General features: G+C 67.1%; 108 protein-coding genes, 1 tRNA gene and 1 riboswitch (2 of these 110 only partly in view). Of the genes, 42 read left to right on the top strand and 67 right to left on the bottom strand.

The window, feature by feature from the left end; translation table 11 throughout:
* The 3 genes from ACFVTE_RS06010 to ACFVTE_RS06000 form a co-directional block, all read left to right on the top strand.
* A protein-coding gene (locus tag ACFVTE_RS06010; RefSeq protein ID WP_387098160.1) for an endonuclease domain-containing protein crosses the window boundary here: on the top strand, window positions 1–248 show its final stretch. It extends 706 nt beyond the left edge of the window; only the last 248 of its 954 coding nucleotides appear in the window; its start codon lies off the left edge, out of view; it ends in the stop codon at window positions 246–248.
* A 169-nt stretch (window positions 249–417) separates the two neighbouring features.
* Window positions 418–1563 carry an LLM class flavin-dependent oxidoreductase gene (locus tag ACFVTE_RS06005; protein ID WP_387098158.1) on the top strand — a complete coding sequence of 382 codons (1146 nt, stop codon included), beginning with the start codon at window positions 418–420 and terminating at the stop codon, window positions 1561–1563.
* Window positions 1560–2042, top strand: a complete 483-nt coding sequence (locus ACFVTE_RS06000) for a MarR family winged helix-turn-helix transcriptional regulator (protein WP_387098156.1) — start codon at window positions 1560–1562, stop codon at window positions 2040–2042. The genes ACFVTE_RS06005 and ACFVTE_RS06000 overlap by 4 nt, the downstream gene beginning before the upstream one ends.
* A gap of 87 nt (window positions 2043–2129) precedes the next feature.
* On the opposite strand, the gene ACFVTE_RS05995 is transcribed toward ACFVTE_RS06000, so the two are convergent.
* Together ACFVTE_RS05995 and ACFVTE_RS05990 are read right to left on the bottom strand one after the other, a co-directional pair.
* A complete protein-coding gene (locus tag ACFVTE_RS05995; protein ID WP_387098154.1) occupies window positions 2130–2936 on the bottom strand; it encodes a transglutaminase family protein in 807 nt (268 codons plus the stop codon).
* Between the two features lie 75 nt (window positions 2937–3011).
* On the bottom strand, window positions 3012–3800 hold the full coding sequence (locus ACFVTE_RS05990) for a hypothetical protein (protein WP_387098152.1): 789 nt from the start codon (window positions 3798–3800) through the stop codon (window positions 3012–3014).
* An 83-nt stretch (window positions 3801–3883) separates the two neighbouring features.
* On the opposite strand from ACFVTE_RS05990, the gene ACFVTE_RS05985 reads away from it, so the two are divergent.
* Both ACFVTE_RS05985 and ACFVTE_RS05980 read left to right on the top strand, forming a co-directional pair.
* Window positions 3884–4546, top strand: a complete 663-nt coding sequence (locus tag ACFVTE_RS05985) for a DUF1684 domain-containing protein (protein ID WP_387098150.1) — start codon at window positions 3884–3886, stop codon at window positions 4544–4546.
* 48 nt (window positions 4547–4594) lie between these two features.
* Window positions 4595–5479 carry a fumarylacetoacetate hydrolase family protein gene (locus ACFVTE_RS05980; protein WP_387098148.1) on the top strand — a complete coding sequence of 295 codons (885 nt, stop codon included), beginning with the start codon at window positions 4595–4597 and terminating at the stop codon, window positions 5477–5479.
* Between the two features lie 8 nt (window positions 5480–5487).
* On the opposite strand, the gene ACFVTE_RS05975 is transcribed toward ACFVTE_RS05980, so the two are convergent.
* Genes ACFVTE_RS05975 through ACFVTE_RS05955 form a run of 5 tightly spaced genes read right to left on the bottom strand, consistent with a single transcriptional unit; the run spans window position 5488 to window position 11328 of the window.
* Entirely contained in the window at window positions 5488–6651 is a 1164-nt protein-coding gene (locus ACFVTE_RS05975) for a cysteine desulfurase family protein (RefSeq protein WP_387098146.1), read from the bottom strand.
* 7 nt (window positions 6652–6658) lie between these two features.
* Window positions 6659–7531 carry a carboxylating nicotinate-nucleotide diphosphorylase gene (nadC, locus tag ACFVTE_RS05970; RefSeq protein WP_387098144.1) on the bottom strand — a complete coding sequence of 291 codons (873 nt, stop codon included), beginning with the start codon at window positions 7529–7531 and terminating at the stop codon, window positions 6659–6661.
* Window positions 7524–9293, bottom strand: a complete 1770-nt coding sequence (gene nadB, locus ACFVTE_RS05965) for an L-aspartate oxidase (RefSeq protein ID WP_387098142.1) — start codon at window positions 9291–9293, stop codon at window positions 7524–7526. The genes nadC and nadB overlap by 8 nt, the downstream gene beginning before the upstream one ends.
* Window positions 9294–9310: 17 nt before the next feature.
* Window positions 9311–10621, bottom strand: a complete 1311-nt coding sequence (gene nadA / locus ACFVTE_RS05960) for a quinolinate synthase NadA (RefSeq protein ID WP_387098140.1) — start codon at window positions 10619–10621, stop codon at window positions 9311–9313.
* Window positions 10618–11328, bottom strand: a complete 711-nt coding sequence (locus tag ACFVTE_RS05955; RefSeq protein ID WP_331574896.1) for an NUDIX domain-containing protein — start codon at window positions 11326–11328, stop codon at window positions 10618–10620. The genes nadA and ACFVTE_RS05955 overlap by 4 nt, the downstream gene beginning before the upstream one ends.
* 185 nt (window positions 11329–11513) lie before the next feature.
* Between ACFVTE_RS05955 and ACFVTE_RS05950 the strand changes: the two genes are divergently transcribed.
* The 3 genes from ACFVTE_RS05950 to ACFVTE_RS05940 all read left to right on the top strand — a co-directional run bounded on the left by ACFVTE_RS05950 (window position 11514) and on the right by ACFVTE_RS05940 (window position 14640).
* On the top strand, window positions 11514–12896 hold the full coding sequence (locus ACFVTE_RS05950) for an amino acid permease (protein WP_387098138.1): 1383 nt from the start codon (window positions 11514–11516) through the stop codon (window positions 12894–12896).
* A gap of 120 nt (window positions 12897–13016) precedes the next feature.
* Window positions 13017–13844: an alpha/beta fold hydrolase gene (locus ACFVTE_RS05945; protein ID WP_387098136.1), complete on the top strand. Its 828-nt coding sequence runs from the start codon at window positions 13017–13019 to the stop codon at window positions 13842–13844.
* Between the two features lie 142 nt (window positions 13845–13986).
* Window positions 13987–14640 carry a phosphoribosyltransferase gene (locus ACFVTE_RS05940; RefSeq protein ID WP_387098134.1) on the top strand — a complete coding sequence of 218 codons (654 nt, stop codon included), beginning with the start codon at window positions 13987–13989 and terminating at the stop codon, window positions 14638–14640.
* On the opposite strand, the gene ACFVTE_RS05935 is transcribed toward ACFVTE_RS05940, so the two are convergent.
* The 3 genes from ACFVTE_RS05935 to ACFVTE_RS05925 all read right to left on the bottom strand — a co-directional run bounded on the left by ACFVTE_RS05935 (window position 14637) and on the right by ACFVTE_RS05925 (window position 18133).
* Window positions 14637–15968, bottom strand: coding sequence for an MFS transporter (locus ACFVTE_RS05935; RefSeq protein ID WP_387098132.1), 1332 nt, complete (start codon window positions 15966–15968; stop codon window positions 14637–14639). The two genes, ACFVTE_RS05940 and ACFVTE_RS05935, sit on opposite strands and share 4 nt — an antisense overlap.
* 131 nt (window positions 15969–16099) lie before the next feature.
* On the bottom strand, window positions 16100–17554 hold the full coding sequence (gene hpaB / locus ACFVTE_RS05930) for a 4-hydroxyphenylacetate 3-monooxygenase, oxygenase component (RefSeq protein WP_387098130.1): 1455 nt from the start codon (window positions 17552–17554) through the stop codon (window positions 16100–16102).
* Between the two features lie 51 nt (window positions 17555–17605).
* Window positions 17606–18133, bottom strand: coding sequence for a flavin reductase family protein (locus ACFVTE_RS05925; protein WP_387098350.1), 528 nt, complete (start codon window positions 18131–18133; stop codon window positions 17606–17608).
* A gap of 187 nt (window positions 18134–18320) precedes the next feature.
* On the opposite strand from ACFVTE_RS05925, the gene ACFVTE_RS05920 reads away from it, so the two are divergent.
* Window positions 18321–19055, top strand: coding sequence for an IclR family transcriptional regulator (locus ACFVTE_RS05920; protein WP_387098128.1), 735 nt, complete (start codon window positions 18321–18323; stop codon window positions 19053–19055).
* On the opposite strand, the gene ACFVTE_RS05915 is transcribed toward ACFVTE_RS05920, so the two are convergent.
* The 4 genes from ACFVTE_RS05915 to ACFVTE_RS05900 all read right to left on the bottom strand — a co-directional run bounded on the left by ACFVTE_RS05915 (window position 19043) and on the right by ACFVTE_RS05900 (window position 26006).
* Window positions 19043–20467 (bottom strand): MFS transporter, encoded by a 1425-nt coding sequence (locus ACFVTE_RS05915; protein WP_387098126.1) that lies wholly within the window; start codon window positions 20465–20467, stop codon window positions 19043–19045. The two genes, ACFVTE_RS05920 and ACFVTE_RS05915, sit on opposite strands and share 13 nt — an antisense overlap.
* 142 nt (window positions 20468–20609) lie before the next feature.
* On the bottom strand, window positions 20610–23765 hold the full coding sequence (locus ACFVTE_RS05910; protein ID WP_387098124.1) for an AAA family ATPase: 3156 nt from the start codon (window positions 23763–23765) through the stop codon (window positions 20610–20612).
* Window positions 23762–24979, bottom strand: coding sequence for an exonuclease SbcCD subunit D (locus ACFVTE_RS05905; RefSeq protein WP_387098122.1), 1218 nt, complete (start codon window positions 24977–24979; stop codon window positions 23762–23764). Before ACFVTE_RS05905 ends, ACFVTE_RS05910 begins: the two co-directional genes overlap by 4 nt.
* 55 nt (window positions 24980–25034) lie before the next feature.
* The gene (locus tag ACFVTE_RS05900) at window positions 25035–26006 is read right to left on the bottom strand and encodes an MIP/aquaporin family protein (protein ID WP_387098120.1); all 972 of its coding nucleotides are present in this window, start codon (window positions 26004–26006) and stop codon (window positions 25035–25037) included.
* A gap of 169 nt (window positions 26007–26175) precedes the next feature.
* On the opposite strand from ACFVTE_RS05900, the gene ACFVTE_RS05895 reads away from it, so the two are divergent.
* A complete protein-coding gene (locus ACFVTE_RS05895) occupies window positions 26176–27267 on the top strand; it encodes an ADP-ribosylglycohydrolase family protein (protein WP_387098118.1) in 1092 nt (363 codons plus the stop codon).
* Here ACFVTE_RS05895 and ACFVTE_RS05890 read toward each other — a convergent pair.
* Window positions 27254–27733, bottom strand: a complete 480-nt coding sequence (locus ACFVTE_RS05890; RefSeq protein ID WP_387098348.1) for a DUF4395 domain-containing protein — start codon at window positions 27731–27733, stop codon at window positions 27254–27256. The genes ACFVTE_RS05895 and ACFVTE_RS05890 overlap by 14 nt on opposite strands.
* 102 nt (window positions 27734–27835) lie before the next feature.
* Entirely contained in the window at window positions 27836–28840 is a 1005-nt protein-coding gene (locus ACFVTE_RS05885) for an exonuclease domain-containing protein (protein ID WP_387098116.1), read from the bottom strand.
* A 68-nt stretch (window positions 28841–28908) separates the two neighbouring features.
* Here ACFVTE_RS05885 and ACFVTE_RS05880 point away from each other — a divergent pair, with 68 nt between their 5' ends.
* A complete protein-coding gene (locus tag ACFVTE_RS05880; protein WP_387098346.1) occupies window positions 28909–29682 on the top strand; it encodes a DedA family protein in 774 nt (257 codons plus the stop codon).
* 82 nt (window positions 29683–29764) lie between these two features.
* On the opposite strand, the gene rdgB is transcribed toward ACFVTE_RS05880, so the two are convergent.
* The 6 genes from rdgB to clpS form a co-directional block, all read right to left on the bottom strand.
* Window positions 29765–30409: an RdgB/HAM1 family non-canonical purine NTP pyrophosphatase gene (gene rdgB, locus ACFVTE_RS05875; protein ID WP_387098114.1), complete on the bottom strand. Its 645-nt coding sequence runs from the start codon at window positions 30407–30409 to the stop codon at window positions 29765–29767.
* Between the two features lie 32 nt (window positions 30410–30441).
* Complete coding sequence (rph, locus tag ACFVTE_RS05870; protein WP_003805875.1) at window positions 30442–31200, bottom strand: ribonuclease PH; 759 nt, start codon at window positions 31198–31200, stop codon at window positions 30442–30444.
* Between the two features lie 50 nt (window positions 31201–31250).
* Entirely contained in the window at window positions 31251–32048 is a 798-nt protein-coding gene (locus tag ACFVTE_RS05865; RefSeq protein ID WP_387098111.1) for an MBL fold metallo-hydrolase, read from the bottom strand.
* Entirely contained in the window at window positions 32045–33070 is a 1026-nt protein-coding gene (gene murI / locus ACFVTE_RS05860; protein WP_387098109.1) for a glutamate racemase, read from the bottom strand. The genes ACFVTE_RS05865 and murI overlap by 4 nt, the downstream gene beginning before the upstream one ends.
* Before the next feature lie 143 nt (window positions 33071–33213).
* Complete coding sequence (locus ACFVTE_RS05855; RefSeq protein ID WP_387098107.1) at window positions 33214–33780, bottom strand: DUF2017 domain-containing protein; 567 nt, start codon at window positions 33778–33780, stop codon at window positions 33214–33216.
* Complete coding sequence (clpS, locus tag ACFVTE_RS05850; protein ID WP_331574915.1) at window positions 33773–34150, bottom strand: ATP-dependent Clp protease adapter ClpS; 378 nt, start codon at window positions 34148–34150, stop codon at window positions 33773–33775. The genes ACFVTE_RS05855 and clpS overlap by 8 nt, the downstream gene beginning before the upstream one ends.
* 154 nt (window positions 34151–34304) lie before the next feature.
* Here clpS and ACFVTE_RS05845 point away from each other — a divergent pair, with 154 nt between their 5' ends.
* Together ACFVTE_RS05845 and ACFVTE_RS05840 are read left to right on the top strand one after the other, a co-directional pair.
* On the top strand, window positions 34305–35633 hold the full coding sequence (locus ACFVTE_RS05845; protein ID WP_387098104.1) for a nicotinate phosphoribosyltransferase: 1329 nt from the start codon (window positions 34305–34307) through the stop codon (window positions 35631–35633).
* 9 nt (window positions 35634–35642) lie between these two features.
* Complete coding sequence (locus ACFVTE_RS05840) at window positions 35643–36290, top strand: isochorismatase family protein (protein WP_387098102.1); 648 nt, start codon at window positions 35643–35645, stop codon at window positions 36288–36290.
* Between the two features lie 4 nt (window positions 36291–36294).
* Here ACFVTE_RS05840 and ACFVTE_RS05835 read toward each other — a convergent pair whose 3' ends face one another.
* The 8 genes from ACFVTE_RS05835 to ACFVTE_RS05800 form a co-directional block, all read right to left on the bottom strand.
* On the bottom strand, window positions 36295–38073 hold the full coding sequence (locus tag ACFVTE_RS05835) for a DEAD/DEAH box helicase (protein ID WP_387098099.1): 1779 nt from the start codon (window positions 38071–38073) through the stop codon (window positions 36295–36297).
* Window positions 38073–38414, bottom strand: coding sequence for a DUF3039 domain-containing protein (locus tag ACFVTE_RS05830; RefSeq protein WP_307103745.1), 342 nt, complete (start codon window positions 38412–38414; stop codon window positions 38073–38075). The genes ACFVTE_RS05835 and ACFVTE_RS05830 overlap by 1 nt, the downstream gene beginning before the upstream one ends.
* 50 nt (window positions 38415–38464) lie before the next feature.
* Entirely contained in the window at window positions 38465–39247 is a 783-nt protein-coding gene (gene nagB / locus ACFVTE_RS05825) for a glucosamine-6-phosphate deaminase (protein ID WP_387098095.1), read from the bottom strand.
* A 71-nt stretch (window positions 39248–39318) separates the two neighbouring features.
* Window positions 39319–40890, bottom strand: coding sequence for a transporter (locus tag ACFVTE_RS05820; RefSeq protein WP_387098093.1), 1572 nt, complete (start codon window positions 40888–40890; stop codon window positions 39319–39321).
* Window positions 40872–41636, bottom strand: coding sequence for an ABC transporter ATP-binding protein (locus ACFVTE_RS05815; RefSeq protein ID WP_387098090.1), 765 nt, complete (start codon window positions 41634–41636; stop codon window positions 40872–40874). Before ACFVTE_RS05815 ends, ACFVTE_RS05820 begins: the two co-directional genes overlap by 19 nt.
* 86 nt (window positions 41637–41722) lie before the next feature.
* Window positions 41723–42826 (bottom strand): NADH:flavin oxidoreductase/NADH oxidase, encoded by a 1104-nt coding sequence (locus ACFVTE_RS05810; RefSeq protein WP_387098087.1) that lies wholly within the window; start codon window positions 42824–42826, stop codon window positions 41723–41725.
* On the bottom strand, window positions 42826–43809 hold the full coding sequence (locus ACFVTE_RS05805) for a co-chaperone YbbN (protein ID WP_387098084.1): 984 nt from the start codon (window positions 43807–43809) through the stop codon (window positions 42826–42828). Before ACFVTE_RS05805 ends, ACFVTE_RS05810 begins: the two co-directional genes overlap by 1 nt.
* Before the next feature lie 80 nt (window positions 43810–43889).
* Window positions 43890–45653 carry a hypothetical protein gene (locus tag ACFVTE_RS05800; protein WP_387098081.1) on the bottom strand — a complete coding sequence of 588 codons (1764 nt, stop codon included), beginning with the start codon at window positions 45651–45653 and terminating at the stop codon, window positions 43890–43892.
* 191 nt (window positions 45654–45844) lie between these two features.
* Here ACFVTE_RS05800 and ACFVTE_RS05795 point away from each other — a divergent pair, with 191 nt between their 5' ends.
* Window positions 45845–47212, top strand: coding sequence for an AI-2E family transporter (locus ACFVTE_RS05795; RefSeq protein ID WP_387098078.1), 1368 nt, complete (start codon window positions 45845–45847; stop codon window positions 47210–47212).
* A 36-nt stretch (window positions 47213–47248) separates the two neighbouring features.
* Here the strand turns inward: ACFVTE_RS05795 and ACFVTE_RS05790 are convergent, their stop codons facing one another.
* Window positions 47249–48049, bottom strand: coding sequence for an alpha/beta hydrolase (locus ACFVTE_RS05790; RefSeq protein WP_387098075.1), 801 nt, complete (start codon window positions 48047–48049; stop codon window positions 47249–47251).
* A gap of 68 nt (window positions 48050–48117) precedes the next feature.
* Window positions 48118–48474 (bottom strand): ATP/GTP-binding protein, encoded by a 357-nt coding sequence (locus ACFVTE_RS05785; protein ID WP_387098072.1) that lies wholly within the window; start codon window positions 48472–48474, stop codon window positions 48118–48120.
* Between the two features lie 139 nt (window positions 48475–48613).
* Here ACFVTE_RS05785 and nucS point away from each other — a divergent pair, with 139 nt between their 5' ends.
* Both nucS and ACFVTE_RS05775 read left to right on the top strand, forming a co-directional pair.
* A complete protein-coding gene (gene nucS / locus ACFVTE_RS05780; RefSeq protein WP_377951227.1) occupies window positions 48614–49309 on the top strand; it encodes an endonuclease NucS in 696 nt (231 codons plus the stop codon).
* 295 nt (window positions 49310–49604) lie between these two features.
* The gene (locus tag ACFVTE_RS05775) at window positions 49605–49808 is read left to right on the top strand and encodes a cold-shock protein (RefSeq protein WP_003804766.1); all 204 of its coding nucleotides are present in this window, start codon (window positions 49605–49607) and stop codon (window positions 49806–49808) included.
* Between the two features lie 123 nt (window positions 49809–49931).
* On the opposite strand, the gene ACFVTE_RS05770 is transcribed toward ACFVTE_RS05775, so the two are convergent.
* The 12 genes from ACFVTE_RS05770 to ACFVTE_RS05715 all read right to left on the bottom strand — a co-directional run bounded on the left by ACFVTE_RS05770 (window position 49932) and on the right by ACFVTE_RS05715 (window position 59545).
* Complete coding sequence (locus tag ACFVTE_RS05770; RefSeq protein WP_387098067.1) at window positions 49932–50363, bottom strand: DUF2550 domain-containing protein; 432 nt, start codon at window positions 50361–50363, stop codon at window positions 49932–49934.
* A gap of 10 nt (window positions 50364–50373) precedes the next feature.
* Window positions 50374–50658, bottom strand: a complete 285-nt coding sequence (locus tag ACFVTE_RS05765) for a F0F1 ATP synthase subunit epsilon (protein ID WP_306924356.1) — start codon at window positions 50656–50658, stop codon at window positions 50374–50376.
* A gap of 1 nt (window position 50659) precedes the next feature.
* Window positions 50660–52114, bottom strand: coding sequence for a F0F1 ATP synthase subunit beta (gene atpD, locus ACFVTE_RS05760; protein ID WP_377989917.1), 1455 nt, complete (start codon window positions 52112–52114; stop codon window positions 50660–50662).
* A 72-nt stretch (window positions 52115–52186) separates the two neighbouring features.
* Complete coding sequence (locus ACFVTE_RS05755; protein ID WP_387098065.1) at window positions 52187–53077, bottom strand: F0F1 ATP synthase subunit gamma; 891 nt, start codon at window positions 53075–53077, stop codon at window positions 52187–52189.
* Between the two features lie 76 nt (window positions 53078–53153).
* Window positions 53154–54791, bottom strand: coding sequence for a F0F1 ATP synthase subunit alpha (gene atpA / locus ACFVTE_RS05750; protein ID WP_387098344.1), 1638 nt, complete (start codon window positions 54789–54791; stop codon window positions 53154–53156).
* Between the two features lie 83 nt (window positions 54792–54874).
* A complete protein-coding gene (locus ACFVTE_RS05745) occupies window positions 54875–55702 on the bottom strand; it encodes a F0F1 ATP synthase subunit delta (RefSeq protein ID WP_387098062.1) in 828 nt (275 codons plus the stop codon).
* A complete protein-coding gene (locus ACFVTE_RS05740; RefSeq protein ID WP_387098059.1) occupies window positions 55702–56259 on the bottom strand; it encodes a F0F1 ATP synthase subunit B in 558 nt (185 codons plus the stop codon). Before ACFVTE_RS05740 ends, ACFVTE_RS05745 begins: the two co-directional genes overlap by 1 nt.
* A gap of 53 nt (window positions 56260–56312) precedes the next feature.
* Window positions 56313–56531: an ATP synthase F0 subunit C gene (gene atpE / locus ACFVTE_RS05735; RefSeq protein WP_003804776.1), complete on the bottom strand. Its 219-nt coding sequence runs from the start codon at window positions 56529–56531 to the stop codon at window positions 56313–56315.
* Between the two features lie 78 nt (window positions 56532–56609).
* The gene (atpB, locus tag ACFVTE_RS05730) at window positions 56610–57410 is read right to left on the bottom strand and encodes a F0F1 ATP synthase subunit A (protein WP_102972065.1); all 801 of its coding nucleotides are present in this window, start codon (window positions 57408–57410) and stop codon (window positions 56610–56612) included.
* A gap of 81 nt (window positions 57411–57491) precedes the next feature.
* Window positions 57492–57830 (bottom strand): hypothetical protein, encoded by a 339-nt coding sequence (locus tag ACFVTE_RS05725; protein ID WP_387098055.1) that lies wholly within the window; start codon window positions 57828–57830, stop codon window positions 57492–57494.
* Window positions 57823–58326, bottom strand: coding sequence for a hypothetical protein (locus tag ACFVTE_RS05720; protein WP_387098053.1), 504 nt, complete (start codon window positions 58324–58326; stop codon window positions 57823–57825). The genes ACFVTE_RS05725 and ACFVTE_RS05720 overlap by 8 nt, the downstream gene beginning before the upstream one ends.
* 91 nt (window positions 58327–58417) lie before the next feature.
* Entirely contained in the window at window positions 58418–59545 is a 1128-nt protein-coding gene (locus ACFVTE_RS05715) for an MraY family glycosyltransferase (protein ID WP_387098051.1), read from the bottom strand.
* Window positions 59546–59860: 315 nt separating this feature from the next.
* Here ACFVTE_RS05715 and ACFVTE_RS05710 point away from each other — a divergent pair, with 315 nt between their 5' ends.
* Window positions 59861–60757 carry a glycosyltransferase gene (locus tag ACFVTE_RS05710; RefSeq protein ID WP_387098049.1) on the top strand — a complete coding sequence of 299 codons (897 nt, stop codon included), beginning with the start codon at window positions 59861–59863 and terminating at the stop codon, window positions 60755–60757.
* Window positions 60758–60775: 18 nt separating this feature from the next.
* On the opposite strand, the gene ACFVTE_RS05705 is transcribed toward ACFVTE_RS05710, so the two are convergent.
* The 10 genes from ACFVTE_RS05705 to argS form a co-directional block, all read right to left on the bottom strand.
* Window positions 60776–61552 (bottom strand): WecB/TagA/CpsF family glycosyltransferase, encoded by a 777-nt coding sequence (locus ACFVTE_RS05705; protein ID WP_387098047.1) that lies wholly within the window; start codon window positions 61550–61552, stop codon window positions 60776–60778.
* On the bottom strand, window positions 61549–62334 hold the full coding sequence (locus ACFVTE_RS05700; protein ID WP_387098044.1) for an L-threonylcarbamoyladenylate synthase: 786 nt from the start codon (window positions 62332–62334) through the stop codon (window positions 61549–61551). Before ACFVTE_RS05700 ends, ACFVTE_RS05705 begins: the two co-directional genes overlap by 4 nt.
* Before the next feature lie 15 nt (window positions 62335–62349).
* Window positions 62350–63264, bottom strand: coding sequence for a peptide chain release factor N(5)-glutamine methyltransferase (prmC, locus tag ACFVTE_RS05695; protein ID WP_387098042.1), 915 nt, complete (start codon window positions 63262–63264; stop codon window positions 62350–62352).
* 15 nt (window positions 63265–63279) lie between these two features.
* Window positions 63280–64353: a peptide chain release factor 1 gene (gene prfA, locus ACFVTE_RS05690; protein ID WP_354258554.1), complete on the bottom strand. Its 1074-nt coding sequence runs from the start codon at window positions 64351–64353 to the stop codon at window positions 63280–63282.
* A 195-nt stretch (window positions 64354–64548) separates the two neighbouring features.
* Window positions 64549–66723: a transcription termination factor Rho gene (rho, locus tag ACFVTE_RS05685; protein WP_387098039.1), complete on the bottom strand. Its 2175-nt coding sequence runs from the start codon at window positions 66721–66723 to the stop codon at window positions 64549–64551.
* Window positions 66724–67169: 446 nt separating this feature from the next.
* A complete protein-coding gene (thrB, locus tag ACFVTE_RS05680) occupies window positions 67170–68135 on the bottom strand; it encodes a homoserine kinase (RefSeq protein ID WP_387098036.1) in 966 nt (321 codons plus the stop codon).
* 11 nt (window positions 68136–68146) lie between these two features.
* Window positions 68147–69253 carry a threonine synthase gene (gene thrC, locus ACFVTE_RS05675; RefSeq protein ID WP_387098033.1) on the bottom strand — a complete coding sequence of 369 codons (1107 nt, stop codon included), beginning with the start codon at window positions 69251–69253 and terminating at the stop codon, window positions 68147–68149.
* Window positions 69254–70570 (bottom strand): homoserine dehydrogenase, encoded by a 1317-nt coding sequence (locus ACFVTE_RS05670; RefSeq protein WP_387098030.1) that lies wholly within the window; start codon window positions 70568–70570, stop codon window positions 69254–69256.
* On the bottom strand, window positions 70571–72076 hold the full coding sequence (gene lysA, locus ACFVTE_RS05665) for a diaminopimelate decarboxylase (RefSeq protein WP_387098342.1): 1506 nt from the start codon (window positions 72074–72076) through the stop codon (window positions 70571–70573).
* Between the two features lie 5 nt (window positions 72077–72081).
* On the bottom strand, window positions 72082–73731 hold the full coding sequence (gene argS / locus ACFVTE_RS05660; RefSeq protein WP_387098027.1) for an arginine--tRNA ligase: 1650 nt from the start codon (window positions 73729–73731) through the stop codon (window positions 72082–72084).
* A gap of 223 nt (window positions 73732–73954) precedes the next feature.
* On the opposite strand from argS, the gene ACFVTE_RS05655 reads away from it, so the two are divergent.
* The 6 genes from ACFVTE_RS05655 (at window position 73955) to ACFVTE_RS05630 (ending at window position 78529) form a co-directional block, all read left to right on the top strand.
* Window positions 73955–74416 (top strand): hypothetical protein, encoded by a 462-nt coding sequence (locus ACFVTE_RS05655; protein WP_387098024.1) that lies wholly within the window; start codon window positions 73955–73957, stop codon window positions 74414–74416.
* A 9-nt stretch (window positions 74417–74425) separates the two neighbouring features.
* Window positions 74426–75313: an FAD:protein FMN transferase gene (locus tag ACFVTE_RS05650; protein WP_387098021.1), complete on the top strand. Its 888-nt coding sequence runs from the start codon at window positions 74426–74428 to the stop codon at window positions 75311–75313.
* The gene (locus ACFVTE_RS05645; protein WP_387098018.1) at window positions 75310–76866 is read left to right on the top strand and encodes an FAD-dependent oxidoreductase; all 1557 of its coding nucleotides are present in this window, start codon (window positions 75310–75312) and stop codon (window positions 76864–76866) included. The genes ACFVTE_RS05650 and ACFVTE_RS05645 overlap by 4 nt, the downstream gene beginning before the upstream one ends.
* Window positions 76867–76948: 82 nt before the next feature.
* Window positions 76949–77021, top strand: a tRNA-Arg gene (locus ACFVTE_RS05640).
* Between the two features lie 116 nt (window positions 77022–77137).
* On the top strand, window positions 77138–78178 hold the full coding sequence (locus tag ACFVTE_RS05635; RefSeq protein WP_387098015.1) for a M4 family metallopeptidase: 1041 nt from the start codon (window positions 77138–77140) through the stop codon (window positions 78176–78178).
* A 60-nt stretch (window positions 78179–78238) separates the two neighbouring features.
* Window positions 78239–78529 carry a protealysin inhibitor emfourin gene (locus ACFVTE_RS05630; protein ID WP_387098012.1) on the top strand — a complete coding sequence of 97 codons (291 nt, stop codon included), beginning with the start codon at window positions 78239–78241 and terminating at the stop codon, window positions 78527–78529.
* 26 nt (window positions 78530–78555) lie between these two features.
* Here the strand turns inward: ACFVTE_RS05630 and ACFVTE_RS05625 are convergent, their stop codons facing one another.
* Complete coding sequence (locus ACFVTE_RS05625; RefSeq protein WP_387098010.1) at window positions 78556–79524, bottom strand: helix-turn-helix domain-containing protein; 969 nt, start codon at window positions 79522–79524, stop codon at window positions 78556–78558.
* An 81-nt stretch (window positions 79525–79605) separates the two neighbouring features.
* Here ACFVTE_RS05625 and ACFVTE_RS05620 point away from each other — a divergent pair, with 81 nt between their 5' ends.
* From ACFVTE_RS05620 to ACFVTE_RS05610, 3 genes are all read left to right on the top strand, one after another.
* Window positions 79606–79773: a hypothetical protein gene (locus ACFVTE_RS05620; RefSeq protein ID WP_387098007.1), complete on the top strand. Its 168-nt coding sequence runs from the start codon at window positions 79606–79608 to the stop codon at window positions 79771–79773.
* Between the two features lie 103 nt (window positions 79774–79876).
* Complete coding sequence (gene hrpA / locus ACFVTE_RS05615) at window positions 79877–83863, top strand: ATP-dependent RNA helicase HrpA (RefSeq protein ID WP_387098004.1); 3987 nt, start codon at window positions 79877–79879, stop codon at window positions 83861–83863.
* Window positions 83864–84181: 318 nt separating this feature from the next.
* Entirely contained in the window at window positions 84182–85960 is a 1779-nt protein-coding gene (locus ACFVTE_RS05610; RefSeq protein ID WP_387098001.1) for an HNH endonuclease, read from the top strand.
* A 36-nt stretch (window positions 85961–85996) separates the two neighbouring features.
* On the opposite strand, the gene ACFVTE_RS05605 is transcribed toward ACFVTE_RS05610, so the two are convergent.
* From ACFVTE_RS05605 to ACFVTE_RS05595, 3 genes are all read right to left on the bottom strand, one after another.
* Window positions 85997–86425: an HIT family protein gene (locus ACFVTE_RS05605; RefSeq protein ID WP_003804824.1), complete on the bottom strand. Its 429-nt coding sequence runs from the start codon at window positions 86423–86425 to the stop codon at window positions 85997–85999.
* Window positions 86422–87576 (bottom strand): NAD(P)-dependent alcohol dehydrogenase, encoded by a 1155-nt coding sequence (locus ACFVTE_RS05600; protein WP_387097998.1) that lies wholly within the window; start codon window positions 87574–87576, stop codon window positions 86422–86424. The genes ACFVTE_RS05605 and ACFVTE_RS05600 overlap by 4 nt, the downstream gene beginning before the upstream one ends.
* A gap of 131 nt (window positions 87577–87707) precedes the next feature.
* Complete coding sequence (locus ACFVTE_RS05595; protein WP_387097995.1) at window positions 87708–88550, bottom strand: sulfurtransferase; 843 nt, start codon at window positions 88548–88550, stop codon at window positions 87708–87710.
* 74 nt (window positions 88551–88624) lie between these two features.
* On the opposite strand from ACFVTE_RS05595, the gene ACFVTE_RS05590 reads away from it, so the two are divergent.
* Window positions 88625–89704 carry a PLP-dependent cysteine synthase family protein gene (locus tag ACFVTE_RS05590; protein WP_387097992.1) on the top strand — a complete coding sequence of 360 codons (1080 nt, stop codon included), beginning with the start codon at window positions 88625–88627 and terminating at the stop codon, window positions 89702–89704.
* Here the strand turns inward: ACFVTE_RS05590 and ACFVTE_RS05585 are convergent.
* Window positions 89701–90357, bottom strand: coding sequence for an MBL fold metallo-hydrolase (locus ACFVTE_RS05585; protein WP_387097989.1), 657 nt, complete (start codon window positions 90355–90357; stop codon window positions 89701–89703). The genes ACFVTE_RS05590 and ACFVTE_RS05585 overlap by 4 nt on opposite strands.
* A gap of 95 nt (window positions 90358–90452) precedes the next feature.
* Between ACFVTE_RS05585 and ACFVTE_RS05580 the strand changes: the two genes are divergently transcribed.
* Complete coding sequence (locus ACFVTE_RS05580) at window positions 90453–90917, top strand: Fur family transcriptional regulator (protein ID WP_387097986.1); 465 nt, start codon at window positions 90453–90455, stop codon at window positions 90915–90917.
* Between the two features lie 15 nt (window positions 90918–90932).
* Here ACFVTE_RS05580 and ACFVTE_RS05575 read toward each other — a convergent pair whose 3' ends face one another.
* The 5 genes from ACFVTE_RS05575 to ACFVTE_RS05555 all read right to left on the bottom strand — a co-directional run bounded on the left by ACFVTE_RS05575 (window position 90933) and on the right by ACFVTE_RS05555 (window position 96244).
* Window positions 90933–91808: a metal ABC transporter permease gene (locus tag ACFVTE_RS05575; RefSeq protein WP_387097983.1), complete on the bottom strand. Its 876-nt coding sequence runs from the start codon at window positions 91806–91808 to the stop codon at window positions 90933–90935.
* Entirely contained in the window at window positions 91808–92623 is an 816-nt protein-coding gene (locus tag ACFVTE_RS05570; RefSeq protein ID WP_387097980.1) for a metal ABC transporter ATP-binding protein, read from the bottom strand. Before ACFVTE_RS05570 ends, ACFVTE_RS05575 begins: the two co-directional genes overlap by 1 nt.
* The gene (locus ACFVTE_RS05565) at window positions 92620–93606 is read right to left on the bottom strand and encodes a metal ABC transporter solute-binding protein, Zn/Mn family (protein ID WP_387097977.1); all 987 of its coding nucleotides are present in this window, start codon (window positions 93604–93606) and stop codon (window positions 92620–92622) included. Before ACFVTE_RS05565 ends, ACFVTE_RS05570 begins: the two co-directional genes overlap by 4 nt.
* A gap of 131 nt (window positions 93607–93737) precedes the next feature.
* Complete coding sequence (locus ACFVTE_RS05560) at window positions 93738–94808, bottom strand: hemolysin family protein (RefSeq protein WP_387097975.1); 1071 nt, start codon at window positions 94806–94808, stop codon at window positions 93738–93740.
* The gene (locus tag ACFVTE_RS05555) at window positions 94805–96244 is read right to left on the bottom strand and encodes a hemolysin family protein (RefSeq protein ID WP_387098340.1); all 1440 of its coding nucleotides are present in this window, start codon (window positions 96242–96244) and stop codon (window positions 94805–94807) included. Before ACFVTE_RS05555 ends, ACFVTE_RS05560 begins: the two co-directional genes overlap by 4 nt.
* A 372-nt stretch (window positions 96245–96616) precedes the next feature.
* On the opposite strand from ACFVTE_RS05555, the gene ACFVTE_RS05550 reads away from it, so the two are divergent.
* The 5 genes from ACFVTE_RS05550 to ACFVTE_RS05530 all read left to right on the top strand — a co-directional run bounded on the left by ACFVTE_RS05550 (window position 96617) and on the right by ACFVTE_RS05530 (window position 102866).
* Window positions 96617–100444 carry a multifunctional oxoglutarate decarboxylase/oxoglutarate dehydrogenase thiamine pyrophosphate-binding subunit/dihydrolipoyllysine-residue succinyltransferase subunit gene (locus ACFVTE_RS05550; protein ID WP_387097972.1) on the top strand — a complete coding sequence of 1276 codons (3828 nt, stop codon included), beginning with the start codon at window positions 96617–96619 and terminating at the stop codon, window positions 100442–100444.
* Between the two features lie 143 nt (window positions 100445–100587).
* Window positions 100588–101187 carry a GDSL-type esterase/lipase family protein gene (locus tag ACFVTE_RS05545; RefSeq protein ID WP_387097969.1) on the top strand — a complete coding sequence of 200 codons (600 nt, stop codon included), beginning with the start codon at window positions 100588–100590 and terminating at the stop codon, window positions 101185–101187.
* 89 nt (window positions 101188–101276) lie between these two features.
* Window positions 101277–102104: a DUF4097 domain-containing protein gene (locus ACFVTE_RS05540; RefSeq protein WP_387097966.1), complete on the top strand. Its 828-nt coding sequence runs from the start codon at window positions 101277–101279 to the stop codon at window positions 102102–102104.
* Window positions 102104–102709 (top strand): PadR family transcriptional regulator, encoded by a 606-nt coding sequence (locus ACFVTE_RS05535; RefSeq protein WP_387097963.1) that lies wholly within the window; start codon window positions 102104–102106, stop codon window positions 102707–102709. The genes ACFVTE_RS05540 and ACFVTE_RS05535 overlap by 1 nt, the downstream gene beginning before the upstream one ends.
* A gap of 82 nt (window positions 102710–102791) precedes the next feature.
* Complete coding sequence (locus tag ACFVTE_RS05530) at window positions 102792–102866, top strand: 50S ribosomal protein bL37 (RefSeq protein ID WP_369299106.1); 75 nt, start codon at window positions 102792–102794, stop codon at window positions 102864–102866.
* Window positions 102867–102950: 84 nt separating this feature from the next.
* On the opposite strand, the gene rsrA is transcribed toward ACFVTE_RS05530, so the two are convergent.
* Both rsrA and ACFVTE_RS05520 read right to left on the bottom strand, forming a co-directional pair.
* Window positions 102951–103211 (bottom strand): mycothiol system anti-sigma-R factor, encoded by a 261-nt coding sequence (gene rsrA / locus ACFVTE_RS05525; RefSeq protein WP_387097960.1) that lies wholly within the window; start codon window positions 103209–103211, stop codon window positions 102951–102953.
* Window positions 103208–103936: a sigma-70 family RNA polymerase sigma factor gene (locus ACFVTE_RS05520; protein ID WP_387097957.1), complete on the bottom strand. Its 729-nt coding sequence runs from the start codon at window positions 103934–103936 to the stop codon at window positions 103208–103210. The genes rsrA and ACFVTE_RS05520 overlap by 4 nt, the downstream gene beginning before the upstream one ends.
* Before the next feature lie 420 nt (window positions 103937–104356).
* On the opposite strand from ACFVTE_RS05520, the gene ACFVTE_RS05515 reads away from it, so the two are divergent.
* From ACFVTE_RS05515 to ACFVTE_RS05475, 9 genes are all read left to right on the top strand, one after another.
* Entirely contained in the window at window positions 104357–104926 is a 570-nt protein-coding gene (locus ACFVTE_RS05515; protein WP_387097954.1) for a DoxX family protein, read from the top strand.
* Between the two features lie 6 nt (window positions 104927–104932).
* On the top strand, window positions 104933–106354 hold the full coding sequence (aroA, locus tag ACFVTE_RS05510; RefSeq protein WP_387097951.1) for a 3-phosphoshikimate 1-carboxyvinyltransferase: 1422 nt from the start codon (window positions 104933–104935) through the stop codon (window positions 106352–106354).
* Complete coding sequence (locus tag ACFVTE_RS05505; protein ID WP_387097948.1) at window positions 106338–107453, top strand: ribosome small subunit-dependent GTPase A; 1116 nt, start codon at window positions 106338–106340, stop codon at window positions 107451–107453. The genes aroA and ACFVTE_RS05505 overlap by 17 nt, the downstream gene beginning before the upstream one ends.
* A 66-nt stretch (window positions 107454–107519) precedes the next feature.
* Window positions 107520–108332, top strand: a complete 813-nt coding sequence (gene hisN, locus ACFVTE_RS05500) for a histidinol-phosphatase (protein ID WP_387097945.1) — start codon at window positions 107520–107522, stop codon at window positions 108330–108332.
* A 180-nt stretch (window positions 108333–108512) separates the two neighbouring features.
* Window positions 108513–108626: riboswitch (SAM riboswitch) on the top strand.
* 34 nt (window positions 108627–108660) lie between these two features.
* The gene (locus ACFVTE_RS05495) at window positions 108661–110079 is read left to right on the top strand and encodes an aminotransferase class V-fold PLP-dependent enzyme (RefSeq protein ID WP_387097942.1); all 1419 of its coding nucleotides are present in this window, start codon (window positions 108661–108663) and stop codon (window positions 110077–110079) included.
* An 84-nt stretch (window positions 110080–110163) separates the two neighbouring features.
* Window positions 110164–110943 (top strand): class I SAM-dependent methyltransferase, encoded by a 780-nt coding sequence (locus tag ACFVTE_RS05490; protein WP_387097939.1) that lies wholly within the window; start codon window positions 110164–110166, stop codon window positions 110941–110943.
* A gap of 10 nt (window positions 110944–110953) precedes the next feature.
* Entirely contained in the window at window positions 110954–111667 is a 714-nt protein-coding gene (locus ACFVTE_RS05485) for a metal-dependent transcriptional regulator (protein ID WP_003804868.1), read from the top strand.
* Between the two features lie 6 nt (window positions 111668–111673).
* Window positions 111674–112129, top strand: coding sequence for a fluoride efflux transporter FluC (locus ACFVTE_RS05480; protein ID WP_387097936.1), 456 nt, complete (start codon window positions 111674–111676; stop codon window positions 112127–112129).
* Window positions 112126–112491 (top strand): fluoride efflux transporter FluC, encoded by a 366-nt coding sequence (locus ACFVTE_RS05475; protein WP_387097933.1) that lies wholly within the window; start codon window positions 112126–112128, stop codon window positions 112489–112491. Before ACFVTE_RS05480 ends, ACFVTE_RS05475 begins: the two co-directional genes overlap by 4 nt.
* On the opposite strand, the gene ACFVTE_RS05470 is transcribed toward ACFVTE_RS05475, so the two are convergent.
* A protein-coding gene (locus ACFVTE_RS05470) for an MFS transporter (RefSeq protein ID WP_387097930.1) crosses the window boundary here: on the bottom strand, window positions 112478–112956 show its 3' portion. Its footprint extends 910 nt past the window's final position; 479 of the gene's 1389 nt are visible here — the last part of the coding sequence; its start codon lies beyond the right edge, outside the window — the gene reads right to left on this strand; it ends in the stop codon at window positions 112478–112480. The two genes, ACFVTE_RS05475 and ACFVTE_RS05470, sit on opposite strands and share 14 nt — an antisense overlap.

Here is a 112956-nt window from a genome sequence, read left to right as displayed (position 1 = left end):
TGGGCGGCGGCATCGTGCGTCAGCCGGATCTTGCATATCCGGAGTTCCGCGTTGCGGTGGAGTACGACGGCGAGGGGCATTCCGATCCGGCACAGGTGCTGAGGGATATCAGCCGCGACGAGGATTTCGCGGCCGCTGGCTGGATCCTGGTACGGATCGGCAAGACCCACATGGAGAACGACGCGCGGGCGGCCGCCCGCAAGGTCCGGCTGGCGCTCCTCGCGCGCGGCTGGTCCCCAAGTGGGTAGCAGTTCAGAGGGTTCCCAGCGCCGGGAACCCCCTGTGCTGCTACCTAGTTGGGAGGGGCGGGAATATCCTGGCACCGGGGACGTTGAGGGCAGTACATGCAAATGCATGTAAATCGGGGTACACTGGTAAAAGCAGGCCCGAACAACCTCGGCGAACGAAAGGCTCATCATGCAGATCGGCGTATTCAGCGTCAGCGACATCACCCAGGACCCCACCACGGGCCGGACCCCTACCGAGCATGAGCGCATCAAGGCATCCGTGGCGATCGCCAAGAAGGTCGAAGAAATCGGCATGGACGTCTACGCCCTCGGCGAGCACCACAACCGGCCCTTCTTCTCCTCCTCCCCCACCACCACGCTCGCGTACATCGCCGCCCAGACCGAGCGCATCACGCTGTCCACGGCCACCACGCTGATCACCACGAATGATCCGGTCAAGATCGCCGAGGACTTCGCCATGCTGCAGCACCTCTCCGACGGCCGCGTGGACCTGGTGCTGGGCCGCGGCAACACAGCCCCGGTCTACCCCTGGTTCGGCAAGAACATCCAGGACGGGATCGAACTCGCCATCGAGAACTACAGCCTGCTGCGCAAGCTGTGGGATGAGGACACCGTCAACTGGTCCGGCAAGTTCCGCACGCCCCTGCAGAACTTCACCTCCACTCCGCGCCCGCTCGACGGCGTGGCCCCCTTTGTCTGGCACGGCTCCATCCGCACGCCGCAGATCGCGGAGGTGGCCGCCTACTACGGCGACGGGTTCTTCGCGAACAACATCTTCTGGCCCAAGGAGCACTACCAGCAGCTGATCGGCCTTTACCGCGAACGCTACGAGCACTACGGCCACGGCAAGGCGGACCAGGCCATCGTTGGGCTGGGCGGACAGTTCTTCATGCGGAAGAACTCCCAGGATGCCGTCCGGGAATTCCGGCCGTACTTCGACAACGCCCCGGTCTACGGCCACGGCCCGTCGCTGGAGGACTTCACGTCGCAGACCCCGCTCACCGTCGGCAGCCCGCAGGAGGTCATCGAGAAGACCCTCACGTTCCGCGAGTTCTTCGGCGACTACCAGCGCCAGCTGTTCCTGATCGACCACGCCGGCCTGCCCCTGAAGACCGTCCTGGAGCAGCTTGACCTGTTCGGCGAGGAGGTCCTCCCGGTGCTGCGGAAAGAGTACGCCGACCGCACGCCTGCCCACATCCCGGCCCCGCCCACGCACGCCGGACGCGTTGTCGCACGGATCGCAGGTGAGGGCGCCGCCGCGGAGGGCACCGCAGGTGAGGACGCTGCCGCTGCCTCGCCGACGGAGTCGCGATGACACCCCGGAACGCCCCGGCGGCGTCCGGACGGTCGACGTCCACAGTCCGGCTGGCCGCCGAAACCTGGGAGTCGCTGTTCCGCGCACAGGTTGCCGTGATGCGCCGGCTGCAGTCCGGCCCCGCCTTCCGGACCCTGGCGGTGAACGAGTACGACGTGCTGTTCACCCTGTCGCGGTGCCCCTCCGGCTGGCTGCGGCTGAACGAGCTGAACGACAACGTGCTGCTGAGCCAGTCCAGCCTGAGCAGGCTGGTGGACCGGCTGGAGAAACGCGGCCTCGTGGAACGCATGCCGGCGCCGGACGACGGCCGGGGCGTGTTGCTCAAACTCACGGAGGAGGGCGCCGCGGTGCAGAAGGAAATCGGCCGGGAGCACGTGCGGGACATCGCCGAGCTTGTCGCCCCGGCCCTGACAGCGGCGGAGCAGCGGGAACTCCTGCGCCTCACCGAGAAGCTGCGTGCGTCGCTGCCGACCCGTTAATCACCTGCCGTCCCGTTAGCGGACGGCAGGTGACGGCCGACGGCGGGAGGACGGTTACGCCGGAAGTGAACCTCCGCGGGGCTCACGTCAGCGGATGACCGCCAGTTTGTCCGGATCCTCCGCCGGCAGCTCGCCTTCCACTGTGGCGGAGACCCGGATCTCCCGCAGGGACAGGCTGCCGCCCACCGTGGACAGGAAGGCGGTGTCCGAGGAGTCGCGCCCGGCGGTGATGCGCAGCATGGCGCCCCTGGGCGCCAGGCCGGTGGGGTCGATCACGTGCCAGGCCCCGTTGACATGCGCCTCGGCCACGGCGTGGAAGTCCATCGGGGAAAGGCCCGGCGCATACACGGCCGCCAGCCGTGCAGGCACGTTCTTGGCGCGCAGCAGCGAGATCGCCAGGTGTGCGTAGTCCCGGCAGACTCCCCTCCGGTGCAGGAGGGTTTCCACGGCGCCGTCCGTCCCCCGGGATGAACCGCTGACGTACCGCAGTTCGTTGAAGACCCACTTGCGGACGGCGTGCAGCAGCTCCTCGCCCTGGAGTCCGCCGAACTCCGCATACGACGTGGGCAGCAGCCGGTCGGACTCCGCGTAGCGGCTGGGCCGGACGTAGCGGATCAGTTCCATCAGCGAGGCCTCCTCGGGTTCGGCATGTCCCCCGACGGTCGCCGAGTAATCCACCGTGACCTCCGTGGGGTCGGCAAACTGCATGTAGTGGAACCTGCCGCCGTGGTGGTCCGAAAGCTCTGTCAGCGGAACCTGCTCCCCGCCCGCGGTCACGCTGAGGTCCTCCGCAAAGGACGTATAGCCGGCGTTTCGCGCCACGGAGATGGCCATCGCCACCTTGGTGTCGGCCACAGTCTTGAATACCAGGCGGGCAGCAACAGTTCGTTCCATGGGTCTCCGGGGTGTGAGGCGGCGGCGTCAGCCAGTCGCGGCTGCGGGGCTGGGTGTGCCGGAGGCGCAGCGGGACTAGCTCTTGATCTCCAGAGACATTAGCATCCGCTGGACATTGGCGAATTCGGAGCCCTTGTTGACGTAGCCGGCGGCCTGGTCGAGGGTGTCGAAGGCCTTGGCCGGGGCCACCTTTTCATCCGGCGTGAATGCCTTCAGCGAGCGCACGTCGCTGAACGAGTAGTTCCCCTTGCCCGGAAGGCCCTGCACCACATTCTGCAGCTGGCAGGCCTTGGAATCGGCGCCGCCCACCAGGTTGGTGATGCCGTAGGAGCCAAAGTAGCGGTAGCCCTGGATCACCCTGAAGACCACGTGCGGGTCGATGGTCCCCTGGCCGCCGCTGTGCGGCAGCTCCACGGGAACACTGCTGACGACGACGTAGGGCTTGCGGGCGGACGCGGAGCAGCCCGCTGCCGTGGTGTTGGGCAGGCCGGTCTGGAGGGTGGCCAGGTACGTGCCTTCCTTGTCCTTGACTTCGATCCTGACCGCGCCGGGAAGGGTTCCCTTCTCAGGTTCCACCGACTGGGCAATCCAGTCCTGCGGAAGCTCGAAGCTCACTGTCTTGGCCGGGTCGGTGAAGACCTTCCACGCCGCCGCCGTGGCGCCGGGTGAAGCTGAAGTACCGGCCGACACGGTGGCGGAGGGGCTCGCGGACCCGGAGGGAGCCCCGCTCGCCGGACTGGTGCCCGGCTCCGCCGTCCACGCGGGCCCTCCCCTGCCGTCGCTGCTGCAGCCGGCCATCAGTCCCGCCGTCAACAGCACGACGGCGGCGGTGCCCGTACGTCCAGAGGCCGTGATCCCTGTCATGGCTCCAGCCTAGCCGGGACGCCGGGCTCAACCCGGGGCCCCGGGTCAGCGTTTCGCCGGTGAATTAGCAATAGGCTGAGGTCATGGCCGAACATGAGCTGGACGCAGCAGAGCAGACCCTGGCGAACATGTCCGCCCTCGACATTGCCGACTGGCGGCTGCGGACCTTCGCCCTTTACGACACGGTTCGCAAGATCGCCGCGGACAGCCCGGCGGAAGCCCACGCCTACTGGCGCCAGGAGCGCGACCGGATGTTCGGCACGCACGCCGCCTCGGCACTTACGGCCGAGGCCAAGGCGTCCTTCTACGGACTCAAGACGGCAGACTACGATCCCATCTACCGCTTCTATGTCCCCCTGACCAAGGAGGGCGCCGGGCAGGAGATGAACGTCGAGACCGGAACGGACGGACTGGTCAGGTTCGTCAGGCTGGGAACGTTCGACCTTCCCGAGATGGGGCACCTGGCGGTGTGGAAGCTGAGGGGCTACGGCGGCGGGATCTTCGTTCCGTTCCGCGATGCCACCGCCGGGAAGCCTGGGGGAAGCTACGGTGCCGGGCGCTACCTCCTGGACACCATCAAGGGCGCCTTCCATGGCGTCCGCGGTTCCGGGTCCGAGGCCCAGTACGTGCTGGATTTCAACTTCGCCTACAACCCCTCCTGCGCCTACAACGAGGCCTGGGCCTGTCCGCTCGCCGGCCCCGCCAACCGGCTGGCTGTGGAGATCCCCGTCGGCGAGCTGTACTGACGCTTCCCAGTTCCCGGCCCCCTCCGCCCCTGCACATACGATGGCTGAATGACCCCACCTGCCCAGCGGATCGCCCGCGTCCGCCCTCTCGCCCCAGCCCAGCCGTCCGCCGCGCGGGACACAAACCGGGACACAAACCGGGACCCAGGCACAGCCCGGCTGCCCGAGCAGTTCTTCGTGGCCAACCACGCCGCGGACTTCGAGAGCGCGGCGGGTCGGACCTGGACGGTGGTGGCTTCCCCCTTCCCCGGCTCGCGAGCCAACGCCAGCAGCAGCCACAGACAAGGATGGGAGCCCGGGACTGAGGTCTCCGAGGACAGCTTCACCTTCCTGGCGCCGAGCGTCCCGGCCAACGTCCTGGGGATGGCCCACAACACGGGGCAGGCGGGCCGGGACCTTCCCGCCCAGGCCTTCCACAAGGCGGCCACCAGCGTGATCGGGCCGGGCGAGGCGATCGAGCTGCCGGCCGGAATCGGACTGGTGGAGCCGGAGGCGGAACTGGCGGTCGTCGTCGGCCGGACAGTGAAAAACCTGACCCTGGACAACGCGCGGACCGCAATTCTGGGCTACACGATCGGCAATGACGTCACCGCGCGCAACCGGCAAAAGTCCGATGAGCTGTGGCTGAGCGCCAAGAGCCAGGACACGTTCACGCCGGCCGGGCCGTGGATCGTCACCGGGCTGGACCATGCGGACCTGCCCGTCGCCGTCGTCCACAACGGCACCGAACTGCCGGCGGCAAGCACCGCGGACCTCGGCTGGAAGGTGGACGAGATCCTCGTCTACCTGACCTCGTTCATGACCCTGCATCCCGGCGACCTGGTGCTCACCGGCTTCCCGGCGGCGAGCGCCGGCATCCGGCCGGGCGACACCGTCACCTGCCGGGTGGGCGGGATCGGCGAACTCTCCAACCCCGTCACGGCCGCTGGCTGACCGGCACCCTAACCTGGAACCAGGCCCAGGTTCCGGACGCTTCCGACGGCGGCCGTCACCGCCGTGGCGGCGACGTCCAGGTCGGCGGCGGTCACCGACGAATCGAAGCTGAACCGCACGGCGGTCTGCGCCACCTCAGCTTCGATGCCCAGCGCCAACAGCACCGGTGACGGCGCGTCCGATCCGGCCGCGCACGCCGAGCCGCTGGAGCAGACCACGCCCTGGCGCTCGAGTTCCAGGAGCACGGACTCCCCGCTGGTGCCGGGGAAGCAGAACGACGCCACCGAGGGCAGCCGTTCGGAGGGATGGCCGGTCAGCAGTGCACCGGGAACGCTGCCCAGTACGGCGCCGACAAAACGGTCGCGGAGGCCAGTCACGCGGGCCGCGAGCGCGGGCCGGTCCGCGTGGGCCAGGGTGAGGGCAGTGGCCAGGGCCACGGCGCCCGCCACATTCTCGGTGCCGGACCGCCGGCCGCGTTCCTGGCCGCCGCCGTGCACAAGCGGCTCCACGCGGGTACGGCCCCGCACGAACAGGACCCCGTTGCCCTTGGGCGCCCCGAGCTTGTGCCCGGAGATACTCAGCGCGTCCACGCCGAGCGCCCGCACGTCCAGCGGCAGCCAGCCGGCGGCCTGCACGGCATCGGTGTGGAAGGGGATTCCACGCTCCTTCGCCAGTGCCGCCAGGTCGGCCACCGGCTGGACGGTCCCCACCTCGTTGTTGGCGTACATGATGCTGACCAGCGCGGTTTCCTCCCGCAGCACCGCGGCGAGCGCCTCGGGGGTGACCGTCCCGTTCCCGTCGACAGGCACCACGTCCACGGCGAAGCCGTGGAAGCGCTCCAGGTACCGTGCGGACTCCTCCACGGCGGGATGCTCGACGGCGCTGATCACCACCCGGTTCAGAGCCGGGTCCGCGGCCTGCCGGGCCAGCGCAATCCCCTTGACGGCGAGATTGTCAGCCTCCGTGCCGCCCGACGTGAAGGTGATCTCTCCCGGCCGGCAGCCCAGTACCGCGGCCACGGTCCTGCGGGCATCCGTGAGCGCCCGCGCGGCGGAGTCGCCGAGCGAGTGGTGGCTTGACGGGTTGCCGAATTCGCCGGTGAGGTAGGGCCACATGGCCTCCAGCACCTCCCGGCGGACGGGCGTTGTGGCTGCTGCGTCCAGGAAGATCATGGTGTGTTCACCCCACTGTCAGTTCGACGTCCAGGCCGAGGTCCAGCGCCGCGACACTGTGCGTCAGGGCACCGACGGAGATGACGTCCACGCCGGCCGCAGCGATGTCCGCCACGGTGCGCAGGTTGACGTTGCCGCTGGCTTCCACCACGGCCCGCCCGGCGATCTGCCGGACTCCGGCGCGGAGTTCCTCGAGGCTGAAGTTGTCGAGCATGATGGTGTCCACGCCCGCGGCCAGGACGGGTTCGATCTGCTCGGCGCTGTCCACCTCCACCTCGAAATGCGTGGTGTGTCCAAGCTGGGCCTTCGCGTCGGCGAGCAGCGCGGTCAGCCTTGCCGGGTCTCCCCCGGTCATGACGGCCAGGTGGTTGTCCTTGGCCAGGACGGCGTCGGAAAGGCTGTAGCGGTGGTTGGCGCCGCCGCCGCAGCGGACGGCGTACCGTTCCAGCACCCGCAGGCCGGGGGTGGTCTTGCGGGTGTCCGTGATGCGCGCCTTGGTACCGGCGGCCAGTGCCACGAATTCCGCCGTCCTGGTGGCGATCGCGCTCATCCGCTGTGCGAGGTTCAGGCCGACCCGCTCGGCCAGCAGCACGCTGCGTGCCCGGCCGGTGACCCGCGCGAGCTTCGTTCCCGCGGCGAACGCTTCGCCGTCGGCCACGAGCAGCTCAACCTGCGTATCCGGATCCACCATCAGCATCGCGTCGCGGAACACGCTGCCGCCGCTGAAGACCCCGGGGACGCGGGCGTTGAGTACCGCGGTGGCATGCGCCTCGGCAGGGATCAGCAGCTGCGAGGTGATGTCGCCGCTGGGCGCATCCTCCGCGAAGGCCCGCTCCAGGATCTCGCGGACGGGTGCTGCAGGGAGGGTCAGGCTAGTCATGGACAAGGCTCGCTTTCGGGCTCATTCTGAATTCTTCGTCTAGGGTGTCGGGCTGGCCAGCCAGGCTGAGGGCGCGTTCCGGCAGGCCGTCGTCCCGATAGTGCGCGCCCAGCGAATCGGTCCGCTCCCGCGCCGCATGGACCAGCAGCTGCGCTGCGAGCAACAGGTTGGCATCCTCGTGAACACGCGGGTCCGCACTCAGCGGCGCGATTTCCGGACACACATCTTCGAACCACCCGGCAATCTCAGTCCCCGCCTCCCGCAGCAACGAGCCGCTGCGAAGCACCCCGGCCTTGGCAGTCATCAACCGCCGCAGAGCAAAACGAGAGAACTCCCCCGGTTCAGCATCTCCCAATCCCTCCTCGGGGTTGGGCGCAGCGCTTCCGTCGTCCGCCGCGAAGTCGCGGGACAGTGCTACGGAAGCGTGCGTCAAAGGGAGGCCGCTCGCGGCCGAGCTAGCACGCGGAGTAGTGCTGGCTTGCGACGGCTCACGCTGTTCACCAAGGAACGCCTCCACAGCCCGCCGCCCGAAAACCAGTCCTTCGAGCAGCGAATTACTGGCCAGCCGGTTGGCCCCTTGGACTCCGGTGCAGGCGACTTCGCCGGCCGCGAAGAGTCCGGGGACGGTGGTGCGGCCATGCAGGTCAGTGGAGACGCCGCCCATCCAGTAGTGCGCGGCCGGTGTGACGGGGACGAGTTCCCGGGTCCAGTCAATGCCGGCCTCGCGGGTGCCTCGGGTGATGGTGGGGAAGCGGCGCGCCAGGAAGCCTGCTCCCCTGGCGGCCTCGATCCCCCGGGCGTCGAGGTAGACGTGGCCGTTGGGGTCGCCGAGCGCGGCAAGATGCAGCGCAATGCTGCGGGATACCACGTCGCGCGGGGCGAGTTCGGCGTCGGGGTGGTAGCCGGACAGGAAACGGCGGCCCTGGGCGTCAACGAGGATCGCACCTTCGCCGCGCACCGCCTCGGAGATCAGCAGCGGGTCCTGGTCGCCGTCGGACTTCCCTCCCTCACCCGACCTGACCAGGCAGGTGGGGTGGAACTGGAAGAACTCCAGGTCCGCGACCGCGGCACCGGCGCGCCAGGCGAGGGCCAGGCCGTCCGCGGTGGCAACGGACGGGTTGGTGGTCTGCGCGAACAGCTGGCCTGCCCCGCCGGTGGCCAGCAGCACGGCGTCGGCCTGGATGCTGCCCGTGCGGCCGTCCTGCAGGAACTCGACGCCCGTGACCCGCCGGCCCTGCTGCAGCAGGGCTGTGGCGCTGGCGTGGCCCAGCAGCCGGATCCTGCCCGTGGCCTGTGCCGCCAGCACCGCGCAGATCAGGGCGTTGGCGATGCCGGCGCCGGTGGCGTCGCCGCCGGCGTGCAGGATCCGCGGCGCGGAGTGGGCGGCCTCAAGACCCAGGGCGGGGTCGCCGTCGTCGTCCAGGTCAAAACGGACGCCGAAGCGGCCGAGCCCGGCGATGTCGCGGCGCGCCTCGGTGCACAGCACCCGGACGGCCGCCGGGTTGCAGTGCCCGGCGCCGGCCTTCAGGGTGTCCGCGATATGGGCAGCCACGGTGTCCCCGGGCGACGGCTCGTCCAGGACCGCGGAAATGCCGCCCTGCGCGAAGTACGTGTTGCTGTCCGCGAGCGCGCCCTTGGTCAGCAGCACCACGTCGGCGCCTGCCTCCGCCGCGAGCAGCGCGGCGTAGAGGCCGGCGATGCCGCTGCCGACGACGGCGAGCCGCCGGCGTGCGTCCGTTCCGTTTTCGCTGGGGATGGTCATTGCGGGCTCTTTTCGGACTATTGGGGCTTGGCGGCGAGCATGCGCTCGAGTGCAGTCCTGGCGTCCTGCTGCACGTCGTCGTCCACGGTGATGCGGTTGACGATGCGGCCGGCCACGAGCTCTTCGAGGACCCAGGCCAGGTAGCCGGGGTGGATCCGGTACATGGTGCTGCACGGGCAGATCACCGGGTCCAGGCAGAAGATGGTGTGCTGCGGGTACTGGGCCGCCAGCCTGTTCACCATGTTGATCTCGGTGCCGATCGCGAAGACGGTGGGTTCGGTGGCTGCGGCAATGGCCTTCTGGATGAAGTCCGTGGATCCGGCGGAGTCGGCCGCGTCCACCACTTCCATGGGGCACTCGGGGTGCACGATGACGTTGACCCCGGGGAAGTCGGCGCGGGCCTTCTCGATCTGGGCCACGTTGAAGCGCTTGTGGACCGAGCAGAAGCCGTGCCAGAGGATGACGCGGGAGTCCAGCAGGGCCTGTTCGTCGTTGCCGCCGAGTTCCTTGCGCGGGTTCCACATGGGCATCTGCTCGAGCGGGACGCCCAGTGCCTTGGCTGTGTTCCGGCCGAGGTGCTGGTCCGGGAAGAACAGCACGCGCTGGCCGCGCTCGAAAGCCCATTCCAGGACCGTCTTGGCGTTGGAGGAGGTGCAGACGATCCCGCCGTTCCGGCCACAGAAGGCCTTCAGTGCCGCGGAGGAATTCATGTAGGTGACGGGGATGACCGGAACGCGGCCCTCGGCGTCGGGCTCGGTGCCGAAAATCTCCTCGAGCTGTTCCCAGCACTCCTCCACGGAATCGGCGTCAGCCATGTCCGCCATCGAGCAGCCGGCTGCGAGGTTCGGCAGGATGACAGCCTGCTCCGGCGTGGAGAGCGTGTCGGCGGTCTCGGCCATGAAGTGCACGCCGCAGAACACGATCGCCTCGGCGTCGGGCCGGGTCAGCGCGGCGTTGGCCAGCTGGAAGGAGTCGCCAACGAAGTCGGCGTACTGGACAACCTCGTCGCGCTGGTAGAAGTGGCCCAGGATGACGGCGCGGTCACCGAGCGTTGCCTTGGCAGCACGGATCCGGGCGTCGAGCTCGGCTTCGCCGGCCAGCTTGTATTCCTCGGGAAGCTGGCCCTGGCGCGGCGTGGAGGCCGGAGCGACGTCCGCGCTGGAAGCCCCGGGACCGTAGGCCGGAACACCGGCGAGGGTTTCCGCAAGGTCGTACTCCCAGGGCCCCTTGGCAAGCGCCGGGCTGCAGGTGCCGCCGGCGCCGGCTGCCGTGGCCTTCTCGGCCTGTTCACGCGTGATCAGCTGGATGGCAGTGTTGACGCTGCTCATGGGGTGCTCCTGTTATCTGGGTCGAGGCCGGGGCGGCCGGTAAATCGGTAAAGACGCGGCGGGCGGTGCTTGCCGCCCTGGAGGTATTCACCGGTTTCTTCGATTTCCGGCGTCGACTTGATCTGGCGGCGGAAGTTGGCGGGGTCCAGCTGCGTGTCCAGCACGGCCTCGTAGACCTCGCGGACCTGGGCGAGGGTGAAGTACTCCCCCAGGAAGTGGTAGGCGATGGAGCCGTAGGCCAGCTTGTTCCGCAGGCGCCACAGGGCGTAGTCCACAATCGCGTTGTGGTCGAAGGCCAGGCTGCCGAGCTTGTCGGCCCGAAACCACCGGACGTTTTCGGATTCGTCCGCGAGCGCAGCCTCGGTGGGCTGGACCAGCGCCCAGTAGACGATGGACACCACACGCTGGGTGGGTGAACGGTGCAGGCCACCGAAGGCGTAGAGCTGCTCGAGGTAGCTCGGCGCCAGCCCTGTGGTCTCCCGCAGGTTCCGCGACGCGGCGTCCTGCAGGGATTCGGCGTGGGTCAGCGGGCCGCCAGGCAGGGCCCACTGGCCTTTGAACGGTTCCCGGATCCGGCGGACCAGCGGTATCCACAGAGTGGGGCGGCCGGAGGATTCGCTGGGCCGGAGCGCGAAAATCACCGTGGAAATGGCGAGCGACGGCGGCGCGGACTGCCGCTCGGCCACGTTGGCTGAGGTGGTGTACACGGTAATCACCCGCTTCGCTGCGATCGGCCGGGCGCCTTCGGCTCCGCCCTGGACTAGTTATAGTCAAGTTGACTAAAACTGATTCTACGGCCGGGCGCCCGGGATGCAAAATGTTTCGCGAAAGTTGGGTGTAAATTCGAAAGGTCCCAAAAGGACCAGTCCCCAACCCCAAGAAGGTACGCAGCATGACGACGAAGTCCACGGCAGAGCGGCCCGCAGTCCAGCTCCGCCACAGCATGAAGCCCCGCCAACTCACCATGATGGGCCTCGGCAGCGCCATAGGCGCCGGGCTGTTCCTGGGCTCGGGTGCCGGGATCCAGGCGGCCGGCCCCGCCGTCCTGGTTTCCTACCTTGTGGCCGGCACGCTCATCATCCTGGTCATGTGGGCGCTCGGCGAGATGGCGGCAGCCAACCCCAACAGCGGCGCCTTCTCCGTGTACGCCGAACGCGCCATGGGCAAGACCGCCGGAGCCACCGTGGGCTGGCTCTGGTGGCTGCAGCTGGTGGTGGTCATCGCTGCGGAGGCACTCGGTGCGGCGGGGTTGCTGTTTTCGGTCTGGCCGGTGGTTCCGGTGTGGGCACTCGCGCTGGTGTTCATGGTGGTGTTCACGGGCATCAACCTGGCCGGGGTGAAGAACTTCGGCGAGTTCGAGTTCTGGTTTGCCATTCTCAAGGTGGCCGCCATCGTCCTGTTCCTGGGCGTCGGCGCCGCGCTGCTCCTCGGGCTCCTGCCGGGGGTGGCGTCCCCCGGGCTGGCCAACATCACCGGAGACTTCGCGCCCTCGGGCCTTGGCGGCATTGCCACGGCACTGTTCGTGGTGATCTTCGCGTTTGGCGGCACGGAGATCGTGAGCGTCGCGGCCGCCGAGACCGAAGACCCCGAGCACAGCGTTACCAGGGCCATCCGCACAGTGGTATGGCGGATCCTCGTCTTTTACATCGGCTCCGTCTTCGTGATCGCCGCCGTCCTTCCCGCCACGTCGGAGGCCCTGTCCTCGCCGTTCGCCGGCGTTTTGGATGCCGCTCGCATCCCCGGTGCCGCCACCGCCATTACCCTGGTGGCCGTCGTCGCCCTGCTGTCCGCCCTGAACGCCAACCTCTACGGGGCGTCCCGCATGGTGTTCTCGCTCGCAGAGCGCGGCGAGGCTCCCGGTTTCCTGTCCCGGCTCAGCGGGGCCGGAGTGCCGATGACCGCCGTCGGCGTTTCCGTCGCGTTCGGCTTCATCGCCACGGTCCTGGAACTGCTGTTCCCCGGACGTATCCTGCCCGCCCTGTTCCAGCTCGTCGGATCCACCTGCCTCGTGGTCTGGGGCTCGGCGCTGGTCTCCCAGCTCATCCTGCGCCGGCGGGCGGACCGGGACGGCACGCCCCTGCCGCTGCGAATGAAGGGCTTCCCCGGGCTCACCGTGTTCGGCCTCGTGCTGCTCGGACTGGTGTTTGTGGTGGGCTTCAGCGCCGAGAGCAGCCGCATCCAGCTGATCAGCACACTGCTGCTCATCGCCGGCATCGCCGCCGCCTGCTGGGCGGGGGCCCGGTTCGCGGCGTCCCGGCGCGCCCGGCTCTCCTAGCCGCGGATTTGCCCGGTCCGCAGACGGGTAGAGTGGTGCCCATCCACGGCGGACCGGCGACGAAGCAGTCCCGGCGAGCCCTGCACCTGACAAGGATGAGACTTGACGAGGACTGAGGCGATGAGCGGCAGACACACCGGCGAACAGCACTCCCACACGGTCGAGGGCACCGACCCGCAGCTTTACGTCGAGGTGCATGACCCCAAGAACGACGCCGGCCTCCGCCCGGTCCTCCTCATTCACGGCTTCTCCGCGTCCAGCAAGCTGAACTGGGAGGACACGGGCTGGATCCCGGCGCTTCTGGAAGCCGGCCGCCGGGTCATCGCCGTCGACCTTCCCGGCCACGGCCGGAGCGGGGCACCGGAGGACATGGACTCCTACTCCCCCAGCAGGATCAGGGCGGACCTTTTGCAGATAGCGTTCGACGCCGGCGCCCGGCCTTTGCGCGACGGTGACCCTGCCAGCGGGCTGGACGTGGTGGGCTATTCCCTCGGTTCCCGGCTCGCCTGGGAGTTTGGCGCCACCCAGCCGGAGCTGGTCCACCGGATGGTGCTGGGCGGCGCGAACATGGCCGACCCGCTGGCGGCCTTCGACCTCGTGGCCGCCCAGCGGTACCTGGCCGACGGCACGCCCATTGAGGACTCGTCCACGGCCGGGCTCCTAAGCATGGCGCAGGCACTGCCGAGCAATAACATCTTCGCGCTGCTGTCCCTCGTAGAGGCCATCAAGCTGGAACCCTACGACCCCGCCGAGGCCGTGCCGCACATGCCGATGCTGCTGGTGGCCGGCGAAAATGACGAACGCGCCGAGTCCATGCCGCAGCTCGCCGACCTGGCTCTGAAGGCCGGCTCCGTGGCCGAGCAGCTCGTCCTGCCGGGGCGCACGCACACAAGCGCCATCACCAGCCGCGCCTTCAAGCAGGCAGCCATCGAGTTCCTCGGCAGCTAGGAAGACCGTCCGGTTCCCAGCCCCACGCTGACCGGAGCATTCCGCTCCGGCCCGGCCCAACGCCGTCGAAAACCCCGGCTCCCGCCGGAGCCGACGGGCGTAGGCTGGACCTTGGGGGGCGGAGAGACCGGAAGAGGAACCCATGGCCGTGGTTTTTGAGGACCGGGAAGACGCAGGACGGCAGCTTGCGGCCGCCCTTCCGCAATTCCGTGAGCGCCCGGACACCGTTGTGCTGGGCCTGGCCCGCGGCGGCATCCCGGTGGCCGCCGCCGCGGCTGAGGCCCTGCACCTGCCGTTCGGGGCCCTGCTTGTCCGCAAGCTAGGCATCCCGGGCCATGACGAGACCGCATTCGGCGCGCTCGCCTACTCAGGCGGAAGGATCGTCCGCCTGCTCAACCGGCCGCTCGTGGAGCGGATTCTCGACGACGGCGTCCGGCAGGACTGGCTCGACCGGGTGGAACACAGGGAACGGGCCGAACTGATGCGCCGCGCAGACAGCTACCCGGCCGTGGACCCAGACATCCACGGCAAGACGGCGCTGCTGGTGGACGACGGCCTGGCAACCGGGGCCACCATGCGGGCAGCTGTGGAGGCGGTGCGGATGGCCGGTGCGGCGGCGGTGGTGGCCGCCGCACCCGTCGGTTCGATCGAGGCGGAGAAGTCCCTGTCCCGGGTGTGTAATGTGCTGTGCCTTCACCTGCCGGGACGGTTCCGGGCCGTGGGAGCCTTTTACCGGCACTTTGACCAATTGAGCGACGAGGACGCCATTGCGCTGTTGCATGGCGCCCGCATCTAGTGCCGGCTGATACCGAGCGGCCGGCCGCGCGTCTCCTTGGCCAGGATCACGCCGATGGCCGAGATGACGCACAGGATCATGATGTAGATGCCGATGGAGCCGGTCCACTTGGTGCTCTGCAGGAGCGACTCGGCGATGGTGGCGGCGAACGCACCGCCCAGGATGGCGCCGAAGGCATAGCCGATCGAGATTCCCGAGTACCGCACGTGGGCCGGGAACATCTCCGCGTACATGGCGGACATGGGGCCGTAGGACAGGCCCAGGCCCACCGTGAGGACGAACAGCCCCACGCCGTAGAGCACGATGTCCTTGGTGTCGATAAGGGCGAACATCGGGATCATCCAGGCGAAGACGATCGCGTAGCCGGTCAGGAAGGTCTTGACCCGGCCGATCCTGTCCGAGAGCCAGCCACCCACCAGGGTGAAGATCAGCCAGCCGAAGGAGGCCAGCGTGGTGGCCAGCAGGATCTGCGGCGTCGGCATCTTCAGCGTCCTCGTGGCGTAGGCGATGAAGAAGGCAATCAGGAGGTAGCCGGCGGCGTTGTTGCCGATGAAGATCATGGTGGAGTAGAGGACGGCCTTCTTGTGGCTCCGGATGAGTTCGCCGAGCGGGGCCTTGCTTTCTTCCTTGCGGGCCGTCATTTCCTTGAAGACCGGGCTTTCACCCACGGCGCGGCGGATGAGGTAGCCCACCACAATCAGCACGATGGAGAGCAGGAAGGGAACGCGCCAGCCCCACGAGGCGAAGTCTTCCTTGGACATGCTGGTGTTGAGGAAGAACAGCAGCCCGGTGGCCAGGATCATGCCCACGGGGACGCCGATCTGGGGGTAGGCGCCGAACAGGCCGCGCCTGTTCTTGGGGGCGTGTTCCACCGCCATCAGCGCCGCACCGCCCCATTCGCCGCCGGCGGAGAAGCCCTGGATGACGCGGAGGGTGATCAGCAGCACCGGTGCCCAGAAACCGATCTGGCTGTAGGTGGGCAGCATGCCGATCAGCGCCGTGGCGGCACCCATCATGATGAGGGTGAACACCAGCATGGCCTTGCGGCCCAGCCGGTCGCCCAGGTGCCCGGCGATGATGGCGCCGAGAGGGCGGAACAGGAAGCTGATGCCGATCAGGGCGAAGGAGAGGATCTGCGCCAGGCCCGGGTTGGATGCGTTCAGCGGGGCCAGGAACAGCGGCGACAGCAGCGTTGCCGTCAGCTGGGCGAAGATGAAGAAGTCGTACCACTCGATGGTGGTGCCCACCAGTGTGCCGGCGAGGACCTTGCGTTCCTCACGCTTGGTGCTGGGGCCCGCCTCTGAATCGACGTGTGAAGCTGCGGTCATTGAAACTCCGTGGGTGGGGGCAGTGCTACTGCCGGCGGCGATGAAGGGCTGTCCGATTTACTGATCGAACGGTCAGTTAGTGTGAGGATACTATGAAAGTGTGATTTGGCGCACCCCCGAGTCGGTCCGGTTTAGTCTGTCCTGTGCAGGAATTCACGCAGCCGCGCCCTAACAGGTTCGCGGTCGTACGTGTTGACCAGCGCCCCGGCCATCCGGACGGGGTCCCCGAAGAAGAAGTACTCATACAGCGACTGCCGGCCGGAGAATCCCGAGATCGATGCGTCGAACGCAAGCTTGAACAGCCGGACCCGCTCTGGCCCGGTCAGCGTCTTCCCCTGCAGGTACAGGTCGATGTCCGCCCTGGCATCTCCATTGACGTCCGCTTCGCCGGGCAGTGCCATCAGTCCCGACGCGGAGAATTTCCGGATGATCTGCGGGAAGCGCTGGGCCACCTTCGGATACCAGTTGCGGGCAGCGTTGAGGGTGGTCCACTTGGGCAGCATCATGCCGGACTCATTGGGTTCGGCGTCGGCCTCGGACGCGCGGACCAGCGCCTTGCCGATTTCGACGTCGATGATCAGTTCGGCGATGTCCTCCTGGATGTGCTGGAACCCATCGATGCCGATCGAGTCGGCGAGTTCGGAGGCCAAGCCCAGGAAGAACTCACTCTTGGCGATGGTCCGGGTAACCACCTGGTGGGTCATGAGGGCCCCCGCGCCGGTCTCGGCGTAGAACGAGTTGCAGAGCTGCGGGTTGCCGAGCATGAAGATGCGCTCGCTCGGAACGAGGACGTCGTCAAAGATGGCCACGGCGTCCATTTCCTCGTAGCGGGACGCCAGCGGTTCATCATGGATGCTGCCGCCGTTGTACAGCGAGGACCGGCAGAGGTAGCGAAGGCCCGGCGTGTCGTTGGGGATGGCGAAGGCAAAGGAATACGGCGCATCCTCCGGCGTGCCGCGTAGCACCGTGGACGGGAAGACCAGCAGCTCGTCGGCGATGGGGGCGATAGTAGCCAGCATGCGGGCGCCGCGGACCACGATGCCGTCGTCGCGCTCCTCGACGATGTGGGCCGTGAGCTGTCCGCCCAGCTGCTCCGAGCCGGATACGGACCGGTTCACCTGTGGCGGGATCAGCGTATGGGTGGCCAGCATGTCGTTTTCGCGCGCCCACTCGTAGTAGTTGCCGATGTTCTCGGCGAACTTGGGATCCGCCTGGGCGAACCACTTCCCGGCCGTGCCCAGGGCGGTGAGTGCGGAGTTCATATAGTCGCCGGTACGGCCGAGGAATCCGTTGGTCGCCTCGGCCCACGTGGAGGTGGCCCGGCGCCGGTGCTGCAGGTCCTCGATGCTCCGGGGCACCAGGAAGGACGCGCCGACGAGGTCGCCCGTGGTGGGCGAGGCATAGGTCAGCGACTCCTGGTGCCGTTGGTCGTGCTGCATGTCGAACAGCTTCGCGTACTGCCGGGCAACGTTGCGGAAGGCCGGGTGTTCGGCGACTTTTTCGCTGACCACTTCACCGTCGATCGCTATGTGCGGGGTCATCGCATTGAGTCTGTCCAGGTACTGCTGGCCGGTCCTGATGCCCATTGCTGCCTCCAGTCGTCGTTGAACTGTTTTGTGGTGGTGAAGGTGTGGCGCCTACAGCAGGTCCTCTATCCCCAGCTGGCTCTCCGGGATGGTGGTGAAGGCGCTGTTGGCGAACGCGAGGGCGTCGCCGTTGCGGTGGTCGAAATCCACCACCTCGCCGAGATAGAGGGTGTGGTCGCCGCCGTCGTATGCTGCCCAGGGCCGGCATTCGAAATAGGCAAGCACGCCGGAGAGCCGGGGCGCTGTTGCCCCTTCCACCCAGCGGGGCTCCGGCCCGGGGCGCCCCGCAAAGTGCAGGGCCAGCTGCCGCTGCTCGGCGCCCAGGATGTTGACGGTGAAGGGCCGGCCAGCCAGCTCATCGTGGGCTTTGGTGGTGCGGGCAATGCTGGCCAGGACCAGCGGCGGGTCCATGGAGACCGCCGTGAACGAGTTGACGGTGATGCCGTGGCGCTTGGTGGCGCCGTCGAACGTAACAATGGCGACACCAGTGGCGAACCGGCCCAGGCTGCCGCGGAAGCGGTGGGCGCGGGGCACCGAGGTCCTGCCCGGAACACCGGGGCCCGCTGCTGGATTGGCCATCATCGTTGATCCTTTGGGTGCGCCGTTCCGTCTCTGGCGCACCGTGCCGCAGTCGCTCTAAACTGTTCCGTAGGTGAACTGTTCTATAGTTGAACAGGCGGTTCCTATATGGAACGGTAGCCCACCGGAACGGGCCACACAAGCCCTTTTGGCTGGGCGCCCCGCTTACTTGCCTAGGATGGACAGCATGACTCCCAACGCCGGTGCCGCAACGCAGGTTGCACCCGCCCAGGCTTCCCCATCGCAGACCCTTTCCCGGGGCATCCGGGCCTTGGAAATCCTGGCCGAAGCAGACCGTCCGCTGACCATCGCCGAGCTTTCGGAGGCCATGGGCGTGCACCGCTCCGTCGCCTACCGGATTCTGCGGACGCTCGAGGACCATTCCCTGCTGGTCCGCGACGACGCCGGCCGGGTACAGCCCGGGCCGGGCCTCGCGGTGCTGGCGCGCGGCGTGTCGCGGAACCTCCAGACGGCGGCGCTGCCGGAACTGACGCAGCTGGCGAACTCATTGAACATGACGGCCTTCGTGGCGGTGTGGGACCACCAGGACTGCGTGACGCTGGTGACGGTGGAGCCCCGGCATTCGGCCGCCACCGTGGTGCAGCATCCGGGGTCCCGCCATCCGATCAGCTCCGGCGCGCCCGGCATCGCCATCCAGTCCGCCCTCATGGAGCAGGAGTGGAGCCAGCTGGCTCCCGCCGTGCCCTATCGCCCCGAAGCCGCCGAGGCGCGGCAGCGCGGTTACGCGGCTAGCCACGACGAGGTGATCGCGGGGGTTTCCTCCCTTGCCGCGCCGGTCCGTGTGCCCGGGGGACGCCCGGCGGCGGTCGCCGTCGTCTATATCCGCTCATCGCAGGATCCCGCGGAGGTGGCCGCGGCTCTCACGGCCAGCGCGGCCCGGATTGAAGGTCAGCTCGCCTGAGCTGTCCGTTTCCGGGAACGGACGACGACGGCGGCCACCGTTCCGAGCGCGAACAGTGCCGCCGCGGCGGCTGCCGTGACCAGGAACGCGGCCTGGTGGCCGCCTTCCTGCGCCAGCTGGCCGCCGATGGATGAGCCAAGGGCCGTGCCGGCGACGATGCCGCTCGCGAGCGCCGTCATCACCGTGGCCAGCCGGCCGGCCGGCGCCACCAGCCCGCCGATGGCAAAGACCGTGACCATGACCGGACCCACCGGCAGGCCCAGGGCAAGCAGCACCAGCACCATGCTCCAGCCGTCGGTGGGCAGGAACAGCATGACCGACAGCCCGGCCATGGCCGCCGCCCCGGTCACCCAGCGGGCGGCCACCGGGAAGCCGGCCGGCCAGTAGGCCACCGAGATCGCGGCCGCGGCCGAGCTGATCCCCATGACGGCGTAGAGGAGGCCGGCGGCCTCTGACGTTGCGAACCCGGCGGCAAACGCGCTCAAGGCTGCCTGTGTGGAGCCGAAAAAGGTGCCCATGCAGACCATGGCCAGGACGGGCAGTGCCACGGCGGCCAGGCCGGCAAGCCGGCTGCCGGGCCGGGTTCCGGCGCTGCCGCTGCCCGTGCTTTCCGTTCCCGCACCGGCGTTTCCTGAATTGCCCGTTCCTGTCTTGGCGCAGTCCGTTCGGGGAGCGGCGGCCCGCCGCGGAACAGCCGCGTGGGTTCGGTGGACGGCAAAGGCCGGCACCAGCGTGAGAGTGAGCGCGGCGGCCAGGGCCAGCGGCAGCCAGGGTGCAACCAGGCTGGCCAGGACACCCACGAGCGCAGGCCCGAGCACGAAGGTCAGTTCGTCGGCCGTGCTCTCATAGGACAGCGCCACGTCGAGGTCCGAGGTGTCCCCCGCACCCCGGCCTTCGGCCGTCAGGGCCATCCACCGGACGCGTGCCAGCGGGCCAACCTGGGGGCAACTGAGGCCGGCCGCCAGCGCGGCCGCGATGACGCCCCATGCGGCGCCGAGGTCGTGCATCCCGGAAGTCAGATATGCGGTGGCGAGGACGGCCAGCACGGCCACAACATTCAGGACGGCCGAAACCAGCAGCACCGGGCGCTGGCCGAGCCGGTCGGCGAGCCACCCGAGGATGGGCGCGCCGACGGCCGAGCCGATACCGACAGCGCCCGCCGCGGCTCCGCCCACGGCATACGAGCCGGTGACCGACGTGGCGAGGGTGAGGGTTCCCAGGGTCAGCATTGCCAGAGGCAGGCGGGCAAACAGGCCGATGGGCAGGAATCCCCTGCCCGCGAGCGCCGGCAGGCGCGCGAAGCGCCCGCCGAACTGCCGGCGTGGCGCGTCCGTGTTGGCTGGCGCGTCTGTGCCGGCGGACATTGTCGGACGGGGGTTGGCGGGTGGCTGGGGCGCCGTTGAAGTGCTCATGTATGCGGGCTCGTTCAGTCGTGCGCATCGTCCCTCCTCCCGATGCGCTGAACCCGGTAACAGTCCAATGATAGTGGACGCCGAAATCGCGCCCGGTGATGCCCTGCCTGTGATGTCCGGCTGCTGGCGGGCGTCACCGGGGTCACACCGTCACGAGTGCATCAACAATGTGCACGGTGGAGCCGCTGCGCTGCTTCACTACCTGGAGCTGGCTGCTGATGCGCTGCTTCATCTCCCCCACGTGGCTCACCAGGCCGACCACGCGGCCGCCGTCCCGCAGGCCCTCCAGGGCATCCATGACCTGCTCCAGTGCCTGCTCATCGAGGCTGCCGAAGCCCTCGTCGACGAACAGCGTTTCAATGTCGACGCCGCCTGACTCCTGCTGCACCACGTCTGCGAGGCCCAGGGCGAGCGACAGCGAAGCCATGAAGGATTCCCCGCCTGAGAGTGTGGAGGTGTCGCGGTGGCGGCCGGTCCATTCGTCCACGACTTCCAGTCCCAACCCGGACTTCGCGTTCCGGGCTGCCCTCGCGTCCGAGTGCTGCAGGGTGTAGCGGCCGTCGCTCATGGCGACCAGCCTTTCAGATGCGGCGATGGCAACCTGCTCGAGCCGTGCCGCCAGGACGTACGCATTCAGGCTCATGCGGTAGCTGTTGTCGCCGGAACCGCGGGCCGCCTCAGCCAGGCCCTTCAGAACTTCGGCGCGTTCCCGCGGCTCCCGGCCGGCCTCAGCGAGTTCCCTGTATTCGGCGTGCAGGCGGCCCAACGTTTTGGCGGCCTTCCGGGCCAGGCCCGCCGCCAGTTCAACGTCCTTTGCGGCCCTTGCAGCCTGCTCGGTCTCGGTGCGCAGCACGTCCAGGTCCGCCGCGGCCGATGCTGAGCCGCTGCCGTGTTCCCCGGCCGCCTGTTCCCTGGCAGCCTGTTCCCTGGCTGCCTGTTCTTCTGCCGCGACAATGAGTTCCTCGCTGGCGAACAACTCCTCGAGCCGTACCTCCTCGTCGCGTCCGGCCTGGACGGCAGACTCCACCCTTGCTGCCTCCGGCCCCGGCAGGAGTGCCGCGCGGGCCTCCGCGGCCGAGGCAAATCCGGCTGCGGGAAGGGCACGGTCCAGCTCGCTCCTGGCCTCAGCCAGGCGATCCGCAGCCTGGTCCAGCTGTTTCCGGGCAGCGTCAGCCTGTTCGAGAACGCTGACAACCTGGCCGATGGCGTCGCGGCGGAGTCCGAGGCTGGCGTGGCCAGCACGAAGCACCTCGAGCGACGATTCCAGGGCACCGGACTGCGCCTCGATTTCGGCGAGAGCGGATTCCGTCTGTGCCAGCTGGGACAACGTATCCACCCGCACCTTTTCCGTGGCCTCGATGCGTTCGTCCAGTTCCTCCTGCCGGCGTCTGCTGGCGGCCAGGTCCGCTACGGCGGCGGCTGCCGCGGCAGCGGCTTCCCGGGCAGCCTGGGCGGATTCCTCCGCTTCGGCAGGATCGGTGTCGCCACCCTGGCCGGCGAGGACGGCCACCAGCTGCCTGGCCCCGGAGAGCTCGGCTTCCAATGCAGACAGCGCGCGCTCAGCCGCCTCGCTGCGTTCCTTGGCACGTTCCTCTTTCTCGGCAAGCCCCAGGACGGAGTCCCCGGCAGGCACCGGTTCGGGGTGCTCCGGGCTGCCGCAGACAGGGCAGGGCACACCGCGTTCCAGGCGTGACGCCAATTCGGCCGCCGCATTGGTCAGGCGTTCCTCTCGGACGTCAAGCCACTGCCGGCGCAGTTCCTGGTGGTGTTCCCTGCCATTGAGGTGCCTTTCGGTGACTGCGGCACACTCGGCTGCCGCGGTTCCATAGCGCCTGACTACGTCCACGAGCTCGTCGGCGGCCGCGGCCTCCTTGGTCCGCAGCACGGATTCCCCCGCCAGCTGCTCCAGCGGCTGCAGGGCGGAACGCAAGTCCTCCATTTCGGTGCGGAGGGAAAGCAGCCGGATGGCCTGGTCATCGCCGGTACGGGTCAGTTCCTGCCGCCGTTTCGCAAGCCCGGCAGCCCGGGCATGCAGGCCACCCAGGTGGTCCTCATCGGCAAGGCGTTCGCCGATCACGGCGGCCAGCGCCCGCAGGCGCGAAAGTTCGGCGGCGACGTCGAGGGCGGTAAGTTGCGCAACGGTGCCGTGTTCTGCGGGACTGTGTTCTGCAGGGCTGTGTTCTGCAGTGCTGTGTCCCGCGCCGCCCAGTTCGAAGCTGGACTGGAGTTCGGAGCTGGACACAGCTGCCTCCCGTACACCGGCGGATGCAGTATCCAAGGCTGCTTCCGCCCGCGCAAAGGAGGCCTCGGCGGCGGTCACCGCCTTCAGCTGCCCGCCGAGGAGCTCGGCCTTCCGGTGCAGGTCCAGCGCGGCCCCGGCACGGGCCAGTCCGGGGGCGGCGGCCTCTGCGTCCGCCCTCCGGCGCAGGGCTGCGGCAAGCTTCTGGCGCCTCCGCTCGCGGGCAAGCTCCGCTTCGAGCCGCTCCGCGCACCGGTGCCGCTGCTCCTCGCACGATTCTGCATCGCCGGCCAGAGCCGAGGCGCGCTCCGCGGCTGCAGCCTCCAGCCAGGACAGGAGTTCCATACCGCCGGCGGATTCCGGCGCTGCGGCGGAATCGACGTCGAGGGCCGCGGCCTCCGACCTGGCCCTCACCACCAGCAGGCCCAGGCTGCCCTCAAGGTCGGCCACTTCCCTCGCGGCCCCGGCGGCCTGCAGTGCCAGTTCCCGCTCCACCGCCTCGAACCGTTCGGTTCCGAAGAGCTTCTGCAGCAGTTCCAGGCGGTCAGATGCCTTGGACCGCAGGAACGCGGCGAAGTCACCCTGCGGGAGCATGACCACGCGCGTGAACTGTTCCCGGTCCATGCCAAGGAGCTCAGTGATTTCCGCGCCGGCTTCGTCGTTCCGGCCGGATTTTTCCACCCATGAACCGGCGACCCGTTCGCGCAGAAGGGTCTTGGCCTGCTGCGTGGTGAACCCGTTCCGCCCGCGGGCGCTGGGCTTGTCCCAGGCCGGGGTCCTGGAGACTTCAAAACGCCTGCCGCGGGCGGTGAATTCGCAGGTCACACGGGGTTCGGCGGCCGGATCAGCGTGGTCGCTGCGCAGTCGCTTGCCGTCCTGCCGTGCCCCCGGCACTGACCCGTAGAGGGCGTAGCAGATGGCATCCAGCACGCTGGTCTTGCCGGCGCCGGTGGGGCCGTTGAGCAGGAACAGCCCGTGGGCGCTCAGCCGGTCAAAATCGATTTCCTCGGTTCCGGCAAACGGCCCGAACGCAGAAATTTCCAGACGGTGGATCCTCACAGCGATGCCTCCTGCAGACGCACGTTCTCCAACGCTTCGGTGAGGGCGGCCTGCTCGGCCGCATCCGGCTCCCGGCCGCGGACGTGTTCCAGGAACCCGCAGCACACGGCGAGGTCGTCCTCCGCCTTCGCCAGCCGGCTGCTGTAGCTCGTCCCGGCGGCGGGGGGTGCCCCCTCCGGCTCGAAACCGAGGACGAGGGTGTCCGGGAACCTGGCGCGCAGCCGTTCCATGGCCTGGGCCGGCCTCTGGGCGTCGGTCAGGGTCACCTGGCAGTAGGCCTGCTCGGCCCAGGCGTGCTCGGGTGACTCCAGCAGCCCGTCGAGGGTCCCCCGGAGGACGGCAAGTTTCCGCGGCGCGTCCCAGAGGATCTCTTCGACTGCGGTGACGCCGGACCCGTCCACGTCAACCAGCCAGCCGCCCTTCTGGTGTGTGGCTTCCGAGAAGGAGTACGCCAGGGGCGAGCCTGAGTACCGCACCTCCGCGGACAGGGACTGGCGGCCGTGCAGATGGCCGAGCGCCGTGTAGCTGAAGTCATCAAACAGATCCAGCGGCACGGCCCCCACTCCCCCGATGCTCAGGTCGCGTTCGCTGTCCGAGCTGATGCCGCCGCTGGCGAAGGTGTGTGCAAGCACAACGGAATAGACCGTCCGGGATTCGCTGCGCGCGGCGATGTCGGCCCGGATGCGTTCCGTGGCGGCGCAGGTGACTTCGAAGTGGCTGGCAGTGTCCACCCCGAGTTGGTCTGCGACCAGCCGGGGTTCGAGCCACGGGATGCCGTAAATCGCCAGCACAGGGCCCTGTTCGCCGGGCTGTTCAGCCTGTTGGCTCTTGACTCCCTGTTCAGTTCCAGCTCCGCCGAGCGGGAGCAGGAGCGGGACGTCCAGCTCCTGGAGGCGGGTGCGCAGGTGGACGCCGCCCTTCTCCAGCAGCCGCGAGGCGAAGCCTAGCCGGATGGCGGAGTCGTGGTTTCCGCTGGTGAGGACTACCTGGGCGCCTGCCCCGGTGAGCCGGACCAGGGCCTCGTCCAGGAGGTTGACGACGTCGACGCCTGGCAGTGCCCTGTCATAGACGTCACCGGCGATCAGCACGACGTCGACGGACAGTTCCCTGACCAGGGCAACCAGCTGGTCGACAAAGGCGCGCTGGGCGTCCAGCATGCCGACGCCGTGGAAAGACCGGCCCAGATGCCAGTCGGAAGTGTGCAATAACCGCATATTCATAAGCTAGACGCGGGCACTGACAAAATAGCCGACCCCGCGCTTCGGCGCGTCAGGACTGCTTGCCCGGCCCGTCGAAGAAGTCGCGCGCCTCGTCGCGGCCTGCCTCAGGCGCCTCATCGGCGCCCGCGCGGCCATGCTCCTCTGCCGACCGGGTTTCCGCGGCGGCTTTTTGGTCCCCGTCGTCGTCAAAGCCGTCCGCGAAGTCCGACCCGGCGTCCGCCTCGTCGTCGGAGAGGTCAGCGTCCAACGCTGCGGTGCGGCCCCGGGCATCGGCGAAACCACGGAAAACTAGCCCTGCAATACCGGCACCGACAATGGGCGCCACCCAGAAGAGCCACAGCTGCTCCAGCGCCCAGCTGCTGCTGAAAAGCGCGGAGGCGGTGGCCCGGGCGGGGTTGAAGGGGGCGTTTCCAAGGGCCTGGCCCAGCTGCAACAGCACGGCAAATGCCAGGCCGACGGCGAACGGGGCGGCGGCCGCGTGGCTGTTGCGGCGGGCCGTCATGCCGAGGAACACGGCTACCAGGAGGGCTGCACCCAGAACTTCCACCAGCAGCACCCCGGCCATCGACGTCTGGATCACGGAGTGTTCGCCGAAGCCGGCGGTGACCGTGTCAAAGGCCGTGCGGGCGTCGGGAATGTTGGGCACAGTGCGGAGGATGCCGAACAAGGCGAGCGCGCCCGCCGCGGCGCCGACCAGCTGGGCGCCGATGTAGGCTGCTGCGGCGGCGATGCCGATCCTGCCAGCCACGAGGTTGCCCAGCGTGATGGCCGGGTTGAAGTGCCCGCCCGAGATGTAGCCAAAGGCCAGCATCGCGGCTGTCACGGCAAGGCCGCCGGCCAGGGCGCCAGGCAGCGGGTTGGACTGCGGCAGGGTGAAAAGCGGCACGCCCAGCCCGGCAACCACCAGGAACAGCGTTCCGAACGCCTCCGCGCCGAGCCTGGACAGGAGTCCGGGCCGGAATCCGTTGTCACCGGCGGATTGCCGGTGGTCGGTCGGGGGGACGGACACAGGGGTGCTCATGGCGTGGGAAATCCTTTGTTTCGGTCAGCGGGGAAGGCCGCTCGCGTCGGGAGCCGGCCCCAGCAGTCTTGCAGCAAAGTCTGGACGGTTGCTGGATCCGAGCTTATCGTCCGGTGACCGGTGGCCCGGCATTGAGAGTGGGATATCACAGCAGGGTAAATTTGCCTGCATGAGCAATGATCCCGGCGGTATTCCGTCCCCCGAGTCCCGCATCCATGGCTGCCTGCTGGGCGGCGCCCTGGGGGACTCGCTCGGCTACGCCGTCGAGTTCGATCAGATAGACGAGATCCGGCGCCGCTTTGGCGCCGCGGGACTCCGCGATTTCTCCGTGCTCGACGGCGGGACGCACTTCTCGGACGACACCCAGATGACGCTGTACACGGTCGACGGGATCGTCGAGGCCCTGGAATGGGCCAACTCCGGTGTCGGCGCCGACGCCAACGCCTGTGTCTGGCTGGCGTACCTGCGCTGGCTGGACACGCAGGGTGTGCCCGTTCCCGAAGCGGCGCCGCGGCCGCAGCCCCGCTGGATCGATGGCCAAGAGGTCCTGCGGCACCGCCGGGCACCCGGCAATGCCTGCCTGAGCGGGCTGGCCACCGGCGAAATGGGAACGGCCGCCCGCCCGGTCAATCCCGACTCGAAGGGCTGCGGAACTGTAATGCGTTCGGCCCCCTTCGGGCTCGTTCCGCACATCCCGGCGGACTCCGTGTACAAGTTGAGCTCGGACGCCGCGTCGCTCACGCACGGGCATCCCTCCGCCCGGCAGAGCGCGGGCGCTTTCAGCCTGATCATTCATGCCCTGGTGCAGGGCAGCAGCCTGGCCGAGGCAGCGCAGGCTGCACTGGACCGTGTGCTGGGCGACGACGACGCGGCGCCGGAACTCCGCGAGCGGCTGGAAGCCGCGGTCCGTCTCGCCGGCGGGGCCGGCACCGCCTCCGTGCTCAGCCCGGAGGACCTGGTCCGTGAACTGGGTCAGGGCTGGGTGGCGGAGGAGGCTCTCGCCGTCGGGCTTTATGCGGTCCTGGCCACGGCTCCCCGGGGAGATGGCGGCGCGGCGGATCCGGTGGAGCATTTCAGGGAGGCCATTGCCGTGGCCATCAACCACAGCGGCGACAGCGATTCCACCGGGTCCATCGCGGGCAACATCCTGGGTGCGTACTACGGGACGGCCTGCCTGCCCACGGACTGGCTGGCGGCGCTTGAGGCCCCCGAGGTGATCCGTGGGATGGCCGGGCAGCTGGTTGCCGTCACTTCCGGCTGAGCGGAATGTTGTTGCACGCCTCGCAGACGTCCTCGGGGATGAGGCCCCGGCGCTGCAGCAGGCCAAAGATGGCACAGCCGAGGCAGAACCCGGCGAAGGCCTCCAGCGAGGCGGCAGCAATCAGCACGGCGAGCAGGATCCAGGCGGCAGGCGCGAGGCCGGCCGCCAACAGGACGGCGGCCGCTGTGGACATGGCGGCGCCGATGCCCTGTGCGAAACGCTTGGGCGGCCCGGGCACCAGCCTGACCCGTCCCAGCCGCGGAGCCAGGACCTTGACCGAAAGCAGGGCCAGAGGGGAGATCCTCGGGCCGAACAGCAGGCGCAGCCAAAAACCGGCGGCGATAAGCGCCAGGCCCCAGCCCAAGCCGGTGAGCAGAGTTGCGGCGGCCAGCAGGACCACCAGCCCGGCGGTGATGCGGGCCGCATACTCGTTGACCGGGTTGGGAAAGGCGAAGACGGAACCCAGCCTGCCCTGGCCGCCCTGTCTGCCGGGTTTGCCCGTTGTGCCCAATCTGTCTGGTGTGCCCATGGGCCAAGGCTAGGAGACCGGCGGCTGCGCCGGGAAGCTTTATTGCGCCATGTGTACGGGTGCGCCGCCCACCATCTGCAGGAACTCCCCTTCGGAGATCACCTCGATGGCCTGGCCGCGGTCATGCAGCTCCAGCACGCGTTTCGCCTTGCCGGTGAGCCGGCCGGAGCGCAGGTCGCCCGCCACGAAACCGTCCCCCACCACCAGGACGCTGGTCCGCGCCGTGACCCGGCTTTCCGGGCGGGCGCCCAGTTCAGCGGACCGGGTCTTCGCTTCGGGGCGCGGCATGGCGAGCTGGCCGGTGAACACGACGGTCTGGCCGAACAGCGGGTTCCCGGGTTCGGCGTCGGGATTGGGTGCGGGGTTGGGCCCTTCCTCCGGCCATCCGCTGCGGAACGGCCGGGCCGCACTGGGGCCGCCCGCTGCGGCGAGTGCCGCGACGGTGGCTTTGGACAGCTCACCGGCGGAGGGGTCGAACGCGGCCTGCTGCGGTATGGAGAGTCCCAGTGAAAGGTAGAGTTCGGCGATGCTGTTGGCCCGGTTGCGCCGGGCTATGTCGATAAGGATGCCGGCGCACGCCCTGGCGTCCTCGGCGGCGTCGTGGTGGTTCACGAGGGGCACGCCGGCCTCTTCGGCAGCAAAGGGCAGGGAATTTGAAACCAGGGAGTAGCAGCGCCGGGACAGCATCACGGTGCACACATAGTCGTAGGCAGGCCCGGGAAGCCCCGAAACCTCAAGCCCGGACCGGATCACCCCGAGGTCGAAGGCGGCGTTGTGCGCCGCGAGGATGTCGCCGCCGATGAACGCGCCGATCTCCGGGAAAAGCTCACCGAAGCGGGGCTTGCCCGCCACCTGTTCGGGCCTGATGCCGTGGACGCGGACGTTGTGGTAATCGAACGAATCGTGGTTTTCCGGCGGCCGCATCAGCCACGAGGCCTCCTCGACGACGACGCCGCCACGGACCTTGGTGAGGCCAACGGCGCACGGCGAACCGCGGAAGCCGTTGGCGGTCTCGAAGTCGATCGCCGTAAAGTCCAAACCCACGGGGACAACTGTAGCCCGGCGGGGTCGCGGAACCCGTCAAGTACCCTTGAAACGTGAACTTTAATGCATTGAGCGACTTTGCCGTGCCCGCGCTGGGTGGCGCCGGCCCCGTCCAGCCGCATCTGGCATCATTCCTGCCCGATTGGCTTAACCCCCAGGTGTTCCTCGCCGACCCGGCCCTTGCCCCGTGGGTTGTTCTGCTGGTGTGCGGGATCATCTTCGCCGAGACCGGGCTGCTGATCGGATTCTTCCTGCCCGGCGATTCCATGCTGTTTACGGCGGGCCTGCTGGTGGCCACGGACACCATCAAATTCAACATCTGGCTCTTCGCCGCGCTGATCATCGTGGCCGCCATCATCGGCAACCAGACCGGCTACCTCATCGGGTCCAAGGCCGGCCCTGCCATTTTCAACAAGCCGGATTCGCGGCTTTTCAAGCATGAGAACGTCGACAGCGCGCACAAGTTCTTCGAAAAGCACGGCGGCAAGGCCCTGATCCTGGCCCGCTTCGTGCCCATCATCCGTACCTTTGTTCCCGTCATCGTCGGCGTCGCCGGAATGGACAAGCGGAAGTTCTTCCTGTTCAACGTCATCGGCGCTGTCCTCTGGGGCGGCGGCGTGACGCTGCTCGGCTATCTGCTGGGCGACAAGGTCCCGTGGGTGCGGGACAACCTGGACATCATCTTCATCGTCATTGTCCTGCTCTCGGTGATCCCGGTGGGCATTGAAGTAATCCGCGGCATGGCCGCCAGGCGCGAGGCCGCGGCCTTCGGCACGGATCCGGTGGAAGAGTTCATCGAGGAGCACGAGCCCGAGGCAGAGCGCAAAACCAACCTCGACTGATACCGCGGGCAACAGCAACGCGGGGTCACTTAGCGCCCACTTCGGTGACCGGATTGGGCGGCAAGTGACCCCGCGTTGCTGTTTAGCGCAGCGCCTCGACGATCGAGGGAAGCAGCGCGCGGAACGCCAGCCCGCGGTGGCTGATGGCGTTCTTCTCCTCCGGACTGAGCTCGGCGCAGCTGCGGTCCAGGCCCAGGGGTTCCAGGACGGGGTCGTAGCCGAACCCGCCTTCGCCCCGCGGCTCGCGCAGCAGCGTGCCGGCCAGCTGCCCATACTCCACCACTTCGCGGGCACCGTCGCCGGATGCCGACGCCGGAACCGCGAGCGCCGCAGCGCACACGAACGCGGCACCGCGGTGGCCGTCCGGCACGTCCGCCAGCTGTGCCAGCAGCAGGCGCAGATTGGCGTCGTCGTCACCGTGGCGGCCCGCCCAGCGCGCCGAGAAAATCCCCGGCGCACCGCCGAGGACATCCACGGACAGCCCGGAGTCGTCGGCGATGGCCACCAGCCCCGTGGCCTCGGCCACCGCACGCGCCTTCAGCAGCGAGTTCTCCGCAAAGGTCACCCCGGTTTCCGCGACGTCGGGGGCTCCGACGGCGGGCGCGTCCACTACCTGCGTGTCGACGTCGAGCCCCGGGACCTGCCCGCGCAGCAGCTCCCGCAGCTCCCGCAGTTTCCCGGCATTGCGGGTGGCCAGCACCAGCCGGGGTGCAGGTCCCCCGCTCACGGCGCTGTTCCCATTCACGGCGCTGTTCCCATTCACGGCGCTTCGGCCAGGGTCTCGCGCTGGATGGCCGCCAGCTGTTCTGTCCCGAGCAGGGCCAGGTCCAGCAGCTTGTTGAGCTCGTCCCGGTCAAAGGGAGCGCCTTCGGCCGTGCCCTGGACCTCCACAAACTTGCCGGAGCCGGTCACCACGACGTTCATGTCGGTTTCGGCGCGCACATCCTCGATGTAGGGCAGGTCCAGCATGGGGATGCCGTCGATGATCCCCACGGACACGGCCGCGATGGTGTCGATCAGGGGCTGGGCGTTGCGGGCGATCATCTTGTTCTCGCGGGCAAAGCGGATGGCCTCGGCGAGCGCCACATAGGCGCCGGTGATGGCCGCCGTCCGGGTACCGCCGTCGGCCTGCAGGACATCGCAGTCCAGCACAATGGTGTTCTCGCCCAGGGCCTTGGTGTCGATGATCGAACGCAGCGAGCGGCCGATCAGGCGGGAGATCTCGTGCGTGCGGCCGCCGATCTTGCCCTTGACGGACTCACGGTCAGAGCGGGTGTTCGTGGCACGCGGGAGCATCGCATATTCGGCGGTTACCCAGCCGCGGCCCTCGCCCTTGAGCCAGCGCGGAACGCCTTCGGTGAGGGAAGCGGTGCACAGGACCCGGGTGTTGCCGAACTCAATGAGGGCCGATCCCTCGGCCTGCTTGGACCAGCCGCGGGTGATGCTGATGGGCCGGAGCTGGTCCGGGGTGCGGCCGTCGGCACGGATGACGGGGGCAGTGGTTGCTTCGGAAGTCATGCCTTTAGCTTATCGAGGTGCAGGCGGGAAGCTGCCACGTCAGACCCACGTCAGACCGTGTAGTGCACACCCGCCACGGCCACGGCCACGTCACCGGCAAAGGCGGGGCGCGCCTCGGCCATGACCTTGGTCTGCGATGTCCACACCGGAATGTGGGTGAGCAACAGGCGCCGGGCACCCGCGGCAGTGGCTGCCTCGGCTGCCCGCTTGCCGGTCAGGTGGACGTCCTTGATGCCGTCGTCGCGGCCTTCCTCGAAGGCCGCCTCGCAGAGGAAGAGGTCGGCATCCTTGGCCGCCTCCTCCAGCCCGCGGCACGAATCAGTGTCCCCTGAGTAGGTCAGCACCCGGGTCACGGCATTCCCGGCCGCGTCGGGCTCGGTCACCTCCACGCGCAGCGCGTAGGCCTCCTCCACCGGGTGGTTCACGGCGAACGGCGTGACGGTGAAGGGGCCGACAGTGACGGACTGGCGCTCGCTCCAGTTGCTGAAGTCGAACTCCTCGTGCATCCCGGGATCGAGGTCCAGGCCGTAGGCGGTTGCCATCCTGTTGGCGGTGGCGGCAGGGCCCCAGACGGGGATCCTCCCGCGGTCCCAGCCGCCCGGCTTCCAGCGCACCGCCACGTGCAGGCCGCACAGGTCCATGCAGTGGTCGGGGTGCAGGTGCGTGAGGAAAATCGCGTCGATGTCCTCGAGGTCGGTGTACCGCTGGATGGCGCCCAGGGCCCCGCTGCCGAGGTCCATGACCACCTTCCACACCCGTTCGCCGTCGCTGGCGGTCAGCAGGTAACAGGAGGCGGGTGATCCGGGGCCGGGAAACGATCCGGTGCAGCCGACGATGGTGAGCTTCACAGGAAGGACCCCCGGGGGGCTGCGCCGCTGCCGGCAGCCTGCTCCACGAAGTTGGAGATACGCGGGCGGGCGGCCGCGTTCCGCGCGGCGGCGATCATTTCAGGGGTGATCCGGGCCAGGCTGCCCGTGGGGTACTGCGCCGCAACGTGGTCGACGTGCTTGACGCTCAGCACCTCCGGGCCGAGGAACCTGCGGGCCAGGGCCTCGAACTGGCCGGGATCGCCGGTGGCGATGAAGCTGTGCTCGGGCCGTGCCGGGTCCGTGCGTTCGAGCCCGTTGCTGGCAAGCGCCCGGTACACGTCCTTGGCCGTTTCCTCGGCGCTGGAGACCAGGGTGACGTCCTCGCCCATGACGTAGGAGATCACGCCGGTCAGCAGCGGGTAGTGCGTGCAGCCCAGCACCACGGTGTCCACGCCGGCTGCCTTCAGTGGCTCCAGGTATTCACGCGCGACGTCGAGCAATTCCGGTCCGGTGGTGATGCCGGCCTCCACGTACGGCACGAATGCCGGGCAGGCCACGGAGGTGATCTCCAGGTCAGGCGCCGCGGCGAACGTGTCCTCGTAGGCCCGGGACCCCACCGTGGCGGAGGTGCCGATCACGCCTACCCGCCCGGTGCGGGTGGCCGCGACGGCGCGGCGCACGGCGGGCTGGATCACTTCGATGACGGGGATGCCGTAACGCGCCGTGTAGCGCTCACGGGCGTCCCGGAGCACAGCGGCCGACGCCGAGTTGCAGGCGATGGTGAGCAGCTTGACGCCGGAGTCCACGAGTTCGTCCATGACGCCGAGGGCGTTGGCGCGCACCTCCGCGATGGGCAGCGGCCCGTACGGGCCGTGGGCGGTGTCGCCGACGTAGAGGATGGATTCGTTGGGCAGCTGGTCGATGATCGACCGCGCCACCGTAAGGCCGCCGACCCCGGAGTCGAAGACGCCGATCGGCAGCGATCCCACATTTACGCCGTCGGCCGTTGCGGACTCCGCTGCAGCTCCCGCTGCCGGATCCATGCTCGATGCTGAAGTCATGATTATTTGAGGATAGGTCTTCCCGTGAGGTGCGGCCATCACTTGTGGCGAGCGACTCATGTCGAATTTGTCACATTCGGCGGCTGAAACGCCCGCAGCCGAAACCGGTCAGGGCAGCAGGAACCGGCCGGCGCCGGAACTCCTCAGTGCCGTGTGTCCAGGGACTGCATCATCGCCTGCACCAGCGACTCCTGCAGCCACGTGGTGAAGTTGTAGACCAGCGCGAGGTAGCTTTCCACGTCCTCGGCCTGGGACCAGTCCTGCATCTGGTGGACGTGGTCGGCGTCCGCTTCGTCCCTGATGTCGAGCCGCTCGGCGAGCACCAGGCGCACGTCGTTGAGCGCCGTGGACCAGTGCCGGGCATCGGACGGGGTCAGGACGAGCTCGTCCTTGTCCAGGCCCAGCGCGGCGGCGCGCAGCGCGCCGATCTTGCTCTCCCGCAGCGAACGCTCGGTGAGCTGGCGGAACTCAAGCGAGGCCTCGGCGTCGTCCTTCACGGCGTTGGGCAGCAGCCGCCGGAGGGCACGGTCGGACGGTTCCCGGACCTCCATGTCCAGCCCGATCAGCGCGGCGAGCGGATCCTCGGAGCCGCGGTCGGCCGGTTCCAGCATGGAGATGACGTCGGCGAAGAGACTGCGCAGCAGCTCCCGCTCGGCCGGTTCCAGGAAACCGGTGATGCCCTTGAGCCCGTATTTGAAAGCCTTAGCCACGTTTTCCCTTGCCCTTGCCCGGGCCGCTTTTGCCGCCCCCGCTGTCTCCGCCGGTAGCCTTCTCCACGGTGGCCCACAGGCCGAACCCGTGCATCGCGACCGCGTGCTGCTCCACCTGTTCCTTGCTGCCGTGGGCAACGATGGACCGGCCCTTCCTGTGGACCTCGAGCATCAGCTTGTTGGCTTTGGTTTCCGAGTAGCCGAAATAGCTCTGGAAAACGTAGCTGACGTAGCTCATCAGATTGACGGGGTCATTCCAGATGACGAGGTTCCAGGGGACGTCCGGGGCGGTCAGGGCATCGGTGGATACCGCCGTTCCGGTCTGGGTGCTCTCCTGGGTGTCAGGGCCGAGCGCAACGCTTAAGGTCATCTGTCCATTCTATGGGGATGCCGGGCCCACGCCGGCGAGGGCCCCGCGGCGAAGCGAAGCGAGACGTGGGAGCCGGTGCTGGGCCCACGCCGGCGAGGGCCCCGCGGCGAAGCGAAGCGAGACGTGGGAGCCGGTGGGGACTAGAGTGATTTTTGTGAGTAACTCCGCCGGCTGGGAGCAGCCCCGCACGTCCCTGTTCACCGACCATTACGAGCTGACCATGCTGCAGGGGGCCCTCCATTCCGGCGCCGCGCACCGCAGGGCCGTGTTCGAGGCGTTCGCGCGCAGGCTCCCGGACGGCCGCCGCTACGGGATCGTGGGCGGCACGGGCAGGCTGCTGGAAGGCATCATGGCGTTCCGGTTCGGCGAGGCGGAGCTCGAATTCCTGGCGCGCACCGGCGTCGTTAATAAGGAGACCATCGACTACCTGGCGGATTTCCGCTTCACCGGCGACATCTGGGGCTACGCCGAAGGCGAGGCATACTTCCCCAACTCCCCCATCCTGATCGTCGAGTCGACGTTCGCGGAGGCGTGCATCCTGGAGACGTACATCCTGTCCGTCCTCAACCACGACAGTGCCATCGCCTCGGCGGCGTCGCGCATGGTCATGGCCGCCGGCCAGCGGCCCTGCATCGAGATGGGGTCCCGGCGCACGCAGGAGGAATCAGCCACGGCTGCCGCCCGCGCCGCCGTCATCGCCGGCTTCGACAGCACCTCAAACCTCGAGGCGGGGCTCCGGTACGGCCTCAAGACTGTGGGCACCGCCGCCCACTCCTTCACGCTCCTCCACGACACCGAGCGGGACGCCTTTGAGGCGCAGGTCGCCTCCCTCGGGGCCGGCACCTCGCTGCTCGTGGACACGTACGACGTCGAAGCCGCCGTCCGTACGGCCGTTGACATCGCCGGGGACAAGTTGGGCGCCGTGCGGCTGGACTCCGGCGACCTGGTGGAGCAGGCGCAGTGGGTCCGGCAACTGCTGGATGAACTGGGCAACGAGCACACCCGCATCACGGTGACCTCGGACCTGGACGAATACGCGATTGCGGCACTGCAGTCCGCCCCCGTTGACTCGTACGGGGTGGGCACCTCCCTGGTGACCGGCTCCGGGGCGCCCACCGCCAGCATGGTCTACAAGCTGGTCAGCCGGACCAACGACGCCGGCGAATTCGTCGCCGTCGCCAAGGCCGCCAAGAACAAGACCAGCAAAGGCGGACGGAAGTACGCCCTCCGCCGGCTCAACGACAACGGCACGGCCACCCAGGAGCTCATCGGCGTGGGCCACCGGCCAGCGGATGACGGCAACGACCGCGCACTGCTGCAGCAGTTCATCAAGAACGGCGAACTCCTGCCGGGCTGGACCGGCCACGAAGGCGTCCTGCGGGCGCGGCAGCGGCACGCCGACTCGCTGGCCGAACTCCCGGCAGTGGTCCATCGCCTGCACCGCGGCGAGCCGGCGATCCCGACGCTCTATGAGGAGAACTGAGGAGAACTGATGGCACGGGCACTCATCATCGTCGACGTCCAGAACGATTTCTGCGAGGGCGGCGCGCTGCCGGTGGAGGGCGGAGCTGCAGTGGCCGGGGCCATCAGCGAGTACGTGGAGAACCACCACGGCCAGTTCGACCACATCGTGGCCACCCAGGACTGGCACGTCGATCCCGGCGCCCATTTCTCGGAAGCCCCGGATTTCAAGGACACCTGGCCGCCGCACTGCGTGGCCGGCACCCAGGGGGCCGAACTGCATCCGGAGCTGGACACCGAACACATCCAGGCGTACTTCCACAAGGGCCTGTACACCGCGGCCTACTCCGGGTTCGAGGGCCTGCTGGCACCGGAGGACGCAGTCCCCACCGGAGAGCGGCAGCCCGGTGCCATGCCCGGTTTAATGTCCGGCGCGGCCGACCCCGGCTACGCGCCGGAGGAAGACGCGATCGGCCTCGATGACTGGCTGCAGAGCCACGACGTGGAGGACGTCGTGGTGGTGGGCCTCGCCACCGACCACTGCGTCATGGCCACGTCACTGGATGCGGTCCAGGCCGGCTACTCCGTCACCGTGATCAAGCGGCTGACGGCGGGCATCGCCGATGACCTCGACGACACCTTCGCCGAAATGGAGCTGGGCGGCGTGGACCTCGAGTAGGTCCCTACTTCCTGCCGATGAACCAGTCCTGGAGCTTCTTCAGCCTGGACTGGAGCTGCTCCTCGTTCGCCTGTGCCACCGGCGGGCCGCCGCAGACGGTCCGCAGCTTCGTGTGCACCACGCCGTGCGGGGTGCCCGTCCGCGCCGACCAGGCCGCCACGTTCTTGGCCAGCTCGTTCCGCAGGTCCATCAGCATCCGGTGGTCAGGTATTGCCGGTCCGGCGGGCTCCGCTGCCGGGCTCTGGCGCTTCTTCCGGCCCTGCTGCTCGTGCTGGCGCTGGCGCAGCAGCACGCCCACCTGCTCGGCGTCCAGCAGGCCCGGGATGCCGAGGAAGTCGAGTTCGTCCTCGGAACCGATGTCGCCTCCGGTGCCGAACTCGCCGCCGTCGAAGAGCACGCGGTCGAAGGAGGCCTGCGAATCCAGTGCCTCGAACTTGCCCTTGGTCAGGCTGTCCGAGGCTTTCTCCTCGCGGTTCGCCTCGTCCATCAGCGATTCTTCGAGGTCCATCAGGCCGTCAGGATCGTCGTTCTGCGGCCGGTCCAGGGCGTGGTCACGTTCGGCTTCCATGCTGTTGGCAAGCGCCATCAGCTGTGGAACGGACGGCAGGAATACCGAGGCCGTCTCGCCGCGCTTCCGGGAACGCACAAAGCGCCCCACTGCCTGGGCGAAGAACAGGGGCGTGGAGGTGGACGTGGCGTAGACGCCCACCGACAGGCGCGGCACGTCCACGCCTTCGGACACCATGCGCACGGCAACCATCCAGCGCTTGTCGCCGGCGCTGAACTCCTCGATCTTGTTCGATGCCTTGGCGTCATCGGACAGAATCACCGTCGGCGATTCGCCCGTGATCTTCTTGAGCTGGCCGGCGTACGCCCGGGCGTCCTCGTGGTCGGTGGCGATCACCAGGCCGCCGGCGTCAGGAACGGTGCGGCGGACCTCGCTGAGCCGTTTGTCGGCTTGCGCCAGAACGGCGGGAATCCATTCCCCTGCCGGGTTCAGGGCGGTCCGCCATGCCTGTGACGTGATGTCCTTGGTGACCGCCGCCTCGCCGAGGGAAGCGGCCATCTCGTCACCGGCACTGGTGCGCCAGCGCATCTGCCCCGAGTACGCCATGAAGATGACCGGACGCACCACGTGGTCGCGCAGCGCGTTGCCGTAGCCGTAGGTGTAGTCCGATTTGGAGCGCCGGATGCCCTCGCGGTCCTCGGTGTACTCCACGAACGGAATGGGCGAAGTGTCCGACCGGAACGGCGTACCGGTCAGCGACAGCCGACGGGCCGCGGGGTCGAAGGCCTCGCGGAGACCGTCACCCCAGGACAGCGCCTCGCCGCCGTGGTGGATTTCGTCAAGGATCACCAGGGTGCGGGCGGCTTCGGTCTTGGCCCGGTGCAGCATGGGCTTGCTGGCCACCTGGGCGTAGGTCACGGCCACGCCGATGAACCCGCGGCCGTGCTGGCCGTCCGAGTTCTTGAAGTTCGGGTCGATGGCGATGCCGACGCGCGCAGCGGCGTCAGCCCACTGCCGCTTCAGGTGGTCGGTGGGCGCGACGATGGTCACGCGGTTCACCGTGCCGGCCTCGATGAGCATCGAGGCCACCCGGAGCGCAAAGGTGGTCTTGCCGGCGCCGGGCGTGGCCACGGCCATGAAATCGCGCGGAGCCTTGCTGAAATAAAGATCCAGGGCTTCCTGCTGCCAGGCACGGAGCTTCGGGGCGGTTCCCCAGGCTGCACGTTCCGGGTAAGCCGGGGGCAGGGTGGGTCCGCCGAAGAGTGTCTCCGTCACTATTTGTTGTTGCCTGAGTCTCCGCCGGACCCGCTGCCGCCGTCATTGCCCGGGCGGAGACCGTCGTAGACCTCTTTGCACATCGGGCAGACCGGGAACTTCTGCGGATCCCGTCCGGGCGTCCAGACCTTGCCGCACAGCGCGATGACCGGTTCGCCCGTCATGGCAGACTCCATGATCTTTTCCTTGCGCACGTAGTGTGCAAAGCGCTCACGGTCGCCGGGCTCCACTTCCTGGCGCAGTTCCTCGCGCTCAATGGTTGCGGTGGACGATCCGGCGCCGGAAAGCTCACGCATGGGGTCGTTGTCGAGAGGATCCGTCATGCTACTCATGGCATCCATCTTAGCCGTTCCGAAGGTGCGGCCGCGGGAGGACCGGGCGCAGGTTCCGGTCACAGACCCTGCCACGCAGGTTTGTGGTCGTAGGTGTGCCGGTAGTAGTCGGCGAGCTTCAGTGACGACGCTGCGGCCTCGTCCACCACGATCGAGGCGTGCGGGTGCAGCTGCAGGACCGAGGCCGGGCAGATCGCGGCGAGGGGCCCCTCCACCAGGTCGTGCACGGCCTGCGCCTTCTGGGCCCCCGTGGCCAGCAGGATGGCGTGGCGCGACTCGAGGATGGTGCCCAGCCCCTGGGTAACCACGTGGTGCGGGACCTCGTCAAGGCTGCGGAAGAAGCGGGCGTTGTCGCGCCGGGTCTGCTCAATGAGCGACTTGATCCGCGTGCGGGAGGCCAGGGACGAGCCCGGCTCGTTGAAACCTATGTGGCCGTCGGTGCCGAGCCCCAGAATCTGCACGTCGATGCCGCCACGCTCCCTGATCCGGTCCTCGTAGGCCCGGCAGGCCGCCGGAATGTCCACGGCGCTGCCGTCCGGTCCGAGGACGTTCCCGGGGTCGATGTTCACGCGGTTCGCGAAGTCGCGGCGGATGACCTCCCGGTAGGACTCGGGGTGGCCGGGTTCCAGCCCGACGTACTCATCGAGGGTGAATCCGTAGGCACGGCTGAAATCCAGGCCCGCCTGTTCGTGGCGCCGGGCGAGTTCGTCGTAGACCGGCAGCGGCGAGGAGCCTGTGGCCAGCCCCAGCACGGCGTCAGGCTTGCCCCGCAGCAGGCTTTCCACCGCATCCGCCACGAGGGAGGCAATCTGCCTGGCGCCCGGAAGTATGACGACCTCCATGTTCGGCCTTTCTCTCAGCTGTCCTGTTAGTCAACCACGGCGGGCAGATACTTTTCACCGGTTGCGTGCTTTCACCGGTTGACCGTGACCTGGGCCAGAAGCTCCGGGCCGCGGGCATCGAGCCAGCGCCCGCCCACCCGGACGCCCACTATGAACAGTGCCGCGCCGAGGACGGGGCCTAGAGCCAGGTTGATCCAGCCAAAAAGCGGGTCACCGGTAAGCACCTGCGCGAGCACCAGGCCGGCCTCCGGGAGGACCAGCACCAGCAGGACACCCATCCCGCCAAACTGGACGGCGAGCGTCTGCCCCACATTGCCCGGCGGCTTCTTGAACGGGCTGTCGCCGGGAAGCGGCACGGCGATGGTGTAGCGGGCGGACACCACTGACGACAGGCCCAGCCCGGTCAGCAGCACTCCCACGGATATCCCCAGGATGGACGGCCACCATGCCCAGTCCCCCGTGATGAAGAACGGCACGGTGGCGAGGACCAGCACCGCGGGCAGCGCGAACGCCAGGCAGGCCAGCGCGCGCCCCAGCCGGTCATGGACTCCCCGCACGCCGGCAGCGACATGGAGGGCAAACGCGGTGTTGTCGTAGGAAACATCGCCCGAGATGGACCACGCCAGCAGGAACGCCGTCAGCGGACCGGTGACCATCAGCACGCCGTAGTCGTTGGTTTGGCTCCCCTGGAAAGCCAGCACAACGGGCAGCAGCGGAATGACCACCAGCGAGCCTGAATATCGGGGATCACGGAACCAGTAGGTCAGGGCCCGCGCCGTGACGGCACCCGCGGGCGTCGCGGGCAGCAGGGCGAACAGCCCCAGGCGGCCGCCCTTCCGGCGGCTGCTACCGCTGTAGGCCGGCGTAACCAGGGCACGTTCCAGCAGCAGCTTCCAGCACCAGGTAAGCCCCGCCAGCGTGGCCACGGCAATAAGCAGCTTGAGTCCCGCCGGGCCCGCCTGTCCGGCTTCGAGATCGCCGCCCAGCGACCAGGCCGCCCCCAGCGGCGTCCAGGAAACCCTGCCGGCCAGGTCGGTCAGGAAGGCCCCGGAACCCGCCATGCCCTGGAAGATGCCGGCGGTGATCGGGCCCAGCAGGACCAGGGGAACCATGAAGGCGATGCCGCTGAGGTCCTTGAACCGGCGTGAGGCCGCGAGGCTCGACGTGGCGGTGGTGACCACGCGGCAGAACACCACGCAGGTGAGCACGCCCAGGACGGCACCAACCAGCGCGCCGGCAGCTGGCAGCAGACCCCGGGACCAGGTGACCACGGTGCCCAGGGCGACGAGCAGGGTGGCCAGGCCCGGAATGCCGATGAGGCCGCCGAGCGCGAGGCCGGCCAGAAGCTGCGGCATGGGCACGGCCGACGTGGTAAACCGGGCGGGGTCCAGCGTCATGTCGACAGCAGAGGCAATGACCGGCACAATTCCCCAGCCCAGCAGCGCCGCGGAACCGCCAAGCACCACCACGGTCTGGGCGAGGCCCGGATCCTCCTGCCGCAGCAGGACGAGCAGCATCACGCACATGCCGACGAAGAAGAGCGCGTACAGTCCGCCGAATGCCAGCCCCACCAGCTGCCAGGGGCTCCGCCGCAGCCCGTTACGCAGCAGCGCGAGCTTCAGCCTCAGGAGGTGCGCAACCATTCGAGCCCCTCCGTCTGGCTCCGGCCGCCCACGAGCTGCACGAACCGTTCCTCCAGGGTGGCTCCGGCACACACCTGGTCGATCGTGCCTGCGGCCAGGATCCGGCCGCCGGCGATCACGGCCACGTGGTCGCACATCCGCTGCACGAGGTCCATCACATGGCTGGACACGATCACGGTGCCGCCCGAGGCCACGTACCTGTCCAGGATGTCCCTGATGTTGGCGGCGGAGACGGGATCCACAGATTCGAAGGGCTCGTCCAGCACGAGGACCTTCGGAGCGTGGATCAGCGCGGAGGCCAGCGCGATCTTCTTGGTCATGCCGGCGGAGTAATCAACCACCAGGGTGCCCGCGTCCTGGCTGAGGTCAAATGCTGCGAGCAACTCCCCCACGCGGGAAGCCACCACGTCCCTGTCCATGCCCCGGAGCAGCCCGGCGTACGTGACCAGTTGCTCACCGCTGAGCCGGTCAAAGAGCCGCACCCCGTCAGGCAGGATGCCCATCAGCTTCTTGGCTTCCAGCGGGTGCGCCCAGACGTCCACCCCGTGGACCACCGCCGTTCCGAAGTCCGGGCGGAGGAGGCCGGTCGCCATGGACAGGGTGGTGGTCTTGCCGGCGCCATTGGGCCCGACGATGCCGAAGAACGAACCGGCCGGAACGTCGAGGCTTATGCCGTCCACCGCGATTTTGGTGCCGAAGCGCTTGGCAAGCCCCCTGATCGAGAGGGCTGTTATGGGAGTGCTCATGCACTCACCCTAGCCGCGCCCTGCGGCCAGGGGGATCCTCCCGAAGGAGTAGAAATCTCGGCACATCCGGCCGCTAAAAAGCACGCCTAAAAAGCACGGCGCGGCACGGCCCGTTCATACTGCGGCGCCCAGCGCAGGTCGTGGCCGAGTTCAAAGGCGGCCCGGAGCCACCAGTGGGGATCCCGCAGTGCCGCGCGGGCAATGAAGACGCCGTCCGCCTGTCCGGTAGCCACCACATGTTCCGCCTGGTCCGGGGAGGTCAGCAGCCCGACGGTGCCGGTGGCGACTCCTGTTTCGCGGCGGATCCGGGCGGCGAATTCGGTCTGGTAGCCCGGTCCGGGCTGGATCTTCTGGTGCGCGACGGCCCCGCCGCTGGACACGTCGACGAGGTCCACGCCACGCGCGGCGGCCTGCGCGGCCAGGCTGACCGAGTCCTCGACGCTGATGCCGCCCTCTGCCCAGTCGGTTGCCGAGATGCGAAGCAGCAGCGGCATGGAGTCGGGGATGACGTTGCGGACAGCGTCGACGACGGCCAGGGTCAGCCGGTTCCGCCCCTCGGCACTGCCGCCCCAGGAGTCGGTGCGGTCATTGATCAGGGGGCTTTGGAACTCGTGGAGGAGGTATCCGTGGGCACCGTGCAGTTCGATGGTGTCGAAGCCGATGTCCACGGCGCGGGCCGCCGCGGCGGCAAAATCGGCGATGACGCGCTGGATGTCGTCCTCGGTCATGGCGGCGGGCGGCGCGTAGCCGTCGAAGGCCTGGGCGCCCGGACCCACTGTCTGCCAGCCGCCGTCGGACGCCGGGACCGATCCGCTTTGGCCGGAAAACGGCCAGTACGTGGACGCTTTGCGTCCTGCATGCGCGAGCTGGGCACCGATCTTCGTGTCGGCCACGCCGTGGCGGTGCACGAAGCCGACGATCCGCTCCCAGGCCAGCGCCTGCTCGTCGTTGTACAGCCCCGCGTCGCGGGGACTGATGCGCCCTTCGGCATTGACTGCCGCGGCCTCGGTCAGGATGAGGGCGGCTCCCCCGGCGGCGAACGATCCAAGATGCATGAGGTGCCAGTCGTTGGGCACGCCGGGCGCCTCGTCAGGTTCGCAGCTGTACTGGCACATCGGCGAAACCCAGCCGCGGTGCTGCAGTTCCAGGGAACGCAGCGTCAGGGGCCGGAACAGCGCGGGCGCCGTCACTAAAACAGCACCCGGGCCAGCGCCTGGCGGGCCTTGCCAACGCGTTCGTCGGTGGTCCCCACAACCTCGAACAGTTCGAGCAGGCGTATGCGGGCGGTCTCGCGTTCCGGTCCGAAGTTCCTGCCGATGAACGCGACCACGCGGTTGAGGGCATCCTCGACGTGGCCGCCCGCGAGATCGAGGTCCGCCACGCCCAGCTGGGCCGTCAGGTTGTCGGGTTCATCCGCCGCGAGCTGGCGCAGGGCCTCACCCTCGGGTCCGGAAAGGCTCTGCAGGCGCTCCATGAGTTCAACCTGCGCCAGGCCGGCCTTGGCCTCGGCGTCCGCGGGCATCTCGGCGAGCGCCTGCCGGTAGGCAGCGGCCGCTGCAGCGTAGTCACCCTCTTCAATGGCGTCGAAGGCCTTCTGGTGAAGCGGCGGGAGCGGGGCTGGGCCGGGTTCTTCAGTTGAACCTGCGCCGCCTCCGACGTTGCCGGTCACCCCGTTGGCGGCGGCGACCGTGAGAAGTTCATCCAGCAGGGGCCGGATCTGCTGTTCGTCTGCGCCGCCTTGGAAGAGCGGAACCGGCTGGCCCTTGATTACGGCCACAGCGGTGGGAACGGCCTGCACCTGGAAGGCCTGGGCCAGCTGGGGGAACGCTTCGACGTCAGCAGCGGCGAGGACCAGACGGCCGCCGTAGCTCTGGATGTTCCGGTCAAGGGCATCCAGCACGCCGGCTGATTCGGGCGAATAGGCGGCCCAGAGGACAAACACCACGGGCACCTGGGCGGACAGCTCGATAAGGCTCTGGAAGTTTGCTTCGGTGACGTCCACCCGGAGGGCGGGTGCGCCGTCGTTCTGCTGGGCTTGTGCGTCGCCTGCCGCGGGGTTGCTGGGGGGTGCCGGCGGCGCCGGCCGCTGCTTGAGGGAGGAGAGATCGACGGCGCCACGAAGGTTAAGCTGGCTCGCGGCCGAAGGGACAGGGCGGGAAGCTGGCGAACTCATAGCTCCCACTCTAGCCACAAGAGCGGCCGCGGTAAGCACCGCGGCCGCTCGAGTGACGGCAGGTTTAGGGAACCTGTTCCCTACTTGAAGCTGGCCCCCACCAGTCCGCGCGTGGCGGCCACGAGCTTCATCGGGTCCTTCGAGGCCGCCGGCGGCACGTACACGGCCACGGATTCGGCGAACTTCAGCACCATGCCGGTGGTGGTTTCCTTGCCGCCGGCGAGGACGGCCGCATCGTTGCCGATGGACAGCTTGTCGCCTTCGGCCTTGGGGGTGCCGTCGAAGTTAAAGGTCAGGCGGCCAAGGACCAGGGCCCCGCCGTCCTCCGTACGGAACACCACGGTGTTCTCCGGAACAACCTTGTGCGTGAATGCGAATTTGCCGTCGACGCCGTCCTTCACAATGTCAGCCTGGTAGGACAGCGTGTCCGCGATGTAGGGGGAAGATTCCCCTTCCACCAGCTTGCTCTTGAACGTGGAGCTGGACTTGGTCAGCCGGTCGGCCAGTCCTGCGAGCGCTTCCTGCCCGCTGTAGAGCAGGCCGGACTTGTCGTCTGCGGCAAGCGACTCCGTGCCGCCGCGAACGATCGACGGGAACGTGGTGCCGGGCTGCAGCGGCGACGTGCCCACGAGCTTGTAGTTCTCCCGCGGGGCCTTCTGCACGAGCGTGAGCAGCTGCGGCACAACGTTGCCTTCACCCTGCGTGACGGCGAGGACGGACCGCGGCCATTCGCGCTTGTCGGTGACCACCGTCGTCAGGAGCTTCGTGGAGCGCACGGGCATGCGGGCGTCATAGGAGGCCACCCGCGACCTGATTTTGTAGTTCTGGGTACGCACTTCAAGCTCCGTCCCGGCAACGCGGGCGGCGAGCTTCTTGGCGTCCTTGGCGGCGTCGCCGGCGTCGGTGGCGCTGGCCACCTGCTCCAGGATGCGGCGGAACTGGGCGTCCAGGACAACCGGCGTGCCGCCGGCCTCGGGCGAGGCGCTGGCGGTGGAGGTCGACGCCGGGGCAGACGAAGTGCTGGCCTGCGCGGCAGCTGCGGTGCCGGCGAGGACAGCAGCGGTGGTGGCCGCGACCACAACGCTGAGCCGCGCGGAGGAGGACCGTTCACCGGCCTTGGCTGCCGCCTTTGCGCGGGCTCGCCGAGCGAACAGGCTGCCCTGCTTGGCGCCGGCCTTGTCAGCCGGCCCGCTGCCTGCCGACCCGCTATCGGAGGACCCGCCGTCGCGGGGCGCCCCGCTCTTGGGCTTGAGGACCAGCAGTGCCCCGCCGGCGAGGATCAGGAGGCCGCCGAGGACCATGAGCGGCACGGCCCACGGCATGGACGTGTCGTTGGGGAACGTCATGGAAATGGACGACGGCGCGGGCTTCTTTCCGTCCGCTGCCAGCAGCAGGGACCAGTCGCCGTCGGCGGGTGCGGACCACGTGTAGTCCAGCTCGCCGCTGGCGTTCTCGGTGCTCACCCAGAGGTCAGACCCGGCGGGCGACGGCGCGCTGGCTTCGCCGTCGTTGTGCTTAACCTGCAGCGACTTCTTGTCGTCGGAGACTCCGGTGACCGTGTTGTGGGCGGTCTTTCCCACCCAGGCATCGACATCGTCCGGGCGTCCGGCCGCGAGCAGGAAGCTGCCCTCGCCCTTGACCTTGATGGTGACCGTTCCACCTTCGAGGGTGCGCAGCTTCTGGTCGATAACGGTCAGGGGCGCGGCTTGGCCGGCGGAAGCCGTTGCCGTCACTGTCTCGGCGGGGGCCCAGAAGGTCTTCTGCCCGATGCCGGCCAGCAGTGTCAGGAGGCCGAGCAGCACAAGTGCAACTGCAGTCTTGAAACGCAAAGGAATACCTATCATCAGCGGGGGTTTAGCTTCAATAGTAACCGTTTTGTTACCAATAGGCCGGATCGGGGGTTCACAGCGCCGGCCGCCGCCCCAGCGAAAGGCCGCCCGCCCGGCTATTCACAAGGCTGCTGATAGTGTTTGCGATGATCATCACATCCGGCCCGCAGCCGCGGCGCCACGCACGGTAAAGGCATCAAAAAGCAGTGACTGAACACACGGATCCGTCCATGCGCGGCCCCGAAGATCTGCCCGACGCCGACTCCCCGCAGAGCCTGCCGGCAGCACAGGATACTGCTGCATACAATGCTGCGGCACCCGGCCCCGTGCCACAGGGCGCGCCGCTGCAGAAGCCGGTCAAGACGAGGGGCCGCCCCGCCGCCCTGGGTGCCGTGTTGCGGCGCCTCCGCCAGCCAATCCCGGGCGCCCAGCCCCGGCTCCGGTTTGAATTCCCGCCGGAGCATCCGGACAGCGTTGAGCCGGAAGATGCCGGTGAGACCGCGGACACCGCACGGTTCGGTTCCCCCGGCCCCCGCATCTCCGCCCAGCACCCCCTGTACCTGGGGTTCATGGGCACAGTGGGCGTGGGCCTGGCCCTGCTGGTCTACTGGATCGGGTCCCACACCACCCAGCTCCTGCTCTGGATCGTGGCCGCCCTGTTCATCGCCCTGGGCCTGGACCCCGTGGTGCGCTGGCTGGAGGGCCGGAAGATTCCCCGGCCCGCAGGCATTCTCGTCTCGGTGTCGGTGCTGATGCTCGCCGTGGTGGGCTTCTTTGCCACCCTGATCCCCACGATCGTGGAGCAGGTGACCGAACTCGTGCAGCAGGCCCCGGTGTGGGTGCGGGACTTCATCAACTCCGATTTCTTCCGGACCCTGGACAACCAGTTCGGCGTCCGCGACCGCATCACCGAGGAACTGGACAAGTTCGTCAAGAACCCCGAGGCCATGAGCGGCATCTTCGGCGGCGTCCTCGGCTTCGGGTCGACGGTGGCAAACGGCCTCTTCGGCACGCTGATCGTGCTGGTGCTCAGCCTGTACTTCCTGGCCGCCCTGCCGGCGATGAAGAAATGGGGCTACCGGCTGGCACCGCGGTCCCGGCGGCCCCGCGTCGAGGCGCTGTCCGAGGAGATCAGCCGCTCGGTGGGCAACTACGTCATCGGCCAGGCGGTGGTCGCCCTGCTGAACGCCACCTTCGCCTTCATCGTCATGTCCATCATCGGCGTGCCGTTCGCCGTGCTGCTGACGTTCATCGTGGCACTGCTGGCGTTCATTCCGCTGGTGGGCGGGCTGATCGCCGGCGTGGTGGTCATCCTGATCACCCTGACGCTTGGCTGGCAGTCCGCCCTGGCCTACGCCGTCTGCTACTTCGCCTACCTGCAGTTCGAGGCCTACTTCATCTCGCCGCGCATCATGCAGAAGGCCGTGGCCGTGCCCGGCGCCGTCGCGGTGATCTCCGTCATTGCCGGCGGCAGCCTGCTCGGCGTCCTGGGTGCACTGATTGCCATCCCGACGGCGGCTGCCACCCTGCTGCTGATCAAGGAGATCTACATCGTCCGCCAGGATAAGCATTAGGCGCAGTCAAGCATTAAGCGCAGACACGCACCAGCCTCAGACGGCGGCGGTGGCCACCGGCCCTTCCCACTCCTGCGGGAGGCCCGCGGCTCCTGAGCCATCGCGCGTAACGTCGTCCACGATCTCGTTCAGCACCCGGGCGGCCTGCTTCTCCCCCACCCAAAGGTGCTTGGCGCCGTCGACCCCCACCACCCTGGCCTGCGGCACAAGGCCGAACCGGGCCTCAGCGGCAGCGGGCCGGAGGTAGTCGTCGTGCTCGGGCACCAGGACGGTCAGCGGCTTGCCGGCCTCCGCCCACAGCTTCAGGTGCTCGTCGGTGGCCCGGTGCAGCGGCGGCGACAGCAGCACGGCGCCCTCCACCTGGGAGGCCACCGGCTCCACGGCGCCGTACATCAGGGCGAGCTCGGTGCCGAAGGACCAGCCCACGAGCCAGCGGTTGGGCAGTCCGCGCTCGACGGCGAAACGCACCGCCGCCTCGACGTCGTACCGCTCGCCAACGCCTTCCTCAAAGGTTCCGTCGCTGGTTCCGCGCGGCGAAGTGGTGCCCCTGGTGTTGAAGCGCAGCACGGCGACGCCGGCCAGTGCCGGCAGACGGTAGGAGGCCTTGCGGTACACGTGGGAATCCATGAAGCCGCCGTGCGTGGGCAGCGGGTGGAGGGTGATCAGCGTGGCGGTGACCGGACCCGATTCCGGCAGGGCCAGTTCGCCCACCAGCGTGTGGCCGTCCTCCGTGCGGATTTCGATGTTTTCGCGGCGGGCGGGAAGCACCGTGGAGGCGCGAATCGCGGTGGCGGCTGATGGCTGGCTGAAAACGTACGACGCCGGGTCAAAAGTCATGCGCACCAGCTTATCTTCCGGCCGGGCCGGCCCGGGCACTGGTCACCCGGCGTTGCCGGTGCCGGACGTTACCGGTACCGGAAGTTACGGGACGTCCAGCAGTTGGTGTGCCAGTGGCGCCGCTCCGCCAGACCCGCGGCAGCGCCGAACAGGTGGTCGTCGGCCCAGACCACGAGGTGGGCGATCCCGGGCGGTACCGCCGTGGAGCAGCCCGGGCAGATGTACGTCTTTTCGGCGTTGCGGGCCGTCATGGTCCGCACCATCCAGTCGCCGTCCGGCGCGCTTTCCCGGCGGGCGATTCCCGCGCGTGCCCGCTCCAGGTCAAGTTCCGGTGCGGGACCGGTGCCGTGCTTTCCGCCGCCCGGGGCATTTCCGGCCGCACCGCGCCCGGTCTTGGGTCGGCGGGGACGGTTGGAGCGGGGCATGACTCCATTCTGCCTCAGCCGGCGCCCCTGCCCCGCCCAGCATGACACCGTGCTAAGGCCCGCAGTGCCTTTCCTCGGGCCGCCCCGCGCCGGGCGGCCGCTGCAGGGAAGGCCCTGCGGAGAAGGTATGGTGTAGGGCGTGCGTCTCGTCATAGCCCGTTGCTCCGTTGATTATGTTGGCCGGCTCAAAGCCCATCTCCCCCTCGCCACCCGGCTCCTGCTGGTGAAGGCCGACGGCTCCGTGCTGGTGCACTCCGACGGCGGCTCGTACAAGCCGCTGAACTGGATGAGCCCGCCCGCCGTTCTCCGCGTCACCTCCCCGGAGGAGGCCGACGTCGAGGTGGGCGTCGTCGAACAGTGGACCGTGCAGTCGGCCAAGACGGATGACAGGCTCATCATCAACATCCATGAGCAGATCCACGACAGCTCCCACGAGCTCGGTCAGGACCCCGGCCTTATCAAGGACGGCGTCGAGGCAGACCTGCAGCGCCTCCTCGCCGACCAGATCGAAACCCTCGGCGAGGGATTCTCGCTGATCCGGCGGGAGTATTTCACAGCCATCGGCCCTGTGGACATCCTGGCCCGGGATGCCGACGGCGCCACGGTGGCCATCGAGCTGAAGCGCCGCGGGGACATCGACGGTGTGGAACAGCTGACGCGCTACCTCGAGCTGCTCAACCGCGATCCTCTGCTGGCGCCGGTGCGGGGCATCTTCGCCGCACAGCAGATCAAGCCGCAGGCCAGGGTGCTGGCCACGGACCGCGGCATTGACTGCGTGACCTTGGATTACGACGCGATGCGGGGCGTTGACGACATTGAATCCCGGCTTTTCTGACCGGCACTTCCTGCCCGTGTAGCCGTAGCCAAGGGGTGATCAGGCGTTTACTCCGGATTTGTCCAAAATTTGCCGGAATTCGCGTTTTGCCCGTTGACCAGACGGTTTGCCCATGAAATTCTTGTATCAGTCTTTGTGTAGGTGTTTTTCATGCTCGCAAGACATGTTGCGAGCGCGAAGCTCCTGCAACGCAATTCCGGTTATCGGGGGTGCAGGCCAGGATTCTTCTCGCGGAGTAACCAAGACCAGTACGAGGTGTGCTGGCCTTAAACAGTTCCATACTGAGGAGAAATAAATGGCACAGGGAACCGTCAAGTGGTTCAACGCTGAAAAGGGCTTCGGCTTCATCACCCCGGACGACTCCGATGGCGATGTCTTCGTTCACTACTCCGAGATCCAGACCGGCGGCTTCAAGACCCTCGACGAGAACCAGCGCGTTCAGTTCGAAATCGGCCAGGGCGCCAAGGGCCCCCAGGCTACGGGCGTAACCGTCGTCTAATTAGTCTCAAAAGAAATGATCCTCGGCATTCGTGCCGGGGATCATTTTTGTGTCACTAATATTTTCAGATCTTGAAACATTCACGGGGCGGCGCCGCTTTGGCGCCGAGCGGGTGCTGAACGGTCAGCGCCAAGTCCCCACGCCGATGACGGGCCCGGCTTCCAGCCACGAGGACAAACCGGTGTACGCATCGAACTTCATGGCCAGGAAAACGTCCCGGCCCTCGTAGCGTAGCTCCACGATCACCACATCCGGCTGTATCTTGACCAGCTCCGCCTCCGTGGGCTGGCGCCGGCCCAGCAGCTCCAGCGAACTCCGTTTAAAGCGGTGGCGGGGCCGCACGCTTAGCGACAGGAGTTTGAACCACTCAAGCTCATTGTCCTGATAACGACAAACCCCCATCCGCCAGCTCTTTCCAGCCGTACGAATGGAGGCGTCCACCGTGCCCAGGGCGCGCCGCAGGTTGAAGCGGCGCACCCCAAACAGGCACAGCGTAAAAATCAGCACCGCAAACACGGTTGCTATGGCGATGAACGGAAAGGAAGTAACGTCCATCAGGGTTGTGCTATCGGATCCCCGCAGTGGCCGCGTCACCCAGCTGGGCGTTGTCAGCAACAATTACCACCCGGTTGTTGTCGACGGAGAAGAACCCGCCGTCAACGTCTACGGCAATGCGGTCGCCGGAGACCGGCTCGATCGCCAGCTGACCCTCGGCCAAAATCGCCAGCACGGGCGAGTGGCCGGGCAGGATTCCGATTTCACCATCGCTGGTGCGGGCCTTGACCATCTTGGCCGCCCCGGACCACACGAAGTGGTCCGCTGCGACAATCTCAACCTCAAGCTCAGCCATATTACTTGGTCTGTTCCTGAATCTTGGCCCACTGGCGCTCGACGTCGTCCAGGCCGCCGACGTTGAAGAACGCCTGCTCTGCAACGTGGTCAAGTTCGCCGTCGCAGATGGCCGCGAAGCCTTCAACGGTGTCCTTGATGGAGACGGTGGAGCCCTCAACGCCGGTGAACTGCTTGGCGGTGTAGGTGTTCTGGGAGAGGAACTGCTGGATGCGGCGTGCACGCGACACGACGATCTTGTCCTCTTCAGACAGTTCGTCAACACCGAGGATGGCGATGATGTCCTGGAGTTCCTTGTTCTTCTGCAGGATCTGCTTCACACGGACAGCCGTGTTGTAGTGGTCCTTGCCGATGTACTGCGGGTCCAGGATTCGCGACGTGGACGTCAGCGGGTCCACGGCCGGGTACAGGCCACGGGAGGCGATTTCACGGGAAAGTTCCGTGGTCGCATCCAGGTGCGCGAAGGTGGTGGCCGGTGCCGGGTCGGTGTAGTCATCTGCGGGGACGTAGATGGCCTGCATCGAGGTGATGGAGTGGCCCTTGGTGGACGTAATGCGCTCCTGCAGGAGGCCCATCTCGTCGGCAAGGTTCGGCTGGTAACCCACGGCGGAAGGCATGCGGCCCAACAGCGTGGAAACCTCGGAACCGGCCTGCGTGAAGCGGAAGATGTTGTCGATGAAGAGCAGCACGTCCTGGTTCTGGACATCGCGGAAGTACTCCGCCATGGTCAGGGCGGACAGGGCCACGCGCAGACGCGTTCCCGGCGGCTCATCCATCTGGCCGAACACAAGGGCGGTGTCCTTGAGGACGCCTGCCTCTTCCATTTCAACCCAGAGGTCGTTGCCCTCACGGGTACGCTCGCCAACACCGGCGAACACGGAGGTACCACCGAAGTTGCGGGCAACACGGGTGATCATTTCCTGGATCAGAACGGTCTTGCCCACGCCGGCGCCGCCGAACAGGCCGATCTTTCCACCCTTGATGTACGGGGTGAGGAGGTCGATGACCTTGATGCCCGTTTCGAGCATTTCGGTGGAACCCTCGAGGGACGCGAAGGACGGGGCCTTGCGGTGGATCGGCCAGTAGTCCGAAGCCTGGATCTCGGACTCTTCGACGTCCAGCGGCTTGCCGAGGACGTTGAAGATGTGGCCCTTGACGCCGTCGCCAACAGGCACGGAGATCGGGGAACCGCTGTCAACCACGGAGGTGCCGCGGACCAGGCCGTCGGTTGCCTGCAGGGAGATAGCGCGGACGAGGTTGTCACCCAGGTGCTGGGAGGTCTCGAACGTGATGGTTTTGGTCTCACCGTTGAGAGTGATCTCGGTGGTGAGTGCGTTGTAAATCGAGGGGATTGCGTCAGCCGGGAATTCGACGTCGACAACCGGGCCAATGACACGTGCGATACGGCCGGTTGCACCGGCCGTTGCTGCTACGTGTTCGGTAGCGGTGGCAGTCATCTCTCTCACTTCACTCGTAGATGGCGTGGGGTTAAGTTTATCTGGTGGTGCAGGGGTCCGTGTTCCGTGCGGCTACGACGCGAGAGCGTCTGCGCCGGCCACGATTTCGGAAAGCTCCTGCGTAATCTCTGCCTGGCGGGCGGTATTGCGCAGACGCGTGTACTTCTTGATGAGCTCCGTGGCGTTGTCGCCGGCGGATTTCATCGCCCGCTGGCGTGCAGCAAGCTCGGAAGCCGCTGCCTGCAGCATGGCCGCGAAAATGCGGGATTCGATGTAGCGCGGCAGCAGTGCGTTGAGCACCTGTCCCGGCTCCGGTTCGAATTCGTAAAGCGGCAGAAGTTCCGACTCGGAGACTGCCTGCTCTTCCACAACTTCAAGGGGAAGAAGGCGGATGACGGTTGGCTCCTGCGTCACCATGGACTTGAAGCGGGTGTACACAACGTGGATTTCGTCCACGCCGCCCTCTTCGAAATCAATGGCGAAGTCCTCAAGGAGTGCCGCGCCGATTTCCTGCGCCGTGGCGAACTCAGGTGCATCCGTGTTGCCGGTCCAGACCCGCCCGTAGGGACGGTTCCGGAAATCGAAATAAGCCTGCGCCTTGCGGCCCACGAGGTACGTCTTGACTTCCTTGCCTTCGGCGCGGAGCAGTTCGTTCAGGCCTTCTGCCTGCTTGAGCACGCTTGCGGAGTAGGAACCTGCAAGGCCGCGGTCCGAGGTGATAACCAGGACGGCGGCCCGGCGGATCTGCTCCGGCTCGGTGGTCAAGGGGTGGTCGATTTCGCTTTGGCTTGCAACGGCGGAAACGGCGCGCGTGATCGCGTTCGCGTAAGGCAGTGAAGCTGCTACCCGGGCACGGGCCTTGCCAATGCGCGATGTAGCGATCAGTTCCATCGCCTTGAAGATCTTGCGCATCGACGTGGTCGAGCTGATCTTCTGGCGGTAGACCCGGATCTGGGCTCCCATACTTATCCTTTCCTAAGATCCCGATGGCCGGGACTGCCGGACCCCCGAAGGGCTCCGGCAGTCCCTGCCAGCGAAACTAGCGCTTCTGCCTGACGATTTTTTCCTGGTCGACCTGACCCTCGGAGATAGCTTCATGCTCCTCGTGGCCGGCACCAACCAGCTTGTCGTCCCCCTCGCCGAAGAAGCCCTTCTTGAAGTCCACAATGGCGGCCTTCAGCGCTTCGACGGTGTCGTCATCCAGGACGTTGGTCTGGGCCAGCGTCGTGAGGATTGAGGACTTGTGCTTAAGGTGCTCCAGGAATTCGGACTCAAAGCGGCTGATGTCCTCCACCGGGACGTCGTCCAGGTAGCCCTGGGTACCGGCCCAGATGGACACAACCTGGTTCTCGACCGGGAACGGCGAGTACTGGCCCTGCTTGAGCAGTTCCATCAGGCGGGCACCACGGGTCAGCTGCTGGCGCGACGCGGCGTCGAGGTCGGACGCAAACATCGCGAAGGCCTGCATGTCGCGGTACTGGGCAAGATCCAGCTTCAAGGTACCGGAGACCTTCTTCATGGACTTGACCTGGGCGGCACCGCCAACGCGGGAAACCGAGACACCAACGTCAACAGCGGGGCGCTGGTTGGCGTTGAAGAGGTCCGACTGCAGGAAGATCTGGCCATCGGTAATGGAGATCACGTTGGTCGGGATGTAGGCGGAAACGTCGTTTGCCTTGGTTTCGATGAGCGGCAGGCCAGTCATCGAGCCTGCACCGAGCTCGTCGGAGAGCTTGGCACAACGCTCCAGCAGGCGGGAGTGCAGGTAGAAGACGTCGCCCGGGTAGGCTTCGCGTCCCGGCGGGCGGCGGAGCAGCAGCGAGACGGCGCGGTAGGCTTCGGCCTGCTTGGACAGGTCATCGAACACGATGAGAACGTGCTTGCCGCCGTACATCCAGTGCTGGCCGATGGCCGAGCCGGCGTAAGGGGCGAGGTACTTGAAGCCTGCCGGGTCGGACGCCGGGGAGGCAACAATCGTGGTGTACTCGAGCGCGCCGTTGTCCTCCAGTGTCTGGCGGATAGCGGCAATCGTCGACGCCTTCTGGCCGATGGCGACGTAGATGCAGCGGACCTGCTTGGTGACATCGCCGGAAGCCCAGTTGGCCTTCTGGTTGATGATCGTGTCGATCGCGATCGCGGACTTGCCGGTCTGGCGGTCGCCAATGATCAGCTGGCGCTGGCCGCGGCCGATCGGGATCATCGCGTCAATGGCCTTCAGGCCGGTCTGCATCGGCTCGTGGACCGACTTGCGCTGGGTCACGCCGGGCGCCTGGAGTTCCAGGGCACGGGTGGTCTCGGCCTTGATCTCGCCGAGGTCGTCAATGGGCACACCCAGGGGGTCAACCACGCGGCCGAGGAAGGCGTCGCCCACCGGTACGGACAGAACCTGTCCGGTGCGGTGAACCTCCTGGCCTTCTTCGATGCCGTAGAAGTCACCGAGGATGATGACACCGATCTCGCGCACGTCGAGGTTCTGGGCGAGGCCCAGGGTGCCGTCTTCGAAACGAAGCAGCTCGTTCGCCATGACCGAGGGAAGGCCCTCAACACGGGCGATGCCGTCGCTTGCGGTGGTCACACGGCCGACCTCTACGCGCTCTGCGTTTCCGGGTTCGTAGGACGCCGCGAATTCGTTCAACGCATTACGGACGTCGTCGGCGTTGATGGTCAATTCGGCCATCTGCAGTCCCTGCTCTCCTGTATTCGTGATCATCGTTGCTCACGATGACCGGGGTTTCTATCAGTTTTGTTGTGCTTGTCCGGCTAGCCGGCCAGCTGGCGCTGGAGCTCGTTCAGGCGGGTGAGGACCGAAGCGTCGAGCACTTCGTCCCCCACCTGCACCCGGATGCCGCCGATCAGCCTGGGATCAACGTTGAAGTTGATCTTCAGCTCACGTCCGTAGAGGGAGTTCAATCCCGCCTGCAGACGGTTCTCCTGCGTCCCCGTCAGGGGACGCGTAACGCTGACCGTCGCAATCCAGCGCTGCTGGCGCTTGGCGGCGAGCTCGGCGAAACGGCTGACGAGCCTGGTTGCCTTGATGCCACGGGGATGGGCCACTGCCTGTCCGATAAGGATCTTGGCTTCCTCACTTGCGGAAGGAACCAGCCTTTCGGCCAGGGCGATCTTGGCGGCGGCGCTGGCCTGCGGTTCAGACAGGGCACCCTGCACCTCGTGGCTGGCAGCCACAGCCTGGTTGAAGGAGAACAGATCATTCTCGAGTTCTTCCAGGCCAGTGATACCGGAGGCAGAAACGGCCGACTTGTTTTCAGCAACGGCGATGACCACCGTTGCGGCAAGCGTCTCGAGTGCATCGCCGATGTCTCGCGCCGATGCCCAGCGTGAGCTGGCCAGACCGGCAGCGATGTCCACGGCTTCGGCGGAAACTTTTCCGCTGAAGAGCTGCTTGATCAACGCCGACTTTTCCTCACCGCTGCGGGAGGGGTCAGTCAGGGCACGGCGCAAGCCAGCCGAGCTGTCCACCGCTCCCAGGATCCCGAAAAGTTCCTTTGCCAACTGCAGCGATGCAAACGGAAGCTTTGGCTCCAGCTCGGTCAGCGCCTTGGTCAGCGATTCGCTCGATACACCTGCCATTACTTAGCTACACCTGCGTTCTGGGTCTCCAGATCAGCCAGGAAGCGGTCAACAACGCGTGCTGCGCGTGCGTCGTCCTCGAGGGTTTCCCCAACGATGCGGCCCGCAAGCGTGGTGGCAAGGGTGCCCACCTCCGCACGCAGCGACACGACGGCCGCCTGGCGCTCGGATTCGATCTGCGCGTGTGCCTGAGCGGTGATGCGTGCAGACTCGGCTGCCGCCTTCTCCTTCAGTTCCGCCAGGATCTGGGCGCCTTCGGCACGTGCTTCCTCGCGGATACGGTTGGCCTCAGCACGGGCATCAGTGAGCTGCTGCTTGTACTCTTCGAGTGCGGCAGAAGCCTCAGCCTGAGCCTTCTCAGCCTTGGCGATGCCGCCCTCGATGGCCTCGGCACGCTCTGCGAACGTCTTCTCGAACATCGGGACAACGAACTTGACCACGATGAAAAAGAGGACAGCAAAGCCGGCGAGGACGACGCCCATTTCCCAAAGATTGGGAACGAGCGGGTTAGCCGCCTCGGCGCCTTCAGTGGCGGCTGAGATGATCAGCTGATTCATATTTCACCCGTCCTTATCTACTCGGTTCTGAATGTTCGCTAGGTTCTGAAGGTTTACTTGAGAACGAAAGCGAAGACCAGGCCCAGGATGGCGAGGGCTTCAGTCAGCGCAAGGCCGAGGAATGCGATCGGCTGCAGGACGCGCTGGGCTTCCGGCTGACGAGCCACACCGTTGATGTAGGCAGCGAACACGAGACCCACACCGATACCACCGCCGATGGCCGAGAGACCGTAGCCGATGAGGTTGAGGGAGCCGTTGATGGAGCCTTCCATTTTTCTTCCTTTCAAGATGCCATGTATATGGCAGGTTGTTTGGGTTGCTTCATCCCCACGAGGGGAAGTTTGAGGTGCCTAGTGGCTGTCGGCGTGGAGTGCGCCTTCGATGTAAATCGCAGTCAGCAGTGTGAACACGTAGGCCTGCAGCGCCATGATCAGCGCTTCCAGCATGTACATGGCAATCGCACCGGCGAGAACCAGCACGGAGGTGCCCTTGAGGAGGACGTTCTCCTGCATGACGAGGTATTCGATGCCGGAGCCGGCAATCATGACGATCAGGTGGCCGGCCAGCATGGTGGCGAAGAGACGCAGGCTGTGCGTGACCGGGCGGACCAGGAAGTTGGAGATGATCTCGATCGGAATGACGATCGGGAGGATGTAGACCGGGACACCGGAGGGAACGGTGGCGAGCTTGAAGTAGCGCAGGCCGTTCTTCTTGATGCCGATGCCGATCCAGGTGACGTACACGATGGCTGCCAGCACGTAGGCTCCGCCGACGTGCGAGAAGCTCGGGAGCTGGATCACCGGGATGGCGCCGTAGATGTTGTTCACCAGGATGAAGAAGAACAGGCTGAACAGGAGCGGGACGTACTTGATGAAGTCCCTGCCACCGATGATGTCCTTGGCGATGCTGTTACGGACAAAGCCGTAGGCGGCTTCACCTGCGAACTGCAGCTTGCCGGGAACGAGCTGCTGCTTCCGCGCAGCAAGCACAAAGAATGTGGCGATAATGACGACGGACAGGATAACCAGCAGCATCTGCTTGGAGAATCCGTCTGCCGCACCCCACGGCAGGATTGCCGGCAGGTGCATTTCTTCAATTCCGGGAGGTGTGAACTCTCCTGAATTTTGGGCCGGGAGCGCAAGCGCGATCAACGCGTTTCCTCTCTGCAGTGTCCATCGTTGGGCGTTGGTCGGGTTCCGGCGCGCGTCATGCTTGCCCTCCCCCTCGTGAAATTATTTGGCATTACTGTTCCCGTCCTCGGACGGGCCGCTGGCTGCACCGTTCCCGCCAGTTGGTTTCCTTGAACTGGTGAGGCCGTGCATATGGGACAGATAGAACCCTCCCGCGGCTCCAAGCAGAGCGCCTGCGAGCACAATCCAGCGGGTTCCCCACAGATAATCCAGTCCCCACCCTATCAAACTCCAGACGATGATTCCGCCAATAATGTAGCTAAAGACGGCCATTCCAGCGTTGTAACCGCCGTCGGAATTCTCGCCGGGTACAGCGGCAGGACCGGGGGTCGGTTCGGGTGTCCCAGGCTCGCTTTTCCCGGGGTGGTTCCGCTTAGACATCGGTGCTGCCGCCGTTCCGTTTAGGGTCGCCGGCCTGCTCCGGGTCGTTGAAGATCTGCAGCCGGGCTTTGCTGAAACCGTAGATTTCGGCCGCCTGCCAAGTGACCACTGCCACGACGGCGCCGATAACGAACCAGCGGCCGTGCAGCCAGTCGGGGGCACCGACGGCAAACAGGACCACGGCAAAGCCGATGACCTTGACGAAGTAGGTCGCTACGAACAGTCCGACGGCACCTGAGGGGTTGTTGCGCCCCACGAAGTGTCCGATCAGGAGGCTGATCGCGAAGAACACGACCACGAGCAGGCCACCGAGGCTGCTGGACACAACACCGGTCCAGCCGTTCAGCAGGGCAGCCACGATGCCGGTAACAACCAGGGCGCCGCCGGCGACTGCGGAACTGAGTCCCAGCAGACCGAGCCAGAGCGACCGTGTGGGGCCGGAGACGCCAACGGTTCCTTTGCCGGACGCAGGTCCGGGGTCGGCGTTGGAGGTCATGCGAACCCAATCTTCGGGGCAGGGTGGAGTGGTGCAGGAAAGACCCGCACCTGAATTCTACACGAGATAGAAATTTTCCGAAAAGCGCGTGTTACTCAGGCGCCGGACCCACTCCGGTGTTCTCCCCGCGGCGGCTCAGGTACGGCCAGGCCGTGACCAGGCCCATGATCAGCGTGGCGGCGACCATCATTGCCAGCACCAGCTGCCAGGGGTAGACCGCGAAGGCCAGGCCACCGAAGGACAGCACCGCTGCCCATAAGTACAGGAGCATCACCGCAGTGCGGTGGGAATAACCGATGTCCATGAGTTTGTGGTGCAGATGCCCGCGGTCCGCGGACCACGGTGAACGGCCGACGGCGGTGCGCCGCACCACCGCGAGGCACAGGTCCAGGAGCGGCAGGAACAGTACCGCAAAAGGCAGCAGGATCGGGATGATCGTGGGGATACCGTTGACGCGGTCATAAAGCCCCGACGTGATCTGCCCTGTAGAGACCACACCGGCTGACGCCATCAGCAGTCCTATCAGCATCGCCCCGGAGTCCCCCATGAAGATCTTCGAGGGAAACCAGTTGTGCGGCAGAAAGCCCAGGCAACTCCCCACGAGGACTGCCGTCAGCAGTGTGGCGAGGTCTGAACGGTCCAGGATCGGCGCGTTCCTGTGGACCCAGTAGGCCGTGAGGAAGAACGCAGACCCGCCGATGATGGCCACCCCGGCGGCCAGCCCGTCCAGCCCGTCGATGAAGTTGAACGCGTTCATCGTGACAACGATGAGTCCGGTGGTGAGAGCGATGTTGACCGGGTCCGACTCGAAGCGTATCGGCTCCGGAACGAACGGGATGATGGTCATTCGGACACCCCAGACGGCCACCACAAGCGCGGCGCAGGCCTGCCCGATCAGCTTGATCCACCAGCGCAGGTCAAGGAGGTCGTCCGCCACTCCCACCAGCACGATGACGGCGGCGCCCGCCAAGACACCCCACGGCGAGCCGTTGTTCCGGAAGATGTCCTTGACGAAGAAGGATTGGCTGGACACTGCCAGCGCCACCAGTACGCCGGCGAAGATCCCCAGCCCGCCAAGACGGGAGACCGGGCTGGAATGCATGTCCCGGCTGCGGATCGGGGCGAAGAGCTCAAGCCGGTTGCCGATCAGCCGTGCACCCCACGTTGCGACGTAGGAGACGATGGCTGCTGTCAGCATCATGGACAGGTACATGATCATGGCGCGGCCACCGTTCCGGTGGCATTGGGTTTGATGCTGCCGCGGTGCTTGCTGCAACGCTGCAGGCTATTCGGATGCGGATTCGGGGTCAGGCCGGGAGGACCATGCGGGCTCGTTAGGTGTGGATCTGACGTGCAATAAATGAAACTTCTCCGTCGCCATGCGCGCACAGACAGGCAGTGCATAGTGCCTGACGGGGCTGTATTACAGTGGACTCTAGTCAAGATACTAACGCCAACGGGTACATCGCTTCGCGTCACACGGCCATACGCCGGCGGGAAACTTGCCGACGGCTGTGCTGAAAGGATCCCCGCCATGCCAGTGTCGGTTGCAGTGGCCGCCGTGACGTTTGACCGCCCCCGTGAGCTCGCCGTCCTGCTGAAGGCCATCAATGAACAGACGGCCTCCGTGTCCACCATCTGCCTCGTTGACAGCGGCACGGTGCCGGCGAAGGACGTTGCCGGGCAGCATGAAAATGTGGATTACATCCGCTCGGAAGCCAACCTTGGCGGCGCCGGAGGCTTTTCCCTCGCGGCGCTCAAGGCCGTGGCCAGCGGCGCCGACTGGGTCTGGATGATGGACGACGACGCCGAGCCGGCGGACGCAGAGTGCCTGGCCACGCTGATCCGGGAAGCGGAGGCGCGGGACCTGGAGGCTGTTGTGCCCCTCGTCGTGGCTCCGGGCCATCCCGACCAGCTCTCCTTCTTCTTCCGGCTGGACGGCAAGGTCACTCATGACCGGGCCGCGCTGGAGAAGGTGGGCTTCCTGCCTAACGACGGCCATTTCTTCAACGGTGCCCTCATCCGCTCCGATGTCTTCTTCAAGGTGGGGCTGCCGGACATGCGCCTCTTCATCCGCGGCGACGAAGTGGACTTCACCATCCGGCTGCGCAAGGCGGGTATCCGTTTCGGCACCGTCACCACGGCTGCGATCATGCATCCGCACGCGTTTTCCGAAACGAAGCATGTCTTTGGAGCCCGCTGGCACGTCATCGTTCCGGAGGGCGCCTTCAAGCGCTACTACTATTACCGCAACCGCGGCTACCTCATTCGCCGCCACTTCCGCGTGAAGTCCCTGGTGGCCGATGTGGGCGGTTACCTCGGCTACTTCCTCCGCCGGGGCGATCTCCGCGGGCTGGCGGACTGGTTCCGGGCGTTCTCCGCGGGGCTCCGCGGCAGGGGCTTCGGCCCGCTGAAGGACCAGAAGTTCTGACCTAGGCGGGGCTGCTCTTCAGGCCCGGCCGCGCAGCCGGCGGCGCAGCAGCAGTCCCAGCAGGACCCACGGTTCGCCAAACACCCGGTACGCCACGCGGCGCGGATGCAGCAGCAGGCGCCAGGCCCACTCCAGGCCCAGCCGGCCAAGCCAGCGGGGCGCCAGCTTCTGGATGCCGGCGATCTGCTCGATGGCTCCCCCGACGGCGCAATAGACGGCCGGCGGCAGCGACGGCAGGCGGCGCCACAGCACTTCTTCCTGCAACGGCATGCCGAGGCCGATCAGCACCAGCTGCGGCTGGACCTCGGCCAGCCACGCGGCGGCCTTCTCCTCCAGATCCGCATCCCAGCCCTCCCCCGGCATGCCGGAGACAGCGGCGCCCGGCACGATGGCCTGCAGCTTCGCCACGGCCTTGGCGTTGGCAGTCGCCCCGGCGCCAAGGACGGCGATGCGGTGGAGGCCCTCCAGCCGGCCCAGCGCGGGAATCCAGTCGGTTGAACCCAGCCGGTAGTCCATGACGGGCCGTGAGTCAGCTTCCCCGCCGGTCTTTTGCCGGCTCCTCCCCCACAGCCAGAGGACAGGCGCGCCGTCGAGAAGGACGACGTCGCTGTTCTCGTAAAACTTCCTGAACTCGGGTTGGGAGTGGAACAGCGTCACGCTGTGGAGGTTATGGCCCACGACGGTCCTGGTGCTGCCCTCCGCCACAAATCGGTTGAGGACCGCGGCGAGTCCGTCGACGTCCAGGGGCGTGGCATCCACGCCGAGGACCGGTATGGGTTGCCTCTGCAGCGTCATTCGGCGCTTGCGGGCTTTTCGCCGGCGTCGGACTGGGCAGCCTCGGACTGCACGGCGTCGGACGGGGCAGGCGCTTCTCCAGCGGGGACCTCGGCGTTGTCCTCCGCCTCGTCCGCGGCGTTGCCGTTGATGTCGAGAACCCCGGGAACCACCTCACGAAGCCGCTCGATGCTGATGGCCCCCTCGCGGACGACGCGCAGCGGCAGGGAGGTGGCATCCACGATGGTGGACGGCCGGGCGTCGGTTCCCTCGACCGGCCGGAAGCCGCCTTCAAGGTAAACCTCCACGGACTCCGCAAGCTGGGACCGCGCTTCAAAGGCGGTCTGCGCCGGCGCCTGGCCGGTCCGGTTTGCCGAGGACACGGCGAGGGGTCCGGTGACTGTGAGCAGGTCAATCGCCACCTCATCGTCCGGAATGCGCAGGGCGACGGTGCCCTTGGTCTCGCCCAGGTCCCAGTCGAGGGACGGCTGCGCGTGGAAGATCAGGGTCAGCCCGCCGGGCCAGAAGGCCTCGGCCAGGTCGCGGGCGTCCGGATACACATCGGTGGCCAGCCCGTCGAGCGCCGTCAGGCGGGGAATCAGGACGGGCGGCGGCATGTTCCGGCCGCGTCCCTTGGAGACCAGCAGCATGGTCACGGCCTGCGGGGAGAAGGCATCGGCAGCGATTCCGTAGACGGTGTCCGTGGGAAGGACAACGCACTTCTTCTCAAGGATCGCCCGCCGCGCGTGGGCGATTCCGGCGGTCCGCTCGTCGTCGGCCGTGCAGTTGTACGTAGTGGTCACTGCCTCATTCTTTCATTACTCCGCGGGCGGGAAGGCAAGGACGGCACTGGTGGCGCGTTCCTTGCCGTTAAGGTCAAAATGTGTGGTGACGTCGGTCCAGAGCCCGGTCCGCTTCAGCATCGTGGATATCCAGCCGGCCTGCACTTCGGCGTGTTCCATCACAAAGTAGCCGCCGGGGACCAGGAGCCGCGCCGCGGAGGCGGCGGCCGCCGTCGGCAGTTCCATGCCGTCCGCTCCACCGCCGTAAAGCGCTTCGGGAGGGTCGTGGAGCGCCACTTCCGGTTCATTGGGGATTGCCTCGGCGGGGATGTACGGCGGGTTGGAAACCACGACGTCGAACGTTCCGTTAAGCTCCGGAAGAGCGTTCCGCAGGTCCCCCAGCAGGAGGGTGACCCCCAGCGGCCGGAGGTTCTTCGCCGCCCAGGCGTGTGCAAACTCGCTGAACTCCACGGCAAAAACCTCGGCCTCGGGAACCTCGTGCGCGATCGATCCGGCAATCGCGCCGGATCCGGTGCCCAGGTCCACCACCTTGGGGCGGACTACGCCGGCTCGTTCCAGTGCCCGCAGCCGGTCGATGACCAGCTGCACCACGGACTCGGTTTCCGGGCGGGGAATGAAGACGCCGGGTCCCACCGCCAGCTGGAGGTAGCGGAAGTGCGCCACGCCGGTGATGTGCTGGAGCGGAATCCGGGTGGCGCGCTCGGCAACGAGCTCGGCATAGCCTGCCGGTGCGGGGGCATCACCGAGCATCATGGCCCGCAGCCGGCCCAGGCCCACACCCATCAAATGGTCGGCCAGCAGCTCGGCGTCCACCCGGGGGCTGGGGACGCCGGCCTCGGTCAGTCGCTCTGTCGCCTCGCGGACGGCATCAGCCAGGGACTGGCTGCTCGGAGATTGCGCAGCCGGCTCCGCAGTGTGCTCGGACGTCATGGAATCCCGGGGCTCCTAGTCGCCGATGGCGTCCAGCCGCGCCTGCTCGTCCATCTCGATGGCGGACTGGATAACCGGCTCGAGGTCCCCGTTCATGACCTGGTCAAGGTTGTACGCCTTGTAGCCCGTGCGGTGGTCGGCGATCCGGTTTTCCGGGTAGTTGTACGTGCGGATCCGCTCGGACCGGTCCATGGTGCGGATCTGGGACTTCCGCTGCTCGGAGTTGGCGGCGTCGATCTGCTCCTGCTGGTGGGCCAGGATGCGGGCACGGAGCACGCGCATGCCGGCTTCCCGGTTCTGCAGCTGGGACTTCTCGTTCTGCATGGCCACGACGATGCCGGTAGGGAGGTGCGTGATGCGGACGGCGGAGTCGGTGGTGTTGACGGACTGGCCGCCGGGACCCGAGGACCGGTACACGTCGATTTTGAGGTCGTTCTGGTTGATCTCGAGCTCTTCCGGCTCGTCAACCTCGGGCAGGACAAGAACGCCTGCGGCCGACGTGTGGATGCGGCCCTGCGATTCGGTGACGGGCACACGCTGGACGCGGTGCACGCCGCCCTCGAACTTCAGGCGGGCGTAGACACCTTCGGCGGGATCGTTGGAGCTGCCCTTGACGGCCACCTGGACGTCCTTGTAGCCGCCGAGGTCGGACTCGGTGGAGGAGATGATCTCGGTCTTCCAGCCGCGGGATTCCGCATAGCGGGTGTACATGCGCAACAGGTCGCCGGCGAAAAGGGCAGCCTCGTCGCCGCCTTCGCCGCCCTTGACCTCAAGGATCACGTTGCGTGCATCGTCCGGGTCCCGGGGGATCAGCAGCCGCCGCAGCCGTGCCGCCGCGGTCTCCAGGGCTTCCTCCAGTTCGGGCACCTCGGCGGCAAAATCAGGGTCCTCGGCAGCCATCTCCTTGGCAGCCGAGAGGTCATCCCGGAGGCCCTCCCACTTGTGGTAGGCATCCACGATGCCATTCAGCTGGGCAGACCGCCGCCCCAGCTTCCGCGCCAGCTTCTGGTCAGCGTAAACAGCCGGATCCCCCAACTGCGCCTGGATGGCATCATGCTCATCCAACAGGCCCTGTACGGACTCAAACATTCTCAAAACCTCTTTCGACTTGTAACCAAGTCTAGTTACAGCAACGCGGGGTCACTTACCGCCCAATCCGGCGGCTCCATTGGGCGGTATCTGACCCCGCGTTGCAGTTGGGCCAGGAAGTGGTGATTTAACGACGAAGCCGCCCAAAATATGCCGGCCAGGGAGTGGCCGGCATATTTTGAGCGGCGAACGCAGCTACTTGTCGTTATCCGACTTCGCACCAAGCGTCGTCTTCTGGACCTGCATGAGGAACTCGACGTTGCTTTGGGTCTCGCGGATCTTGTTGGTCAGGAGTTCCAGGCTCTGCTGGGTCTCAAGGCCGGAGAGAACGCGGCGCAGCTTCCACATGATCTTGACCTCTTCGGCCGAGAGCAGGTTTTCTTCGCGGCGCGTGCCGGAGGCGTTGACGTCCACGGCGGGGAAGATGCGCTTGTCCGCCAGCTGGCGGGACAGGCGGAGCTCCATGTTGCCGGTGCCCTTGAACTCCTCGAAGATGACCTCGTCCATCTTGGATCCGGTCTCCACGAGGGCCGTTGCCAGGATGGTCAGCGAGCCGCCGTTTTCGATGTTGCGGGCAGCACCGAAGAACCGCTTGGGCGGGTACAGCGCGGCGGAGTCCACACCACCGGACAGGATGCGGCCGGAGGCCGGGGCTGCCAGGTTGTACGCACGGCCCAGACGGGTCATGGAGTCCAGGAGCACCACGACGTCCATGCCCATTTCCACGAGGCGCTTGGCGCGTTCAATGGAGAGTTCGGCCACGGTGGTGTGGTCGTCGGCGGGACGGTCGAAGGTGGAGGCAATGACCTCGCCCTTCACGGTGCGCTGCATGTCCGTGACTTCTTCGGGACGTTCGTCAACCAGCACCATCATGAGGTGGACCTCAGGGTTGTTGGTGGTGATCGCGTTCGCGATGGACTGCAGGATGAGCGTCTTGCCGGCCTTGGGCGGGGAGACGATCAGGCCACGCTGGCCCTTGCCGATCGGGGCAACCAGGTCGATGACGCGGGGGCCGATCTTCTTGGGGTCGGTCTCCAGGCGCAGGCGCTCGGACGGGTACAGCGGGACCAGCTTGGCGAACTCCACGCGGTCCTTGAGGTCCTCGGCGGTCTTGCCGTTTACTGAGGTGACGCGGACCAGTGCGTTGAACTTCTGGCGCGCGGACTGCTGGCCGCGGTCCTCGCCGTCGCGCGGTGCGCGGATGGCGCCAACAACGGCGTCGCCCTTGCGCAGGTTGTACTTCTTGACCTGGGCCAGCGAGACGTACACGTCGTTCGGGCCCGGCAGGTAACCGGACGTGCGGATGAACGCGTAGTTTTCCAGGACATCCAGGATGCCGGCCACCGGCAGCAGCACGTCATCGTCGGTGATCTCGACGTCGTCGACGTCGGGCCCCTGGCTGCGTCCGCGGCGGCGGTCGTTGCGGTCGCGGAACCGTTCGTTGCGGCCACCGTCGCGGCTGTCCGAACGCTCGTTGCGGTCGTTCCGGTCGCGGCGGTTCCGCCGGTTGCGGCGGCTGCCGCCGTCCTCGTCGACGTCACGGCTGTCGTCACGGCGGGTGTCGTCACGACGGGTGTCGCGTCCGCCAGCTTCGCCGGCGTCACGGCCACCGCGGCTGCGGGTGTCGCGGCGTTCGCGCTGGCCGGCTTCGCCTTCGGCTGCCTGCTCGCGGGCCTCAGCACCGCGGGTTTCAGCACTGCGGGTTTCAGCACCGCGTGCTTCCGCAGCGCGGGTTTCAGCACTGCGTGCCTCGGGGGCAGCTTCGGCGGGCGCGGCGGGCGCCTCGGCCGGAGCCGCTGCGGCTGCTTCGCCACGTCGGCGGTTGCGGGTGCGCGGCTGGCGGCGTTCTGCGCCCTCAGCCTCGGCAGCAGCACCCTCGGCCGGAGCGGCGGGTGCCTCGGCAGCGGCCGGTGCTTCAGCGGCCGGTGCTTCAGCGGCCGGTGCGGCTGCCGGAGCCTCGGCGGCCGTTTCTGCCGCAGTGGCGGCAACAATGCCGTCGCTCACTGCCCGGCGGCTGCGGCCACGGCCACGTGCACGGGTTTCCTGCGCCGGAGCCTCAGCCGCTTCCGCGGCCGGGGCGGCTGCGGCGGTTTCGGCGGCGGGGGCAGCCGCTGCAGCAGCCTTGGCGGTGCGTGCCGGTGCCTTGGTGGCGGTGGCGGACGTGCCTGCACGGTGCGCGGAAATGGCCGTCACCAGGTCGCCCTTGCGCATGCGGGATCCGCCGGAGATACCGAGCTGGCTGGCAAGCGCCTGCAGCTGGGCGAGCTTCAGGCCGGCAAGGCCGCTGCTCTTGGCGGGAGCTTCCGTCAACGATCCGGAAGCAGAAGATGGTGTGTCCACAGCTGGCGACAGCTCAGTGGTTTCGGTCACGAAGGATCCTTCCCCCTCGACGGCGTCCAGACTGTGAGCTGGACGCGATGATTGGATCTGGGCTGCAGTTCAGATCTGCAGCCGGGATGTCGGCCTTGCCGGTTGGAGTTCGGCCAGCAGGGCCGGATACTGATCACCTTCAAATGCTCCGCATAGCTGGCGGGGCGGCGGACTGGCGGTTCAGGGAACAGAAATCCATCTGTAGATTCCTGGCCAGGCCAAGCAGGTGACACCGGAAAATATTGCGCAATAAGAGATCGAAGCAGCAGCAGCAGATCGAAGCAGGTTCTGACCCGATGACCGATTAAGGCCATTTCTCGGAGTCGTTGACTGCACGGTCTCTTGGCTGCAGGGCCCTCTCGACTGCAGAGTCGCGGTCTGGGTGCATCAATGAATGCGGTTACGACTCAATGAATGCGGTGTGACTGCGGAGACTGCATGCGGTGTTACCGCCGGTGCACTCCCACTTTAGCACCTTCGACGTCGACTGCCAGCTTCATCACACGCCAGCTGATGTCCGGCGTGTTTGCCTCGGAAAACGCGGCAATGAATTCCAGGACGACGGCGGCCTCTGCCTCGCCGTTGGCCAGGACCAGAACCGTGGGTCCTGCGCCGGAGACGACGGCCGCGTGGCCGGCTCCGCGCAGGGCCTTGATCAGGCCGGCGCTGGGCCGCATTGCCTCCGCACGGTAGCTCTGGTGCAGGAAGTCCTCGGTGCCGGCCAGCAGGAATTCAGGCTTCTGCGTGAGGGCATGGATCAGCAGCGCTGCACGGCCGGAGTTCATTGCCGCCGCGTGGTGGCCGATGGATGCAGGCAACAGGGCTCGCGCGGCCTCGGTGGAGAGCTCGTAGTCCGGAACTGCCACGATGGGGATGACGGCACCATCGACTGTGGCGCACGTGCTGCTGTACTGGTCACTGTCCTGCCACGACAGCGCCAGACCGCCGTAGATCGCCGGAGCAACGTTGTCCGGGTGGCCTTCCATCTCGCTGGTCAGCTGCAGGATCCAGTTCTTGTCGCGCTGCTCCCCGGCCGGCAACAGCGCGTTCGCCGCGGTCACAGCTGCCACGACGGCGGACGCCGACGAGCCCAGGCCACGGCCGTGCGGATTGACGTTTTGGGCCGTGATCTTGAGGCCGGTGTGACGGTAGCCCAGCCGCCCGAAGGCGGCATTCATCGCCCGGACCACCAGGTGGCTGGCGTCCTGCGGAAGGGAATCCGCACCCTCACCGCTCAGTTCAAAGACCAGCTCGTCGCTGTCCAGGCTCTCCACGGTGAGGGTGTCGTGCAGGGTCAGTGCCAGCCCAAGGCTGTCGTAGCCGGGGCCGAGGTTGGCGCTGGTGCCCGGAACCCGGACCGTCACCTGCTGCCCGGCCTGGATGGCGGGCAGCTGGGCGGTCTGCGGCAGCATGGTTTCCACTGTTATTTGTCTTCCAGTCCCAGCTCTGCAGCAACGGTCACGACGTCGTTCGGCACCTTGACCGGCTGGACATCGCTGCCGTCCTCGGTCCTCAGAGCCCACTGCGGGTCCTTGAGGCCGTGGCCGGTGACGGTAATGGCGATGGTCTTGCCGGAGGGCACCTCACCTGCGGCGTGCTTCTTGAGCAGGCCTGCGACGCCGGCAGCGGAGCCGGGCTCCACGAAGACGCCTTCGCGGGAGGACAGCCAGCGGTGGGCGGCCAGGATTTCCTCGTCGGTAACGGAATCGATGAATCCGCCGGACTCGTCACGGGCGGCGATGGCACCGTCCCAGGAGGCAGGGTTGCCGATCCGGATGGCGGTGGCGATGGTGTCCGGTTCCGTGATGGGGTGGCCGGCCACGAACGGCGCGGCACCCGCGGCCTGGAAGCCCCACATGGCGGGGGTCTTGGTGGCGACGGGAGCGAGCGTGCCGGCCGTTTCGGACTCGAACGGGGCGGAATACTCCTTGTAGCCCTTCCAGTAGGCCGTGATGTTTCCGGCGTTGCCGACCGGCAGCACATGGATGTCCGGGGCGTCGCCCAGGGCATCGACAATCTCGAAGGCCCCGGTCTTCTGGCCCTGGATGCGGGCCGGATTCACCGAGTTGACCAGGAACACCGGGTAGGACTCGCCCAGCTTGCGGGCGATGTCCAGGCAGTTGTCGAAGTTGCCGTCGACCTGCAGGAGCGTGGCGCCGTGCGCGATGGCCTGGCTCAGCTTGCCCATGGAGATCTTGCCCTCGGGCACCAGCACGGCACACGTCAGGCCCGCGGCGGTGGCGTATGCGGCAGCGGAGGCGGACGTGTTGCCGGTGGAGGCGCACACGACGGCCTTGGCCCCGGCGTCGACGGCGGCTGTCATGGCCATGGTCATGCCGCGGTCCTTGAAGGAACCGGTCGGGTTCATGCCCTCCACCTTGAGGTAGACCTCCGAGCCCGTAAGCTCGGACAGCTTCTGGGCATAAACCAGGGGCGTGCCGCCCTCTCCGAGGGTGATGACCCGGGTGGCCGCCGTGACGGGCAGACGGTCAGCGTATTCGCGGATGACACCGCGCCATTGGTGAGCCACTTAAGCTCCTTCTACCCGCAGTACGGATGTAACGGAATTGATCACGTCCAGGCCCTTCACGGCCTCGACGGTCGCTGCCAGTGCAGCTTCGCTTGCGCGGTGGGTGACGATCCGCAGCTCAGCCGATTCCACGTTGGAGTCGGCATCGCGGTGGATGGTCTGGCGCATGATTTCGATGGAAACGCCGTGCTCGGCGAACAGCTGGGCGATCTTCGCCAGCACGCCGGGCTGGTCCGCAACGTCCAGACCGATGTAGTAGCTGGTGGTTGCGGCATCGATCGGCAGCGCCGGGACATGGCCCGTAGTGGACTCGATGCGTCCGGGACCGCCCAAAACGATGCGGCGGGCGGCCGAGACGAGGTCGCCCAGCACGGCAGACGCCGTCGGGGTTCCGCCGGCACCCTGGCCATAGAACATCAGTTCGCCGGCGTTTTCCGCCTCGACGAAGACGGCGTTGAACGCACCGCGGACGGCTGCCAGCGGGTGTTCGCGCGGCAGGAGCGTCGGGTGGACGCGCACGGAAACGCCCTCGCTGCCGCCGCCGTTGCCGATCTTCTCGGCGATCGCCAGCAGCTTGATGACAAAGCCGGCTTCCTTCGCGGCCGCAATGTCGGCGGCGCTGACGCGGGTGATGCCCTCGCAGTAGACGTGCTCCAGGTCGAAGCGGGTGTGGAAGGACAGGGATGCCAGGATGGCGGCCTTGGCGGCGGCGTCGTGGCCTTCGACGTCGGCCGTCGGGTCAGCCTCGGCGTAACCGAGGCGCTGGGCCTCGGCGAGTGCATCGGCGAACTGCGCGCCGGTGGAGTCCATCTGGTCCAGAATGAAGTTGGTGGTGCCGTTGACGATGCCCAGCACACGGGTGATGCGGTCGCCGGACAGGCTGTCGCGGATGGGGCGCAGGATGGGGATGGCGCCTGCGACGGCGGCTTCGTAGGACAGCTCGACGCCGGCCTTGTCCGCCTCCTCGTAGAGGGCCGGGCCGTCGGCGGCGAGCAGGGCCTTGTTGCCCGTGACCACGCTGGCGCCGTTCTGGATGGCGGAGAGGATCAGCGAACGGGCGGGCTCGATGCCGCCCATCAGCTCGATCACGAGGTCGGCGTCCTTGACCAGCGTTTCGCCGTCGGTGGTGAACAGCTCGCGCGGGAGGTCCACTTCACGCTCGGCGTCGAGGTTCCGGACCGCGATGCCGGCCAGTTCGAGGCGGGCACCGGTGCGCGGCGCCAGGGTGCCGGCGTCGTCAATCAGAATCCGCGCCACCTGAGCCCCGACGTTGCCACAGCCCAGCAGGGCCACTTTCAGGGTTCGCAATTCGGTCATTCAGGCTCCCATGTCGCGGTTCAGCAGATCTTCTTCGGTTTCCCCGCGGACAATCAGCCGGGGAGATCCGTCGCGCACAGCGACAACGCCCGGCCGGGCCAGATAGTTGTAGTTGCTTGACAGGGCCCAGCAGTAGGCGCCGGTCCCCGGTACAGCGAGCAGATCACCGGCTGCCACGTCCTCGGGCAGATATACATCTCTAACAACTATGTCGCCGCTCTCGCAATGTTTGCCCACTACGCGGGACAGCTGCGGGGCCGCCGCGGAGGTCCGCGAGGCGAGAATGGCCGAATAATCCGCGTCGTACAGCACCGGACGGGCGTTGTCGCTCATGCCGCCGTCCACTGACACATAGCGGCGCGGGTGCGTAACGTTCTGATCGGCCGATTCGGTGTCGCCGCCGGCCGGTGCGTCCACGCGGACGGTCTTCAGCGTGCCCACTTCGTATAGCGTGAAGGTGCTGCTGCCCACGATGGCGCGGCCCGGCTCGATGGAGATCCGGGGTGCTGTTATGCCCAGTTCGGCGCACTTGGAACGCACGACGGCGGCCATCGCCTGCGCGATGTCGGCTGCCGGGCGGGGCGTGTCCACCGGCGTGTAGGCGATGCCATAGCCGCCGCCGAGGTCAAGCTCGGGCAGGGAGATGGAATATTTGGCCTGCACCGCGGCCAGGAAGGTCAGGAGCTTTTGGGCAGCCAGCGCAAAGCCGTCCGGCTCAAAGATCTGCGACCCGATGTGGCAGTGCAGGCCCAGCAGCTCCACGCTGTCATAGGAGGTTGCCGCGGCGACGGCTTCCTCGGCGGCGGACAGGCCTGCTTCGTCAGTGGAATCCCCGGCCATGGAGAGGCCGAATTTCTGGTCCTCGTGGGCGGTGGCGATGAACTCGTGGGTGTGGGCGTGCACGCCGGGCGTCAGCCGCAGCATGACGTTGGCCTTCTCCCCGCGGCCGGAGGCGATCTTGGCCACGCGCTCCAGCTCGTCCAGGCTGTCCACCACGATGCGGCCCAGGTTCATGTCCAGGGCCCGGTTGATCTCAGCGTCGGACTTGTTGTTGCCGTGCAGCGACAGGTTGGCACCCTCGATGCCGGCGCGGGCTGCGACGGCAAGCTCGCCGCCGGAACAGGTGTCCAGCCGAAGCCCTTCCTCAGCCACCCACGTCGCGACGGCGATGCTGAGGAAGGACTTGCCGGCGTAGTAGACGTCCACTCCCCCGCAGATGTCGGCGAAGGCGTGGTCGAAGGCATCCTTGAAGGCACGGGCGCGGGCGCGGAAATCCGATTCGCTCATGACAAACAGCGGCGTGCCGTACTGCTCCTTGAGGGCGCTGACCGGGATGCCGTCAATGGCGAGTTCGCCGCCGTCGTTCCGCTCCACCCCGCCGGCCCACACCGGGGTGTGGAGGGCGTTGAGGTCCGCGGGGACGGTGAGCCACTCCGGAGCCAGCGGCGAGGCTGCACTGTTCGATGCAGTGCTGTTGGATGCGGTGCCGCCCGAGATGTCCTGCACGCTGATCACATCCGTTCCGGCGCCGAAACGCCCAGCAGTTCGAGTCCGTTGGCAAGCACCTGGCTGGTGGCGTCATTGAGCCACAGCCTGGTGCGGTTGGTGTCGGTAACGGCTTCGTCGCCCATGGGCGCCACCCGGCAGGCGTCATACCAGCGGTGGTAGGCCCCGGCGATGACCTCGAGGTGGCGTGCCACGCGGTGCGGTTCGCGGAGTTCGGCGGCCTTGGCCACGATGGAGGGGTAGCTGCCCAGGTAGGACAGCAGTTCGTTTTCCGTGGCGTGGTCCAGCAGGGAGGCGTCGAAGGCGCTCCGGTCCACTCCGGCAGCCACGGCGTTGCGGGCGGTGCCGCGCGAGCGGGCGTGGGCGTACTGCACGTAGAAGACGGGGTTCTCGTTGGAGTGCTTCTTGAGCAGCTCGGGGTCCAGCGTCAGCGGGGAGTCGGCCGGGAAGCGTGCCAGCGAATAGCGGACCGCGTCCGTTCCCAGCCAGGAGATCAGGTCCTTGAGCTCAATGATGTTGCCGGCGCGCTTGGAGAGCTTGGCTCCGTTGACGGAGACCAGCTGGCCGATCAGGACCTCGATGTTGACCTCGGGGTCGTCCCCGGCCGCGGCGGCGATGGCCTTGAGCCGGTTGATGTAGCCGTGGTGGTCGGCGCCCAGGAGGTAGATCTTTTCCGTGTAGCCGCGGTCCTTCTTGGACAGGTAGTACGCGGCGTCGGCGGCGAAGTAGGTCGGTTCTCCGTTCGCGCGGATCATTACACGGTCTTTGTCGTCACCGAAGTCGGTGGTGCGCAGCCAGACGGCACCGCCGTCGTCGAACACATGGCCCTGCTCGCGAAGGCGGGCAACGGCATTTTCGATAGCGCCGGCGTCGTGCAGTTCCTGCTCGGAGAAGAACACGTCGAAGGAAACGCCAAAGTCGGCCAGGGTGTCCTTGATGTCCTTGAGCTGGGCCTCGTAGGCCGCGGCGCGGATGACGGGCAGGGCCGCCGCGTCGGTGAGCTCGCGGATGTCCGGGTGCTTCGTCAGCACCACGTGGCCGAGGTCGCGGATGTATTCGCCCGGGTAGCCGCCTTCAGGCACGTCGCGGCCGTGCAGGCGCGACAGCACCGAGTTGGCGAAGACGTTCATCTGGGAGCCGGCGTCGTTGATGTAGTACTCGGCGGTGACGTCGGCACCGGAGGCGCGGAGCACCCTGGCGATCGAATCGCCCAGGGCTGCCCAGCGCGTGTGGCCGATGTGCAGCGGACCGGTGGGATTGGCGGAAACAAACTCCATGTTCACCGTGTGGCCGGCGAGCGCGGCGTTGGTGCCGTACTCCTTGCCCGCTTCGACAATGACCTTGGCCAGCGCCCCGGCGGCGGCAGCGTCAACCGTGATGTTGAGGAAGCCGGGACCGGCGATTTCCACGCCGTCGACGCCATTGATGTCCTTGAGCCGCGCGCTGAGGAGAGTGGCGAATTCGCGCGGATTGGTACCGGCCTTCTTGGCCAGCTGCAAAGCGATGTTGGTTGCCCAGTCGCCGTGCTCCCGGTTCTTCGGACGCTCCACCAGGACGGAATCCGGTATAGCCGCCTCGGCAAGGGCAATGTCGCCGGAGGCAACGGCGTCTTTCAGGCAGGCGGATATTGCGAGGGAGAGTTCTTCGGGAGTCACACTCCTAGACTACCGGGGAGCCCGTCGCGGCGCGGAATCCGGGCGGGCCCTGCGCACTCCCCCGGCGTCACAGCAACCACAGTTGGCGTCACAGCAAATAGTAGGGAAATTCACAGGAACTGCCCTTAGCCTTTACTCACCTGCCAAATTGTTGAAACATCAACACTGAAATACCGGAACTCAACGCTGTCCCTGGCGTGCCCGCACCACGAAAAGAGACCCCGTGAAGCCTTCAATCCGCAAAACTGTATTCGCCGGAATGGCCGGCCTGTCCCTCGCCGGAACGGTGGCAGGCTGCGCGCCTTCCGCCCAGCAGCCCGCTGCGCAGGAGACCGAACCGTCGTCGGCGGCGTCCGCTCCTGCGTCGGGAACGGCATCGGGCTCCGCGACCGGCTACAAGGACGGGACCTACAGCGCGGACGGCAATTACAAGTCCCCCAACGGCACCGAGACCGTGGGTGTCCAGCTGACCTTGGCCAACGGCACGGTGTCCGCAGTGGAAATCACCGAGCATCCGTCCAATCCCAACACCCGGAAGTTCCAGGGCCAGTTCGCCGGCGGCATTGCCGACCAGGTGGTGGGCAAGAGCCTGGATGAGATCAACGTCTCCAAGGTGGCGGGTTCCTCCCTGACCAGCGGCGGCTTCAACCAGGCGGTCGAAGCAATCAAGGCACAGGCCCTGTAGGCGGCTGCCATGCCGCACGCGGGCTGGCAGGACTTCCGGTTCGACGGCATCGGGACCGGCTGGGAGATCTCCACGCCTGCCCCGCTGCCACCGGACCTGCGCAGCGCCGTCCTGGCCGAAGTGGAACGCTACGACTCCACGTGGTCCAGGTTCCGCGAAGACTCGCTGGTAACCCGGATATCCGTGACGCCCGGGCATTACGAGCTGCCGCCCGAAGCCGCCAGTCTGGCCGCGCTCTACCGGCAGCTTTACACGCTCAGCGGCGGGGCCATGACTCCGCTCATCGGTGAAAGCCTCGAGCGGCTGGGCTACGATCCCCACTATTCACTGCAGCCCCGCGGCGGCGCCGCTCCTCCCCCGGCCTGGGACGCCGTCCTGCAATGGAAAGGAACATCGTTGCGCACCACCGCCCCCGTGGTGCTGGATATCGGCGCGGCCGGCAAGGGCCAGCTCGTGGACCTGGTGGCCGAACTGCTGAGGAGCCACGGGGTTCCGGACTTCTTCATTGACGCCAGCGGCGACCTGCTGAACGGCGGCGGGGAGGACAGTGGCCATGGGCCGGTGCAGGTGGCGCTGGAGCATCCGTATGACCCCACCAAAGCCATAGGAACCGTGGCGCTGGGGGCCGGTGCTCTCTGCGCGTCGGCGTCGAACCGGCGGGCCTGGGGAGACGGGCTCCATCACGTCCTGGACGGCACCACGGGGGCGCCGGTCAGGACGGTCGTGGCCACGTGGGCCCGGGCGGACACCGCCATGGAGGCGGACGCCCTCGCCACCGCCCTGTTCCTGGTTTCGGCCGAAGACCTGGAACGGCACTTCAGTTTTTCCTGGCTCAAGGTATTTTCCAACGGCAGCGCGGAGTACTCTGCGGAATTCGAAGGAGCGCTCTTCACATGAGTTCAACCACCTCCCGGCAACAGGCCTCACCCGGCACCGCCCTGGACGCGTACCTGGGCCGGTTCACGATGTACCGGCTGGTGCTGTTGGTGCTTGCCGTGCTGGCTGCCTACAGCCTCCTCCTCGATGCGCTCGGCTGGCTCACGTTCGGCATTCCGAACATGCTCGCCCATCTGGCCCTCTGCCTGGGGCTGACATATGTCTCCAACCGTGGCCTGGCCGCACTGTTCCGGGTACAGCCGCACTCTGAATCCTCACTGATTACGGGCCTCCTCCTCTACTTCCTGTTCTGGCCCACCCAGCTCGGCCCGGCGTTTGCGCCCATGGACCTTGCAGGGGTGGCCCTGGCCTGCGCTTTGGCCTCAGCCTCCAAGTACGTCCTCGCCTGGCGTGGCCGCCATGTGTTCAATCCCGCGGCCGCGGGGGCCTTCATCACCGGGCTGACCGGGCTCAACATTGCCACCTGGTGGGCCGGCACACCGTCCATGCTGGTGCTCCTGGTCCCGGGCGTCCTGCTGGTGCTCTACCGCACCCGGAAGACACTCATGGCCGCCGTCTTCATCCTGGTGGCCACCGGCGTCGTGGCGGCGGTGCAAATGCCTTCCGGTGTCGACCTCGGAAGTGCCGTGTGGCAGACCCTGGCGCAGGGCCCCGTGCTGTTCTTTGCCGGGTTCATGCTCACCGAGCCGCTCACCCTGCCTCCCCGGCGCTGGCAGCAGCTGGCGTTGGCCGCCGTCGTCGGAATCCTTCTGGCCACGCCGTACAACTTCGGCTTCGTGGCGAACTCCCCGGAGCTGGCCCTGCTCATCGGCAACCTGCTGGCGTTCCTGGCGGGCCAGCGCGGCAGCGTCCGGCTGCTGTTCAGCCATTCGCGCACTCTGACGCCGACGACGACGGAATTCGTCTTCCGCCCGCAGCGCCCGCTCCGCCACGCGCCCGGCCAGTACCTGGAACTGGATCTTCCGCACACCAAGCCGGACGGACGAGGCAGGCGCCGCGTCTTCAGCCTGACCAGCCATCCGGACGCAAAGCATGTGAAGATCGGCGTCGGTACCGCCAACCCCGTCTCCGCCGCCAAGCGCAAGCTGCTGTCCCTCGAGCCCGGTGAGGAACTCACGGCCACCACTGTGGCGGGCGATTTCGTCCTGCCGAAGGGTTCGGACCCCGTGCTGCTCATTGCCGCCGGGATTGGCATCACGCCGTATTTGGCGCAACTGTCCGGAGGGGTGGCCCGCGAGCGCGACACCGTGCTTCTCTACCTCGCCCGGAACGCATCCGAACTCGCCTACGCGGAGGAGCTGCGGGACTCCGGTGCCCGCGTCGTTGCCCGGCTCGCCGACGGCTCGGCGCCGCCGGACTTCATCGAGGACGCCGGCGCGCTGCTGGCCCCGGGGGCACGTCTGGACGGTCACGCGCTGAAGCGGCTGGTGCCGGACATCGGCCAGCGAAGGGTCTTCATCTCGGGCTCACCGGCCAGTGTCGGCTCGCTCCGGCGGGCCACCCGGCGTGCAGGTGCCCGCCGTATCCACTTGGATTCGTTCGCGGGATACTAAAGGGGAGGTCCCGTTTTCCTTTCCGGCCCACCTTCCTGCTAAGCTCTAGGACGTCCGGCCGGGAACGGCAGGATCCCTGGATGCCCTCGTAGCTCAGGGGATAGAGCGTCTGCCTCCGGAGCAGAAGGCCGTAGGTTCGAATCCTATCGAGGGCACAGCTGAACCCCCTCCGCTTACTCAAAGCGGCGGGGGTTTCCTGCATTTCGGGGGTTTCCTGCATTTCCAGTGCGCCTGACGCAGAATGTCAGAGGCCGTTCGTAGTGTGAGTTGCATGGTCTGTTCAATCGTTCCGCCGTACATCCTCCGCCGCCTTGCCGCCCAGAGCTCCCCCCGGTTCTCGGCCGTCGCCCGCGCCGCCCGGGAGGCCCTGCTCCACGTTGGCGCCGTACACGCCGCCCGCACGTCGGCGCCCTCGGCACCTGCTGCCATCCGGCAAACGGAGCCCGCCCTCGTCAACAGGTCCGTCTTCGACGCTAAGTCCGGCGAGTCGCTGCCCGGTCAGGTTGTCCGGAAGGAGGGCGACGCCGCCACCGGCGATCCCGCCGTGGACGAGGCCTATGACGGCCTCGGCCATACGCACAGCCTCTACGCGGACGCCTTCGGCCGGAACTCGATCGACGGCCTGGGAATGCCGCTGAAGGCCAGCGTCCACTTCGGCAAGCTGTACGATAACGCGTTCTGGGACGGCCAGCAGATGGTGTTCGGCGACGGCGACGGCGAGGTGTTCGAGCGGTTTACCCGCTCGCTCAGCGTGATCGGCCACGAACTGGCCCACGGCGTGACGCAGTTTTCTGCCGGGCTGGCCTACCGCAACCAGGCGGGAGCCATCAACGAATCCGTCTCAGACGTCTTCGGCGCCCTCGTGGAGCAGTATTTCCGGAAGCAGACCACCGCCGAGGCCTCCTGGCTGATCGGCGAGGGCCTGTTCACGCCGCAGGTCCAGGGCTCCGCCCTGCGCTCCATGAAGGCACCGGGAACCGCGTACGACGACGACGTCCTCGGGAAGGACCCGCAGCCGGACTCCATGGACTCCTATGTCCGCACACGGTCAGACAACGGCGGCGTCCACATTAACTCCGGCATTCCGAACCGGGCGTTCTGCCTGGCCGCCCAGGCCTTGGGCGGTAACGCCTGGGATGCGCCGGGGCAGATCTGGTACGAGACCCTGACAGGCGGCTCGCTGAGCCCGACCACCACGTTCACAGCCTTCGCCAAAGCCACCGCGTCAACGGCGAAGGAACTGTTCGGCGAGGAGTCCGCAGAGCATGACGCCGTGCGCGGCGCGTGGGAGACTGTGAAGGTAAAGCTCTAACCGACGCCGGGACTGTGACTTTCCGCTTCCCGGCGGCTGCGGAAACCCGGGAACCTCGCCATGAAAATCACAGTCGAGCGCAGCGGCGGGATAGCCGCACTCACCCGTGTCTGGACGGTGCTGGCCGTGACGTCCACTGACAAAAGCCGCTGGCAGCCGCTCGTCGAAGCGTGCCCCTGGGACGCCGTCGACGATCCCCGGCAGGCGGCGGACGGGCAGCCGGACCGCTTCATGTACTCCATCCGCGCCGGGCAGCGCCGAGCCACCCTGCCGGAGACGGCAGTCACCGGCCCCTGGCGCGTGCTCGTGGAGTCGACCCGGGCCGCGGCTGAGGAATCACGCTCCGGCTGAAACGTGCGGCCGGGTAGCCTCGGGACCTAGCCTGCCGTGGCCATCTGGCCGCGGAAGGCCCGGCGGTAGGACTGCGGACTCGTGTCCAGCACCTTGGCGAAGTGGTGCCGGAGCAGCACGGGGTGGCCGAATCCTGACTGCCGCGCCACCTCGTCGATATTCAGCTCCGTGGATTCCAGCAGCTCCTGGGCGCGCAGAACCCGCTGCGAATTGAGCCATGCGGCCGGGGTGGCCCCTGTTTCAGCGCGGAACCGCCGGGCAAAGGTGCGCGCCGACATGTGTACGCGGGCGGCGAGCTCCTGGACGGGATGTTCCTCGTCCAGGTTCTCCACCATCCACCGGAGGAGTTCCTCCATCGGCTGGGAGCCGCACTCGGGCATGGGCCGGTCGATGAACTGGGCCTGGCCGCCGTCGCGGTGCGGCGGGACCACCATGTCCCTGGCGATGGCGGCCGCCACGGCAGCCCCGAACTCGGTCCTCACCAGATGCAGGCAGGCGTCAATGCCCGCTGCTGTTCCGGCACTGGTGATGATCCTGCTGTCCTCGACGTAAAGGACGTTCTCGTCCACCAGGATTTTGGGGTACTGGGCAGCGAGCTCTCCTGAGTAGTGCCAGTGCGTGGTGCACCGGCGTCCGTCCAGCAGCCCGGCCCGGGCCAAAGCAAAAGCGCCGGAGCAAATCGACATCACCCACGCCCCCCGGGCGTGCGCCGCCCGCAGCGCATCAAGGACCGACTCCGGCACATCTTCCTCCCGGCCGTAGGGCGTCATGATCACCAGGTCGGCATCGTCGGCGGCTTCCAGGCCGAGGCGCACGTTCATGGTGAGGCCAGACTTCAGCGGAACGTCCCCGGGCACCGGTGCGCACACGCGGAAGTCGAATTGCGGCACGCCGGTTCCCCGGTCCGAACGGTCGATGCCAAACACCTCAAAAGCGGTACCGAACTCGAAGATCGAGAAGTTGGGAACCGTTATAACTGCCACTGTCTTGAGCATGTTTCCAGTATGGCAGAAAATTGTACTTTTTAGGCATTTCTGCCACTTCTTTCGAAGGTTCCGCGGGACAACCATGGAGACATGGAAATCTTCGGAATTGCCCTCCTCGTCCTGGTCCTCGTTGCAGCTGCAGCCACCGTCGGCGCCATCCTCCGGGACGGCCGCGGCCACACCCCACCCGAGCACTCGGCTCCGGACTGGTCCGCACTGGACCTGCCCAGCAGCAACTACACCATGCGCATCTTCTAAGGGCGCATAGCTGTCAGCCATCACCAACCACAAACCGTCCGCCCAAACCGAGGACCCGGCGCACGCCGGGTCCTTTTTATTCGGCAGTAGACTTGGGGGAGCCATGACTTTTCACATCTCCTACCCCGCCGAGCTGCCGGTTTCCGAGCGCCGCGAGGACCTGATGGCAGCTATTGCCGCCAACCAGGTGACGATCATTGCCGGTGAGACCGGTTCCGGAAAGACCACCCAGATCCCGAAGATGTGCCTGGAACTGGGACTGGGTGAAAACGGCCTGATCGGCCACACCCAGCCTCGCCGCCTCGCAGCCCGCACGGTGGCCGAACGCATCGCCTCCGAACTCGGCGTCGACATCGGGCAGGAAGTGGGCTTCCAGGTACGTTTCACCGGCGAGGTGAGCAAGTCCACCAAGGTCAAACTGATGACCGACGGCATCCTGCTGGCCGAAATCCAGCGCGACAAGCTGCTCCGCAAATACAACGCGATCATCATCGATGAGGCCCACGAACGCAGCCTGAACATCGACTTCATCCTCGGCTATCTCAAGCGGATCCTGCCGCAGCGGCCGGACCTGAAGGTGATCATCACCTCCGCCACCATCGATCCCGAACGCTTCGCGAAACACTTCGGCTCGGACGAGGAACCAGCGCCCATCGTTGAGGTATCAGGCCGCACCTACCCGGTGGAGATCCGCTACCGGCCGCTCTCCCAGCCGGCGGGCGGCCCGTCCGCAGGCGATGACGAGGACAATTCCTCCGACGACGAACTCGAGGAGGACCGGGACCCGCTGGACGCGGTGTGCGACGCCGTCGACGAGCTCGCCCTTGAAGCGCCGGGCGACATCCTCATCTTCTTCTCCGGCGAGCGGGAAATCCGGGACGCGGCGGACGCCCTGCAGGCCAGGATCCAGTCCAACCGGCGACTGGCCGGCACCGAGGTGCTGCCGCTGTTCGCGCGGCTGAGCCTGCAGGAGCAGCACCGGGTGTTCAACCCGGGCAGCAAGCGGAGGATCGTGCTGGCCACCAACGTGGCCGAGACCTCCCTGACCGTGCCGGGCATCAAGTACGTCGTCGACACCGGAACCGCCCGCATCTCGCGCTATTCCCACCGCACCAAGGTGCAGCGGCTGCCCATTGAGCGGGTGTCCCAGGCATCTGCCAACCAGCGTTCCGGGCGCTGTGGCCGCGTGTCGGACGGCATCGCCATCCGGCTGTACTCCGAGGAGGACTTCGAGTCCCGGCCGCTCTACACCGATCCGGAAATCCTGCGCACCAACCTGGCGGCGGTCATCCTGCAGATGACCGCCATGGGAGTTGCGCGGGGGCCCAAGGACATTGAAAACTTTCCGTTCGTGGAGCCCCCGGACTCGCGGGCCATTAACGACGGCGTGACCCTCCTTCGGGAGCTGGGAGCCTTGAGTTCACCGCAGGCAGCCACTGGTGCGCCGCAGGCGGCCAACGCCGAAAACGGCAAAGGCGCCGGCCGCAACGGCGGCGGGCTAACCGCCGTCGGACAGAAGCTCGCGCAGCTTCCGGTGGACCCGCGGCTCGGCCGCATGATCGTGGAGGCAGGCAAGCGCGGCTGCGTCCGTGAAGTCATGATCCTGGCGGCGGCCCTGACCATTCAGGACCCCCGCGAACGCCCGACGGATAAGCAGCAGCTGGCGGCGGAAAAGCACGCCCGTTTCCGCGACGAGAATTCCGACTTCACCGGCTACCTGAACCTCTGGAACTACATCCACGAGAAGCAGCAGGAGCTGTCCTCCACCCAGTTCCGTCGCCTGTGCCGGAACGAATTCATCAACTACCTGCGCGTCCGGGAGTGGCAGGACCTCTTCACGCAGCTGCGGCAGCTGGCCAGGCCGCTGGGCATCACCCTGGACAACAAGCGCGAGGCCGACGCCGCGGGCAACCACGAGGGCATCCACATCAGCCTTCTTTCCGGCCTGCTGAGCCACATCGGCATCCTCGACGAGCGCAAGCGGGAATACGCTGGCGCCCGTGGCATCCGGTTTGCCATCTTCCCGGGCTCGGCGCTGTTCAAGAAGTCGCCCACATTTGTCATGGCCGCCGAACTGGTGGAAACCAGCCGGCTATGGGCACGGGTCGCCTCCAAGTTCGAGCCTGCGTGGGCAGAACAGGTTGCGCCCCACCTGATCAAGCGCAGCTACAGCGAACCCCACTGGTCTACCAAAATGGGCGCCGTGATGGCCTACGAAAAGGTCACCCTCTACGGCGTGCCCATCATCGCGCAGCGCCGGATCAACTTTGGCAGGGTCGATCCTGTCCTGGCCCGGGAGCTGTTCATCAGGCACGCACTGGTCCAGGGCGAATGGAAGACGCACCACAAGTTCTTCCACCGCAACCGGGCCCTGCTGCAGGAAGTGGAAGAACTCGAGGCGCGGATGCGCCGCCGGGACCTGCTGGTGGACGACGAGACGCTCTTCGAGTTCTATGACGCCCGCGTCGGCAAGGACGTCGTCTCGGAACGCCACTTCGACAAGTGGTGGAAGGACGCCCGGCAGCAGGATCCGGCGCTTCTGGACTTCGATGAGGCCCTGCTTTTGAGCGAGGACGCCGATGCGCTGGACGAGTCCGCCTACCCGAAGACGTGGCTGCACAAGGGCTTCGAACTGCCCCTGAGCTACGAATTCCATCCCGTGGCACCCGGCTCGACGCCCAACCCGTCCGACGGCGTCACGGCGGAGGTTCCGGTCCTGTTCCTGAACCAGCTCGACGACGCACCCTTCCGCTGGCTGATCCCCGGCCAGCGGGTGGAACTTGTCACCGCGCTGATCAAGTCGCTGCCGAAGCAGGTCCGCAAGAGCTTTGTCCCGGCCCCCGACGTCGCCCGGCAGGCTGTCGCCGCGCTGGAAGCCGATTTCGACCCCGCCGAGGACGAGCTGGAGAGTTCACTGGAGCTGGTTCTGCGCCGACTGAAAGGCCAGATCGTACCGCCCGGGTCCTGGAACTGGGATGCGGTTCCGCCGCACCTGCGGGTGAGTTTCAAGGTGGTGGACACCCGGGGCAAGGTCCTGGACGAGGGCAAGGACCTGGAAGCCCTGCAGGAGCGGCTGGCCCCGGCCACCCGCCGGGCCATCGCCGAGTCGCTTGGCGCCACGCCCGCCACCGCCGGTCCACGGTCACCGAATGCGCGGGCGCCGAAGAAGAGCCAGCAGCAGGCTGCCCCTCAGGACGGCCGGCCGCAGGCGGGCGCCGGGTTCACGGAACAGTCCGGCCTGACGGAGTGGCGGTTCGGCACCCTTCAGCGCCAAGCGAGCGTCACCGTGAAGGGTCACACCGTTACCGGTTTTCCCGCGCTGGTGGACGAAGGGAAGTCCGTTGGCCTGCGCGTGTTCCAGACAGCCTCGGAACAGCAGGAAGCCATGCGGGGCGGCGTCATCCGCCTCCTCGCACTGCGGGTGCCTGCGCCGGACCGCTACGTCCTCGAACACCTGAACAACACAGAGAAGCTGACGTTCAGCCAGAACCCGCACGGGTCCGTCTCAGCCCTGATCGCCGATTGCGTTCTGGCGGCGGTGGACAAGCTGACTCCCCCGGAACTCCCTTGGGACCAGGCAGCGTTCGACGCCCTGTACGAGCATGTCCGGGCGGAACTGATCGACACCGTCTTCAGTGTCACGGCCGTCGTGGAGCGGATCCTCGCGAGCACCCGCCGGATCGAGAAGCAGCTCAGGGGCACCACCAGCCTGGCGCTCATCAGCGCGCTCAACGATGTCCGCAGCCAGCTTGAGCAGCTGGTCTTCCCCGGCTTTGTGGCCAAGACAGGCTATGCGCAGCTGAGCCAGCTCCCCCGCTACCTCACCGCCATCGAAAAACGCCTGGAGAAGCTGCCCGGCAACGTGCAGCGCGATGCGCTCAACATGGCGGCCGTCCAGCAACTGGAGGATGATTATGACGACGCCGTGTCGGCTTTGCTGCCCGGCCGGCGGGCAGGTGCCGAGCTGACACAGGTGCGCTGGATGATCGAAGAGCTTCGGGTGAGCCTCTTCGCCGTCGAACTTGGAACAGCCTATTCGGTGTCCGAGAAGCGGATCCGGACGGCATTGAACAAGGTGCTTGCGGCGTAGCGTCAGCGTAGGCCATTCCGTTGCGAACGGACAGTTGGCCTCTGATCCGGGTGGATTAGTGGCCCCAAGTGTCCGTTCGCGCTTGCGGGCCGGTTGGGCCGGGCTTCGTACGACGGCGGTGCTGCCGCGGCTTGGGCTTTTCTGACCGCTCCTCAACACCAAGTGGGTAGCACTTCAGGGCTTTCTGAGCGCTGGGAACGCCCTGAAGTACTACCCAGTTTTCGTTCTCAGATGATTCGGAAAAAACTTTTTGGATCCTTCCCGGATCGGGTGCCTTTCCGGCCCTTTAATGTCGGACCCCCTTGGCAGACTGTGTTCATGGACAGCTTCGGGAATTCAGCACTGACTGCAGCGGCGCCGCACGGCGTGGTTCTGCTGGCTGCCGTGGTTCCCGACGGCGTTGTCCACGTCCCTGACGCCGCGGTTTCCGACGCCGATCCGTGCTACGGGTTGCCATATGACGATGACCTCGACGCCGTCTATCCGGCATCGTTGCCGGAGGACCCGTTTCCCGAGGCCCTGTTTGCGGACCGTCCCCTCGACGGGGACCTTTTTGACGACAGCCCTTTCGACGCCGGTGCTTCTCACGGCGGCATTCCGTCCAGCGCCGCCACCACGCAGCACGCTTTAGCCGGTTCACCGACAACAACCTCAGGGTGGGTTCTCCCGGCAGCCGACCTCACCGCCGACAATACAGGGCTGATCGACCAGATCCGGGCCTACGAGAACGTCAAATGCTGGGCCGCCGGGCAACAGGCGAGGCTTTCCCTGACCTTCGAGGCCCGGCTCCGGCAGGAACAAGCGGATCGTGGGAATCACGCGGGCCGGACGCTGACCGCGGAGGACCTGGGCAAGGACCGTACCAAGGAACACGGCCTGGGCGCGGCCGAACAGATCGCACTGGCCCGGGGCGAATCCCCGCACCGCGGGCAACGGCTGCTCGGCACGGCCAAAGCCCTGGTGCAGATGCCCCACACCCAGGCCGCTTTGGACACCGGAAAGCTGAACGAAGAACGCGTCATGTATGTGGCGAAGGAGACCGCCTGCCTGAGCCCGGCTGACCGGGCCGCCGTTGACGAGGAACTCGCCGCCGACACCGGCACTTTCACCGGCGCCGGAACCCTGGCCGTCATCGCAGCCGCCCGCGCCGCCGCCATCCGCCGCGACCCCCGCGCCGTCGCACGGCGCGCCAGCCACGCCGTCTCGGAGCGCCGGGTCAGCCTGCGTCCGGCACCGGACTGCATGACCTACCTGTCAGCGCTGCTGCCCGTCCACGAAGGCGTCGCCGTCTACGCGGCGCTGACCCGGAACGCCGACACCCTCCACGCCGCCGGGGACCCGCGCACCCGCGACCAGATCAAAGCCGACACCCTGGTCGAAAGGACCACCGGCACCCCCGGCGGCATCACCGGCATCGAACTCAACCTCGTCATGACCGACCGGTCACTCCTCCAAGGCGACTCCGAACCCGCCCGCATCACCGGCTACGGCATCATCCCCGCCGACTTCGCCCGCAACCTGCTCACGCAAAAGAAGGAGCCGGCACCGGGGCAAAGCCCGGGGCGGGGTCAGACTCCGACGCCGGGGCAGCTTCAATCACCCAGCCGGCAGGACGGTACCCTCCCATCCAGTGCCGGCACGACAGCCGAGAACAACTCAGCCCCGGGCCTGAAAGAACTCAAGACCTGGGTCCGGCGGCTCTACACCGCCCCCGAAACCGGCGAACTCGTCGCGATGGACTCGAGACGGCGCCTCTTCCCGGCCCCGCTGCGCCGCTTCATCCAAATCCGCGACGACACCTGCCGCACCCCCCACTGCGACGCCCCGATCCGCCACCACGACCACATCATCCCCTGGCACAACGACGGCCCCACCTCGTTGAGTAACGGCGCCGGACTCTGCGAAGCCTGCAACCACACCAAAGAACTCCCCGGCTGGAAGGTAAAACCCCGGCCTGGACCCAGACACACCATCGAAATCACAACGCCCACCGGACACACCTACCGGTCCACGGCACCACCGCTACCGGGAACGGGGCTGCCCGGAATCTTGCTGCGCCAGCCGAGCCAGTCCGAGCAGCCCGGCCCGGCCCCCTAACAGGAAGGCCGGGGGGCCAGCCGGCCCGGTTTCTGCCTAAGCCTCCGGCACGAACTCCCCGTAGCCGGCGTCGCGCAGGCCTGCTCGCAGCTTTTCCGCGTTGGCGTCCAGGCGGGCCGGGTCGGGGTTGTGCTCGGCGGTAGCGAAATTGAATTCCGCCATGCTGTTGGAAGGCCACACGTGCACGTGCATGTGGTTGATCTCGTAACCGGCCACGATGAGTCCTGCCCGGGCTGCCCCGAACGTATCAACCTGCACAGCGCCGATGCGGCGGGCCACTTCCATGACCCTGGCCAGGGTTTCGGGCGAGGCGTCGGTCCAGCGGTCCACTTCCTCGGTCGGAACCACCAGCGTGTGCCCGTCAGCAAGCGGACCCATGGTCAGGAAGGCGGAGACGTCCGGCTCACGCCACACAAAGCGGCCAGGGATCTCCCCGTTGAGAATCTTGGTGAACAGCGTGCTCATGCGTCAGCCCTTTCCGACGGTTCCTGCAGGGTGGATGTATCCAGGACAAAACGGTACTTCACGTCACCTGCGACCATCCGGTCATAGGCGTCGTTAAGTTGCTCAGCTCCAACGATTTCGACGTCGGAGACGACCCCGTGCTCGGCGCAGAAGTCGAGCATCTCCTGCGTCTCGGCGATACCCCCGATCAGGGATCCGGCGTACGAGATTCTCCTTCTGATCAGGGCCCCGGGGTGAACAGGGGGCATGGCATCAGACGGCAGCCCCAGCTGGAAAAGTGCGCCGTCCCGCCGCAGGGTACGGAAAAACGGGTTGAGGTCGTGCGGGGCGGCAACGGTGTCGATGACGACGTCGATGCTCCGGTTCTCAGCGGCCATCGCCTCCTCGTCGCGGGACAGCACTACCGCGTCGGCGCCCAACTCCAGCGCCGCCGACACCTTGGACTCAGAAGTAGTGAAGACCTTGACCTCGGCGCCCATAGCCTTGGCCAGTTTGACGGCCATGTGGCCCAGGCCGCCCAGGCCCACGACGCCGACCACGTGGCCTTCCCGGACACCGAAGTGGCGCAGCGGCGAGAACGTGGTGATGCCCGCACAGAGCAGCGGGGCAGCCGCCGCGGGGTCCAGGTTTTCCGGCACCCGCAGGACGTACCGCCGGTCCACCACCACTGAGGATGCGTAACCGCCCTGGGTCACGGTGTCCCCGTTCCTGGCGTCCTTGGCACCGTACGTCCCGGTCATGCCGCGTTCGCAGTACTGCTCCAGCCCTTCGAGGCAGCTCTCGCATTCGCGGCACGAGTCCACCATGCAGCCCACGCCCACCCGGTCTCCCGGGTGAAAGTCCTTCACCTCCGAACCGACGCGGCTAACCCGGCCCACTATCTCGTGGCCCGGTACGAGCGGGTAGTTCTGGCTGCCCCACTCCCCCCGGGTGGCGTGAACGTCCGAGTGGCAGAGCCCGCAGAACTCGATGGCGATCTCAACGTCGTCGGCTTTCGGTGCCCTCCGGGCAACTGTCAGCTCAACCAGGCCGCTCGTGGCGGATGACGCACCGCGGGCAGCAGCAAGGCGTCCCTCAAGAGGTCCGGCGGCGGTCTCATCCAGCGGGATCCGCAGGTTCAGCGGCGGGGGTACAGGGCGTCCAGGAGTCATATGGCGACGCTACCGCGGCTCCCGGGTGAGTTCCAATTGCCGGTGCACTCCGCATCGGGCACACCGCTGTTTGAGCTGGTCGAAATCAAGCCTGGTTTCGACCAGCTCAACCACCTGGCGGACCCCGCTACTCACGTTCCGGGATCGGCGCCCGTGGCCACCTGACGGGAAGCATCGTTGGACCATTCGGAGAAGGAGCCAGGGAACAACGCGGCGCTGAAACCGGCGATCTCCAGGGCCGCAACCTCGTGCGAGGCTGTCACGCCGCTGCCACAGTAGACGGCGGTCGGCGCCGTTCCGTCGACCCCAAGACCGGCGAAGCGCTCCCGCAGCTTCTCCACCGGCAGGAAGCGGCCGTCGTCGTCAAGATTCCCTGTTGTAGGTGCGCTGACGGCGCCGGGAATGTGGCCGGCCCGGGGGTCCACCGGTTCAACTTCCCCTCGGTACCGTTCACCGGCGCGCGCATCCAGCAGCACGCCCCCGTCCGACCAGCCGGCGGCACCGTCGGCGTCGGTAACGGCCATGCCGCCGTCCGCGAGCGTCACGTCTCCGGTGTCGGGCTCTACGGAGCCGCTTTCCAAAGGCAACCCTGCCGAGCGCCAGGCGGCCAGGCCGCCGTCGAGCAGGTAAACAGTGCGCATGCCGGCGTTCCGGAGCATCCACCACATCCGGGCGGCGGAGGTGTTGCCGGCATCGTCGTACGCGACCACAACGTCGCCGTCGCAAATGCCCCACGAGCGTGCCGCCTCCTGGAAGCGGGCCTGCGAAGGCAGCGGGTGGCGCCCTCGGCCAGGGTCGGCCGGGTCGGCCAACTGGGTGGGCAGGTCGACGTACACAGCACCGGGGATGTGCTCCTTGAGGTAATGCCTGCGGCCCTCCGGATCCCCAAGCGCCCAGCGGACATCCAGGACCACGGTGCGCTGACCGGCCGCCATCCGGGCGTTCAGCCCGGCCACGTCAATGATGGTGTCCATCTGTCTCCTTGGGGGTTTGCCTGCAGGTCAGCACCAACTCTAGCCGCGGCTGCCCGCGCCGGTAGGCTGATTCCGTGAGCAGGCGATTCAGTGAACGGGCATGGGCGGACGAGGCTGTCCGAAAGATCAATGCGGAAAACAACCGCTCGGCAGACACCCACCTGTATTCGGTGCCGCTGCCGGAACACTGGGGCGTCCAGCTGTACCTCAAGGACGAATCCACCCACCGGTCCGGAAGCCTCAAACACCGGCTGGCCCGTTCCCTCTTCCTGTTCGGGCTGGTGAACGGCTGGATCCGTGAGGGCACCACCATCGTGGAGGCCTCCAGCGGCAGCACCGCAGTTTCGGAGGCTTACTTCGCGCAACTCCTGGGCCTGCCGTTCATCGCCGTGATGACCCGCACCACCAGCCCGGAAAAGATCGCCCTGATCGAACAGTTCGGCGGCGCCTGCCTCCTGGTGGACCACGCCTCAGAGGTGTACGCGGCCGCCGCCGAGGTTGCCGCCACGAGCGGCGGCCACTATATGGACCAGTTCACCTACGCCGAGCGCGCCACGGACTGGCGGGGCAACAACAACATTGCCGAATCCATCTTTGAGCAACTGGCGCTGGAGGAGCATCCGGTCCCCCGCTGGATCGTGGTGGGAGCCGGCACCGGCGGAACCAGCGCCACAATCGGCCGCTACCTCCGGTACCACCGCCACGCCACGTCCCTGGCGGTGGTCGACCCGGAGAACTCCGCCTTCTACCCGGGCTGGCGGAACGGCGCGGCGGACTTCAGCACCGGCATGCCTTCCCGCATTGAAGGGATCGGCCGGCCGCGCATGGAGCCAAGCTTCGTCCCGTCGGTCATCGACCACATGATCCAGGTTCCCGATGCCGCGTCCGTCGCAGCCATGCGGCACCTGCACACGCTGGCGGGCCTGCACGCCGGGCCATCCACGGGCACCAACCTCTGGGGCGTCTGGCAGCTCATCGCACAGATGGTGGCTGACGGCGAACGGGGCAGCGTGGTGTCCCTGATGTGCGACGGCGGTGACCGGTACGCAGGCAGCCATTACAGCCCTGCGTGGCTGGCGGCCCAGGGACTGGACCCGCAGCCACACGAGGACAGGCTGAGGGCGTTCTTCGAGACGGGCGTCTGGCGGGGCTAAAGTTCCACGGATTCCCGGCTGGAGAGGTGCGTGTACTCGGTGCCGTATTTGGCCCCGATCCGCTTGACGTGGCCCTCCACCAGGCCGAGTCCGGTGTCGTTCAGGAGTCCGTCGTGGATGTTGTAGGCCCGCTCTGCCCGGACGCCGATCACGAAGTCCACCACTTCACTGACCTTGTTCCACGGGGCGTGGACCGGGACCAGGAGCGTGCGCACGCTGATGCCGTCAGGAATGATGAAGGAATCCCCCGGGTGGTACACGTTCTCATCCACGAGGTAGCCGATGTTGGCCACCACCGGAATCTGGGGGTGAATCAGCGCGTGCTGACCGCCGAAACTGCGGACCGCGAACCCCGCGGCGTCAAAGGCCTTCCCCGGCTCCACAGCATGCACGCGGTCCGCGGCGTCCGGCGCTTCCTTGCGCACGGTCTGCGCCACGCCCTCCGGGGCGAAGAGCTCCAGCCCGCCGTTGCCTGCAAGGGCCGAGGCCACAGCGGGAACATCGATGTGGTCGGCGTGCTCGTGCGTGATGAGGACGGCCTGTGCGCCATCGAGCGCCTCGGCGGTTTCGGAGAAGGTTCCCGGATCCAGGACCAGCACCCGGCCGTCCTTTTCGAGCCGGACACAGGCGTGGGTGTATTTAGTCAGCTTCATGAAGCCAGCCTAGGGACGGGCCCGATAAGTGTCCACGCGGCCCCGGCTGGTAACGTTAAAGCTTGTCATTACCCGAAAGAAAAGCGAGTTCATCCATGCCACAACGCGCCAGCGCTGACGGCAGACCACAGGCACCTTCGACGGCGGCCGGCGGGAAAGAGCAGCGCGTCACCAAGCAGCGGATCGCTGTCAGCTCCGCCCTGGACGAGCTCAATGACTTCGTCAGCACCCAGGAGCTGTACCGGATCCTCCAGAACAAGGGCGTGTCGGTGTCCTTGGCCACGGCCTACCGGATTCTGCAGTCGCTCGCTGACGAGGAACTCGTGGACGTGCTCCGCAACGGTGACGGCGAGGCCGTCTACCGCCGCTGCGCCGTGACGGTCCATCACCACCATCTCCTGTGCCGCAACTGCGGCAAGGCCGTGGAAGTGGAGGCACCCGCCGTCGAGACCTGGGCCGCAAGGACCGCGCAGGAGCATGGCTTCACGGAAGTGGCCCACACCGTTGAGATCTACGGCCTTTGCCCCGACTGCTCCGCACGCAAGGCTGCTGCGCAGTAGGCGCCAGCCTCTTCTCTAGGCGGTCCGCATGACCCGGCCGTTGAGGCCGCGCTTGGCGCGGACGCTGCCGATGACCCGGCACACCACGTAGATCAGGAACGACAGCGTGGTGACGTAGGGGCTGATGGGGATGCGCCCGCCGAGGGCCAGCAATATTCCGCCCACCGTCGCCGAAACGGCGAACACCACGCTGAGGAGCACCACGAGGCGCGGCGAGGACGTCACCCGCAGGGCGGCAGCCGCCGGCGTGATCAGCAGCGCGAGTACCAGCAGGGCGCCCACGATCTGAATGGACAGCGCCACGCTGACGCCGAGGAGCACCATGAAAACCAGGGCAAGCGACCGCACGGGAACGCCGCGGGCCTCGGCCAGCTCCGGATCGACGCTGGCGAAGTTCAGCGGGCGCCAGATGAAGCACAGCGCCGCCATCACGGCCACCGCGGTCCCCGCCAGGACCTGGAGCTGGACGGTGTCCACGGACACAATCTGCCCGGTGAGGAGCCCGAACTTGTTGGCGGCCCTGCCCTCGTAGAGCGACAGGAAAAGAATCCCCAGCCCCAGGCCGAACGGCATGATGACGCCGATGATCGAGTTCTTGTCCCGCGCCCGGACGCCCATGAGCCCAAGCAGCAGCGCAGCCGCCACGGACCCCACCAGGGAGCCGAACACCACGTCGGTGCCGATGAGGAGGGCGAACGCGGCACCGGCGAACGAGAGCTCGGAGATTCCGTGGACGGCAAAGGCCAGGTCGCGCTTCATCACGAAAGTCCCCACGAGGCCGCCGAGGAGTCCCAGCACCGCGCCGGCCCACAGCGAGTTCTGCACCAGCGCCAGCAGTTCGCCATAGTTCTCGAAGTTGAACACCGATTGCAGGAAAGATTCCAGGTCCATCAGGAACCCTCCCCCGCTGCGGCGTGCGCATCGTCATGGTGGTGCGTGGTGGCGTCGGGCAGACCGACGACGACGATCCGGCCGTTGGCATGGATCACTTCCACGTTGCTGTCGTACAGGTCCGAGAGGACCTCGGTGGTCATCACCTCATGCGGCGTTCCCACGCTGAACCGGCCGCCGGCAAGGTACAGGATCCGGTCCACGTAGTCGATGATCGGATTGATCTCGTGAGTCACGAACACCACGGCGCTCTTCCGGTCATGGCACTGCTTGTTGATCAGTGCGCTGACCGCCTGCTGGTGGTGCAGGTCCAGCGACAGGAGCGGCTCGTCGCACAGCAGCACCTTCGGGTCGGTGGCGAGGGCCTGGGCCACGCGCAGGCGCTGCTGCTCACCGCCGGACAGCTGCCCGACAGGCACCTTGGCGTAGTCGCTTGCCCCGACGAGCTCCAGCAGTTCGTCAATCTTGCGGTTGGCCTTGGCGGTGCCGAGCCGGATCCCCCAGCGGTGCCCGTCGACGCCAAGGCCCACCAGGTCGCGGGCGCGCATTGGGGTGTCCGGCAGGAAGGGCTTCTGCTGCGGGATGTAGCCGATCATGTGGCTTCCGCGCTCCACGGGGTGCCCGCCGAGGTGGGCCTGGCCGGAGTGCAGTTCCTGCAGCCCCAGCAGGACCTTGAGGAAGCTGGTCTTGCCGCTGCCGTTGGGCCCCAGCACCGCGAAGAACTCCCCCGGATTGATGTCCAGGTTCAGGTCCTCCCAGAGCGCCCGGCGGCCGAACTTCAGCGACGCCTGCTTCAGGCTGATGACTGGGTTCAACGCTGGCTCTTCAGTGCGTTGCCGACGTTCTCCACGTTGTCCGCCATCCATTCCAGGTAGGTCTTGCCGTCCGGAAGCGTTTCGGTGAAGTTCACCACCGGCGTTCCCGCGGCAGTGGCCGCGTTTTTGACGGCCTGGGTCTGCGGGCCTTCGGTCTGCTCGTTGTAGGCGAGGAAACTGGTGTCCTTGGCGGCGGCTGTCGAGGTTGCTGCCTTCAGGACTGCCGGCGGAACGTCGGCGCCTTCCTCCACGGCGGCTGTGTACTCGGCGGGGGTGCGGTTCTCCAGTCCGGCCGCTTCGAGCAGGTAGAGGGGCACAGGTTCGGTCACGGCGACGCCGGCACCGCCATGCGAGGTCTTCATTGCCGAAATCTTACTCTCCAGCTTCGCGAGGCCGGACTTGAACTCCGCGGCGTTGGACTTGAACTGGGCGGCCGAGGCGCCGTCGAGTGCACCGAGGCGGGCCGCCACGGCATCCGCGAGGTGCGTCATGGCATCAAAGCTGTACCAGACGTGCTCGTTGAAGTCGCCGTGGTCGTGGGAGTGCCCATCCGCTGCGTGGGCAGTCTCTGCATGAGCGGGGGCGCTGGCTGCCGATTCCGGCGCCAGTCCGGACTCTTCCACGGCGCTGATGATGTTTTCGTGGGGCACCCTGCTGTCGTCCGCAAGGGTGTGGATGAAGTCGTCGTAGCCGCCGCCGTTTTCCACCACCAGCTTGGCCTTGGACACGGTCAGCCGGTCCTGGGCGTTGGCCTCGTAGGAGTGCGGGTCCTGGCTCGGACGGGCGATGATGGCCGACACGTTGACCTTGTCCCCGCCGATGGCCTCAACAATGTTCCCGTAGACGTTCGTGGACGTGACGACGGCGATGCGTCCGTTCGCTTCTGCGCCTGCAGTCTGGGCCGCGGGCGAGCCACAGCCGGTGAGGAGCAGGCCGAATCCGGCCAGGGCGGCGGTCAAAAAGGTGCGGGCATTGCTGGGCACGGAAAATACCTCGGTTCTGGACAGGTCAGGTTGCGGGGAGGGGGCAACCCCTCGTCGAGTGTACCGCTAAATAGGAATGATTCCTATTTAGAACTTACGACGGCGGTGGGCCGCCGGGGGCACCCGGGCGGCTATTCGCCGTCGGGCCTGCCCAGCCGCCGGATACCCTTGGCCTGGGTGGCGTCCCGGATCTCCCCCACGAGCTGTTCGATCACATCCTCCAGGAACAGGACGCCCTCGGTCTGCCCGCCCGGCCCGATGACGCGCGCCAGGTGCGAGCCGGAGCGCTGCATCACGGACATCGCCTTTTCAATCTCGTCGTCACGCGTGAGGTTTGCCAGCGACCGGATGCGGCTCTCGGCGATGGGCAGCTCATAACCGGATTCCGGGATGGCCAGCACGTCCTTGATGTGGAGGTAGCCGGCCAGCATGCCGTCGTCGTCCAGCATCGGGAACCGGGAGAAGCCGGTGCGGCTGACAGCCTTTTCAAACTCCAGTGGGGACGTTGACGACCGCAGCATGACGAGCCGTTCCAGCGGAACCATGACATCGCCGGCGGTGTACTCCGAAAATTCGAGGGCGCCGGTGATCAGGCCGGCATCATCATCCACCAGGCCGTGCCGCGTGGATTCCTGCACGATGGACTGCACCTCTTCCAGCGTGAAGGTGGAGCTGACCTCGTCCTTGGGCTCGATGCGCATCAGCTTCAGGATGTGGTTCGCGGACCAGTTCAGAGCGGCAATAACCGGGTTGACGATCCTTGCGATGAACATCAGCGGCGGAGCCAAAAGCAGCGCCGCCTTGTCCGCAACGGACACGGAAATGTTCTTTGGCACCATCTCGCCGAACGTCACATGCAGGAACGTCACCAGCAACAGGGCCACGGCGAACGCCGAGATGTCGGCAACTTCGGTTGGCACGCCCAGCCCGGCAAGCGGCACAGCCAGCAGGTGGTGGATGGCCGGCTCTGCCACCAGCAGGATCAGCAGGGAACAGACGGTGATGCCGAGTTGTGCGCACGCCAGCATCAGCGAGACGTTCTCCATCGCCCGAAGGGTGGTCTGCGCGCGCAGGACCCCCTCGTCCGCAAGTGGCTCGATCTGGCTCCGGCGTGCGGACATGACGGCGAACTCCGCGGCGACGAAGAAGGCGTTGCCCAGGAGCAGCAGCACCAGCCAAAGCAGTCCTGCCCAGTCGCTCATGACCGCCCGCCGTTTCCGGGTTTACCGCTGCCTGGCTTGCCGTTCCCGGCCTTGCCGTTACCTGACCTGCCGTGATTGGCGGCCCCCTGCCTGACCGATGCGCTTCTGCCGGCAGGGTCCTCGGCGGCGCCGTCCTGCGGTTCACGGTGCGGCCTGAAGCAGATCCGGTCGATGCGCCGGCCGTCCATCCTGGTCACGCTGAGCGTTCCGCCGCCCGTTTCCACCGTGTCCCCCACCTCGGGAATCCTTCCCAGCTCGCTCATAACGTACCCGCCCACCGTCTCGTAGGCGGCCTCGTCGGGCACCGTGAGGCCCGGAATCTGTTCCGAGAGCTCGTCCGGCCGCATCAGGCCCGGAAAGTACCAGTCACCGGAAGCGCTTTGCAGCAGCCCCGGCCGGACCTTGTCGTGCTCGTCGGCCACTTCGCCCACGATTTCCTCGACCAGGTCCTCCAGCGTGGCGATCCCGGCAGTTCCGCCGTACTCGTCCAGAACCACGGCAAGCTGCAGGTTGCCCTCCCGCAGTTCGGCAAGCAGTGCGTCGAGATGGATGGTTTCGGGCACCCTGAGGACGTCCGTCATGATGGCGCCCGCCTCAAGCTTCCGCCGCCGGTTCGGCGGAACGGCAATGGCCTTCTTGACGTGCACCAGCCCGCGGATGTCGTCCGCCGACTCACCGATGACCGGAAAACGCGAGTATCCGCTGCGGCGGGCCGCATCAATGATGTCCGATACCGGCTGGTCGGCGTCGATGGTTTCGACTCGGATCCGCGGCGTCATCACGTCGGCTGCGGTGCGGCCGGAGAAGTTCAGCGTGCGGGCAATGAAGTTCGCGGTCCCCGGATCGAGCGTGCCCATGGCCGCTGACCTGCGCACCAGGGAGGCAAGCTCCGCCGGCGTGCGGGCACCGGAAATCTCCTCCTTGGCCTCCAGCCCGAAGACGTTGAGGACCTTGTTGGAAAAACCGTTCAGGACCACAATGGCAGGCTTGAAAATCGCGGTGAAGACCAGCTGCGGGCGGGCCAGGGTGCGGCCGATGCGGAACGCGAGGGCAATAGCCATGTTTTTGGGAACGAGCTCGCCCAGGAGCATGGACAGCCCGGTCGCGATCACCATGGCGACTATGAGGGAGACGGACCCGGCCACCGGCTCCGGGATGCCGACGGCGGCCACGGGCACCTCAAGCAGCGCCCCGACGGACGGCTCCATGACGTAGCCGGTCAAAAGCGTGGTCATGGTGATGCCGAGCTGGCAGCTGGACAGCTGCGTGGACAGGGATTTCAGGCACTTGAGCAGCGGCACGGCCGCGGCGTCGCCGTCGTCAACGGCGCGCTGCACTGTGGGCTGGTCGAGCGCAATAAGGGAAAATTCGACGGCGACGAAGAAGCCGGTTCCGAGGATGAGCAGCAGGCCGGCGGCAACGAGGAGCCACTCCATCATGGGTGGTAGCCCCCGGGCCGGCACCTGGATTTACCGTCCATGGCACCTACATTCGCTGTCCATAAGGATTGCAGTCTACAGGAGCAACAGGCTGCCAAGGAGGACTGAAGGCTCCCCCGTCCGGCCGGTCCGGACCGGCGTCTGCGCAGGTCGGAAAGGACACCGCCTGGGGCCCGTCCGGACGGCCATTTCGCCACAATTCGGGAGGTACATGATTTGGGTCACGGTTATTGGCAGTTAAGCCGAAACGGTCACTAGACTGGCAATGGTCTGGGTTCATAGGACACAGAAAAAACTGGTTCGATCGTTGTGCCGTGGCACCTTAGGCGACCAGAGGGAAATCAAACTCATGGAAGAGGCGTATTTCAAGTGCCAGAGCAGCCTAGCCACCGTCTGCCAGAGGAATTTGGTGGAAACGAGTGGCTCGTTGACGAACTGTACGAGCGTTACCAACAGGACAAGAATACGGTCGATGCCAAATGGTGGCCCCTGTTCGAATCATTCGACAGCGGCAACGGTCCATCTTCCAACGGCGTTCCGGCCGTGACGGCCCCGGCCGCCAACCCGGCCACCCGCGAACTGCCCATTGTCACTCCCCCGGCGCCCGCGCAGGCACCGGTATCCGCTACTCCCGCGGCCCAGGCGCCTGCGGCAGCTCCGGCACCGGCGCCGGCAGCGGCCCCCGCCCAGCCTGCACCCGCCAAGAAGGCTCCGGCAACGGTGGCCCGCGACGGCGCCAAGAAGACCGAGGCGGGCACCGGCGCCCAGCCCATTCCGGCCCAGCTGCCGAAGAACGTCAAGGCTCCCACCGCCCCCGAGGAAGACGTCGTGTCCGTCCTTCGCGGACCGGCCAAGGCCATTGCGTCCAACATGGTCACCAGCCTTGAGGTTCCCACGGCCACCAGCGTCAGGGCAGTTCCGGCCAAGCTCCTGATCGACAACCGGGTCGTCATCAACTCCAACCTGGCCCGCGCACGCGGCGGCAAGGTCTCCTTCACCCACCTCATCGGCTACGCCGTTGTCCGGGCGCTCTCCCAGTTCCCGTCCATGAACGTGTACTACGACGAGGTCGACGGCAAGCCCGTGGCGGTCCAGCCGGCGCACGTGAACTTCGGCATCGCCATTGACATGCCCAAGCCCGACGGCACCCGCCTTCTGATGGTTCCCAACATCAAGAAGGCCGAAACCATGAACTTTGCGGAGTTCTGGCACACCTATGAAGACCTCATCAAGCGCGCCCGCAACGGCAAGCTGACCGCGGACGACCACGCCGGCACCACGGTCTCGCTGACCAACCCCGGCGGCATCGGCACCGTGCACTCCGTGCCCCGCCTGTCGAAGGGCCAGGCCGCCATCATCGGCGTCGGCGCTCTTGACTACCCGGCCGAATGGCAGGGCGCGAGCGAGAAGATCATCGCCCAGAACGCCATCAGCAAGATCCTCACCCTGACCTCCACCTACGACCACCGCGTCATCCAGGGTGCAGGCAGCGGCGAATTCCTCAAGCTCGTCCACTCGCTGCTCCTCGGCGCGCAGAACTTCTACGACGAGATCTTCGAAGCCCTGCGCATCCCGTACGAGCCCGTGCGCTGGAGCCCGGACCTGCAGGTGGACCCGTCCGACCAGATCAACAAGGTCGCCCGGATCCAGCAGCTGATCCACTCCTACCGCGTTCGCGGACACCTCATGGCGGACACGGATCCCCTCGAGTACGTCCAGCGCAAGCACCCCGACCTCGACGTCCTCACCTACGGCCTGACCCTGTGGGACCTCGACCGCGAGTGGCCCACGGGCGGCTTCGGCGGCAAGCCGATGCTCAAGTTCCGCGACATCCTCGGCGTGCTCCGGGACGCCTACTGCCGCACCACCGGCATCGAGTACATGCACATCCAGGACCCGGCCGAGCGCAAGTGGTTCCAGGACCAGCTGGAGCACCCGTACTCCAAGCCCAGCCGCGACGAGCAGCTGCGCATCGTCTCCAAGCTGAACGCCGCAGAGGCTTTCGAGACCTTCCTGCAGACCAAGTTCGTGGGCCAGAAGCGGTTCTCGCTTGAGGGCGGCGAATCGCTGATTCCGCTGCTGGATGCCATCATCTCCGACGCTGCCGACGACGCACTGGACGAGGTCGCCATCGGCATGGCCCACCGCGGCCGCCTGAACGTGCTGACCAACATCGCCGGCAAGACCTACGCCCAGGTCTTCCGCGAGTTCGAAGGCACCCAGGACCCGCGCTCCGTGCAGGGTTCCGGCGACGTCAAGTACCACCTCGGCACCGAGGGCACGTTCACGTCGGACAACGGCAAGGAGACCAAGGTCTACCTCGCCGCCAACCCGTCCCACCTCGAGGCCGTTGACTCGGTCCTGGAAGGCATCGTCCGCGCCAAGCAGGACCGCCTGGACCAGGGACAGTCGTTCCCCGTCCTGCCCATCATGGTTCACGGTGACGCTGCCTTCGCCGGCCAGGGCGTGGTGGCGGAAACGCTCAACCTGTCCCAGCTGCGCGGCTACCGCACCGGCGGAACCATCCACATCGTGGTCAACAACCAGGTCGGCTTCACCACGGCGCCCTCCTCGTCGCGTTCGTCCACGTACTCCACGGACGTCGCCAAGATGATCCAGGCTCCGGTGTTCCACGTGAACGGTGACGACCCCGAGGCAGTTGTCCGCATCGGCCAGCTCGCCTACGAGTTCCGCCAGCGGTTCCACAAGGACGTTGTCATCGACATGGTCTGCTACCGCCGCCGTGGCCACAACGAGGGCGACGACCCCTCGATGACGCAGCCGCTGATGTACAACCTCATCGAGGCCAAGCGCTCCGTCCGCAAGCTCTACACCGAGTCGCTCATTGGCCGCGGTGACATCACCGAGGAAGAAGCAGAGCAGCTGCTCCGCGACTACCAGGAACGCCTCGAGCGCGTCTTCGCCGAGACCCACGCGGCCCAGACCTCGCCCATCCCGATCATCACCGCCGACTCGGCAGCGGTATCGGACATCGAGCGTCCCCAGGCACAGCAGTCGGACATCGGAACGAACGCCCCGGCGTCGACGGCCATCTCGGCCGAAACGCTTGCCCGCATCGGCAAGGCGCACGTGGAAATCCCCGAGGGCTTCACCGTCCACGCCAAGCTCAAGCAGCTGCTGGAGAAGCGTGAACAGATGTCGCGTGAAGGCGGCATCGACTGGGGCTTCGCCGAAATCGCCGCGTTCGGCTCGCTGATCATGGAGGGCGTGCCCGTCCGGCTCGCCGGCCAGGATTCACGCCGCGGCACGTTCGTGCAGCGCCACGCCGTGTTCCACGACCGCGCCAACGGCAACGAATGGCTGCCGCTGGGCAACCTGTCGGACAACCAGGCAAAGCTCTGGATCTACGATTCCCTGCTGTCCGAATACGCGGCCATGGGCTTCGAATACGGCTACTCCGTGGAGCGCCCCGACGCCCTGGTCCTGTGGGAAGCGCAGTTCGGTGACTTCGTCAACGGCGCCCAGACCATCATCGATGAGTTCATCTCGTCCGCCGAGCAGAAGTGGGGCCAGCGCTCGTCGCTCGTGCTGATGCTTCCGCACGGCTACGAAGGACAGGGTCCGGACCACTCCTCCGCCCGTATCGAACGCTTCCTGCAGCTGTGCGCCGAGGAAAACATGATCGTCGCCAACCCGACGACGGCGGCTTCGCACTTCCACCTGCTGCGCCGCCAGGCCTACAGCCGGCCCCGCAAGCCGCTCATCATCTTCACGCCGAAGCAGCTGCTGCGCCTCAAGGCCGCCGCCTCGTCCGTCGAGGACTTCACCACCGGCGGTTTCCGCCCGGTCATCGGTGAGCACGAGCAGCTGCAGGCCGACGCCGTCGACCGCGTACTGCTGGTCTCCGGCCGCCTGTACTACGACCTGCTGTCCACTCGGCAGAAGACCGGCGACAAGTCGACCGCGATCATCCGCGTCGAGCAGCTTTACCCGCTGCCGCAGGCGGAGATCGAAGCCGAGCTGGCCAAGTACCCGAACGCGGAAGTTGTGTGGGCGCAGGACGAGCCCGCCAACCAGGGTCCGTGGCCGTTCATGGGCCTGCACCTGCCGACCGCCCTGGACCGGACGGTGCGCCTGGTTTCACGCCCGGCCTCGGCTTCCACCGCGGCTGGCTCCATGAAGCGCCACGCTGCGGAGCAGGACGCGCTGCTGAAGCAGGCTTTCGCCCGTAAGTAGCAGAACAGCTGCCCGGCCGGACGGTGACATACCGTTCCAGCCGGGCAGTTCTGTTTAATCGGCGTGAGTTAATGGACCTTTAGTGTTGGCATGCAAACGGTCCGTATCCGGGACACGCCCTCCCAACAAGTGAAGAGGTAGTAGTGGAAGACAGGAAGCTGCGGATTGCAGCTGTTGGAGATGAACTGCTCGCCGGGCTCGGCGATCCCCGGGCACTGGGGTGGCTTGGCCGGGTGCTCGCCCGCACTCCGCAGGACGGCATGACGGTGGAGAGCTTTTCACTTCCGTGCCCGCAGGAGGGCACCGAGGGCCTGTCGGCGCGCTGGCTCGAGGAGGCCGGCCGGAGGTTCAGCGATCTTCACGAGAACCGCCTCGTCATCGGGCTCTCCGGCAGAGACATCGAGTTCGGCCTGTCCACCGCCCGGAGCCGGCTCAATCTCGCCAACATCCTGGATTCGGCCACCCAGAAGCGGCTGGAGGTCTTCGTCGTGGGGCCGCCGCCCACACTGGATCCGGTGCAGAACCGCCGGCTCGGCGAACTGAACACCGCCTTTGCCGACGTGACCACCCGCCGCAAGCACCTCTACGTCGACACGTTTTCACCGCTGCTGAACCATGAGCAGTGGCGCCAGGACCTCGCGGCCAATGGCGGCTCCCCCGGGCAGGCAGGCTACGGGCTCATGGCCTGGCTGGTGCTGCACCGCGGCTGGTTCCAGTGGCTGGGGATGGACACGCCCGAATAGGAAACCCACTCACGATATATCTTGATCTTCCGGCACGGGGGAACTAGCGTGGCTTCCACAGTCACGATATATCGCAAGTGGAGGGGATCATGGAAGAGAACTCCTGGACCGTCACCGGCCCGCAGACCATTGATGTCGACGGCGTCTCCCACCTTAAGGTTGGCATCGTCCGAGGCAGGCTGGACATTGTCACGCACGACGAGGCAGTGGTCCGCATCGAGGTGTCGGAGGTGGTCGGGGATCCGCTGGCGATCTCCGTGACCGGCGGTCGGCTCGAAGTCCGCCACCAGCTGCACGGACCGCAGGGCTGGTTCAAGAACCTGATGGAGTCGGTCAACAACAGCAGCAGCAACTCGGTGGTGATCAGCATCGCGGTCCCTGCCGGCGTGGAAGTCGAGGCGGGCACCGTCAGCGGGGACGGCCTGGTCTCCGGTGTCCACGGCCGGACCCGGCTGAACACCGTGACCGGCTCCTTGCTGGCCGACGGCACCTCAGGTGAACTGCACGTCAACACCGTCAGCGGCGAAGTGATCGCCCGCAACCACAGCGGCGTCTTGACGGCCAAGAGCGTCTCCGGCGAGGTCACGGCGTCCGGCCAGTTCACCAACATCCGGGCCAACACCGTCAGCGGCGACCTGAGCTTTGACCTGCACGGCTTCACCCACGATTTCGGCGCGAACTCGGTGTCCGGGGACCTGACCGTCCGTGTGCCCCACGACGTCGGCGTGGACATCGTGGCCCAGTCGGCCAGCGGGCCGGTGGTCATCGATGACCGGAAGTACGGCCACCCGGGCGGCAAGGTACAGACCATCTCGGGCCCGGACGCCAAACTCATGCTGGTCCGGACCAACTCGGTTTCCGGGAAGACGTCCATCTTCCACGGCCCGGCTCCGGCCACGGCGGAACAGGCGCTCTGATGCCTCCCGTCTTTGCCCACGGTGCCCTCCGGCTCTATCTGCTGGCGCTCCTGGAGGCGGGCCCCAAACACGGGTATGAACTCATCAAAGCGCTCAGCGACCGGTTCGGCGGTACCTACTCCCCCAGCGCCGGCACCATCTATCCCCGCCTCGGCAAGCTGGAGGAGGAAGGCCTTGTGGCCACCGAAAGCCAGGGACGCCGCACCAACTACCGCATCACCGCTGCGGGTCTGGCTGAACTGGACAGTCGGCGCGAGGAGCTGGAGACCGTTGAGAACGACATCTCGGCATCCGTCCGCCGGCTCGCCGATGACCTCCGCGCCGATATCCGCAGCAACATGCGCGGGTTGCGCGCTGACCTGGCCGCCACCGCTGAAGCGGCACGCACCGCCGCGAGATCGGGGGACCCGGCCGGCCAGGTCCGCCACACCGCCGAGGGGCAGCGCATGCTCAGGGAAGCGGAGATGCTGCTGCAGGCGTTCCGCGACGACATGCGGACCGAGCTTCGCCTTCACACCAGCACCAGGCCCATGACCACCGTCGCCCTGGAAACGGTCCGGACTGTGCTGGACCAGGCCCGGGTGTCGATCCGCAACTCACTCTAGGCAGGCCCGGTTCGCGGCCTGTCCGCTGATATGGGAGACTGGAGGGCAACTCTTTTGGGTAACGAAATTAAGGAGGCCAGCTATGAGCAAGCGTGCACGTAAGCGTCGTGACCGTAAGCGTGGCGGCGCGAACCACGGGAAGCGCCCCAACACCTAAGCCACGGCTCGAACCGAAGCTTAAACGCGATGCCCCCGCTACCGGCAAGGTAGCGGGGGCATCGCGTTTAAAGTCGGGACCCCGTCAGGCGTCCACTGGCCGGATCGCGTGGATCCGTTCCAGAATCGCGTTCTTCAGGTTTTCCGGCGCCGCCTCGGTGCACGAGCGCTTCACCACTTTCCGGATGACGCACTCAAAATCGTACTGCTCGGCACATTCCGGGCACTCGTCGAGGTGCTGCTTGATCTCCGCAAGGTCACTGCGGGTCAGAGCTCCGTCCAGATACTCGTAGATGCGCTGCATCCTTGTGTCATCGCAATCGCCCAATCCCTGGCAGTCGCTCATTTCCCGTTCTCCTGTTTGTTGCTTTCCGTTGCCGCCGTGGCGTCTGCAGCAGCCTTGAATCCCCGGTCGGCGGCATAGTCCGCCAGCATGTCACGCAGCATCTTCCGGCCCCGGTGGAGCCGGGACATCACGGTGCCGATGGGGGTGTTCATGATGTCCGATATTTCCTTGTACGCGAAGCCCTCAACGTCGGCGAAGTACACAGCCAGCCGGAACTCCTCCGGGATGGCCTGCAGGGCGCGCTTGACGTCCGAATCCGGCAGGTGATCCAAGGCCTCGGCCTCGGCGGACCGAAGACCGCTGGAGGTGTGGGACTCGGCACGGGCAAGCTGCCAGTCCTCGATGGTGTCCGAATTGGACTGCAGGGGTTCCCGCTGCCGCTTCCGGTACAGGTTGATGTAGGTGTTCGTCAGGATCCGGTACAGCCAGGCCTTCAGGTTTGTCCCCGGCTTGTACTGGTGGAAAGCCGAGAACGCCTTTGTGTACGCCTCCTGCACGAGGTCCTCGGCATCGGCCGGGTTCCGCGCCATGCGCATGGCCGCCGAATACAGCTGGTCCACGTACTGCATGGCGTCACGCTCAAACCGGGCCCGGCGCGCTTCCGCGCTCTCCGAGCCGACGTCGATAGCCTCTGCAGCTTCAGCGGCGGGTGACGTGCCATTCTCCGGGATGCCGTTGGCGGCGTCCTGCTGTGCGGCCTGTAGGGCCGGATCCACGGTACTCATTGCCTTCAAGTCTACGTTGATCAGCGCCGTCCGCCCCTGACGGCGTGCCGTTCCGTACCCGGAGCCTGGGAAGGTACTCCCGGCCTCAAGCGCGTCGGCTTCCGGCACCACAAACGGCCCCATCCTGGCGGTACTTCGCACCCCCACAGCTTCCTTCACCAAAGTCAATGCTCCATCTCCACTCCGCCTGATAAGACCTGCCTGATGAGACCCGCGTTGGTACGGCGGTCCGCGCTCCTGCCGGTTCCAGGCCGTGCCCCAGCCGCCGTTGAACACCGGAAACTACGCAGAACGCCGCCTGCAGGCTGCTTCCGGCCTGATGTGCACAACGACGCGCGGTGGGCAAATATTCCGCAAAAGTGCAAGACTAGAACCGACTCCGCCGCGGCCACCGCGGCTCGGCCATCCAGGAGGAAATTCATGTCCTTTGCCCGCTTTTTTGCCCGGCCGATGCTGGCCTCAAGTTTCATCCTCGCCGGAACGGACAAGCTCAGGAATGCGGACGACACCGCACAGCAGCTGTCGCCCCTGCTGCGCCGCGCCGCTGAAGCCCTGCCATTCCGGACGGACGAGAAGGTCCTGGCACGGATCCTCGGCGGCACGCAGGTGGGCGCCGGCGTCCTCTTCGCGCTCGGCAAGTCCGCGCGCCTGGCGGCCTCTGTGCTGGCGGTCATCTCGGCACTGAACGCCTTCGTGGAATGGCGCAGCGCCGACATCAGCACCAAGGAGGGCCGGGAAGCCCGCCGCAACCAGCTGCTCAAGAACATCACCCTCACCGGCGGTGTGCTCCTCGCCTCCGTGGACACGGCCGGCAAGCCGAGCCTTGCGTGGCGCGCAGAGCACCTCGCCGCTGACGCCCGGAAAACTGCCAGCCACCTCGCCGCCGACGCACGCAAGAGCACGGGCAAGAAGCTGCACAGCGCCGACAAAGCCGTCCGCAAAGCCGACAAGGCAGTCCGCAGGGCTGTTGACCACGCGGTGGGGGCATAAGCAGGAATGACAGCAGCACCCATGGGCGCGTCCGCTGATAACTCCGGCGCTGCTCCGCACTGGCCCGCGCCGTTTGCGGAGCGGCCGGTCGACGCCACAGTCCGCGTGCCGGGCTCCAAGTCGCTGACCAACAGGTACCTGGTGCTTGCCGCGCTGGCCGACGGGCCGTCCCGGCTCCGGGCGCCGCTGCATTCCCGCGACTCGGCGCTGATGATCGCCGCCCTGCGCCAGCTTGGCGCGGACATCCGGGAGGTGCCGGGCGACGGCGCCTTCGGCCCGGACCTGGAGGTGACGCCGGTTCCGGCCAACGCCGGCGGTGCCGACGTCGCCATCGACTGCGGCCTGGCCGGGACCGTCATGAGGTTTGTTCCTCCGCTGGCGGCGCTCCGCAGCGGCGCCACCCTTTTCGACGGCGATCCCCACGCCCGGGAGCGCCCCATGGGCACCATCATCGAGGCCCTTGCAAGCCTCGGCGTCACCGTCACCGGTGAGGAGGGCGGAACGCCCGCTTCGCTTCCCTTCCGCGTTGAAGGCACCGGGCAGGTCCGCGGCGGCCACCTCGTCATTGACGCCAGCGCCTCCTCCCAGTTCGTCTCCGCCCTGCTGCTGGTGGGGGCGCGGTTCACGGAGGGCCTGCATCTGGAGCACTCCGGCAGCACCGTGCCGAGCCTGGACCACATCAACATGACCATCGCCACGCTGCGCGGCGCGGGCGTGGTGGTGGATGACTCCACGCCCAACCACTGGATTGTGAGCCCCGGCCCGATCCGTGCCTTCGACCAGCGGATCGAGCAGGACCTGTCCAACGCCGGCCCGTTCCTGGCGGCCGCGCTGGCCACCGGCGGCACGGTGCGCATCCCGGACTGGCCGGAGCACACCACGCAGGTGGGTGACATGTGGCGCAGCATCCTCAGCGACATGGGGGCTGCCGTCACGCTGCGGGACGGCACCCTGACGGTGACCGGCGGCAGTGAAATCAAAGGCTCGGACTTCGCCGAAACCAGCGAACTGGCGCCGACCGTCGCCGCCCTCTGTGCGCTGGCCTCCGGTCCCTCGCGGCTGAGCGGCATCGCCCATCTCCGCGGACACGAGACGGACCGCCTCGCGGCGCTCGTCACCGAGATCAACCGCCTCGGCGGCGATGCCGAGGAAACGGCAGACGGACTCATCATCCGGCCCGCGGAACTGCACGCCGGTGTGGTTCACAGCTACGCAGACCACCGGATGGCCACCGCCGGGGCCATCCTCGGCCTGGCGGTCAGGGGCGTGGAAGTGCAGGACATCGCCACCACGTCCAAGACGATGCCGGACTTCCCCAAGCTGTGGGCGGACATGCTCAGCCAGCGGACCGGTTCAGTTACAAAAGGTGCTGATGCAAACACAGCAGTGACCAACACCGCGGGGACCAGCGGTGGCACGCAGCACTGATTCCTGGGACGAGTCCGACGTCCGGATCCGGCCGAACAAGAAGGGCTCCCGGCCCCGGACGAAGGACCGCCCCAGCCATGAGGACGCCGTCACCGGCCGGATCATCACCGTTGACCGGGGGCGTTACACGGCAGTCGTGGGCGAGGACTCAGGGCATGAGCGGACGGTCATTGCCGCCCGCGCCCGGGAACTGCGCCGCTCCCCCGTAGTCGCCGGCGACTTCGTGTCACTCGTGGGCGACGTGTCCGGCGCGCCGGACACCCTCGCCCGGCTCGTGAAAATCCAGGACCGCAAGACCCTGCTGCGCCGCAGCGCCGACGACACCGATCCGGTGGAACGCGCCGTTGTGGCCAACGCGGACCAGCTGGTGGTGGTGGTCGCTGCCGCCAACCCCGAACCCCGTACCGGCTTCATCGACCGGGCGCTGGTGGCGGCCTACGACGCCGGGATCGAGCCGCTGCTGCTGGTCACCAAGGCGGATGTCAAGGACCCCACCGAGCTGCTGGGCAACTACCGCCACCTCGACTTCCCGGTCATCATCAGCCGCACCGCCGATTCCGACGCGTCCGGCATCGACGCCCGGTCCGACGACGGCCTCTCCGCCCGGCTCGACGTGGCCGCCGTGTCCGAACTCCGCGCCCACCTGGACGGCAAGGTGACAGTGATGCTGGGCCATTCCGGCGTCGGAAAATCCACCATGGTCAACGCGCTGACCGGTGCCGAACGCGCCACCGGCGGCGTCAACGCGGTGACCGGCCGCGGACGGCACACGTCGTCGTCGGCCCTCGCCCTCAAGCTCGCTGACGCCCCCGCCGGGAGCTGGATCATCGACACGCCGGGCATCCGTTCCTTCGGGCTGGCCCACGTGGACCCGGACCGGATCCTGCATTCCTTCCCCGACCTTGAGCCGGGCACCGAGGCCTGCGAACGCGGCTGCAAGCACGACGCCACCGCCGTCAACTGCGGCGTGGATGCCTGGGTCGCGGCCGGCCACGCCGGCCCCACGGGAGCGGCCAGGCTCGCGTCGCTGCGCCGTTTGCTGGGCACCGACCCGCGCGCGGAAGGCCAGGAAACCAAGGAACTCGGCAGCGTCAGCTAGCCTTCCGCGGCGCAGCCCGGCGGCTGCCTCCCCGCCCCGCCGGGCCTTTGAGGGTAGTTTGGAACCATGACCCAACCCGCTTCAACGTACAACGATGACCTGCGTCTGGCCCATGTGTTGGCCGATTCCGTGGACGACCAGACCATGAGCCGGTTCAAGGCGCTGGACCTCCAGATCGAGACGAAGCCTGATCTGACGCCGGTCACCGATGCGGACAAGGCCGCCGAGGAGTCCATCCGAGGCCAGCTGTCCCGCTCCCGTCCCCGCGACGCCGTGCTCGGTGAGGAGTTCGGAAGTTCCGGCCATGGTTCCCGCCGCTGGATCATCGACCCCATCGACGGCACCAAGAACTTTGTCCGCGGGGTGCCGGTGTGGGCCACGCTGATCGCCCTCGTCGACGAGGGCGAGCCTGTCGTGGGCGTGGTCAGCGCCCCGGCGCTCGGCAAGCGCTGGTGGGCGGCCAAGGGCGCCGGCGCCTATTCGGGCCGGTCCCTGGCCTCGGCAACCCGGCTCAAGGTATCCAATGTGTCCAGCCTCGCCGACGCCTCGCTGTCCTACTCCAGCCTCGGCGGCTGGAAGGACCGCGGCAATCTCGATGAGTTCCTCCAGCTCACCGAGGATGTGTGGCGCACCCGCGCCTTCGGCGATTTCTGGTCCTACTGCATGGTGGCCGAAGGCGCGGTGGACATCGCCTGCGAACCGGAGCTGAACCTCTATGACATGGCGGCGCTGGTGCCGATCGTCACGGAGGCCGGCGGCCGTTTCACCTCCCTCGAAGGCACGGACGGCCCGTTCGGCGGCAACGCCCTGGCCACCAACTCGATCCTGCACTCGGAAGTCCTGAAGCGGCTGAACCCACAGCTGGACGATTTGCTCTAGCTTTCCTCTGAGCTGACCCGGTGCCCTGGCGCTGAATATTACGACGGCGGTCGCCCCCTTTTGGTGGCGGCCGCCGTCGTTTATTCGGCCGAACGCCCGATATCAGGGCTTCGTAATAATCCGCTTAACATTCCGGACCGGCTTTTTCATCGCCCCTCCGGATGTCCTAGTCTCGTTACAGGTCACGAGTGCCAGCGCTAAACCCCGGTTAGCTGGCCGGCAACCCTCCATTCGCGGTGGGGTGCCCCGGGTGACGACCAGGCCGATCCGGAACGGACCCGGCAAGCGCGGATCCCCGTCACACGGGGTCCTTTCTCAGTGAGGTCCCATGACGACTGCAATCATTTCTTCCATCGAGTCTTCTGCCGCGGACGCGGCCCTGCTGGACGGCCGATTTGCCGCCGCCGGCCGTCCCCTGGCCGCTGTTACCGGCGCGGAAATCCAGGCTCCGCTGATCCAGGGTGGCCACGTCCGCTACGCCAACCTCGACTACGGCGCCTCCGCGCCCGCACTGTCCGTGGTGTCTGCCTATCTCAACGAGATCCTTCCGTACTACGCGAGCGTGCACCGTGGCGCCGGCTACGCCTCCCAGATCAGCACCTCCGTGTACGAGAACGCGCGCGACATCGTGCGGGAGTTCGTGGGCGGCCGCGCCGATGACGCCGTGATCTTCACCCGGAACACCACCGATTCCCTCAACCTCCTGGCCGGCTGCCTGCCCGTGCAGGACCACCACCACACCGGTGAGGTGCTGTACCTGGACATCGAGCACCACGCCAACCTGCTGCCGTGGCAGGGAGTGCCGCACCGCAGCGTGGTGGCCTCGGAAACACTGGAAGCCACCATCGGCAGCCTGCGCACCGAACTTGAGCACGGCGACGTCAGCCTCCTTGCCGTCACCGGCGCGTCCAACGTCACCGGCGAAATTCTTCCCATCCGGCGCCTCGCTGCACTGGCCCATGAATACGGCGCACGGATCGTGGTAGACGCCGCCCAGCTCGCGCCGCACCGCCGCGTCAACATCGCCGCGGACGACGTCGACTACCTCGCCTTCTCCGGCCACAAGCTCTACGCCCCCTTCGGGGCCGGCGTGCTGATCGGCCGCCCCGACTGGCTCGACGCCGGCACCCCCCACCTTGCCGGCGGCGGCGCCGTCAGCGAGGCCCGGCTGGACGGCGTCAGCTGGGCCACCGGCCCCGCCCGCCACGAGGGCGGCTCACCCAACGTGCTCGGCGCAGCCACCCTGGCCCGGGCGACCCAGGTCATCGCCGCCCTGGATCCGCAGAGCTGGCACGCCCATGAGGCTGCCATCCGGTCCTTCCTCGTCGAGGGGCTGCGCAGGATCGACGGCGTCACCGTCCACCAGATCTTCGAGGACAGCGACCCCGACGACGCCATCGGCGTGGTCAACTTCTCCGTTGAGGGTTACGACGCCGGGCTGGTGGCCGCCTACCTGTCGGCCGAACACGGCGTGGGCCTGCGCGACGGCCGCTTCTGCGCCCACCCGCTGCTGAAGCGCCTCGGCCTGCCGTCCGGATCCCTGCGCGCCAGCTTCGGCGTGGGGTCGCGGCTCGAGGATGCCCAGCGGCTGCTCGCCGGCATCGAGGAGCTCCGCCGCTCCGGGCTGGGCTGGGACTATGTGGTGGACGCCGGACGCTGGGTTCCGGCGAACGACACCCGCACCTACCCTGAGTGGGCGCCGAACACCCCGGGCACCGCCGGCGCCGCACCCTGCTCGCAGGATTAAGCGCCACCCGACGCTCCCCTTCCAACGGCCTCCGTACGGTAAATTCGAAACGTAATTTTCGACGTCGGGCTAAGGAGACTGTGCGTGGCACGGGGCGGTCCCAAACTTCATCACGGGCGGCGGCAGGAGCTCGGGCAGAGCTTCCAGGACGGCGGCGAGCACTACCACCGCGTCCGTCCCGGCTACCCTGGCGATTCCGCGGACTGGCTCATTCCGGCCGGGGCCCGCACTGCTGCCGATATCGGCGCCGGAACCGGTAAATTCACGGCCCTGCTGGTGGAACGCGGGCTGAGCGTCAGCGCGGTGGACCCTTCCGTGGACATGCTGGAACAGCTCAGCCGCGCCTACCCAGGAGTCCAAACTCTGGAAGGGACAGCGGAGGCAACCGGACTGCCCGGGGCGGCGTTCGACGTCGTGAGCGTTGCCCAGGCGTGGCACTGGTGCGACCCGCTGCTGGCCAGCACGGAGATTTGCCGAATCCTCAAGCCCCTCGGGGTGCTGGGCCTGATCTGGAACCAGCTGGACACGTCAGTGCCGTGGGTGCACCGGCTGTCCCGCATCATGCACGCCGGGGACGTCCACAAACCGGATTTCCGTCCTAAGATTGGGCCGGAATTCACGTCGCTGGAAAGCCACCTGACGCGGTGGGAGGATCCTGTCACCCCGGACGACATCCTCGAACTGGCCAAGTCCCGCAGCTATTACCTCGCGGCCAACGACGCCACCCGCGCCAAGGTAACCGGCAACCTGACCTGGTACCTGCACGAGCACCTGGGCCATGCGGAGGGCGAACTGCTGCAGCTCCCCTACCTCACCCAGACCTGGCGGGCCGTTCGGGCGGAGCGCGAGGGTAGCAGCAGGTAGGCTTTAAGCTGTGAAGACCAGTACGCCCTCCTCCTCGATCGAGGACTACGTTAAGGTCATCTATTCCTTCACGGAATGGCAGGACAAGCCCATCACCTCCACCCAGCTTGCACAGCGCCTGGGCGTGGCCAACTCCTCGGTCTCCGAAATGGTGCGGAAGCTCAAGGACCAGGGCCTGGTCCTCCACAAGCCGTACAGCGCCATCACGCTTACGCCCCAAGGCGTCCGGCTTGCCCTCTCCATGGTCCGGCGGCACCGCCTGATCGAGACGTACCTGGTCAAGGACCTCGGATACAGCTGGGACGAAGTCCACGACGAGGCCGAGCAGCTGGAGCATGCGGTCTCGGACACGTTCATTGAGCGGCTGGCAGCCCGGCTGGGCAACCCGTCCCGGGACCCGCACGGCGATCCCATTCCCGCGGCTGACGGAACCGTCCGGATGCCGTCCGCACACCGGATGATCGAGCTTGACGACGGCCACACCGGCAGGATCACCCGGATCAGCGACGAAAATCCTGAGTTGCTGCGCTATCTCGCCGCGGAAAAGATCAGCCTCGACGCCGACGTCGAGGTGCGAGGCCGCAAGCCCTTCGGCGGCGCGCTCGTGGTCCGCATCGGCTCCCCCGGGACCAGCCGGGACGTTGACCTGGCCGACGAAGTGGCCTCCGCCCTCTGGATCCACAGCGATTCGGCGCATCCCGGCTGCCGCATGGCCGGCCTGTAAGCACAGGTGCGCGCTCCCCTGGCCGGCCGCACCGGCACCGCTCACAAGACGGGCTCCGGCTACGGCTGGCGGGTCTGGGCCGCCGTGGCCGCCGGCGGGCTGCTGGGAACGGAACTCCGGTACGTGCTGGGACTGCTGTTCCCGGACCAGCCCGGAGACCTGCCGTGGGCCACACTGGGCATCAACGTCGCGGGCAGCTTCGTCCTGGCGGCCCTCACCACCGTCTGGATCACGCGGCCGCACACCGCGTTCTGGCTGCGTGCCGCCATCGGGCCGGGAGTGCTGGGCTCCTTCACCACCTTCTCCGCCGTTGTATTTTCCACGGACCAGCTGACCCGCGGCGGGCTCCCCGGCCCGGGACTTCTGTATCTGGGGCTCTCCGTCCTGCTGGGTCTGGCGGCGGCGGCCGCCGGCTGGCGGACCGGCAAGGTGCTGGGTGCTCCTGCCGGGGTGGGTCCGTGACGGCGCTCCTGGTGGGTCTTTTCGGCATCGCCGGAGCCCTCCTGAGGTTCGCAGTGGACGGCTGGCTTGCCGGCTTCCCCTCGCCCAGGCGGCACTGGCCCTGGGCTACCCTGCTGGTTAATGTGGCCGGATCGTTCGTGATCGGCCTGTCCGTGGGCGTCACTGCGGTGTTCGGCCCCGAATGGCACGCCGCCCTGGCCACCGGGTTCGCCGGCGGACTCACCACCTTCAGTTCCTGGACCACCGCCACGGTGCGGCTGGCCAGTGAACGGCGCTACCTGGCGGCCGCCGCCAACGTCGTCGCCAACCTGCTGCTGGGGCTGGGCGCGGCCGCGGCAGGAGTCGCGGTCAGCGGCGGCTAACCGGCACAGGGTTGCGGATTCCGACGGCGGAACTGGCCGCTCCCAGCAGCAGCAGGCCGGCCGTGGCCAAGAGCGCGCGGTGCAGGCCCGGCGTCGTCAGTTCCGGACCGACGATGAATCCCGCAAAGGCGATGCAGACCAGGCCCGCTATTCGTGAGACAGCGTTGTTCACCGCGGAACCCACGCCGGCCTGCTTCTCGGGGACCGAGCCCAGGATGGCCGCCGTCAGCGGTGCCACCGTCATGGACAGGCCGAGGCCGAAGACCAGCTGCCCGGGCAGGACCTGGGTCCAGTAGTTCAGGGGGCCGCCAACGGACAGCGTGAGCAGGAAGCCGGCCGCGCACAGCACCGGCCCGGCAGTCATGAACCACCGCGGCCCGTGCTTGCCGGCGAGGCCTCCGAAGAAGGACGCCAGCAGCATCAGGATCACCGTGGACGGCAACAGTGCCAGGCCGGCGGTGGTCG

Origin of the sequence: Arthrobacter sp. NPDC058097, from assembly GCF_042884885.1 — a bacterium.
Lineage (GTDB): Bacteria > Actinomycetota > Actinomycetes > Actinomycetales > Micrococcaceae > Arthrobacter.
The sequence above is the reverse complement of the archived record's forward strand: the minus strand, read 5'-3'. Positions and strand labels throughout refer to the sequence as shown.

Bases quoted from the DNA above. Each gene is read 5' to 3' on its own strand.
- ACFVTE_RS06005 (WP_387098158.1), top strand. From the start codon at position 418: ATGCAGATCGGCGTATTCAGCGTCAGCGACATCACCCAGGACCCCACC.
- ACFVTE_RS06000 (WP_387098156.1), top strand. From the start codon at position 1,560: ATGACACCCCGGAACGCCCCGGCGGCGTCCGGACGGTCGACGTCCACA.
- ACFVTE_RS05995 (WP_387098154.1), bottom strand. From the start codon at position 2,936: ATGGAACGAACTGTTGCTGCCCGCCTGGTATTCAAGACTGTGGCCGAC.
- ACFVTE_RS05990 (WP_387098152.1), bottom strand. From the start codon at position 3,800: ATGACAGGGATCACGGCCTCTGGACGTACGGGCACCGCCGCCGTCGTG.
- ACFVTE_RS05985 (WP_387098150.1), top strand. From the start codon at position 3,884: ATGGCCGAACATGAGCTGGACGCAGCAGAGCAGACCCTGGCGAACATG.
- ACFVTE_RS05980 (WP_387098148.1), top strand. From the start codon at position 4,595: ATGACCCCACCTGCCCAGCGGATCGCCCGCGTCCGCCCTCTCGCCCCA.
- ACFVTE_RS05975 (WP_387098146.1), bottom strand. From the start codon at position 6,651: ATGATCTTCCTGGACGCAGCAGCCACAACGCCCGTCCGCCGGGAGGTG.
- nadC (WP_387098144.1), bottom strand. From the start codon at position 7,531: ATGACTAGCCTGACCCTCCCTGCAGCACCCGTCCGCGAGATCCTGGAG.
- nadB (WP_387098142.1), bottom strand. From the start codon at position 9,293: ATGACCATCCCCAGCGAAAACGGAACGGACGCACGCCGGCGGCTCGCC.
- nadA (WP_387098140.1), bottom strand. From the start codon at position 10,621: ATGAGCAGCGTCAACACTGCCATCCAGCTGATCACGCGTGAACAGGCC.
- ACFVTE_RS05950 (WP_387098138.1), top strand. From the start codon at position 11,514: ATGACGACGAAGTCCACGGCAGAGCGGCCCGCAGTCCAGCTCCGCCAC.
- ACFVTE_RS05945 (WP_387098136.1), top strand. From the start codon at position 13,017: ATGAGCGGCAGACACACCGGCGAACAGCACTCCCACACGGTCGAGGGC.
- ACFVTE_RS05940 (WP_387098134.1), top strand. From the start codon at position 13,987: ATGGCCGTGGTTTTTGAGGACCGGGAAGACGCAGGACGGCAGCTTGCG.
- ACFVTE_RS05935 (WP_387098132.1), bottom strand. From the start codon at position 15,968: ATGACCGCAGCTTCACACGTCGATTCAGAGGCGGGCCCCAGCACCAAG.
- hpaB (WP_387098130.1), bottom strand. From the start codon at position 17,554: ATGGGCATCAGGACCGGCCAGCAGTACCTGGACAGACTCAATGCGATG.
- ACFVTE_RS05925 (WP_387098350.1), bottom strand. From the start codon at position 18,133: ATGGCCAATCCAGCAGCGGGCCCCGGTGTTCCGGGCAGGACCTCGGTG.
- ACFVTE_RS05920 (WP_387098128.1), top strand. From the start codon at position 18,321: ATGACTCCCAACGCCGGTGCCGCAACGCAGGTTGCACCCGCCCAGGCT.
- ACFVTE_RS05915 (WP_387098126.1), bottom strand. From the start codon at position 20,467: ATGAGCACTTCAACGGCGCCCCAGCCACCCGCCAACCCCCGTCCGACA.
- ACFVTE_RS05905 (WP_387098122.1), bottom strand. From the start codon at position 24,979: ATGCGGTTATTGCACACTTCCGACTGGCATCTGGGCCGGTCTTTCCAC.
- ACFVTE_RS05900 (WP_387098120.1), bottom strand. From the start codon at position 26,006: ATGAGCACCCCTGTGTCCGTCCCCCCGACCGACCACCGGCAATCCGCC.
- ACFVTE_RS05895 (WP_387098118.1), top strand. From the start codon at position 26,176: ATGAGCAATGATCCCGGCGGTATTCCGTCCCCCGAGTCCCGCATCCAT.
- rph (WP_003805875.1), bottom strand. From the start codon at position 31,200: ATGACTTCCGAAGCAACCACTGCCCCCGTCATCCGTGCCGACGGCCGC.
- murI (WP_387098109.1), bottom strand. From the start codon at position 33,070: ATGACTTCAGCATCGAGCATGGATCCGGCAGCGGGAGCTGCAGCGGAG.
- clpS (WP_331574915.1), bottom strand. From the start codon at position 34,150: ATGACCTTAAGCGTTGCGCTCGGCCCTGACACCCAGGAGAGCACCCAG.
- ACFVTE_RS05840 (WP_387098102.1), top strand. From the start codon at position 35,643: ATGGCACGGGCACTCATCATCGTCGACGTCCAGAACGATTTCTGCGAG.
- ACFVTE_RS05830 (WP_307103745.1), bottom strand. From the start codon at position 38,414: ATGGATGCCATGAGTAGCATGACGGATCCTCTCGACAACGACCCCATG.
- nagB (WP_387098095.1), bottom strand. From the start codon at position 39,247: ATGGAGGTCGTCATACTTCCGGGCGCCAGGCAGATTGCCTCCCTCGTG.
- ACFVTE_RS05820 (WP_387098093.1), bottom strand. From the start codon at position 40,890: ATGGTTGCGCACCTCCTGAGGCTGAAGCTCGCGCTGCTGCGTAACGGG.
- ACFVTE_RS05815 (WP_387098090.1), bottom strand. From the start codon at position 41,636: ATGAGCACTCCCATAACAGCCCTCTCGATCAGGGGGCTTGCCAAGCGC.
- ACFVTE_RS05805 (WP_387098084.1), bottom strand. From the start codon at position 43,809: ATGAGTTCGCCAGCTTCCCGCCCTGTCCCTTCGGCCGCGAGCCAGCTT.
- ACFVTE_RS05800 (WP_387098081.1), bottom strand. From the start codon at position 45,653: ATGATAGGTATTCCTTTGCGTTTCAAGACTGCAGTTGCACTTGTGCTG.
- ACFVTE_RS05790 (WP_387098075.1), bottom strand. From the start codon at position 48,049: ATGACTTTTGACCCGGCGTCGTACGTTTTCAGCCAGCCATCAGCCGCC.
- ACFVTE_RS05785 (WP_387098072.1), bottom strand. From the start codon at position 48,474: ATGCCCCGCTCCAACCGTCCCCGCCGACCCAAGACCGGGCGCGGTGCG.
- ACFVTE_RS05775 (WP_003804766.1), top strand. From the start codon at position 49,605: ATGGCACAGGGAACCGTCAAGTGGTTCAACGCTGAAAAGGGCTTCGGC.
- ACFVTE_RS05770 (WP_387098067.1), bottom strand. From the start codon at position 50,363: ATGGACGTTACTTCCTTTCCGTTCATCGCCATAGCAACCGTGTTTGCG.
- ACFVTE_RS05765 (WP_306924356.1), bottom strand. From the start codon at position 50,658: ATGGCTGAGCTTGAGGTTGAGATTGTCGCAGCGGACCACTTCGTGTGG.
- atpD (WP_377989917.1), bottom strand. From the start codon at position 52,114: ATGACTGCCACCGCTACCGAACACGTAGCAGCAACGGCCGGTGCAACC.
- ACFVTE_RS05755 (WP_387098065.1), bottom strand. From the start codon at position 53,077: ATGGGAGCCCAGATCCGGGTCTACCGCCAGAAGATCAGCTCGACCACG.
- atpA (WP_387098344.1), bottom strand. From the start codon at position 54,791: ATGGCCGAATTGACCATCAACGCCGACGACGTCCGTAATGCGTTGAAC.
- ACFVTE_RS05745 (WP_387098062.1), bottom strand. From the start codon at position 55,702: ATGGCAGGTGTATCGAGCGAATCGCTGACCAAGGCGCTGACCGAGCTG.
- ACFVTE_RS05740 (WP_387098059.1), bottom strand. From the start codon at position 56,259: ATGAATCAGCTGATCATCTCAGCCGCCACTGAAGGCGCCGAGGCGGCT.
- atpE (WP_003804776.1), bottom strand. From the start codon at position 56,531: ATGGAAGGCTCCATCAACGGCTCCCTCAACCTCATCGGCTACGGTCTC.
- ACFVTE_RS05725 (WP_387098055.1), bottom strand. From the start codon at position 57,830: ATGTCTAAGCGGAACCACCCCGGGAAAAGCGAGCCTGGGACACCCGAA.
- ACFVTE_RS05720 (WP_387098053.1), bottom strand. From the start codon at position 58,326: ATGACCTCCAACGCCGACCCCGGACCTGCGTCCGGCAAAGGAACCGTT.
- ACFVTE_RS05715 (WP_387098051.1), bottom strand. From the start codon at position 59,545: ATGATCATGTACCTGTCCATGATGCTGACAGCAGCCATCGTCTCCTAC.
- ACFVTE_RS05710 (WP_387098049.1), top strand. From the start codon at position 59,861: ATGCCAGTGTCGGTTGCAGTGGCCGCCGTGACGTTTGACCGCCCCCGT.
- ACFVTE_RS05705 (WP_387098047.1), bottom strand. From the start codon at position 61,552: ATGACGCTGCAGAGGCAACCCATACCGGTCCTCGGCGTGGATGCCACG.
- prmC (WP_387098042.1), bottom strand. From the start codon at position 63,264: ATGACGTCCGAGCACACTGCGGAGCCGGCTGCGCAATCTCCGAGCAGC.
- prfA (WP_354258554.1), bottom strand. From the start codon at position 64,353: ATGTTTGAGTCCGTACAGGGCCTGTTGGATGAGCATGATGCCATCCAG.
- thrB (WP_387098036.1), bottom strand. From the start codon at position 68,135: ATGCTGCCGCAGACCGCCCAGCTGCCCGCCATCCAGGCCGGGCAGCAG.
- ACFVTE_RS05670 (WP_387098030.1), bottom strand. From the start codon at position 70,570: ATGACCGAATTGCGAACCCTGAAAGTGGCCCTGCTGGGCTGTGGCAAC.
- ACFVTE_RS05650 (WP_387098021.1), top strand. From the start codon at position 74,426: ATGCCGCACGCGGGCTGGCAGGACTTCCGGTTCGACGGCATCGGGACC.
- ACFVTE_RS05645 (WP_387098018.1), top strand. From the start codon at position 75,310: ATGAGTTCAACCACCTCCCGGCAACAGGCCTCACCCGGCACCGCCCTG.
- ACFVTE_RS05635 (WP_387098015.1), top strand. From the start codon at position 77,138: ATGGTCTGTTCAATCGTTCCGCCGTACATCCTCCGCCGCCTTGCCGCC.
- ACFVTE_RS05630 (WP_387098012.1), top strand. From the start codon at position 78,239: ATGAAAATCACAGTCGAGCGCAGCGGCGGGATAGCCGCACTCACCCGT.
- ACFVTE_RS05625 (WP_387098010.1), bottom strand. From the start codon at position 79,524: ATGCTCAAGACAGTGGCAGTTATAACGGTTCCCAACTTCTCGATCTTC.
- ACFVTE_RS05620 (WP_387098007.1), top strand. From the start codon at position 79,606: ATGGAAATCTTCGGAATTGCCCTCCTCGTCCTGGTCCTCGTTGCAGCT.
- hrpA (WP_387098004.1), top strand. From the start codon at position 79,877: ATGACTTTTCACATCTCCTACCCCGCCGAGCTGCCGGTTTCCGAGCGC.
- ACFVTE_RS05610 (WP_387098001.1), top strand. From the start codon at position 84,182: ATGGACAGCTTCGGGAATTCAGCACTGACTGCAGCGGCGCCGCACGGC.
- ACFVTE_RS05605 (WP_003804824.1), bottom strand. From the start codon at position 86,425: ATGAGCACGCTGTTCACCAAGATTCTCAACGGGGAGATCCCTGGCCGC.
- ACFVTE_RS05600 (WP_387097998.1), bottom strand. From the start codon at position 87,576: ATGACTCCTGGACGCCCTGTACCCCCGCCGCTGAACCTGCGGATCCCG.
- ACFVTE_RS05595 (WP_387097995.1), bottom strand. From the start codon at position 88,550: ATGGACACCATCATTGACGTGGCCGGGCTGAACGCCCGGATGGCGGCC.
- ACFVTE_RS05585 (WP_387097989.1), bottom strand. From the start codon at position 90,357: ATGAAGCTGACTAAATACACCCACGCCTGTGTCCGGCTCGAAAAGGAC.
- ACFVTE_RS05580 (WP_387097986.1), top strand. From the start codon at position 90,453: ATGCCACAACGCGCCAGCGCTGACGGCAGACCACAGGCACCTTCGACG.
- ACFVTE_RS05575 (WP_387097983.1), bottom strand. From the start codon at position 91,808: ATGGACCTGGAATCTTTCCTGCAATCGGTGTTCAACTTCGAGAACTAT.
- ACFVTE_RS05560 (WP_387097975.1), bottom strand. From the start codon at position 94,808: ATGAGCGACTGGGCAGGACTGCTTTGGCTGGTGCTGCTGCTCCTGGGC.
- ACFVTE_RS05555 (WP_387098340.1), bottom strand. From the start codon at position 96,244: ATGGAGTGGCTCCTCGTTGCCGCCGGCCTGCTGCTCATCCTCGGAACC.
- ACFVTE_RS05540 (WP_387097966.1), top strand. From the start codon at position 101,277: ATGGAAGAGAACTCCTGGACCGTCACCGGCCCGCAGACCATTGATGTC.
- ACFVTE_RS05535 (WP_387097963.1), top strand. From the start codon at position 102,104: ATGCCTCCCGTCTTTGCCCACGGTGCCCTCCGGCTCTATCTGCTGGCG.
- rsrA (WP_387097960.1), bottom strand. From the start codon at position 103,211: ATGAGCGACTGCCAGGGATTGGGCGATTGCGATGACACAAGGATGCAG.
- ACFVTE_RS05520 (WP_387097957.1), bottom strand. From the start codon at position 103,936: ATGAGTACCGTGGATCCGGCCCTACAGGCCGCACAGCAGGACGCCGCC.
- ACFVTE_RS05515 (WP_387097954.1), top strand. From the start codon at position 104,357: ATGTCCTTTGCCCGCTTTTTTGCCCGGCCGATGCTGGCCTCAAGTTTC.
- aroA (WP_387097951.1), top strand. From the start codon at position 104,933: ATGACAGCAGCACCCATGGGCGCGTCCGCTGATAACTCCGGCGCTGCT.
- hisN (WP_387097945.1), top strand. From the start codon at position 107,520: ATGACCCAACCCGCTTCAACGTACAACGATGACCTGCGTCTGGCCCAT.
- ACFVTE_RS05495 (WP_387097942.1), top strand. From the start codon at position 108,661: ATGACGACTGCAATCATTTCTTCCATCGAGTCTTCTGCCGCGGACGCG.